The organism is Pseudomonas sp. SDT291_1_S447 (assembly GCF_054070155.1).
Window position 1 is genome coordinate 1 of sequence record NZ_JBSVXS010000011.1, and the last position, 93,857, is coordinate 93,857.

The 93,857-nt window shown below is 59.5% G+C and carries 68 protein-coding genes and 1 pseudogene; 33 read left to right on the forward strand and 36 right to left on the reverse strand.

From position 1 onward, the window contains the following. Positions 1-44: 44 nt before the first annotated feature. Both ACW9IR_RS06110 and pobA read right to left on the reverse strand, forming a co-directional pair. Entirely contained in the window at positions 45-1,562 is a 1,518-nt protein-coding gene (locus ACW9IR_RS06110) for an MDR family MFS transporter (protein ID WP_110718846.1), read from the reverse strand. Positions 1,563-1,641: 79 nt separating this feature from the next. Beyond that, on the reverse strand, positions 1,642-2,826 hold the full coding sequence (gene pobA / locus ACW9IR_RS06115) for a 4-hydroxybenzoate 3-monooxygenase (RefSeq protein ID WP_457462248.1): 1,185 nt from the start codon (positions 2,824-2,826) through the stop codon (positions 1,642-1,644). Positions 2,827-3,012: 186 nt separating this feature from the next. On the opposite strand from pobA, the gene ACW9IR_RS06120 reads away from it, so the two are divergent. After that, entirely contained in the window at positions 3,013-3,897 is an 885-nt protein-coding gene (locus ACW9IR_RS06120; protein ID WP_457462185.1) for a helix-turn-helix domain-containing protein, read from the forward strand. A 133-nt stretch (positions 3,898-4,030) separates the two neighbouring features. Here the strand turns inward: ACW9IR_RS06120 and ACW9IR_RS06125 are convergent, their stop codons facing one another. Then, on the reverse strand, positions 4,031-4,207 hold the full coding sequence (locus ACW9IR_RS06125) for a hypothetical protein (RefSeq protein WP_007912636.1): 177 nt from the start codon (positions 4,205-4,207) through the stop codon (positions 4,031-4,033). Between the two features lie 221 nt (positions 4,208-4,428). Next, on the reverse strand, positions 4,429-5,334 hold the full coding sequence (locus ACW9IR_RS06130; RefSeq protein ID WP_220038466.1) for a LysR family transcriptional regulator: 906 nt from the start codon (positions 5,332-5,334) through the stop codon (positions 4,429-4,431). Positions 5,335-5,448: 114 nt separating this feature from the next. On the opposite strand from ACW9IR_RS06130, the gene ACW9IR_RS06135 reads away from it, so the two are divergent. Beyond that, positions 5,449-6,327 carry an MBL fold metallo-hydrolase gene (locus tag ACW9IR_RS06135; protein ID WP_457462188.1) on the forward strand — a complete coding sequence of 293 codons (879 nt, stop codon included), beginning with the start codon at positions 5,449-5,451 and terminating at the stop codon, positions 6,325-6,327. A gap of 45 nt (positions 6,328-6,372) precedes the next feature. Then, positions 6,373-6,987: an NAD(P)-dependent oxidoreductase gene (locus tag ACW9IR_RS06140; protein ID WP_457462190.1), complete on the forward strand. Its 615-nt coding sequence runs from the start codon at positions 6,373-6,375 to the stop codon at positions 6,985-6,987. 197 nt (positions 6,988-7,184) lie between these two features. On the opposite strand, the gene ACW9IR_RS06145 is transcribed toward ACW9IR_RS06140, so the two are convergent. Further along, positions 7,185-8,066 carry a LysR substrate-binding domain-containing protein gene (locus tag ACW9IR_RS06145; RefSeq protein WP_457462192.1) on the reverse strand — a complete coding sequence of 294 codons (882 nt, stop codon included), beginning with the start codon at positions 8,064-8,066 and terminating at the stop codon, positions 7,185-7,187. Positions 8,067-8,294: 228 nt separating this feature from the next. On the opposite strand from ACW9IR_RS06145, the gene ACW9IR_RS06150 reads away from it, so the two are divergent. Next, positions 8,295-9,932: a 5-guanidino-2-oxopentanoate decarboxylase gene (locus tag ACW9IR_RS06150; protein WP_457462194.1), complete on the forward strand. Its 1,638-nt coding sequence runs from the start codon at positions 8,295-8,297 to the stop codon at positions 9,930-9,932. Then, positions 9,929-11,380: an aldehyde dehydrogenase family protein gene (locus ACW9IR_RS06155; RefSeq protein ID WP_457462196.1), complete on the forward strand. Its 1,452-nt coding sequence runs from the start codon at positions 9,929-9,931 to the stop codon at positions 11,378-11,380. Before ACW9IR_RS06150 ends, ACW9IR_RS06155 begins: the two co-directional genes overlap by 4 nt. Before the next feature lie 194 nt (positions 11,381-11,574). Here ACW9IR_RS06155 and ACW9IR_RS06160 read toward each other — a convergent pair whose 3' ends face one another. Then, positions 11,575-12,504: an AraC family transcriptional regulator gene (locus ACW9IR_RS06160; RefSeq protein ID WP_102901084.1), complete on the reverse strand. Its 930-nt coding sequence runs from the start codon at positions 12,502-12,504 to the stop codon at positions 11,575-11,577. A 397-nt stretch (positions 12,505-12,901) separates the two neighbouring features. Here ACW9IR_RS06160 and ACW9IR_RS06165 point away from each other — a divergent pair, with 397 nt between their 5' ends. After that, entirely contained in the window at positions 12,902-13,255 is a 354-nt protein-coding gene (locus tag ACW9IR_RS06165; RefSeq protein ID WP_102901085.1) for a putative quinol monooxygenase, read from the forward strand. 43 nt (positions 13,256-13,298) lie between these two features. Beyond that, entirely contained in the window at positions 13,299-13,541 is a 243-nt protein-coding gene (locus ACW9IR_RS06170; protein WP_016985292.1) for a hypothetical protein, read from the forward strand. A 4-nt stretch (positions 13,542-13,545) separates the two neighbouring features. On the opposite strand, the gene ACW9IR_RS06175 is transcribed toward ACW9IR_RS06170, so the two are convergent. From ACW9IR_RS06175 to ACW9IR_RS06215, 9 genes are all read right to left on the reverse strand, one after another. Further along, positions 13,546-14,175, reverse strand: a complete 630-nt coding sequence (locus ACW9IR_RS06175) for a flavin reductase family protein (protein ID WP_102901086.1) — start codon at positions 14,173-14,175, stop codon at positions 13,546-13,548. 186 nt (positions 14,176-14,361) lie between these two features. Then, positions 14,362-14,655 (reverse strand): hypothetical protein, encoded by a 294-nt coding sequence (locus tag ACW9IR_RS06180; RefSeq protein WP_102901088.1) that lies wholly within the window; start codon positions 14,653-14,655, stop codon positions 14,362-14,364. Between the two features lie 382 nt (positions 14,656-15,037). Beyond that, positions 15,038-16,357 (reverse strand): MFS transporter, encoded by a 1,320-nt coding sequence (locus ACW9IR_RS06185; RefSeq protein WP_007912608.1) that lies wholly within the window; start codon positions 16,355-16,357, stop codon positions 15,038-15,040. Positions 16,358-16,743: 386 nt separating this feature from the next. After that, positions 16,744-18,072: a sigma-54-dependent transcriptional regulator gene (locus tag ACW9IR_RS06190; protein WP_102901089.1), complete on the reverse strand. Its 1,329-nt coding sequence runs from the start codon at positions 18,070-18,072 to the stop codon at positions 16,744-16,746. Continuing rightward, positions 18,072-19,832: an ATP-binding protein gene (locus tag ACW9IR_RS06195; RefSeq protein ID WP_457462200.1), complete on the reverse strand. Its 1,761-nt coding sequence runs from the start codon at positions 19,830-19,832 to the stop codon at positions 18,072-18,074. The genes ACW9IR_RS06190 and ACW9IR_RS06195 overlap by 1 nt, the downstream gene beginning before the upstream one ends. 83 nt (positions 19,833-19,915) lie before the next feature. Then, positions 19,916-22,582 (reverse strand): RHS repeat-associated core domain-containing protein, encoded by a 2,667-nt coding sequence (locus tag ACW9IR_RS06200; RefSeq protein WP_457462202.1) that lies wholly within the window; start codon positions 22,580-22,582, stop codon positions 19,916-19,918. Positions 22,583-22,745: 163 nt separating this feature from the next. Continuing rightward, entirely contained in the window at positions 22,746-25,469 is a 2,724-nt protein-coding gene (locus tag ACW9IR_RS06205; protein WP_457462204.1) for an RHS repeat-associated core domain-containing protein, read from the reverse strand. Beyond that, positions 25,466-29,962: a SpvB/TcaC N-terminal domain-containing protein gene (locus ACW9IR_RS06210; protein WP_457462206.1), complete on the reverse strand. Its 4,497-nt coding sequence runs from the start codon at positions 29,960-29,962 to the stop codon at positions 25,466-25,468. The genes ACW9IR_RS06205 and ACW9IR_RS06210 overlap by 4 nt, the downstream gene beginning before the upstream one ends. 217 nt (positions 29,963-30,179) lie before the next feature. After that, the gene (locus ACW9IR_RS06215; protein WP_007916251.1) at positions 30,180-31,703 is read right to left on the reverse strand and encodes a fumarate hydratase; all 1,524 of its coding nucleotides are present in this window, start codon (positions 31,701-31,703) and stop codon (positions 30,180-30,182) included. A gap of 730 nt (positions 31,704-32,433) precedes the next feature. Here ACW9IR_RS06215 and ACW9IR_RS06220 point away from each other — a divergent pair. The 3 genes from ACW9IR_RS06220 to ACW9IR_RS06230 are packed head-to-tail and all read left to right on the forward strand — an operon-like array spanning position 32,434 to position 35,247. After that, the gene (locus ACW9IR_RS06220; protein WP_110718830.1) at positions 32,434-33,540 is read left to right on the forward strand and encodes a GGDEF domain-containing protein; all 1,107 of its coding nucleotides are present in this window, start codon (positions 32,434-32,436) and stop codon (positions 33,538-33,540) included. After that, complete coding sequence (locus ACW9IR_RS06225) at positions 33,533-34,468, forward strand: iron-sulfur-binding ferredoxin reductase (RefSeq protein WP_095121349.1); 936 nt, start codon at positions 33,533-33,535, stop codon at positions 34,466-34,468. The genes ACW9IR_RS06220 and ACW9IR_RS06225 overlap by 8 nt, the downstream gene beginning before the upstream one ends. A gap of 29 nt (positions 34,469-34,497) precedes the next feature. Further along, positions 34,498-35,247, forward strand: coding sequence for an enoyl-CoA hydratase-related protein (locus ACW9IR_RS06230; RefSeq protein ID WP_110718829.1), 750 nt, complete (start codon positions 34,498-34,500; stop codon positions 35,245-35,247). A gap of 107 nt (positions 35,248-35,354) precedes the next feature. On the opposite strand, the gene ACW9IR_RS06235 is transcribed toward ACW9IR_RS06230, so the two are convergent. Together ACW9IR_RS06235 and pyk are read right to left on the reverse strand one after the other, a co-directional pair. Continuing rightward, complete coding sequence (locus ACW9IR_RS06235; RefSeq protein ID WP_457462210.1) at positions 35,355-36,659, reverse strand: hypothetical protein; 1,305 nt, start codon at positions 36,657-36,659, stop codon at positions 35,355-35,357. Positions 36,660-36,820: 161 nt separating this feature from the next. After that, on the reverse strand, positions 36,821-38,272 hold the full coding sequence (gene pyk / locus ACW9IR_RS06240) for a pyruvate kinase (RefSeq protein ID WP_077574310.1): 1,452 nt from the start codon (positions 38,270-38,272) through the stop codon (positions 36,821-36,823). Positions 38,273-38,442: 170 nt separating this feature from the next. Between pyk and ACW9IR_RS06245 the strand changes: the two genes are divergently transcribed. Together ACW9IR_RS06245 and ACW9IR_RS06250 are read left to right on the forward strand one after the other, a co-directional pair. After that, on the forward strand, positions 38,443-38,829 hold the full coding sequence (locus ACW9IR_RS06245) for a tetratricopeptide repeat protein (RefSeq protein ID WP_007951249.1): 387 nt from the start codon (positions 38,443-38,445) through the stop codon (positions 38,827-38,829). A gap of 231 nt (positions 38,830-39,060) precedes the next feature. Then, the gene (locus tag ACW9IR_RS06250) at positions 39,061-39,420 is read left to right on the forward strand and encodes a PilZ domain-containing protein (RefSeq protein WP_095121398.1); all 360 of its coding nucleotides are present in this window, start codon (positions 39,061-39,063) and stop codon (positions 39,418-39,420) included. A gap of 131 nt (positions 39,421-39,551) precedes the next feature. On the opposite strand, the gene ACW9IR_RS06255 is transcribed toward ACW9IR_RS06250, so the two are convergent. Continuing rightward, positions 39,552-39,920, reverse strand: a complete 369-nt coding sequence (locus ACW9IR_RS06255; protein ID WP_016983112.1) for a DUF6124 family protein — start codon at positions 39,918-39,920, stop codon at positions 39,552-39,554. A 538-nt stretch (positions 39,921-40,458) separates the two neighbouring features. Between ACW9IR_RS06255 and ACW9IR_RS06260 the strand changes: the two genes are divergently transcribed. The 4 genes from ACW9IR_RS06260 (at position 40,459) to ACW9IR_RS06275 (ending at position 56,422) form a co-directional block, all read left to right on the forward strand. Beyond that, positions 40,459-43,743, forward strand: a complete 3,285-nt coding sequence (locus tag ACW9IR_RS06260) for a hypothetical protein (RefSeq protein ID WP_457462213.1) — start codon at positions 40,459-40,461, stop codon at positions 43,741-43,743. A 177-nt stretch (positions 43,744-43,920) separates the two neighbouring features. Next, a complete protein-coding gene (locus tag ACW9IR_RS06265; protein WP_457462215.1) occupies positions 43,921-47,559 on the forward strand; it encodes a Tc toxin subunit A in 3,639 nt (1,212 codons plus the stop codon). A gap of 54 nt (positions 47,560-47,613) precedes the next feature. Next, complete coding sequence (locus ACW9IR_RS06270) at positions 47,614-51,708, forward strand: Tc toxin subunit A-related protein (RefSeq protein ID WP_457462217.1); 4,095 nt, start codon at positions 47,614-47,616, stop codon at positions 51,706-51,708. Further along, positions 51,701-56,422: an Ig-like domain-containing protein gene (locus tag ACW9IR_RS06275; protein ID WP_457462219.1), complete on the forward strand. Its 4,722-nt coding sequence runs from the start codon at positions 51,701-51,703 to the stop codon at positions 56,420-56,422. Before ACW9IR_RS06270 ends, ACW9IR_RS06275 begins: the two co-directional genes overlap by 8 nt. A gap of 55 nt (positions 56,423-56,477) precedes the next feature. Here ACW9IR_RS06275 and ACW9IR_RS06280 read toward each other — a convergent pair whose 3' ends face one another. Genes ACW9IR_RS06280 through ACW9IR_RS06305 form a run of 6 tightly spaced genes read right to left on the reverse strand, consistent with a single transcriptional unit; the run spans position 56,478 to position 63,197 of the window. Continuing rightward, positions 56,478-57,809 carry a DUF58 domain-containing protein gene (locus ACW9IR_RS06280; RefSeq protein WP_457462221.1) on the reverse strand — a complete coding sequence of 444 codons (1,332 nt, stop codon included), beginning with the start codon at positions 57,807-57,809 and terminating at the stop codon, positions 56,478-56,480. After that, positions 57,806-58,807: an AAA family ATPase gene (locus ACW9IR_RS06285; RefSeq protein WP_016983118.1), complete on the reverse strand. Its 1,002-nt coding sequence runs from the start codon at positions 58,805-58,807 to the stop codon at positions 57,806-57,808. Before ACW9IR_RS06285 ends, ACW9IR_RS06280 begins: the two co-directional genes overlap by 4 nt. Beyond that, entirely contained in the window at positions 58,804-59,967 is a 1,164-nt protein-coding gene (locus tag ACW9IR_RS06290; protein ID WP_102900155.1) for a DUF4350 domain-containing protein, read from the reverse strand. The genes ACW9IR_RS06285 and ACW9IR_RS06290 overlap by 4 nt, the downstream gene beginning before the upstream one ends. Continuing rightward, positions 59,964-61,511, reverse strand: a complete 1,548-nt coding sequence (locus ACW9IR_RS06295) for a DUF4129 domain-containing protein (RefSeq protein ID WP_102900156.1) — start codon at positions 61,509-61,511, stop codon at positions 59,964-59,966. Before ACW9IR_RS06295 ends, ACW9IR_RS06290 begins: the two co-directional genes overlap by 4 nt. After that, entirely contained in the window at positions 61,498-62,475 is a 978-nt protein-coding gene (locus ACW9IR_RS06300; RefSeq protein ID WP_457462224.1) for a stage II sporulation protein M, read from the reverse strand. The genes ACW9IR_RS06295 and ACW9IR_RS06300 overlap by 14 nt, the downstream gene beginning before the upstream one ends. Continuing rightward, positions 62,472-63,197: an RDD family protein gene (locus ACW9IR_RS06305; RefSeq protein ID WP_102900158.1), complete on the reverse strand. Its 726-nt coding sequence runs from the start codon at positions 63,195-63,197 to the stop codon at positions 62,472-62,474. The genes ACW9IR_RS06300 and ACW9IR_RS06305 overlap by 4 nt, the downstream gene beginning before the upstream one ends. Positions 63,198-63,378: 181 nt before the next feature. On the opposite strand from ACW9IR_RS06305, the gene sbcB reads away from it, so the two are divergent. Next, the gene (sbcB, locus tag ACW9IR_RS06310; protein ID WP_457462227.1) at positions 63,379-64,809 is read left to right on the forward strand and encodes an exodeoxyribonuclease I; all 1,431 of its coding nucleotides are present in this window, start codon (positions 63,379-63,381) and stop codon (positions 64,807-64,809) included. Positions 64,810-64,909: 100 nt separating this feature from the next. Here the strand turns inward: sbcB and mvaT are convergent, their stop codons facing one another. Next, positions 64,910-65,287: a histone-like nucleoid-structuring protein MvaT gene (gene mvaT, locus ACW9IR_RS06315; protein WP_016983124.1), complete on the reverse strand. Its 378-nt coding sequence runs from the start codon at positions 65,285-65,287 to the stop codon at positions 64,910-64,912. 337 nt (positions 65,288-65,624) lie between these two features. Between mvaT and purU the strand changes: the two genes are divergently transcribed. Next, entirely contained in the window at positions 65,625-66,473 is an 849-nt protein-coding gene (gene purU / locus ACW9IR_RS06320) for a formyltetrahydrofolate deformylase (RefSeq protein WP_007912774.1), read from the forward strand. 85 nt (positions 66,474-66,558) lie between these two features. Then, on the forward strand, positions 66,559-66,738 hold the full coding sequence (locus ACW9IR_RS06325; RefSeq protein WP_457462229.1) for a hypothetical protein: 180 nt from the start codon (positions 66,559-66,561) through the stop codon (positions 66,736-66,738). Here ACW9IR_RS06325 and ACW9IR_RS06330 read toward each other — a convergent pair. From ACW9IR_RS06330 to ACW9IR_RS06350, 5 genes and pseudogenes are all read right to left on the reverse strand, one after another. Beyond that, positions 66,722-67,720 carry a lysylphosphatidylglycerol synthase transmembrane domain-containing protein gene (locus ACW9IR_RS06330; protein ID WP_102900161.1) on the reverse strand — a complete coding sequence of 333 codons (999 nt, stop codon included), beginning with the start codon at positions 67,718-67,720 and terminating at the stop codon, positions 66,722-66,724. The genes ACW9IR_RS06325 and ACW9IR_RS06330 overlap by 17 nt on opposite strands. After that, the gene (locus ACW9IR_RS06335; protein WP_457462231.1) at positions 67,717-68,493 is read right to left on the reverse strand and encodes a DUF2334 domain-containing protein; all 777 of its coding nucleotides are present in this window, start codon (positions 68,491-68,493) and stop codon (positions 67,717-67,719) included. Before ACW9IR_RS06335 ends, ACW9IR_RS06330 begins: the two co-directional genes overlap by 4 nt. Further along, positions 68,486-69,598, reverse strand: a complete 1,113-nt coding sequence (locus ACW9IR_RS06340) for a glycosyltransferase family 4 protein (RefSeq protein WP_457462250.1) — start codon at positions 69,596-69,598, stop codon at positions 68,486-68,488. The genes ACW9IR_RS06335 and ACW9IR_RS06340 overlap by 8 nt, the downstream gene beginning before the upstream one ends. 369 nt (positions 69,599-69,967) lie before the next feature. Next, a complete protein-coding gene (locus ACW9IR_RS06345) occupies positions 69,968-70,732 on the reverse strand; it encodes a methyl-accepting chemotaxis protein (protein WP_371043227.1) in 765 nt (254 codons plus the stop codon). A 93-nt stretch (positions 70,733-70,825) separates the two neighbouring features. Further along, positions 70,826-71,857: pseudogene (locus tag ACW9IR_RS06350) on the reverse strand (HAMP domain-containing protein); the annotation flags it as partial. Positions 71,858-72,046: 189 nt separating this feature from the next. On the opposite strand from ACW9IR_RS06350, the gene ACW9IR_RS06355 reads away from it, so the two are divergent. Beyond that, positions 72,047-73,534, forward strand: coding sequence for a helicase HerA-like domain-containing protein (locus ACW9IR_RS06355; protein WP_457462233.1), 1,488 nt, complete (start codon positions 72,047-72,049; stop codon positions 73,532-73,534). A 123-nt stretch (positions 73,535-73,657) separates the two neighbouring features. On the opposite strand, the gene ACW9IR_RS06360 is transcribed toward ACW9IR_RS06355, so the two are convergent. Next, positions 73,658-74,113, reverse strand: a complete 456-nt coding sequence (locus ACW9IR_RS06360; RefSeq protein ID WP_102900164.1) for a DUF721 domain-containing protein — start codon at positions 74,111-74,113, stop codon at positions 73,658-73,660. Positions 74,114-74,421: 308 nt separating this feature from the next. On the opposite strand from ACW9IR_RS06360, the gene secA reads away from it, so the two are divergent. The 4 genes from secA (at position 74,422) to ACW9IR_RS06380 (ending at position 80,235) form a co-directional block, all read left to right on the forward strand. Next, positions 74,422-77,157: a preprotein translocase subunit SecA gene (gene secA, locus ACW9IR_RS06365; protein ID WP_095121328.1), complete on the forward strand. Its 2,736-nt coding sequence runs from the start codon at positions 74,422-74,424 to the stop codon at positions 77,155-77,157. Between the two features lie 122 nt (positions 77,158-77,279). Then, entirely contained in the window at positions 77,280-78,497 is a 1,218-nt protein-coding gene (gene argJ / locus ACW9IR_RS06370) for a bifunctional glutamate N-acetyltransferase/amino-acid acetyltransferase ArgJ (RefSeq protein WP_457462236.1), read from the forward strand. A 161-nt stretch (positions 78,498-78,658) separates the two neighbouring features. Then, positions 78,659-79,291 carry a glutathione S-transferase family protein gene (locus ACW9IR_RS06375; protein WP_186616603.1) on the forward strand — a complete coding sequence of 211 codons (633 nt, stop codon included), beginning with the start codon at positions 78,659-78,661 and terminating at the stop codon, positions 79,289-79,291. Beyond that, positions 79,288-80,235 carry a Nudix family hydrolase gene (locus ACW9IR_RS06380; protein WP_457462238.1) on the forward strand — a complete coding sequence of 316 codons (948 nt, stop codon included), beginning with the start codon at positions 79,288-79,290 and terminating at the stop codon, positions 80,233-80,235. Before ACW9IR_RS06375 ends, ACW9IR_RS06380 begins: the two co-directional genes overlap by 4 nt. A gap of 113 nt (positions 80,236-80,348) precedes the next feature. Here the strand turns inward: ACW9IR_RS06380 and ACW9IR_RS06385 are convergent, their stop codons facing one another. The 3 genes from ACW9IR_RS06385 to ACW9IR_RS06395 are packed head-to-tail and all read right to left on the reverse strand — an operon-like array spanning position 80,349 to position 83,936. Next, complete coding sequence (locus ACW9IR_RS06385) at positions 80,349-80,933, reverse strand: cob(I)yrinic acid a,c-diamide adenosyltransferase (RefSeq protein WP_457462240.1); 585 nt, start codon at positions 80,931-80,933, stop codon at positions 80,349-80,351. A gap of 3 nt (positions 80,934-80,936) precedes the next feature. Continuing rightward, on the reverse strand, positions 80,937-82,973 hold the full coding sequence (locus ACW9IR_RS06390; RefSeq protein ID WP_016983191.1) for a sensor histidine kinase: 2,037 nt from the start codon (positions 82,971-82,973) through the stop codon (positions 80,937-80,939). A gap of 45 nt (positions 82,974-83,018) precedes the next feature. Further along, positions 83,019-83,936, reverse strand: coding sequence for a putative 2-dehydropantoate 2-reductase (locus ACW9IR_RS06395; RefSeq protein ID WP_457462242.1), 918 nt, complete (start codon positions 83,934-83,936; stop codon positions 83,019-83,021). Positions 83,937-84,076: 140 nt separating this feature from the next. Between ACW9IR_RS06395 and ACW9IR_RS06400 the strand changes: the two genes are divergently transcribed. Next, positions 84,077-84,562: a YajQ family cyclic di-GMP-binding protein gene (locus ACW9IR_RS06400; protein WP_008080210.1), complete on the forward strand. Its 486-nt coding sequence runs from the start codon at positions 84,077-84,079 to the stop codon at positions 84,560-84,562. A gap of 196 nt (positions 84,563-84,758) precedes the next feature. After that, positions 84,759-85,601, forward strand: a complete 843-nt coding sequence (locus ACW9IR_RS06405) for a mechanosensitive ion channel family protein (protein WP_016983189.1) — start codon at positions 84,759-84,761, stop codon at positions 85,599-85,601. 228 nt (positions 85,602-85,829) lie between these two features. On the opposite strand, the gene ACW9IR_RS06410 is transcribed toward ACW9IR_RS06405, so the two are convergent. After that, positions 85,830-87,155: an OprD family porin gene (locus tag ACW9IR_RS06410; RefSeq protein WP_150730559.1), complete on the reverse strand. Its 1,326-nt coding sequence runs from the start codon at positions 87,153-87,155 to the stop codon at positions 85,830-85,832. 896 nt (positions 87,156-88,051) lie between these two features. On the opposite strand from ACW9IR_RS06410, the gene ACW9IR_RS06415 reads away from it, so the two are divergent. Together ACW9IR_RS06415 and ACW9IR_RS06420 are read left to right on the forward strand one after the other, a co-directional pair. Beyond that, the gene (locus tag ACW9IR_RS06415; protein ID WP_016983819.1) at positions 88,052-88,477 is read left to right on the forward strand and encodes an HIT domain-containing protein; all 426 of its coding nucleotides are present in this window, start codon (positions 88,052-88,054) and stop codon (positions 88,475-88,477) included. A 3-nt stretch (positions 88,478-88,480) separates the two neighbouring features. Next, positions 88,481-88,687, forward strand: coding sequence for a SlyX family protein (locus ACW9IR_RS06420; RefSeq protein WP_110718814.1), 207 nt, complete (start codon positions 88,481-88,483; stop codon positions 88,685-88,687). Positions 88,688-88,770: 83 nt separating this feature from the next. Here ACW9IR_RS06420 and ACW9IR_RS06425 read toward each other — a convergent pair whose 3' ends face one another. Continuing rightward, on the reverse strand, positions 88,771-89,373 hold the full coding sequence (locus ACW9IR_RS06425; RefSeq protein WP_008080216.1) for a cold-shock protein: 603 nt from the start codon (positions 89,371-89,373) through the stop codon (positions 88,771-88,773). 313 nt (positions 89,374-89,686) lie between these two features. Here ACW9IR_RS06425 and ACW9IR_RS06430 point away from each other — a divergent pair, with 313 nt between their 5' ends. From ACW9IR_RS06430 to ACW9IR_RS06450, 5 genes are all read left to right on the forward strand, one after another. Beyond that, a complete protein-coding gene (locus ACW9IR_RS06430) occupies positions 89,687-90,157 on the forward strand; it encodes a Dps family protein (protein WP_102900170.1) in 471 nt (156 codons plus the stop codon). 183 nt (positions 90,158-90,340) lie between these two features. Beyond that, complete coding sequence (locus ACW9IR_RS06435) at positions 90,341-90,661, forward strand: ribbon-helix-helix domain-containing protein (RefSeq protein WP_026000504.1); 321 nt, start codon at positions 90,341-90,343, stop codon at positions 90,659-90,661. A 141-nt stretch (positions 90,662-90,802) separates the two neighbouring features. Further along, the gene (locus tag ACW9IR_RS06440; protein WP_007912741.1) at positions 90,803-91,024 is read left to right on the forward strand and encodes an FmdB family zinc ribbon protein; all 222 of its coding nucleotides are present in this window, start codon (positions 90,803-90,805) and stop codon (positions 91,022-91,024) included. 101 nt (positions 91,025-91,125) lie between these two features. Further along, complete coding sequence (gene aspS, locus ACW9IR_RS06445; RefSeq protein ID WP_095121315.1) at positions 91,126-92,901, forward strand: aspartate--tRNA ligase; 1,776 nt, start codon at positions 91,126-91,128, stop codon at positions 92,899-92,901. A gap of 128 nt (positions 92,902-93,029) precedes the next feature. Further along, positions 93,030-93,776 (forward strand): YebC/PmpR family DNA-binding transcriptional regulator, encoded by a 747-nt coding sequence (locus ACW9IR_RS06450; RefSeq protein ID WP_007912738.1) that lies wholly within the window; start codon positions 93,030-93,032, stop codon positions 93,774-93,776. Positions 93,777-93,857: the final 81 nt, after the last annotated feature.

The following is a 93,857-nucleotide window of genomic DNA, read 5'->3' on the forward strand; positions in this document are numbered from 1 at the left end:
TGCATGCCCTTGTAGGAGCTGCCGAAGGCTGCGATCTTTTGCGGTTATTTAGCGCCGTGCTCACGCCCGCGCAGCAGGTTGTTCGGCATCGCAATCGCCGCTGCCAACCCCAGCAACGACACCGCTGCACTCACCCACAACAAGTGCCGGAATGTCACCAGCAATTCCGCCCGCAAGGCGTCCTGCGCATCCCCCGGTGCGGCGTTCAAACCATCGAGCAGAACGTTGCCGGAATGCCCCTCGCTCATCAGCGAACTGCTCGCCAGATGGGCGAAACTCGAATCCTGCAACAACGCCAGCAACAGCGCCGACATCAACGCCACGCCCACCGCGCCGCCGAGAGAGCGAAACAGGTTGGTGGTGCTGGTGGCCACGCCGATGTCGCGTTGTTCCACCGAATTCTGTGTGCCGACCAGCGAAGTCGGGAACTGCATGCCGCTGGAAATACCACAGAGCAACATGAACAGTGCGCTGATCAGCGTCGCCTCCGGTGGGCTGAATGCCATGCCGAGAATCGCGATCGGCATCAGCAGAGCGCCGCTCAGAATCTGTGGTTTGTAACGCCCGGTGATCGACGTGCGCCGGCCGGCGAAAAATGCACCAATCGGCAACCCCATCGCCAATGGCAACAAGTGCAAAGCGGCGCTGTCAGCTCCGGCACCGGTCACGGTCTGAAAGCGCAGCGGCATCAGCACAATCAGCGAAATCGCCTGGAAACTGGTAAAGAAAATCGTGCACCAGCACAGCAACGCATTGCGGTTGGCAAACAGGTGCATCGGCAGCAAAGGCTCCCGCGCCCGGCGCTCGTGCCAGACAAACACCGCCAGTACCACCACCGCACAGGCGAACAGGCCAAGCACTTCACCGCTGCGCCACGAATGACCCTGACCAACCTGAGTAATGCCCAGCAACAGGGCAGTGAGGCCGATGATCATCAACAACGTACCGAGGTAGTCGATGACTGGTTTGCGCTGCGGAATCGGCAGCCCGCGCAAGTTGCGCCGCGCCACCCACCAGGCACCGAGGCCCAGCGGCAGGTTGATCAGAAACACCCAGCGCCACGACAGGTATTCGGTCATGTACCCGCCAAGCACCGGGCCGGCGACGCTGGCCACCGCGTACATGCTGCTGAAGTAACCCTGATAACGCCCGCGTTCACGCGGCGGCACGATGTCGCCGATGATCGCCTGACTCACCGAAATCATCCCGCCGGCGCCGATGCCCTGAAGGATCCGCGCCAGCACCAGTTGCTCCATGCTTTGCGCCATGCCGCAAAACAGTGAGGCGAGGGTGAACAGGCCCATGCCGAACAGCATCAGTTTGCGCCGCCCGTACAAGTCGCCGAGCTTGCCGTAGATCGGCACGGCCACCGTCATCGCGACCATGTACCCGGAAATCACCCAGGCCAACAGGCTGACGTCCTTGAACTGCGCAGAGATGGCCGGCATCGACACGGCGACGATGGTTTGATCCAGCGCGCCGAGAAAGATCGCCATCATCAGCGCCACCAGCACGCTGCGAATGGCCGGTTTGGGCGTTTCGGGGTGATTGAGATTGGTCACGGGCAAAACCTGCGGGCAGTGAGAGTCCCGCAGATCGTCAGGCGAGCGGGGATGCTCGCCAGTGTAAGTCGATAGGAAGCTATTCGATAGCCTCGTACGGAAGTCCGACGTAATTTTCTGCAATGGTTTTTCGCCCTGCTTCTGAACTGACAAAGTAGTCCAGTTCCGAGGCGCTGATGCGTTGGCTGAAAGCGTCGTGATCATCGAAACGGTGAAGCACCGAAGTCATCCACCAGGAAAACCGCTCGGCTTTCCACACGCGGCGCAGGCAGATTTCCGAGTACTTCTCGAGCAGATCGGTGCGGCCGTCGCGGTAAACCTTCAGCAGAATATTGAACAGCGTACTGACGTCGCTGGCGGCCAGGTTCAAGCCCTTGGCGCCGGTGGGCGGGACGATATGCGCAGCGTCGCCGACCAGAAACATCCGCCCGTATTGCATCGGCTCGACGACAAAACTGCGCAGCGGCGCGATGCTTTTTTCGATCGAAGGGCCGGTGACCAGTTTCTCGGCAAGCTCTACTGGCAGACGATTTTTCAACTCATCCCAAAAGCGCTGATCGCTCCAGTCATCGACGTTTTCATCCGCCGGTACTTGCAGGTAATAGCGGGTGCGGGTGGCCGAACGCATGCTGCACAAGGCAAAGCCGCGTTCATGGCGGGCGTAGACCAACTCGTCATGCACCGGCGGCGTGTCCGCCAGAATGCCCAGCCAGCCAAACGGATAAACCCGCTCGAATACTTTCAGGCAATCGGTGGGAATCGACTGCCGCGCGACGCCGTGGAAGCCGTCGCAACCGGCAATGTAATCGCAATCGACGCGAAAGGTTTCGCCGTCCTTTTCAAAGGTGACGAAAGCTTCGTCGCTTTTCATGCCATGAGGAACGACATTGCTTGCCTGGTAAATGGTAGGCGCGCCAGCCTCCCGACGAGCGGCCATCAGGTCGCGGGTGACTTCGGTCTGGCCGTAGATCATCACGCTCTTGCCGCCAGTCAGTGCGTGCAGATCGATGTGCACCTGACGTCCGTCCAGGGCCAGATCGAAACCGCCATGCACCAGCCCTTCGGCGTCCATGCGCTGACTCACGCCAGCCTGACGCAACAGCTCTACCATGCCTTGTTCAAGCACACCGGCGCGGATGCGGCCGAGGACGTAATCCGGGGTCTGACGTTCGAGGATAAGGGTGTCGATGCCGGCGTTGTGCAATAACTGGCCGAGGAGCAATCCGGACGGACCGGCGCCGATAATGGCGACTTGGGTTTTCAGCGTTTTCATTGTTTTTATGACTCGCAAGCTTCACGCGGCCAAGACCGGTGAATGATTTTTATGGATCGAGTGCTTGCATTTTTCCCTTGCGGGTCTGTCAATTGAAGGTGAAAACTGAGCCGATACCTGTACATTCTGCCAATCGGTGCGATTATCGCCCACAACCCCGAGGCCTGGATTGAAGTGATGAACAAGCCTGAGCTGCCTTCGATTCCAGTGTTCAAGCTCTACGGTGAAAGCCTGGACTGGCCGACCCCCGACTTGCTGCACTGTGAAACCATTTCCTCCCGCAGTCGCGAACACGAGTGGGAAATCAAACCCCACCGCCATGCTGATTTGTGCCAGTTACTCTTCGTCTTCAAAGGTCAGGCAGAGCTTGAGATCGAAGGGCAACGCACGCAACTCCAAACTCCGGCGATTCAAGTGCTGCCACCGTTATCGGTGCACGGCTTTCGTTTTTCCGAAGACGTCGAAGGGTTCATCGTTACCCTAGCCACACCGCTGATCAACCACTTGCAGGCGCAACTGGGCGATTCGGTACACGCGCTGGCCAGCGCAGAAAACTACCCGGCCGGCCACGACGGCGATTACCTCAACAGCCTGTTCTCGGCGTTGCAGGCTGAATACAACGGTCATCAACCAGCACGTGAAATGCTCATGCATTCGCTGGTCAGCGTGATCATGGTCTGGGTCAGCCGGCAGGCGATCGTGCGGCACAAAGCCAGTCAGCGGCCGCAACGTCAGCGCGAATACCTCAACGGTTTTATTCAGTTGGTCGAGGAGACTTACCGCCAGCACGTCAAGGTCGAAGACCTGGCCCATCGCTTGGGCATTTCGGTGTCGCACCTCAACGGCACGTGCCGTGAGCTGGCCGGGCAACCGGCGTTGCAGATCATGCATGAACGTCAGTTACTGGAGGCCAAGCGCTTGCTGACGTACACCAGCATGACGATTTACGAGATGTCGGAGTTGTTGGGGTTTTCCGACCCGACCAACTTCACGCGGCTGTTTCGGCGTAGGGTGGGGATCTCGCCAAAGGCTTTCCGCGACAGCCTCAAGGCCGAGCATTAATCTCATAAACGCCGCAAAAACCTGTGGGAGCTGGCTTGCCAGCGATAGCGGTGGCCCAGTCACCTTCAATGCTGAATGTCAGACCGCAATCGCTGGCAAGCCAGCTCCCACAGGTGATGAGTCAACCTCAGGCTCAGCGCAATGCGTTCAGCGTGGCATTGTGCGGAATACAGCGCTCGAAGTTGCAGCTCGCATATTCGCGCGGCAACTGTCGCAACTGCTCGACCCGCCAGGCAGCGGTGCCGTACAGCGCCAGCGTGGCGGCGCAGGTGATGAAAATCGCGACGTACCTTCTTGTTTTGATGTTCATGGCGTTGACCTCTGAACGACATACCCTGCGGTATTACTTTCAGCATAGGTCAGCGCTGGGGAGTTGCCAGCGAGTGCGCTTGAGGATTTAACCGACCATTCAGCACGCTGATGAACCCTTTGTGGGAGCGAGCTTGCTCGCGAAGAGGGCGTGTCAGCCAATGCAGATTTCGAATGAAATTCCCTCTTCGCGAGCAAGCTCGCTCCCACAGTGGATTGGGTTTACAGGCCGATATCCCATTGCGGATTTTCAGGAAAGCGCTCTACCAGAAAATCCAGCATGCTACGCAGCGCCGCCGGCATGTGTTTGCGCGAGGCATAGACGGCGTAGATGCTCATCTGCCGCGGCTCCGCATGGGGCAGCAGTCGCACCAGTTCACCGCTGTGAATATGCACCCCCGCCTGGTAGGTCGGCAGCATCGCCACCCCGGCGCCCGCCAATGTCGCGCGCAATAACGTGCTGGCCTCGTTGGCGCTGATATTGCCCTGTACCGGCACCGAAACCGGTTCGCCATCCTCCTCGAAATGCCACAGGCTCTTGCCGAAATACGAGTGCGTCAGGCAGTTATGCCGACTCAATTCCTCGACCCGCAACGGCGCCGCTTGCTCCTTTAGATAAGCCGGCGCAGCGCAGACAACCGAACGACAAACGGTCAGGCGTCGGGCAATCAGGTTGGGGTCGAGATCGTTACTGGTACGAATCGCCAGATCGATCCGCTCATCCACCAGATTCACCGTGCGATCGAGCATTTGCAGGTCGATGCTGACTCCGGGATAGCGTTTGACGTACGCGGCCATCGCATCGGCCAGTTGGGCCTGGCCGAACGAGGTACTGACGCTGATCCGCAGCAGCCCGCGCGGGGCGTCGTGGGGTTCGCTGACGGCGGCCTGCATGTCCGTCGACAGTTCGATCATCTGCCGGCAACGCGGCAGGATTTCACTGCCGGCGGCGGTCAGGCTCAACTTGCGCGTGGTGCGGTGCATCAGACGTGCGCCGACCCAGTCCTCCAGCTCCGCCAGATAACGCGAAACCACTGGTCGCGAAAGGTCCAGATGATCGGCCGCTGCCGACTGGCTGCCCAGATCCACGACGGTGACAAACACCCGCATTGCTTGGAGACGATCCATGATTTGCCCGATTTCAGAAACAAACTATGTTCAAGCATCGCATTTTTTGTACTGAGTCAGGCAACTAAGCTCTGTCCCATCGCCAAACACGGCATTCGGACACCGGAGCAACAGATGATCGGCTTCACCACACTCAAACGCGTTCTGCTCGCCACCGCTTCCTTGGGTTTCGCCGCGCATGCAGCGGCTGCCAACCTGACCCTCGATGTCTACAACCCGGGGACCAACGCGATTTTTCCGGTGACTTCGGTACTGGTCAGCGGCGAGAAAGACGCGATCCTCGTCGATGCGCAATTCGGCAAGTCCCAGGCTGAACAGGTTGTGGAAAAGATCCGCGCCAGCGGCAAGCACCTGACCACCATCTACATCAGCCACGGTGACCCGGATTACTACTTCGGCCTCGACACCCTGACTAAAGCATTCCCGGATGCCAAGGTAGTGGCCTCACAACCGACGGTTGATCACATCAATAAAACCGTCGCCGGCAAACTGGCTTTCTGGGGCCCGAAAATGGGCACCGATGTGCCTGCGAAAACCATCGTGCCGGGCGTGCTCAAGGGCGACAGCCTGATGCTCGAAGGGCAGAAATTGCAGGTGGTCGGCCTCGACGGCAAACAACCGGATCGCAGTTTTGTGTGGATTCCGTCGCTCAAAGCCGTGGTCGGTGGCGTGGTTGTCGCCGAAAACATCCATGTGTGGATGGCTGACACCCAGACCGCGCAATCTCATGCGGACTGGCTGGAAACCCTGCACTCGATCGAAACCCTCAAGCCGAACACCGTGGTGCCGGGGCATTACCTCGGCAACAGCAGCCGTTCGCTGGCCAGCGTGAAATTCACCGCCGACTACATTAAGGCTTTTGACGTGGAAACCGCCAAGGCCAAAGATTCCGCCGCACTGATCGCCGCGATGAAAAAACGCTACCCGACACTGGGTGAAGAAAGCTCGCTGGAGCTGAGCGCGAAAGTCGCCAAGGGCGAAATGCAGTGGTAAGTCGAATCTGAAAACGCAGCACTCTCAAGCCAACTGGAGAATGTCATGAGCAAGATCGCAATCATTGGTGCCACCGGCCGTGCCGGTAGCCAACTGCTGGAAGAAGCCCTGCGTCGTGGCCATAGCGTGACCGCTATCGCCCGCGACACTTCGAAGATCGGCGCGCGTAACGGTGTGGTCAGCAAGAATGTCGATGTGCTGGATGCCGCAGCGTTGCAAGACGCGGTGACCGGTCACGATGTGGTGATCACCGCTGCGCATTTCGCCACCGTGCCTGCGGCGGCGATTGTCGGGCCGGTGAAGCAGGCTGGGGTGAAGCGTCTGTTGGTGGTGGGCGGTGCCGGTTCGCTGTTGCTGCCGGACGATACGCGAGTGATCGACAGCGCGGGTTTCCCGGCGGAGTACAAAGCTGAAGCCAGTGCCGGTGCGGCGTTTCTTGAGGCGTTGCGTCAGGAGCAGGATCTGGACTGGACCTTTTTGTCGCCGTCGGCGGAGTTTGTCGAAGGGGAGCGCACGGGGAGTTTCCGTGTCGGCGAGGATCATTTGCTGGTGAGTGCCGAGGGGCGTAGCTGGATTACTTTTGCTGATTACGCGATTGCGCTGATCGACGAAGTGGAAACGCCGAAGCATTCGCGTCAGCGGTTTACTGTTGGGTATTGAGTGAAACTTCGCCCCTCACCCCAGCCCTCTCCCGAAGGAGAGGGAGCCGACCGAGGTGTCTGGCGCTGTACATCGACCTGAAAAATCCAGTCGATTATGGATTCAAAGGCAATCGTTCAGGTCGCTGAACCTCTTCAATATCCCCCGGTCAGTCCCCTCTCCCTCTGGGAGAGGGTTAGGGTGAGGGGAAAAAAGCCTCACCGCAAATGCGCCTGCTCTACCAACCAGATCATCAATTCCTCAAGCGGCGGCGATGCCTCAATCCCCGGCGGCAACACCACGTAATACGCCAACCCCGTCTTCACCTTCAACTCAAACGGCATCACCAGCCGCCCCGCGCGCAAGTCATCACCAATCAACGACCAATCGCCAATCGCCACCCCCGTCCCGTGCGACGCCATCGACATCGCCTGATCCAGCGTTTCGAAATGCTGACCGCTGCCGAGGTTGTTCAGTCGCAGCTCAGCCGCGTCCAGCCACACCGACCAATCCTGAATATCGTGAGTGGGGTGCAGCAGCAGATGCTGTTGCAGATCTGCCGGTGAATTCAGCGCTGGCGAGCCCTTAAGCAAAACCGCTGAACACACCGGTGTCAGCTGCTCGTCGAACAGGTGCAGCGCGCCCGGCGAGTTGTCCGGTGGCGGGCCGTAGATCACCGCGGCATCGAATTGCTCACGCTGGAAGTCCACGCCGTGTTGCAGCGAGGCGGTGAGTTTCACTGGCACGTCCGGGCGTTCTTTCTGCCATTGCAGCAAGCGCGGCAGCAGCCAGCGCATCACGCAGCTCGGCGCTTTGAGTTGCAGGGTTTCGCGCTGCAGGCCGATTTGCTCGGTCGCTTCGCTGATCAGGCCGAAGACTTTTTCCACCCGCGGTAGCCATTCACGTCCTTCGGCGGTCAGCGCCAGGCCACGGGCCAGGCGGATGAACAGCGGATAACCGAGATGCGCTTCCAGCCCGGCGATCTGCCGGCTCACTGCGCCCTGGGTGATGTGCAACTGCTCGGCGGCGCGGGTGAAGTTGCAGCACTGCGCGGTGACCAGAAACGTATGCAGGGCGGGCAGGGGAGGCAGGCGTTTCATGGGGAACCAAGGTATGACGTGAGGACATGGCTAGTATGACTTTTAATCGATTGTTGCCGCTACCTGCCGACCGTTCAATGAGCCCATTCCCGGAATCATTGTGGGAGCGAGCTTGCTCGCGAATACGGTTTTCAATTCAGCATTGATCTAGCTGACACACCGCTTTCGCGAGCAAGCTCGCTCCCACATTTGATTCGGCGTATCGATCAAATATGAAGGGCAATCGACATGGCGACGTGTGGCGAAGTACTGGTCAAGTTACTCGAAGGTTATGGGGTCGAGCAGGTGTTCGGCATTCCCGGGGTACACACCGTGGAGCTGTATCGCGGGCTGGCGCGTTCGAGCATTCGTCACGTCACGCCTCGGCATGAGCAGGGCGCCGGTTTCATGGCTGACGGCTACGCGCGCACCGCTGGCAAACCGGGTGTGTGCTTCATCATCACCGGCCCGGGCATGACCAACATCACCACCGCGATGGGTCAGGCGTACGCCGATTCGATCCCGATGCTGGTGATCTCCAGCGTGCAATCGCGCAGTCAGTTGGGCGGCGGTCGCGGCAAGCTGCATGAGTTGCCGAACCAGAGCGCACTGGTCGGCGGTGTCGCGGCGTTCTCTCACACCCTGATGTCGGCGTCGGAATTGCCGGGCGTTCTCGCTCGCGCATTCGCTTTGTTCCAGGCCGGCCGTCCACGTCCGGTACACATCGAAATTCCGTTGGACGTGCTGGTCGAAAATGCCGATGAATTACTCGCCAGCGTACCGGTCAATATCGACCGCGCCGGCGCTGCGCCGGTTGCCGTCAAACGCATGAGCGAGCTGCTGGCTGAAGCCAGACGTCCGCTGATTCTGGCTGGCGGCGGTGCCATCGACGCAGCGCCGAAATTGACTCGACTCGCCGAGTTGCTCGGCGCTCCGGTGGCGCTGACCATCAACGCCAAAGGCATGCTGCCGGGCAACCATCCGTTGCTGATCGGCTCGACTCAGACGCTGGTTGCCACCCGCGCGCTGGTGGCTGATGCCGACGTGGTTTTGGCCATCGGCACTGAGTTGGCCGAGACCGATTACGACGTGACCTTCGCTGGCGGTTTCGAGATTCCCGGCAAGCTGCTGCGTATCGATATCGACGCCGATCAGACCGTGCGCAACTACCCGCCGCACCTGGCGCTGGTGGCCGATGCGCGCAACGCCGTGCAGGCCTTGCTGGATGCGCTGTCGCAGGAAAAACTCGGTGAGCGCAGCAGCGATTGGGGCCAGGCTCGTGCCGGCAAACTGCGAGCCGAACTGGCCGCGAGCTGGGACGCGCCGACCCTCGCGCAAACCCGCTTCCTCGACACCGTACTCGAAGAGCTGCCCAACGCCGTGTTCGTCGGCGACTCGACGCAACCGGTGTATACCGGCAACCTGACGTTCAACCCGGATCACCCGCGCCGCTGGTTCAACGCCTCGACCGGCTACGGCACACTCGGCTACGCCTTGCCGGCGGCGATTGGCGCCTGGCTCGGCGGTCAATCCGACCAAGGCGCGCGGCCACCGGTGGTGTGCCTAATCGGCGACGGCGGCCTGCAATTCACTCTGCCGGAACTGGCCAGTGCCGTCGAAGCACGGGTGCCGGTGATCGTCCTGCTGTGGAATAACCAGGGCTACGAAGAGATCAAGAAGTACATGGTCAACCGCGCCATCGAGCCGGTCGGCGTCGACATCTACACCCCGGATTTTGTCGCTGTGGCCAAGGGCCTCGGCTGCGCGGCTGAAGCGATCAGCAGCATCGAACAACTGCGCACCGCGTTGCGTAGCGCAAGCGATCGTCAGGGCCCGACCCTGATTGAAATCGACCAGAACCAGTGGATGCAGGCGGTGGCGCAATGATCAGTTTTCCAACCACACTCGACGGCCTCTACATCAACGGCCAATGGTCGGCCGGCCGTGAACATCTGCGGGTGATCAACCCGGCCACCGAAGCGTTGCTGACCACGGTCAATGGCGGTGACGAGCAAGCAGTCGATCAAGCCGTCGCCGCTGCCACTACAGCGTTCAAGGAATGGTCGCAAACCAGTGGTGCCGAGCGCGGCGCAATCCTGCGCAATATCGCCAATGGTGTGCGCAACGGTCGCGAGCACTTGATGAAACTGCAATCGTGCAACAACGGTAAACCGCAGTTTGAAGCGGCCATCGATGTCGACGACGTGATCGCCACGTTCGAGTATTACGCCGAACTCGCCGAAGGCCTCGACGCCCAGCAGGACAGCAACGTGCCGCTGCCCAGCGATGATTTCAGCGCACGTCTGCGCCGCGAACCGTGCGGAGTGGTCGGGCTGATCGTGCCGTGGAACTTCCCGATGGTCACCACGGCGTGGAAACTCGCGCCAGCGTTGGCGGCGGGTTGCAGCGTGGTGCTGAAACCGTCGGAAGTGACACCGCTGCCGGAACTGGAACTGGCGGCGATCATCGCGGAATCGGGTCTGCCGAATGGCGTGTTCAATCTTGTCTGCGGTACAGGGTTGGCGGTCGGTGCACCATTGGCGGCGGATCCGCGTATCGCCAAAATCTCCTTCACCGGCAGCAATGCGGTCGGCGTGCAAGTGATGCAGCGTGCGGCGGAAACGGTGAAGGGCGTCAGCCTGGAGTTGGGCGGCAAATCTTCGCTGCTGGTGTTGGCGGATGCAGATCTCGATCTGGCGGTTGAGCTGGCCTGTGGCGGCGCATTTTTCAACGCCGGGCAGATGTGTTCGGCGACCAGTCGTGTGCTGGTCGCTGATGAGCTGGAAGAGGAATTCCTCCGTCGCTTGCAGAAACGGGTGCAGGCCATTCGGGTTGCCGATCCGTTCGATGCGGAGGTGGAAATGGGTGCGCTGGTCAATCAGGCGCAGTACCAGCGAGTGCTTGGGCACATCGACCGTGGGCTCAGCGCGGGGGCGCGTTTGCTTTGCGGCGGCAATCGCCCGGCGGACCTGCCGCGCGGCTATTTCTTGCAGCCGACCGTGTTCACCGACGTGCCGCTGGACAGCGCGCTGTGGTGTGAAGAGATTTTCGGGCCGGTGCTGTGTGTGCGCAGTTTCGCCACTGAAGCACAGGCGATTGCCTTGGCCAATGACACGTCGTTTGGCTTGGTAGCCAGTGTGGTGACGAGCGATGCTGCTGCGGCGGATCGCGTGGCCAATGCCTTGCAGGCGGGGATGGTGTGGATCAATGCGCCGCAAGTGATTTTCCCGCAGGCGGCGTGGGGCGGGTACAAGCAGAGCAGTATTGGCCGCGAGCTGGGGCCTTGGGGGTTGGCGGCGTTTCAGGAGATCAAGCATGTGATCCGGGCGGTGTAAAAGCCGACCCTCACCCCAGCCCTCTCCCAGAGGGAGAAGGGGCCGACCGAGGTGTCTGGCGCTGTCCATCGACCTGAGAGATCGAGTCGATTATGGATTCGGTGAAGCATTTTCAGGTCGGTGTATTTCCTGAATATCCCCCAATCAGTCCCCTCTCCCTCCGGGAGAGGGTTAGGGTGAGGGGCTTCTAACGGTCACACCGAAAGTCGCAACCGCGCCAAATCCCTTAACGGCGGCGCACCAAACAGCCGGCTGTACTCACGGCTGAATTGCGACGGACTTTCATACCCCACCCGATACCCCGCCGCCGATGCTTCGAGCCCCTCCGCCAGCATCAACCGCCGCGCCTCTTGCAAGCGCAACTGCTTCTGATACTGCAACGGACTCATCGCCGTCATCGCTTTGAAACGGTGATGCAAGGTCGACACGCTGAGGTTCACTTCTTTGGCCAGGTCATCAATGCGCAGCGGCTGCTCGAAGTTGCCGTTCAACCATTTGATCGCCTGGCTGATGCGATGGCTCTGACTGTTGGCAATCGCGATTTCATACAAACGATGCCCCTGCGGGCTGCGCAGCAGGCGATAAAGAATCTCCCGGCGAATCAGCGGCGCGAGCATGGCGATGTCTTTTGGTGCATCGAGCAAACGCGCCAGACGCAACACGGCATCAAGCATCGAACTGTCGATCTGCTCGACATACAAACCGCGCCCCGTCGGCCGGGTCGGCACGCCCATGGGACCTGCGTCGGCGATCAGTGCGGTGATTTCTGTCGGGTCGATATCCAGGCGCACGGCGAGGATCGGATCCTCCGGCGAAACGTTGACCACGCGCCCGCTCAGCGGCATCGAAACCGACACCACCAGATAATTCAGCGGGTCGTAATTGAAGTACTCGTCGGCCAGCCGCACCTCTTTGCGTCCCTGCGCCATGATGCACAGCGCCGGTTGCGCGAGCACCGGGGCAAAGTCGTGGGATTTTGTGTGGCGCGACATGAATAGCGAGCCGATGGCGGTCTCGTAGCTGCCATCGTCGGTGGTGTTGCGGCGGATGATCGCCGCCAGTTCTGCGCGCTGTTTTTCCATGTCAGCGCTGGGTTCGGCTTGAAAACGATCGAATGACGTCATGCACGGCATCCTCGGCAGGGGAGGTGGAATGGAGCTGAGCATATGTTTGTGCAAGCGCCAGCGGTAGACACATCCTGCGAAATGCTTGCCTGATTCTGCCCAGGATTGTTTCCGCATCCGCCGCCTTACTGCCTTGTAGGAGCTGCCGAAGGCTGCGATCTGTTGATCTTCAAGGCAAAATCAAAAGATCGCAGCCTTCGGCAGCTCCTACACAAAACGCGTATGACAACCGTGTGACGCAGTTTTACAGGTTGTTACAGGTTCTGGATGCAGTCTCGCAGGATTGTGCAACGCGACGGCAGGAATCGACTAACGGCAGAGATCACGTGGCCCTTAACCTTTGATCCTGTCGCAGCCCGTCCCCCGGCTGCCACGCGACTCCCTGGGAGGGTTGAACATGTCCAAGCAGATTCCCGTCAGTCATATGGCCTTCGTTCGAGCGCGCGCCGGGCGTTCGGCGGAACTCGGCGTACGCCTGAGCGCATTGATCGAGCCGTCCCGCGCCGCCCCCGGTTGCCTGAGCTTTGCCTTGCAGCATTCGCAGTGTGATCCCGAGTTGTGGCTGGTCTCCGGGTTCTGGAGCAGTCAGCAAATGATGACCAACTATTTCAACAGCCCGTCGATGGAAATCTTCGCCGAGCTGGTGCAGGAGCTGGTGGTCAACAGCCTCGACTTCCACACCTTCAAGGACGTGTCGGCGACGCAAGCCCTCGGTCAATGCCCGGCGCCGGTACACAAACTCGTCGGTTGAGGGTTTAATGTCCGGCTTGTTTGTCTGAGCCGGGATATGTGACATGGCACGTAAAGAGTTCGAACACTTCGAAGCAGTTTCCGCAGTCGTCCCCGTCGAGTTGGGTGGCAACAAGGGCTATCACGCGGCAATCGCGGTCAAGGCCCTGGTCGATGGCGGTGCACCACGCTTTCACAAACTGCTGAATGATCAGGTCTTCCCCGGCGCCATCGCCGCCGATGAGGCTGCCATCAACGAGCTGGATAACCTCAAGGGCGTCACTGACGACGCCGAGTTGATCTGGTAACGGGTTACTTGGTGGCGCCCGGACGCCACATCTTGAACAGGGCCTCAGGCCCCAGCTGGAAGTAATCCGCCGGCCCGCCGCCGCGCAGAATCGGTTCTGCCGCGGCGGTGTCGTAGATGCCGTCCTTCAACAGCCATTTGGCGATGTGCACGGCGACCACTTCGCCGAGGATCAGCCAGCTCGGCACGGTTTCGCCATCGGCGCGCTGCAACTGAATGATCTGCGTGACCTTGCACTCGAAGGACACCGGACTTTCGGCGACCCGTGGCACCGAAATCACCTTTGACGCGACCGTCGTCAATCCCGCCAATTCGAATTCATTGACTTCAGGCGCGACCATCGCGCAGCTCTGGTTCATCTGCTCGGCCAGTGGTCGGGTGGCGAGGTTCCAGACGAATTCGCCGGTCTGCTCGATGTTGTTCAGGCTGTCTTTGCGCCCGACGCTGGAGAAACCAATGATCGGCGGAATGTAGTTGAAGGCGTTGAAGAAACTGTACGGCGCCAGGTTCAACTGGCCGTGGGCATCCTGTGAGGAAATCCAGCCGATCGGGCGTGGGCCGACGATGGCGTTGAACGGATCGTGGGGCAGGCCGTGGCCGTTGGCGGGTTCGTAGAAATGGATGTCATCGGGCATGGCGGGGGGATCCTGGGGGACGTCGTTGAGCGCTCAATAGTGCAAGCCAGACGCGGCAATTTCCAGTCGAACGATCATTTCCAAACCCGTAAATCCCCCCGTGGGATCTCGGTGAATTCTGAATTTGTGTTCGCCCGGAAATGACTAAGCCCGGCCGAAGCCGGGCTGTGCGCTTTACAGCAGGGGTTAGCTGATGGCAGCCGATTGAGTGCGGTCGTAACCGTCGGCAGCGAAAGTCGCGGAGCCAGTGCGGTCATAGCCGTCTTCAGCGAAAGTCGCAGAGCCAGTGCGGTCGTAGCCATCTTCAGCGAAGGTCGCGGAGCCGGTACGGTCATAGCCATCTTCAGCGACAGCAGCAGAACCGGTGCGGTCATATCCATCAGCAGCAACGGCGGAACCAGTGCGGTCATAACCGTCCGCGGCGAAGGTGTTGGCAGCCAGTACGGACAGGGCGAAGGCAAGGATCAGTTTGGTTTTCATGTTCTTTACTCCAGATTTGTTGGCGGGTGTGTCTTGCATGGGTTTAATGCTACGCCAATTAAGTTGATTGAAAAGCGCAAAATAATGCTAAAAACAATCGATTAAATTGATGTTAAGGGCGGCGGATTTAAATCGCTTGCGTCGTCGAAGCGAACGCCGCGCAGGTCATCGATCAGGTAGGGGCAGAATGCTTCGCCAGCATTAATTAGCGATTAATCGCGTTGCGGCGTGTGTAAGGAATTTTTCATGCGGGTCAGGGAAACGCGGCGACCCCAATCGCGAGCAGGCTTGCTCCCACAGGGAAATGCATTCCAGATGTGGGAGCGAGCCTGCTCGCGAAGAATCCATCACAGCCACCGTTGCAGTGGCTGTGAACAGCCGATCAGTCAGTAACGATGCGCGAGTGCTTCTGGGTGTCTTTCATGGTGATGTACACCAGCAACGACACCGCGATGCACGCCGTTACATACCAGTAGTAACCGGTTTCCATGCCGATGCTCTTGAACCACAGCGCAATGTATTCAGCGGTACCGCCGAAGATCGACACGGTCAGTGCGTACGGCAGGCCAACGCCCAGGGCGCGGATTTCAGTCGGGAACAGTTCGGCTTTCACCACGGCGTTGATCGAGGTGTAGCCGCTGACGATGATCAGCGCCGCCATGATCAGGAAGAACGCGCCCCACCAGGTTTGAATGGTGTGCAGGGTCATCAGGATCGGCACGGTGAAGATCGTACCCAGCACACCGAAGGCGATCAGGATCGGACGACGGCCGATCTTGTCCGACAGGCCGCCGATGATCGGTTGCAGGCACATGAACAGGAACAGCGTGGCGGCAGAAATGGTGGTCGAGTCGGAGATGCTCATGCCGACGGTGTTCACCAGATACTTCTGCATGTAGGTGGTGTAGGTGTAGAACGCCAGGGTGCCGCCCATGGTCAGGCCGACCACAGTCAACAGCTCTTTGGGGTGGCGCATCAAGGTGCGCATCGCGCTTTCCTTGGACTTTTCTTTCTTGGTGAAAGACTCGGTTTCTTCCATGCCGCGACGCAAGTACAGCGCCACGACCGCACACAGCGCGCCGATGGCGAACGGGATACGCCAGCCCCACGCGTACAGCTGTTCAGTGGTCAGCACGTTCTGTAGCACGATCAGCACGCCCAGCGCGATGAGCTGGCCGGAGATCAGGGTCACGTACTGGAAGCTCGAGAAGAAGCCGCGACGTTCCTTGGTCGCCATCTCCGAGAGATAGGTCGCCGAGGTGCCGTATTCGCCACCGACCGACAGGCCTTGCAGCAGTCGGGCGAACACCAGCAGGATCGGTGCGCCGATGCCGATGGTTTCGTAGTTTGGGCTGAGGGCGATCAGCAGCGAGCCGAAGCACATCAGGTAGACCGACGCCATCAGGGCTTTTTTACGGCCGACCTTGTCGGCGTACATGCCCATCAGCCAGCCACCGATCGGACGCATCAGAAAGCCGACGGCGAAAATCGCAGCGGTGTTCATCAGTTGGGCGGTGGTGGAGCCGGCAGGGAAGAAGGTTTTCGCGAAGTACAGGGAGAAGGCGGCATACACATACCAGTCGTACCACTCGACCATGTTGCCGACGGAACCGCTGAAGATCGATTTGATCCGGCTGGCGGTGGTTCTTTCTTTGGCCGGCACGGCAGCCGACCCAAGTGGCAGGGCGTTGGAGTTATCCATTGAAGGATCCTTCGTTTAATTGTTTTTGTGGAGCGCGTTGGAACGCAGCCTGCGAGGGCTATAGCAGGACGTGTGCCAACGGGGAGAGTGGCGGTTTAGAGGGGGTGGCGGGATTGGGTGAGCGGGATATCGCCGAAGGATCTGGTTTGATGAGCGGATTTCCGCTTATTGGGGCGAAGATCAAAACCCCCTCACCCTAGCCCTCTCCCGGGGGGAGAGGGGACTGACCGAGTGGATTATCCGAGGTACACCGACCTGAAATACCGAGTCGAACTCAGGTTTCGAAAAGCATGAAGATCGGCTCCCTTTCCCCCTCGCCCCCCCTGGGGGAGAGGGCTGGGGTGAGGGGGATAGATTTCAGCCACACCAAAAATCCCGATCCTGCCTCACTCAGCCAAAAACATCTCCCGACTCAACCCATGCCGCTGCATCTTTTCATTGAACGTGCGGCGCGGCAGTTGCAGCTCTTCCAGCACCGCTTTCACATCGCCCTTGTGCCGGGTCAGCGCCGCGCGCAAACACTGCGCCTCAAACGCCTCCTGCTGCGCCGCCAGCGATTGCCCCGGATCAATCCCCGGTGCCGGCTCATCCAGCCCCAGCACTTGACGTTCGGCAACGTTCGCCAGTTCGCGCACGTTGCCCGGCCAGTCGTGGCTGAGCAGATGACTCAATTGCGCGCCACTCAAGGGGGGAAAGGTGCGCCCCAAGCGTTCAGCGGCATTGTGGGCGAAGGTTTCGAACAGCAACGGGATGTCTTCGCGGCGATCGCGCAGCGGCGGCAAACGCAGTTCGGCGACGTTCAGGCGATAGGCCAGATCCTCGCGAAAACGCCCGGCCCGAGCTTCATCGAGCAGATCCGGTTTGGTCGCCGCGACAATGCGCAGGTCGACACGAATGCTCTGGTTCGAGCCCAACCGCTCAAGCTTCTGTTCTTGTAAAACCCGCAGCAGTTTCACCTGTTGCGCCAGCGGCATGCTTTCGATTTCATCGAGAAACAGTGTGCCACCGTCGGCGTATTCCAGCTTGCCGATGCGCTTGCCCGAGGCGCCGGTAAACGCGCCGCTCTCGTGGCCGAACAACTCGGCCTCGAACAGCTGCTCAGGAATTGCCGCACAGTTCAGCGCCACAAATGGCTTGGCCGCGCGCGGGCCGAAATCATGCAGGCATCGCGCAACCAGTTCCTTGCCGCTGCCGGTTTCACCACGGATCAACACGTTGACCGGCAGCGTCGCCAGATCCAGCACCTGCCGGCGCAACGTCTGCAAACCACGGGACACGCCGAGCAACGTCGCATCGAGTTTTGCGCGGTTATCAGCCTGTTCGTGCAGCGCACGGTTTTCCAGAATCAGCCGGCGTTTGTCCAGCGCCCGGCGCAAGCTGCCGAGCAGGGTTTCCGGGCTGAACGGTTTTTCCAGAAAGTCGTAAGCGCCGTCGCGCATCGCCTCGACGGCCATCGGTACATCGCCATGGCCGGTGAGCAGAATCACCGGCAGATCAGCGTCGCGTTTTTGCACCTCGGCCAATAACGCCAGGCCGCCCATGCCGGGCATGCGCACGTCGCTGAGGATCACCCCGGCAAAGTGCGCGGGCAGGGCGGCGAGGCATTCTTCGGCGCGGCTGAACAACTGCACCTCGAAGCCTGACAGGCTCAGCCACTGCTCGACGGCGCTGCGAATGCTGCTTTCGTCATCGACCACCATCACTGAATTGAGCATCAGATGTGTGCCTCCAGATCGATCGGCAAAGTCAGGCTGAACACCGCGCCGCTGTCGCCATTTTCAGCACTCAGACGGCCGCCGGATTCATGCACGATAGCGAAGGATACCGCCAACCCGAGGCCCAGGCCGTCACCCACCGGTTTGGTGGTGAAAAACGGATCGAACACCTGGCCCAAATGCTCTTCGGCAATCCCGCCGCCATTGTCGCTGACGTTCAGACGCCACAATTGTTCATCGGCTTCCAGACGGATTTCCAGACGTTTGCAGGGTTTGCCCTGCATCGCATCGAGGGCGTTGCGCAGCAGGTTGATCAGCACCTGTTCGAGACGAATCGCATCACCGCGCACCCACGCCGGACGCGTCAGGTGCAGCACCAGACTGACCTGTTCGTCGCGCAGCCGTGCATCGAGTAACTGCAAGGATTGATCAACCACCGTCGCCAGATCCAGCCGCTCACGCAAGCCGCTGGGGCTTTTGCGCGCGAAGGTCTTGAGGTGGCCGGTGAGGGCAGCCATGCGCGTGAGCATCTCGTCGACCGGTTTCAACGCTTTATAGGCATCGTCGACGCGGCCATGCTCGAGCAGCAGACGCAAGGTCGCCAGTTGCATGCGCTGAGCGGTCAGCGGCTGATTGATTTCATGGGCCAGCGCAGCGGACATCTGCCCCAGCGCGGCGAGTTTGGCTGATTGCACCAGACCGTCCTGCGCAGTGCGCAAGTCGCGGGTGCGTTCTTCCACCAACTGTTCAAGTTCTTCACGGTTGCGCTGGCGGATTTTCGACAGGCGCCAGCGCTGGTTGAGAAACAGCAATAGAAACACCAGCGCCAGCCACACCCCGGCGGCGGCCAGTCCGGCGTTGCGCAGGTCTTCGAAGGCCACTTGCGGATGACGCAGCAGGTGCAGGGTCCAGCCTTCGGCGCTCAGGGGCAGCGATTCCCACAGATAATCCGCTGTGCCTTGCGGGCCTTCGACGCGGCGCAGGTCACTGTTGTCATCGAAGCTGCGCAGCGACAAGTGGGTCAAGGGCAGCAGCGACTGTTTGTCGTACTGGCGCGTAGCTTTGATCTCGGCCATGTCGCTGGCGCTCAACGGCCGCAGCGCGCGATAACGCCAGCCGGGCTGATTGGCGATGAAAATGATTCCGCGTGCATCGCTGACCAGCAGCGTGTCATTGCCTTGGCTCCATTCCCGTTCCAGCTCGGGAAACTCCAGTTTGACCACCATCGCGCCGAGGAACTCGTCGTGGTTGCCGAGTACCGCACTGGAGAGGAAATAACCGGGAATCCCGCTGGTCACGCCCACCGCATAAAAACGCCCGGTGCCTTGGGTGCGGGTCTGACTGAAGTAGGGGCGGAAGCCGTAGTTGTGACCGACGTAACTGCTCGGCAGGCGCCAGTTGCTTGCGGCCACGGCGAGGCCCGTGTGGTCGAGCAGTTCAAGGGTCGAGGATTGCGCCGCGCCGTTGATCTTTTCCAGTTTCAGATTCAGCGCCGCTTGTTCATCTGCATCGACGGGGCCGGCCAGTGCCGAACGCAATTGCGGATCCAGCGCGAGCACGGCGGGCAGGGCGCGGTAGCGATCGATCAAGGTGTGCAACGAATTGGCATACAGCGCCAGTTGCTGGTTGGCGCGGGCGGCGTCCTCTTCCAGTGCCTGGCGTTCGGCGTGACGGATCGCCAGGGTCGCGGCGAGCGCGGTACCCGCGATGATCAGCAGGGTATAAAACGACAGACGCACAGTACGGGAAGTCGGCAGCATGCTGGGCAAACGGATGGCAGTCGGGCGGGCACGATAGCATGCCGGCAGGCGGGAACATTGTCCCCGCTCAGAAAGCCGCCCATTTACGCGGCGGCGCTGTGAGCAGTTCTGTGCTTTTGCACCGTTAACGCCAGACCGTGGAGCATGTCGGTGATGCGGGCTGTTTCCTCGTCCAGATCGTTGAGGTCGACGCCGTTCAAGCTTGTCCTGCCAAGTGCGTGAGCATACTCATGGACCGTGTCGTTACTCGCCTCGATAGCCTGTGCAAGCCCGAGAATTTTCCCTTCGAATGCAAGCATTTTTTCGCTGGATTTTCCAGAGATGGCCTTAGTCGTTTCATTGACAATTTCCGGCAACGTCCATAACGCCGCGGCTCCGCTAGCGATGGCGCCGGCCGCTGCGGGAGGTAGTGAATTCAGGGTTTTCTTCACACCCGCCGACGTTAGTTGAGCGCCCGCCTCCTTCACCAACTTGAGTGCGGATTTTTTGTCGCGGGGAATCAAGCCCTGGAGTTTGGCGTTTAAATACTCAAGTGGCTGCATTTGTTTGTGTTGGGCTCTCTCGATAATAGTGTTCGCTGACACTTTGGAGGTTTTCAAATTGACCGACGCGCTCAGTCCGGTTCTTTCGGCCGCATAGTCGATGAGCGCGCTGACCCCGATTTTTGCGGCGAAGCCCATCCCTGCGCCTATCACGTTGCCGACACCGGGTGCCGCTGCGCCGAGTGCCTGAGCACCGACACCGACCGTTAGACCGACGCCATAACTGAGGGCTTTGCTTGCGACAAATACCAGCGTTCTGCGTGTTGTCGCCAAGGCAATGTCGCTGCCCGAACCCATTCTGTCGAGTTGCTTTGCGGCATCGCTTGCGCGGCGCTGGGTGATCCCGAGGATTTCAATGTGTTGCATCATCTGATCATTCATTTGGCGGGCCATACGCTTTTCTGCAAGGCGTTGTGCATTTTTGGCATAGCTCGTATTTTGCGAAGCGATGATGCGATCCGTTCCGGCATTGATCTCGTCCAAAAACGGCAACCTGGTTTCCCCGTTGACGTCGACATGGCCAATCGGATCGTTGCCGACGAAGGCGTAAAGATTCAGCCCATCCACTTCGCCTGCCGGGTCCGCGCTGATCCAGCGTTGCAGCCACGGCGCGTAATAGCGCGCGCCGTAGCAGTACAAACCGCTGATATCCATTTCCTTGCCGGAATAGCGGATAAACCGGTAACTGACTTCAACCACCGGGTCGGCCGCCATCCACGCCGTTGCGCCGAACGGGTAGTAGCCTTCCTGGCTGATGATCCGGGCACGTTGATCCAGTTCTATCGTGCATGAACCCAGATGGTCACCGAGGCTGTAGCGCAGTTGATTGTCTTCGATGTCTTCGGGTGGTTTTTTCGCCCAATGCAGGCAACGCGCACCGCCCACACTGATGACGTGCAGTTCTTCGCAGTTGTCCTTGGTGCGGATTTCCAGGCCCGGCAGGTAGCGCACCTGATGAAAGTGCACAGCGCTGTCGGTGTACGTTTCATGGCGTTTGAACACCCGCACGCCCTGGCTGTAACGGTAGTGTTCGGCGTCGTCATCAGTGCCGTCTCGGGCAATCAGCGTCACGCGTTGCAGCTCACCCCGTGCATTCCATTGCATGGCCTGTCCCGGTTGCAGGTTCTGCTGGTTGCCGTGGCGGTCGAACAGTGTGTCGAAGTCAGGCTCCGGATCATCCGGTTTCCAGCGCACGCCGCGATTGCTGACTGAATCAATGCGCATCTGCACGGTGCGGTTGGCGCCGGCCCGTACATGCACCAGTTTCTCCAGATTGCCGCCGGTGTCGTACGTGTAGGTCTGGGTGTAGTTGAGGCGGTTGTTGGGGTCGGTGGGTTTCGGCAGGTCGGGAATGTCCGAGAGCGGGCCGTCGTCGTAACCTCTGGCGCAGACCAGTCGGTACAGCGAGTCGTAGCTGAAATCACGGTGACCGTCGACCAGCTGGTTGGCGAAACAGACCGGCTGGAAGGCGTGGTCTTCGATGCGGGTAATGTTGCCGACGGGGTCGTAGAAGTATTCGAGGTCTTGCAGCACTGCGCCGGTGTCTTTGCGACTGGACTGAGTGTGCAGACGACCATCGGCCGGGTCGTAGGTCCAGCGACTGACGACAAGATTACCGGCCTGCTGCTCGATGATCTGGTCGGCGGCGTTGTACTGCGCATCAAGCAACACGGGCCGCCATTGGCTCTGGTCCTTGATCAACAGTTGTACCTGCCGAAGGTGCCCGGCCAGGCCATAACACGATTTCTGACGATGGCCGCCGGCATCGGTCTGCTCCAGCACGGCGCCCAACGGGCTGAACACACGACGGCTGGTGAAGCCTCGGCCATCGTCAAAGGTACGGATTTCGGCCAGCGGCTGGCCGGTGAGGGCGAAGCTGTCGGTGCGCAGGGTGCCCGAGTTGTCGTGTTGCTCCAGCAATTGTCCGCGTCGATTGAACCGGGGATCGGCGCTGGCATCGGCGTAGGTAAACACATCGACATCGGCCACGCCGTTTTCTTCGACGGCGACTACGCGCAACTGCTTATCGAAAGTCTTGCGCCAATGACTGTCGCGCTCGTCCCAGCGCTGCACCGGTTCGCCGGCCAGGCCCGGCAGGATCAGGCGCCAGCCGGCGTCAACGCTGGCGGTTTGCACCGGCTCGCCGTCCAGGCGATAGACCGTGGTCAGGCACGGCACCGGCAGGCGTGGATCCCACTGCGCGATCAAGTGGCCCGCTGCATTGTGATGCAGGCGGTTCGCAAGGGCACAGGGCGTGTCACTGGCAACCCTGCGCAGATAATCCAGTCTCTTCACGACTAATGTGCGCGAATCCCATGCACTGATTTGTGGAGTAGAAGCATGCACCAAGGCTGATCGCGCGTTCATGTCGTTATGCCGCTCGTTTCAATGTTTGGTCCGCAACATAAGTACGGTATCGGACGAGTATGGATCTGGCGTATTCGACGCTTCTCAATGCACTTTGTGTATCGGTTTTTATTGTCGAGTGACTGACCATTCTAGAGTCGGGGTCTGCCACGCGCCCTTGTGCGAGATCCATCAAGAAATCAGCAGTGTTTGCATACACCTGCTCGACGCCCAGCGCGTCAAGTGCAGCGTGGGCGGCTTTCGATGAAAGAATGATGGCGTCGCGCAAACTGTCGAGCATCGAGTCATAAGCGTCCATTTCAAAGCGGGTCAATAGCTGCTCAGCTTTGGTGGCGTCTTTCGACACCTTAAACAACTCGCCCAGTTCAGATACAGCGGGAAGCAGGGCACCGCCAACCCCGTCACGGCCGAAGCTGAACAAAGCCCTTATGTTCTCCGACCTTTCCTGCCATGTCGCTGGACTGACGGTGTAGCTGTCCATAGGGCTGGCAGAGGTGCCAGCGCTTTGAGCGCGCAGGGATTGCACATCAAGATCCGACTGTCGCGGCAAAATGGTTTGATTGAGAGACGATGCAACCCTGGCGTAGATAGAACTGGCCGCATCTGCGCTGGCATTACCCAGGCTCAACCCTTGCAACTCTCCCGGGATGCTGGCCGGGAGCGTACCGGTCGTGTTGTATCCGGCAGCGAATGCAACGATTGCCCGGCCGCTGAGATAGAGGAAGTTGCTCAGTATCTTCGGTCGAAAGCTTGCAGGAGAGGTCAAATCCCCCAACGCCTTCTGCACATCTCTCATGCTGCCTGGGATAACTGAAAGAAATTTCCTTTCTTGATCGATGATTCGTTTTTGCTCCGAGGGGGTCTTCGTCGTACCGCCATCATCGAAGTAGCGCAGTGGATTGTTTCCCACAAACCCATACAGATTCAGCCCATCCACATCCCCCGCCGGATCGGCACTGACCCAACGCTGCAACCACGGTGCGTAATAACGTGCGCCGTAGTAATACAAACCGCTGACGTCCATCTCCTTGCCGGAATAACGAATGAATTTGTAGCTGACTTCAATTGCCAATCCGGCGGCCATCCACGCGGTGGCACCGAACGGGTAGTAGCCTTCCTGGCTAACCACTTGCGCGTTTTGATCCAGTTCCATCACGCAGGACCCCAGATGGTCGTCGAGCCTGTAGTGCAGTTGATCAATGTCGATGTCCCGGGGCGGGCTCTTTGCCCAGTGCAGGCAGCGGGCACTGCCCACACTGATGACGTGCAGTTCTTCGCAGTTGTCCTTGGTGCGGATTTCCAGGCCCGGCAGGTAGCGCACCTGATGAAAGTGCACAGCGCTGTCGGTGTACGTTTCATGGCGTTTGAACACCCGCACGCCCTGGCTGTAACGGTAGTGTTCGGCGTCGTCATCAGTGCCGTCTCGGGCAATCAGCGTCACGCGTTGCAGCTCACCCCGTGCATTCCATTGCATGGCCTGTCCCGGTTGCAGGTTCTGCTGGTTGCCGTGGCGGTCGAACAGTGTGTCGAAGTCAGGCTCCGGATCATCCGGTTTCCAGCGCACGCCGCGATTGCTGACTGAATCAATGCGCATCTGCACGGTGCGGTTGGCGCCGGCCCGTACATGCACCAGTTTCTCCAGATTGCCGCCGGTGTCGTACGTGTAGGTCTGGGTGTAGTTGAGGCGGTTGTTGGGGTCGGTGGGTTTCGGCAGGTCGGGAATGTCCGAGAGCGGGCCGTCGTCGTAACCTCTGGCGCAGACCAGTCGGTACAGCGAGTCGTAGCTGAAATCACGGTGACCGTCGACCAGCTGGTTGGCGAAACAGACCGGCTGGAAGGCGTGGTCTTCGATGCGGGTAATGTTGCCGACGGGGTCGTAGAAGTATTCGAGGTCTTGCAGCACTGCGCCGGTGTCTTTGCGACTGGACTGAGTGTGCAGACGACCATCGGCCGGGTCGTAGGTCCAGCGACTGACGACAAGATTACCGGCCTGCTGCTCGATGATCTGGTCGGCGGCGTTGTACTGCGCATCAAGCAACACGGGCCGCCATTGGCTCTGGTCCTTGATCAACAGTTGTACCTGCCGAAGGTGCCCGGCCAGGCCATAACACGATTTCTGACGATGGCCGCCGGCATCGGTCTGCTCCAGCACGGCGCCCAACGGGCTGAACACACGACGGCTGGTGAAGCCTCGGCCATCGTCAAAGGTACGGATTTCGGCCAGCGGCTGGCCGGTGAGGGCGAAGCTGTCGGTGCGCAGGGTGCCCGAGTTGTCGTGTTGCTCCAGCAATTGTCCGCGTCGATTGAACCGGGGATCGGCGCTGGCATCGGCGTAGGTAAACACATCGACATCGGCCACGCCGTTTTCTTCGACGGCGACTACGCGCAACTGCTTATCGAAAGTCTTGCGCCAATGACTGTCGCGCTCGTCCCAGCGCTGCACCGGTTCGCCGGCCAGGCCCGGCAGGATCAGGCGCCAGCCGGCGTCAACGCTGTCCGTTTTCAACGGCTCGCCGTCCAGACGGTACACCGTGGTCAGGCACGGCACCGGCAGGCGTGGATCCCACTGTGCCGCCAACTGCCCGCTCGCGTTGTGCTGCTGACGGTTGACCAATGGCGTGGGTGTGTCCTGCGCCACAGTGCGCAAATAAACCACCTGACGAGCAGGCAGACCGCGGCCATCGTTCACCGAAAGCGCAGGCGTGCGCCAATCCAGTGAGCGGGTCATGACCGTGGCGATTCCGAACGGGTTGGCGGTTGCGCGGTGTCGTTGAAATCTTCGCTGGTGTGATACCAGGGATGGTGAGCCTCGCGGGAGATGTCGCCTCTGGCGTTGACCAGTTTGATCTGCTGGCCCAAGGCGTTGTAGTACACCCGATCGAAGTGGCCAAGGTTGCGCAGGGATTGATCGTTGACGTACCGATGGGTATCCGCGAAAAAAGCCCGGAACTGACGAACCGGCAATCCCTTGTTGTTGTACTCGACTCGTTCGCTGATGCGCCAGCGCGGGTTCGCCAGAACCTCGACGTACTGGCCATCTTCGACAACGAGTGAGCCATCTTCAACCTTGTACGCCATCCCCGGGTCCACCCGTTGCTGGGTTTGCAGTGCCCGGCCAAAGCCGTCGACACAGGCCTTGACGATCTGGATCTGCGCCGCGATCTCTTCATCGGGGTAGCGGTCGGCACTGAGCATCACGCTGTGTACCGGCTCGCGGTGGGCGGTGGTAATCGCCTCGAGCAAGGTCTTTTCGGTGCTGGTCAGATGGGTGCTTCGTGCCAGCCGCTGACGGGCACTGGCGCGAATATGGCCGCTGGGCAGCAGATAGCCTTGATTCACCCATTGCGCGGTGACAGCAACGCTGCCCATCCAGCTGAACAAATCTTTGCGAACGGTGCTGGCGGCCTTTTGCACAGCAGCCTGCGGATTGGCAATGGCCGGATCCGGGCGAAGATCTTCGGGTCGCCTGTATTCACTCAGGGGCCTGAATCCTGCGGCAATGCCATTTTCAGTGCCGTGAAAACTGGTGGCCAGTGGTTGCCGGGAAGGCGCGTAGATGACCTCTTCAATATTCTCGTTGGGGTCGGTGATGCTCAGTGGTTGCAGGGCGTGATAGTCGTAAGTGATGCGGGTGGTGCAGCCATCTGGCAATTCGACGCGGATGATCGCCAGGCCATAGTCGTCGTATTCAGCCCTGGTGTGGCCGTGGCTAGGGGTTTCACGGTAGCTCAGGACATCGTAGAAGCGATCCGGGCCGGCGTATTCGGCAAAGCCGAAGTGCGCCGAATACAGCGCCGGGTCAGCCCCGGCGGGGGCGGCCGGTTCAAACAGAAACGGCATCGCCGTATAACCGATTTTGCTCAATTCCGCATGGATGTTGAACGGCGGCGGCAGGATGCTATAGGCGTCCAGGGCAGTCTTGTCCAGTTGCGCCAGTTCCAGCGGCCCGGCCAGGGCCTCGAATTCGGCTTCACCGTCAGCCAGCGCTGTGCCGTCGAATTTCACGTAGCGCTGTATGGACTGGGTCGTCAGTACCCGTTCGGTGTTCCAGTGCGGCGAATCCTCATGGCGCGCCAGTTGCTCGAACGACACCTGTGCCGGGCTGAGGCCGCTTGGCAGTGTGCCTTTGGGCAAAACCAGGGCATTACCACGTTGCAGATACGGCAGGCCCAGCCGCCACTGCTGAGGATCAGTCAGGTCAATGTATTGCGCACGGGTTTCGTTCAGGTAAAACGACTGCTGTGCCTCGTCATGGGCATCGCGCCACCACTGTTGTTCATCTGGATCGGTAAAAGGCGGTGGGCTCTCTTCAGTCAGTCGGCGCGCATAGCTCACGGTCAGCGCCTGAGTCGGCGAACCGTATTCGTTCTGGCGCAGGCTGATCTCATGACGGCACAGCGGATCGTCGATAAACCGGTCGTACTGGTAGCTGATTTTTTCCAGCAGCAGTGGCAGCAAAACAGCGGCGGCGTACTGCCCCTGAGCGCGCACCTCGCGCACCCGATAACGCAGCTCTTCTACCACCAGAGGCGTGGCGATGCCCGGTGCGTCGCTGTCTGCGTCAGCATAGGTTTCGATACGGGCGACCGACCCTACCAACGCCCGGGCAATCTGGTATTCGGTATCGGCGTCATGCGGGGCGATTGACTGATCGAACTCCCCGTTGGGCGGGGTAAGGCTGAACAGGGTGCTGCCCAGGCCGATGGCGCCCTTGTCTTCATTGAAATAACGCTCACGGCGGCGATCCATCGATTGCCCGGTATGAAACCAGGTGCAGACCCGCACCGGCTGGGTGAAGCCTTCGTCGCCGTCGTCGGCGCTTTCGCTGTCGGTTTGCTGCAGCAGGCCGAAGCCACGAAACTCGCGTTCTTCACCGTCGTAAACGCCTTCGCGCCAGGTCAATAGCTGCGTCAGACAGTTACCGGTGATCTCATCCAGTTGCTGCTGCTGGACCACCACCGGCACTGCGAATGGCAAGTGCGAAACCGGCAGCTCTTTACGCTTGAGGATTTGCTGTTTTTCATCCAGCCACTCTTGAGCGGAACTGCGGTAGACCACACTGGCGTTGCAGCCCATGTTGTTGTTGCTGGCGGTCAACAGGTACGGTTTGACCGCGACGAAATCATAGCGCCAGTGCTGCGGCTTGATGTGCGGCACGGTCAGAATCAGGCTGGCACAACCCAAGCCCTGCAGGTCAGCGAAGCTCACCTGACACAGACGGTCATAGCGCACGCCTTCGGGCCAGGGCACGCTCACCGGTATCTGCTCAAGGCCATTGCCACCGCGGTTCAAATAGATTTCGAAGACATCGGATTTCAGATAGATCAGTGCCGGTGCGCCGGATCCATCAAGGTCGGCCAAACGGATCCGCGAAGAATCGAACTGCTCGTAGGTGAACGGCAGGTCACTGATCTTGCGACCTTCGCCAAACCTGCCGTGGCCAAGGTTGGGCCAGCAGCGGATTTCGTCATGGCGGATACGGCACAGCTCCGGCATGTCGCTGCCCAGCAAGTTGCCGAGCAGCACCAGTTCGGTCGGTGCGTTGCTGAAGATTGGCAAGCGGTCATCGGCCGGCCCATGCGGTACATCCTCGGCGGCGGCGAAGCCTGCTTCGCGGCGGTTGGCGTACAGGCGCACCGAGTTCGGACCGATCAGCGCAATCGAACTCAGACCATCACCGCTTAAATCGCCCAGTTGCACCAACGTGTTGAAAAACTCCAGCGGGAACGCAGTGAACGGGACGAAATCGGCGAAGTCTCGCTGCGCATTCAATGTACGGAAACCGCTGCTGCCTGGCTGGGCGGTGATCCAGTCGAGCCGCCCGTCACCGGTCAGGTCGCTAAGCATGTGCTGGACTGCACGATTACGGTCGGCCACTGGCGTCCGGTTCAGCGCCGTCCATGGGCCGTAGCCGATCTCATCACCTCCCGCCGCTGCTCGCAGCGGTTCGCGGTAGTACCACGCCTGGTCATAACGGCAGAGAAACCCCGGCAGACCCTCGCCGTACAGGTCGACGCATTGATAGAACCCGCCATCTTCGACGCCCGGCTGGTTATCTGCCTCAAGCAGGCGCTGAGGGTTTTTATTGATCTGGAAAGTGGAATAGTCGAACTCTACCGGTGGCGAGTGTTCGACCTGGCCGCTGGCATCGAAGCTTTGATAGTGCGCGGCGCTGATCTGGCTGTAGTCCCATTGCGTGATGTTTTGCGCAGTGCGGTATTCCAGCAGCAGACGTTGCGCTAGCAGCGGTTTTTCTCGCAGGTCGGCGGGGTTTTGATGAAACATCAGCACTTGCCGACAGAGCCGGCGCGTGCCGATTTCAAAGCCTTGACCGAACGTCGAAAAGGGATCCGGGCGTACCCGCCACGGACCGAGTGTGTCGCCGTCATACAGCGGGATTTCGCTCAGCGACGCCGTGCGCTCGCCGTAGTCGAAAATCAGCTGAAACTGCCAATCCAGCTCGGTCGGGTCTGGCACGGTCCAGGCGAACAACCGCTCGCTTGCCGTGAAGTTGCCGTAACACACCCGCTCCAGATAACGCTGCGCGCGGTAGTCGTGGGTCGGGTCGGGATCCTGATCATCGGCTTTGTAAACGAAGCAGATATGCTCGCCGTGGGCGTTCATGCTTTCGCAGAGCAGCCACGCCGCAATATTTTGCGGTTCATCCGGATCGGCACGGCGTGAGGCGGCGGTTTTGCCGTAGACGTGCAGCGAGCCATCAGCGCCATGTATCAGCCAAAACGTCGACGCGGCGTTTTCCGTGGTACGGGTCTGCAGTTGCCATTGCTCGCGCAGGGCAAAGTCGCTTTCAACGTGCGGCCAATAACGGACCACGCGGTGCGGGCCGATGCCCTTGCCGCCATAGGTCGATTCAAAGCGCGACTTGATCGTGCCGTCAGCTTCCAGCTCCGGCATCCACACCTCGCCATCGTGACCGATGATCTCATCGTGTTCGGTATAACGCGGCACACCCTTGGTGGTGCGCCGGCTGATCTGGCTGAGCCCCATGCCCCAGCCGATACCGAAGGACCCGTTACCGCTCTGGCTGCTGTACGTCAGCGACAATTGCGGCGCCAGACCCCATCCGCTCGAGAGAGGGATGGGCAGCTCGAAGGACGCTGCACCGGTCGGCCCCACGGCGCCCCAGCTTTTACCGATGGTGGCAATCGATGAACTCTTGACGATGGAGGGCGTAACGATGCTCAGGTCTTGTTCGGCCATGATTGCGTCCGGTGCACTTGCGGTGGCGTAAGTGAAACGACGCTATCAACAATTGCCACGGGCGTAACCTGTCAAACCTGACAGGTGCACAAGACCGATTTGTGTGGTTGTCCCGGCTTTTTATCGCCGAAGCAGTTATCTCCAATGCAATCGCAGGCACAAAAAAAGGCCGATCCGTCACATGACGGGTCGGCCTTCTTTTTACGGCTTCAGGCGTTTACTGCACTTCTACCGCCAGGCTTTCGCTGATCTTCTGTTGCCAGATCGCCGGGCCGGTGATGTGCACCGACTCACCCTTACTGTCCACCGCAACGGTGACCGGCATGTCTTTGACTTCGAACTCGTAGATCGCTTCCATGCCCAGTTCGGCAAACGCCAGCACTTTCGACTTCTTGATTGCCTGCGCCACCAGGTAAGCCGCGCCGCCGACAGCCATCAGGTACACGGCTTTGTTGTCCTTGATCGCTTCGATCGCAGTCGGACCGCGCTCGGATTTGCCGATCATGCCCAACAGGCCGGTCTGCTCAAGGATCTGCCGGGTGAACTTGTCCATCCGCGTCGCGGTGGTCGGGCCCGCCGGGCCAACCACTTCGTCACCGACCGGATCAACCGGGCCGACGTAGTAGATGAAGCGACCCTTGAGGTCTACCGGCAGGGTTTCACCCTTGTTGAGCATCTCGACCATGCGCTTGTGCGCCGCGTCGCGACCGGTGAGCATTTTGCCGTTGAGCAGGACGGTTTCGCCCGGCTTCCAGCTCTGCACGTCTTCCGGGGTCAGGGTGTCGAGGTTGACGCGACGCGCCGACGGGCCAGCTTCCCAGACGATTTCCGGGTAGGCGTCCAGCGGTGGCGCTTCCAGCGAAGCCGGGCCGGAACCGTCGAGCACAAAGTGCGCGTGACGGGTGGCGGCGCAGTTCGGGATCATGCACACCGGCAGCGAGGCTGCGTGAGTCGGGTAGTCCATGATTTTTACGTCGAGCACGGTGGTCAGGCCACCGAGGCCCTGGGCGCCGATGCCCAACTGGTTGACCTTCTCGAACAGCTCCAGACGCATTTCTTCGATGCGGTTCTGCGGGCCACGGGCTTTCAGCTCGTGAATGTCGATGGATTCCATCAACACTTCCTTGGCCATGACCGCGGCTTTCTCGGCGGTGCCGCCGATGCCGATACCGAGCATGCCCGGTGGGCACCAGCCGGCGCCCATGGTCGGAACGGTCTTCAGCACCCAGTCAACGATCGAGTCGGACGGGTTGAGCATGGCCATTTTCGACTTGTTTTCGGAACCGCCGCCCTTGGCCGCCACGTCCACTTCCACGGTGTTGCCCGGGACGATGGAGTAGTGAATCACGGCAGGGGTGTTGTCCTTGGTGTTTTTCCGAGCACCCGCCGGGTCGGCGAGGATCGAGGCACGCAGGACGTTTTCCGGCAGGTTGTAGGCGCGACGCACGCCTTCGTTGATCATGTCGTCCAGGCCCATGGTGGCGCCATCCCAACGTACGTCCATGCCGACGCGCACGAACACGGTGACGATACCGGTGTCCTGGCAGATCGGGCGGTGGCCGGTGGCGCACATGCGCGAGTTGATCAGGATCTGCGCCATCGAGTCACGGGCCGCTGGCGATTCTTCGCGCAGGTAGGCTTCGTGCATCGCCTGGATGAAATCCACGGGGTGGTAATAGGAAATGAACTGCAGGGCGTCGGCAACGCTCTGAATCAGGTCGTCTTGCTTGATCACGGTCATGAGTCGCGCTCCTCTAAAAGACGGGAACATTCTATGGGGCAGCTACAGGCTTCAAGCTTTCAGCGGCAAGTTGGAGCAGTACGCGGACTGCTTGAGCTAGCGGCTGGAAGCTTGCAACTTGAAGCTGGCCCTTGGGGCCGGGCACGCCGGGGATGCTGGCGCGACGCTAAAAAGGCGCGGCAGTATACCGCGCCTCGGTGGGGCATACACGCGCCGGCAGTCATTCGTTGGTCGCATGGATGGGCGAATATCGGACAGCGGGTTTGCACTTCAAGAGCTACCCCCTCACCCCAGCCCTCTCCCCCAGAGGGGGCGAGGGGGAAAGGGAGCTGATCTGCGCAGTCTTTGAAACCTCAGTTCGGCTTGGGGAAAGGGAGCTGATCTGCGCAGTCTTCGAAACCTCGGTTCGACTCAGGAAAGGGAGCTGATCTTCATGCTGTTCAAACCTGGGTTCGGTTGGGGAAAACGCGTTGATCCTGATGTAGTTCAGACCTGAGTGCGGCGTGGTATTTCAGGTCGGCGTATCTCCAACAATCGACTCGATCAGTCCCCTCTCCCTCTGGGAGAGGGTTAGGGTGAGGGGCTTTTGGCGGCACACGCAGGCCACACTTTTGACGTCAAATTTCGAGCCCGAAAATCGGTGGTCATTTATCGACTACGCCACTAAAGTGGCAGCCGGTCTGTAGAGTAGGACACTCGGTCAGCCTCTTATCGCACGGTGAGTCAACGATTGACCCATAACGCCATTCAACGTCTTTTGCTTAAACGTTTCGCCCTTGCTGCGGCCACCTACGGATTGGCTTTGCTGCTGCTGTGGCTGGCGTTTTTCGCCGGTCATTACGGCCAGTCCCTGAGTTCCGTGGCCATCGGCAGCGCGCTGGTGGTGATCAGTCAGGCGACGCTGTTCGCAATGTTCTGGAGCGGGCGCAATCAACGCTTTGCCGACCCCAGCCTGACCGAAGTGCAAGTGCTGCTCGGACTGGGCTGGCAGACCTGGCTGATCGCGCATCTGGATGAAGCCCGTGGCGCCTTTCTGGTGTTCTACGTAATGATTCTGCTGTTCGGCCTGTTCCATCTCAGTCGGCGGGCCTTCATCCGCTGTGCCTTGCTGGTGTTCTTCAGTTTCTGCGCGATCACGCTGTGGGACGGTTATCACTTCCTCTTGGCTGACCCTGCGCTCGCCGCCTTGCAGGTGTGCATTCTGGCGATGGTGCTGGCGTGGCTGGTGCTTTACGCACGCTTCGTTCAAGTCTCGCGGCAACGCCAGCGCCAGCGCCGGTTTGCCTTGCAGGCGCATCAGGACACCCTGCGCGGGATGATGCGTCAGCTCGAAGACCTGGTCGCCACCGACGAATTGACCGGGTTGTTCAATCGCCGGCACTTTCTGCGCCTCGCCTCGCGTGAACTGAATGCCATGGACAACGACGTGGTGCACGGCCTGGCGTTGATCGATCTCGATCATTTCAAACGCATCAATGATCTGCACGGTCATGCTGCCGGCGATCAGGTGCTGCAGGCGTTCGCCGGCGTTGCGCAGGCGTGTCTGCGCGACGGCGATGTATTGGCGCGTTATGGTGGCGAGGAATTCGTGGTGCTGCTGCCCGATTGCAATGCCGAACGCTTGACCGCTTGCTGCGAGCGTCTGCGCATCGCCTTCACCGATGTCGAACTGGTGGGGCTGAGCGTGCGCAACCTCAGTCTGTCGGCGGGCATGACCCTGCTGGAACTGGGTGATGACCTCGACGACGCCTTGCAGCGTGCCGATCAGGCGCTGTACCGAGCCAAACGTGACGGGCGCAATCGATGTGCCGCGGCGTGGGAGAACGTCGATGCCTGAACTTCGCGTCGGTGAACAGCAATGGTCAGTGGCGGCGGGCAGCAACCTGCTCGATGCCCTCAATCAGCGGGGTGTCGCCGTGCCCTACAGCTGCCGCGCCGGCAGTTGTCATGCGTGTCTGGTGCAATGCGTGCAAGGTCTTCCGGCGGATAACCGTCCGGATGCGTTGAGCGCTGAACAGCGGCAACAGGGCTGGCGACTGGCCTGTCAGTGTCAGGTAACCGAAGACTTGCAGGTGCACACCTTCGATCCGCTGACCGACGGTCGCCCGGCCGTGGTCGAGGCGCTCGACTGGCTGAGCGACGGCGTGTTGCGTTTGCGCCTGACCCCACAGCGGCCGCTGCGCTACAGTGCCGGGCAACATCTGGTGTTGTGGATCAATCACATCGCCCGGCCATATTCGCTGGCAAGCCTGCCGGAAGAGGACCGCTTTCTCGAATTCCACCTCGATTGCCGCCAGCCCGGCGAATTCAGCGATGCCGCGCGGCGCTTGCAGATCGGCGACGCGATCCGCCTCGGCGAGCTGCGTGGCGGCGCCTTGCATTACGACCCTGACTGGCACAACCGACCGCTGTGGTTGCTCGCCGCCGGCACCGGTCTGGGGCCGTTGTTCGGTGTCCTGCGCGAAGCCTTGCGTCAGGATCATCAGGGCGCCATTCGTGTCATTCACGTGGCCCATGACGCTGACGCGCACTACCTGGCCAAACCTTTGGCGGCACTGGCCGCGCAACGCGAAAACCTCAGCGTCGAGCTGTGGACGGCGGCCGAGTCAGCCGCCGCTTTGGCGCAACTGCGCCTTGTTTCCCGGCAAACCCTGGCCTTAGTCTGCGGCTCGACGGCCAGTGTCGACGCCTTTGCAAGGCGCCTGTATCTGGCCGGATTGCCGCGCAATCAACTGCTGGCCGATGTGTTTTTGAGCCGTGGTTGAGCGCTGATCTTTCAGACGCGAGACCGACCATGACCGAAGCCATCCTGCTGGAGCGCGAACGCGGTTTACTGACCCTGCGCCTCAACCGCCCGGAGAAGAAAAACGCCCTGACCCGCGCCATGTACAGCCGTCTCGCCGAGGCGTTGAAACAGGCTGACAACGACTCTGAAATCAACGCCGTGCTGATCACTGGCAGCGCTGAATGCTTCACGGCCGGCAACGACATCGCGGACTTCATTCAGCAGCCGCCGAGCGACCTCGACAGCCCGGTGTTTCACTTCATGCTCAATTTGCTGGAGTGCCGCAAACCGGTGATCGCTGCCGTGGCCGGTGCAGCGGTGGGCATTGGCACGACATTGCTGCTGCACTGTGATCTGGTTTACGTGGCCCGCGATGCGCGCTTGCGCATGCCGTTCGTCAATCTCGGTTTATGCCCAGAGTTCGGCTCCAGCCTGATCCTGCCGCGTTTGCTTGGGCAGGCCAAAGCAGCAGAGTTGTTGTTGCTCGGCGAAGGATTCAGCGGTGAACAGGCTGCGCAGTGGGGAATTGCGACCGAAGCGTTGGGTAGCGGCGATGCGGCGCTAAGCAAGGCGCGGGAAATGGCGCTGCGTTTCGATGAGTTGCCGGCCGAAGCGGTGCGTATCAGCAAGCAATTGATGAAGGCGCCGGATCGTGAGTTGATCCGTAGGGTGATCGAAGAGGAGGGCGTGCTGTTCACCCAACGGCTGCGCTCGCCGGAAGCATTGGCGGCGTTGAGCGGATTCATCAAACGGGACTGAGTCGGTGCTGATGGGGCTGACTTTTTTCGCGAGCAGGCGCGGCGAAAAATCGTCGAACCTGCTCAAGTAGCGGTCACGCAATGCTCTCCCATTAGTGTCAGGCTGGGTTAGCTCAAATAGCGCAGGATCACGCCCTGAGCGTTACCGTCGGCGTACCGAACCCCGGCCACGACGATTTTTCCGTCACTCTGCAACGTCAGTGCATTGAAAGTGGTCGTGCCGTTGACCTGAGTGCTTGCCCAACCTCGCCCGTGGAATGTCTCGTCCAGCTTGCCGTCGCTCAGTAAGCGCGCCACTGCGCCTGGCGATGTCTGGTCCGCAGGTTTGATGGCGCCGCACAACACGATTTTTCCATCGGGTTGCATCGCACCTGCTGTCCAGTAGGTGATGTGTTGGCCCAGTTGGGTGAGCAACGGTTTCGCACCATTGAACTGAATGTTGTACTTTCCATCCGGTTCGAGGCTGATCAGAAGACCTTGTCCATCATCGGTTGCACCGATCCCCAGTAGGCGATTGTTCGGCTGGCCAATGACCGAGTTGAGTTGACCGAATTCGGAAAAGTCCTGTGCCGGGGTGAAGAACCCACCTGTACCGAAGCGAGGATCAGGTTGTCCGTCGCGTGTGTAACGCGCCATCAATGGCACTCCTGACAGGGCCGATGGCTGGAGGCTGCCCGCCACAACGATCGTCCCGTCCTTATCAATAAATCCACTGCGCAGTTTTACGAGGGTCTGATCGGCTCCGGGATAAATGACCTGGACATAACCTTTCTGATTGAACGAGGTGTCGAGCGAGCCGTTGCTGTTGAGCAGAAACAGATAAGCACGGGTATCTGCCTGGTGAGTGACGACATAGGTGCGAACCACCAGGATTTTTCCATCGTCCAGTGGTACGACGCTCGTCAATGAGTCCTGGCTTTCATTCATGTCAGATGCGGCACTCTGGACTGAGTCTTCGGCAGCGTCCGGCATTCTGAGAATCACGTAACCATCGTCGCCACCGAATTCGAGGTCGCGCGTGCCATCCGAGGTGAATCTGGCCAATGCTGGAACTGACTGGCCAAGCACCCGCCCGACAAGCAGGATTTTTCCGTCAGGCAGCACAGTGATCGAAGTACCGGCGGATTGCGTACGTACTAAAAAATTGCCGCTGGTGACGCCATTCTCCCCAAAGTCAGGATCAAGCGTGCCATCAGGTTTCAAGCAACCTGACAGGTACATTGAATCGGCAGCGCTCGCGCGCACCTCTCCTGTGAAATAAAGACGTTCGGCTGTAGAGGGATATTGCGCCTGGATGCCATTCAGGATCGATTGACGTCCCAAGTGGGGGAGGTCAAGTAAAAAAATCCCGGCGTCTGCGAAATCCTTATCAAGTGCAACGTCGTCCTGCGCTAACCGTTTCGAGTCATTCATGCCGCTCTCCTTGAGTGGATGGGTGCGACTCGATTAGCTGCCGAACAAGGTTCGCGGTCTACTGTCAGGTCTGACAGTAGACGCCAGCCTCACCTTTGTGTTTCGCCCATAAAAAAGCCCCGGCACTCACATGCCGGGGCTTTGGTTTTTCAGCGCGTCACTCAGACCTGCGGGTCGCCCACGTGCAGGATCTTCATGCCGTTGGTGCCGCCGGTGGTGTGGTAGCTGTCGCCCTTGGTCAGGATGACCCAGTCGCCTTTTTCCACAACGCCGCGCTTGACCAGTTCGTCGATGGCTTTCTGGCTGACTTCGTGCGGTTCCAGCGAAGCCGGATCGAACGGCACGGTGTACACGCCACGGAACATCGCTGCACGCGCCTGCGTTTCGCGGTGCGGCGAGAACGCGTAGATCGGCACCGAAGAACGGATACGCGACATGATCAGCGGGGTGTAGCCACTTTCGGTCAGCGCGATGATCGCTTTGACGCCCGGGAAGTGGTTGGCGGTGTACATGGTCGCCAGCGCGATGCTTTCGTCGCAGCGGGTGAATTCCTTGCCGATGCGGTGGCTGGAGGTTTTACCGGTCGGGTGCTTTTCAGCGCCGACGCAGATGCGCGCCATCGCTTGAACCGCTTCCAGCGGGTACAGCCCGGCAGCGGATTCAGCCGACAACATCACCGCGTCGGTGTAGTCGAGCACGGCGTTGGCCACGTCGGACACTTCGGCGCGGGTTGGCATCGGGTTCTGGATCATCGACTCCATCATCTGGGTCGCGACGATCACAGCCTTGTTGTGGCGGCGTGCGTGCAGAATGATTTTCTTCTGAATGCCCACCAGCTCGGCATCGCCGATTTCCACACCGAGGTCACCACGGGCAACCATCACCGCGTCGGACGCCTTGATCAGACCGTCGAGGGTTTCGTCATCGGCCACGGCTTCAGCGCGTTCGATCTTCGCCACCAGCCAGGCAGTGCCGCCGGCTTCGTCGCGCAGTTGACGGGCGTACTCCATGTCGGCAGCGTCACGCGGGAAGGACACCGCGAGGTAGTCGACTTCCATTTCTGCGGCGAGTTTGATGTCGGCCTTGTCTTTTTCAGTCAGGGCCGGTGCGGTCAGGCCGCCACCGCGACGGTTGATGCCTTTGTGGTCGGACAGCGGGCCGCCGATGGTCACGGTGCAATGCAGTTCGGTGGCGGTGGCGGTATCAACGCGCATCACCACACGGCCGTCGTCGAGCAGCAGCTCGTCGCCCACGCCGCAGTCCTTGACCAGATCCGGGTAGTCGATGCCGACCACTTGCTGGTTGCCTTCGGTCAGAGGATGGCTGGTGGAGAAGGTGAACTGGTCACCGATCTTCAGCTCGATCTTCTTGTTGGCGAATTTGGCGATACGGATTTTCGGGCCTTGCAGGTCACCGAGCAGGGCGACAAAGCGGCCGTGCTTGGCAGCGAGGTCACGCACCAGCTTCGCGCGAGCCTTGTGCTCGTCGGGGGTGCCGTGGGAGAAGTTCAGACGGGCAACGTCCAGACCAGCCAGAATCAGCTGTTCGAGAACTTCCGGCGAGTTACTGGCCGGGCCAAGGGTAGCGACGATTTTGGTACGACGGACGGACATGCAAAGACTCCTGAGTTCAAGCGCTAGCGAAGGCTACTATGCTCTTGGGGTGTAGTCATTGTTCGAATGCACTACTTATTGTTTTCTTTATTGAACACGACGATTGGCGCAAACACTTCTGAAGATTTCTCGGCAAGGGTCGATAAAGAGCACAAGACAGGAGAACCCTCATGCGATTCGTACCCATTGCCGCCCTTGCCCTCAGCGTCCTCGCCGTGACGGGCTGCACCCGTTGGTCGATGAACCATCATTTGAACAACGCCTACAGCGCCTACGACCGTGGCAACTGCGAGCAGGTCATGCTCGAACTGTCCAAGGTCGAACGCGCCAGCCGTGCCCGCCCGTATGTGTGGCCGGAAGTGTCGATGATGCGCGGCCAGTGCCTGGAGCGGCAAAAGATGTTTGTCGATGCGGCGCAGACCTACCAGTTCATCATCGCCTCATACCCGAACAGCGAATACGCCTACCGCGCCCGCGCGCGTCTGGAAACCTTGCAGAGCCTGGGCCATTACCCGACGCGCAGCGCTGCTGCCGTGGTGCGCCCGACCCGCTTCTGATGACAGTTGTCATACAAAATCTGGCCGTGTGTACAAGCTGAGCTATAGTCGAATAACCCGGGTTTAGAGCTGAATCTGTAAACCCGGAGCAACACCTGCGACTGGCAAGTGGTCAGGTGACGGCGACGTAGCGACCGTCACACCGGAAGCGGGGAGAGCGCGCCTGCGCTACAGGGGCGTTCCGAAGCAAAGGTGCGGCTCTGTGATGGAGCCTTGCATGGCGAACTGCGCATGTTTACCGACCGCCGGATTGAACGGCATCAACTGCCGTATTTCCTCAGAGTGTTCAACAGCGTCACCAACAAACCCATCGGTTTTCTGGGCAACGTGTCCGAAGACGGGCTGATGCTGATCAGCCAGTTGCCGATGATGGTGGGTGTGGACTTCCATTTGCGGCTGCAAATCCCTTGCGGCGAGGGTTGCCAACAGATAATCGATCTGGCCGCGTGTTGCCTGTGGTGCCACGAAGACGCGACCCCGCTGCACTACGACGCCGGTTTCAGCCTGCAACAACCACCGCCGGAATACGGGCAATTGGTTGAGGCGTTGCGCCAGTACTTCAGTTTTCAGCCATTGCCGGCCTCGGCCTGATTGGAAACCGCCTAAAGCTTCGCGAGCAAGCTCGCGCCCACAGTGATCCGCATTCTTTCAGTTGAAATGCATTCGAGTGTGGGAGCGAGTTTGCTCGCGAAAACGTCAGTACAGACAACCTCTCTCCAAGGTCAGGTAACGGCAATCGCCCGCTCGTTATCCAGCGCCTTCTCCGCCAGCAACAAACCCATCTCGCTCAGTTGATAGATCGCCATCGCCAGGTGTCGCGGCTTGTTTTCAAGGCTGTCGGCCAGGTCGAGCAGCAGAATGCTCACCGAAGAAAACGTTTCGTAGGTCTGAATGGCCACGGCTTCGGGGTTGAGGTCGGGCGCGATCATGAACATCTGCATGCCGCGATCCACGGAGTTGCGTGGGTCGGGTTTGGGTTTGAGGTAGTGGTCGAGGGCTTTTTCGGCGGCCTCGTGGAGCTTTTTCGAATCGCTGGATTCATAGGGGGAAACCGAGTTGGTTTCGGGGGGATTTGGAGTGTCTTTGATCATGATTTCGTACTCGCTAGTAGGGCTGCCACCTTATCCGCGACTAAACGAATGGGTGGCGGCTGTAAGCAGGTTAGTCGACCGGTGAGTACGAAAACCGGCGCGCCCGAGAGCGCCCTGCGAACAGCCACCATCGAGTGCGGGGATAGGGACTACCCGACTGGATGACGCTTATACGCATCGTACTTAAACCGGGCGACTAAACCCGACCACTGATTGGCAGCGGCACGGATCAAGTTACGGGGCATCAGCAAGGCGCACAAGCCGGCGGATTCTGAGGGATGTGTAGGCAATGGCGCAACTCGGTGTAGCCGTAAATGGGCGCCTGTAGGACGCCACCGAACAGTGTTGTGCGAAGAGTTACCGGGCATGGAGATTGTCAGATTTACAGGCAGGCAATGTTCAGGAACGAGGGAAAAGCGGCGCCCCGTTTTTCCGATCAGCGGTAATTTAACCTGTCAGATCTGACAGTGGTTGCGCGTTGCGGTGGCGCCTATATTGGCGCAAGCGCGTTAGTTATCCATTGCCTGGAACTATTGAAATGAACGACAACGTTGATGACGGTGATAAAAGCAAAGCGCTGCTGAATGAAAGTGGCGGCGGTGAAGCCGTCAGCATCGGTTTGGAGAACAGCTCAGATCAGAATGCGGACAATGGACCATATTCCGAGGTGTTTTGGGCCAATTCGGTGTTAGTTACCCTCAAACAAACGCACCCTCGTGTACCTCAATTGACCACCGAACTGCAGTGCCAGTACAAGTTTGAACGCGGAAGTCTCTATGTAAGAACTCTGCGTTACAAGATGACAACACGTAATGGAAACTGGAACAGAGCCAATATAGATCTTTACCTTAAAACCCTTACCAGTGCGGTGGAGTATTCACCGGACGCCCTTCTTCAAGATGGAGCTTGGCACGAATACTCACGCATCACTAATTCCCCCTGGGGCCCCGTTGCCGAGGGGGGACTGAAAAACAGAATTTATATTCGTGTCGATTATGATGGGACGAACAATGATGTTGGACCGCATGAGGGATTCGGTCCTGAGGTGTACCCCGCAGCCCAGCCATTCATCGATGGACCGGGGCCAAACACGATAATAGGGGCGTCATTCCTTGTCTCGGGCAGCAACAGTCTTGTTGGAGGCACGATCCACGTTTTCTTCAAATATGGAAATGTTTCTGTTGCGGTCGGAGTTGGGCCCGGAGACATCTTCGGACGCTGGAGTGCCAACTGTACATTGCCGTCCGGCTTGACTGAAAAAGGGATCCTGATTGCTGTACAAAAAATCGGTGATCAAACATCTGTGCTATCGAACTCGGTCGACGTTTACCCCCAACGCGGCCCAATAATTATTTACCCACCCAAGAATGCGGTGCTGCGTCAGGGCGACCCCTTGAAGTTGCGAGGTACAGGGACTTACCGTTGGGATCTCGACGTCATAAAGCCCGGTGGCGGTATTCTTCACGCATCGGCCAAAGTCAAAGACGACATGACGTGGGAGGCGGATTTCAATCTTGCGAACTACCCGAATGGGGGGAAGGTTGAGATGATTGCTGGCCACCGGAATATGAATGATTGGTCAGGCTTGCATAGTTTCCTATTGCTGGGGAGCCCGATCATCAGCGTTCCTCAACCCCTCCAGGTAATTGATCCCAATGGCCCTATATCCGGTACCGGCGAGAGCGGGGCCAATGTCGAAGTGTTCGTGGATTTGAATCTTGTAGTCAGGATCGGTCAGGCAGTGGTGGAGTCTGACGGAAGCTGGAAGATTGTGTCGTTCGAAAACGAAATGTCGCCCGGCCCTTTTTCGATTGTCGCCCGCCAGACTTTATCCGGAGTGCAGGGAAAATTTGGCGCGCCGAGGGGATTCAGAGTCCGGCCAGCCAAAATTACCGGTGTCGCCGTCGAGTTCATCGACAATTCCATCAAGTTCTCAGGCTCCGCCCACGCCGGCGCAACGGTGGTGATCACCGCGCCAGGTTATGCGGTCAAGCCGCCAGAGGCGGTTGTGGCAACCGGGGGACAGTGGGCAACCACCGCAACGGACTGGCCATACGGCACCTACAACCTGAAAATCGTGCAAAAAGTGGGCGACGGTGCCAGTGGCTGGATCGAGTCACTGCCTTTTCCTTTCACGGTCGAAAACAAGTTGCCGAATGTCAGCGAGTTGGCACACACACTGGAGTATCAGCCGACCTTCAGCGGCCTGGGCAATGCCCGCGCGACCGTATGGCTGTGGAAGATCGACATGGATGAGGCGGTGGCGCCCCATCGCCCGCTGACCACCACCGGGGAATGGTCCAGTCAGGCCCTGGAAGTATGGGGGCCGACCTTCAACCGCCGGGTCCGCATCAAACAGGCGGGAGACGGGCAGGAAACCGATTGGGTTTATCTTGATGTAAACATTCCGCCACTGGCTCCCGGTCTTGACGACCCGCTCGAGGATGAACTGTCACCCAGGCTCAGCGGCACTTGCTGGCCGGGCGCGGTGGTCAGCCTCCAGTACAGCGACGAAGATAATGTGGTGCACAAGCCAACGGTCAGCAATGACAAATGGACATTCCGCCGCGACAAGCCGTTTGCGACGGGGGTTGAGCATACCGTCACCGTGACCCAGTTCGCTGCGGAGCAGACCTCGTCCCCGGCGAGCGCCACCTTCACCGTCAGACGGCCCATGTCCCGGCCGCGGATCACCTATCCGGACCCGACCAGCAAGGTGGGCCGTGATGTCACGGTCAAGGGCGAGAACGGTATGCAGGGTGCCGTGATGCAGTTGCGGGATACCCAGTTCCAAAGCCCGCTGGGGCCGGAAAAAACCCTGGATGCAAACGGTGCGTGGTCGATCGATCTCGCCGGACTGGAGTTCCGCAGATACACCATCGATGCACAGCAAATCCTTGACGAGCGGCCGTCCGAGCGCAGTGAACATTGCTATTTCGATGTGGTGTTGTTACCGCCGCAGATCTGCCAACCGACGGAAAACGGGAAGCTGTCACGTACCGCAAAAATCGCCGGCAGCGGCATGGCGAACGGACGGGTCGAAGTTTTTCTGGAAGGTGTCAGCGAGCCTCTGCTCAGCGACATCCTGGTGAACGACAAGGGCGATTGGGAAGGTGAGGTGACGTTGCCGGTGGGGCACACAATCATTCGTGCGCTGCAAACGTTCGTCGATGGAAACGACCAGCGGCAAGAGTCGGACCTCGGCGAAGCGCGGCAATATGACGTCGTCCCGGCTGCACCGCTGATCGAAACCCCGACCGAGGATGACCCTGTCGGCAGACGCACGGTGGTGTCTGGTTTCGGTGTGCCTGGCGACACGGTCACGGTCACGGTGACGCTGGCCGACGCCACGCACTCGCTGCAGTCCAGCGCCATCGTGCAGGAGGATCGCACCTGGTCAGTGACGCAGGACTTCAGTTCCCTCGCCGGCGGGCCTTACGTGCTTGAGGCGGTGGCGTCGCTGGAGGAGTTCGCCTCCGTCGAGGCACTGCGCCCGATCATGCTGGGCACTTTTCTGCCCACCCTCGACGCCCCGGCGGCGGGCCGCTGGGTCAGTCATCCGCTGCAGTTTGCCGGCCGCGGACGCAAAGGCGTTGGGACCGTGGTGAGTTGGTACAACCCGGATGTGCAGTGGACGGGGCCCTTGCCCATTGCCGGTGAGACATGGCATGGGGAGGCGACGCAGCCACTGCCGGAATCAGGTAACTGGTTCCGATTCAGGCAGAGCATCACGGATGAGGAGGACGGCGAGACGATGTCCGACTGGGTCGAGAGCGCGCGCTTTGAAGTCGAGCGCACACATCCGCCGGTGGAAGGTTCTTGAACGCACACCCGACGAACGGTTGTAAAACCTGTCAGATCTGACAGTGGACACTCGACCCGTCGAAGCGCCAAATCTTAATCAATGAGTGTGTAGCCTGGTGGAAACGCCAGGTTGCTCCGGCCGGCTTTCGCCTCAAGGAACCTGATCATGGCTGATTCGCGTCGCCCCGCTTTGCAAATGTTCGATCAATTGTTTGGTGACGAACAACACGCACAAAACCTCGGGCTGGACAATCTCAAGACGTACCTTGAACAAGGGGGATCGATTTTTCCCTTGGTGGAAAAGGGCGTTCAGGGTCTGGTCAGGGAGCAGCGGCTCAGCCCGGATGACGCCCGGCGGTTTTTGCGCGGGGCCAACAGCATGGCCACGTATCTGCGTCGACAGTTTATCGAGCAAACCCTGACGGGTAATCGGAACGCGACAACACGCAGCTCCAGCGGTTTGTTATCCATGGTTGACGGCCCCACTTATCAAGTCCTGATCGGTACCGACTTTGCTGCACTGTGTCCACCGGATGCACTGGAGTCCCTTGTCTCGCCCGCAGCGTATCTGATCGATTTGCTGCGCTGGATTCGTGACCGTATCAAGCCCGAAAACCAGGAAGAACACTATCAGTTGCACAAGCGCCGCACGGATTTGCTCGCGCTGGAGGTCGACGTCAATGCGGTCTATCAGTCGGTATCGTCGGTCGACATCATCGTCGCGGTATTGGAGCAGTTCATCGCGGCGAACATGCCCAAGCCAGGAAAGTCGACTGAAGACGTGTTGATCGAGGCCCGCTACCCCAACGGTCTGCCGTATTACCAGCATTGGGTCACGATTGATGGTATCGCGCAGTCCCATGACCTGTCGGTGGGAGACTTCGAGCACCGGGTCGATCTGGCCTACCCCTATTTTTTACAACCCGATGCCCGGGGAACCAATACCGGTCCCGGCTTCGCTCATGCCACGCGCCTGAGTCCCTATCAGCGGCAATTGCTGACGGAAGCCCGCGAGAGCTTTGCCCAGCGTAAAGAGTTTTTCGACCGCCACTTCGGCACCAATGACATTGATAAGTACAAGAACCTTAGTCAGGTGGAGTTTCTAGGCGAGCGAACCAAGTTGAGCAGCACGCAGATCGAAGCTTTGCTGTCGATTCGCGATGCTGCGCCGGTGCGCTCAGCCAATGTGGACTACCCGGATGAGACACCCGAGAAACCCGAGAAACCCGAAAGTGAACGGTCGGGGTCGGTGTACATCAACAACAACACCGCACCCGCCGTGCGGATCGACGACGAGTCACAATTTCGCCATCGACTGACGGCAGACCCCGACGAGGAGCTGGGCTTCAACCGCTATGACCGGATAAACCAAATGGTCCGTCTGGCCAACTGGACCGGTTTGCCGTTCGATCAGGTCGATGCACTGCTGGTGGCTGCGATCCGGGCAGTAGAACGCGGTAAGCCTTCGGACCCCGCCGCTGCGCCAGAGATGAACATATCCAGCGGCGTCGTGCATGCCCTGGGTCTTTTTCAGACCCTGCGCGAGCGTTACGAATGTACTGCGGCGGACTTTGCGGTGTTTATCGCAGAACTGTCGGTCTACGGCCGTGGCGAAGCACTCTCGCTGTTCGACCAGATATTCAATGATCGAGCGGGTTACCGCGAGCCCTTGCGGCTCGACGACGGTACGTTTCCTGTGACGCCGGCACCGGGCGAGGTCGATCTGACGATCAGCCAGTTGTGCCGTGGCCTGGCGATTGACCCGCAGACTTATTACGTTCTGGCAACCACGGTGGCCAGGGCACATGGATTGACCGACACACTGACGCGCAGCCCGGCGATCATCTCGAGTTTTTACCGCTTGGTTCGACTGCCCCGACTGTTGAACATCACCCCCGTCGAAGGCGTGCTGATGCTGTCGGTGCTGGGCGGGATCGAGTGGGTTGATGGCCTGGCGGGTGCCCCTCGTATCCACACCGTTGCAGAAGGTCTGCCAGACGTACTGGAACTGATCGAAGCCATGCACAGTTGCGTGCAGTGGTGCGCGCAAAGCGATCTGCCAGTGTTGTGGGTGTTGCAGCACGCGGTCGCACCGCTGGCGGCGCAGCAACCGTCCGAGCAGGATCAGCAACTTTTCGAACAACTGCGCAATTTGCTGCCGACCGCATTGTTGTCCAATGGTGTGTTTCTGATGGCCGGCGTGCCGTCTGTCGGGGCCGCCGACTGGCTCGAATTCCTGGTGTCCTACTCCGATCTTCTCGATCCTATTGTCGATGCCTATGGTTTGGTATTGCCTCAGCGGGGGACTTCCGAGCAATACCTGAACAATGTCCGCAGAAAAATTGCCTCGGCGGTCGAAAGTGCCTTGGGGCGGGTCGAGGAGTCATTGCGCCAAAACCTCATCGACATCATGACCGGTGTGGTTCTGCAGGCGCGCGATGCTCAGGCATCGTTGGTCAAAGAGACGCTGGCCGTGTATGCCGGTGTCGGTGTGGAGCAGGTACTACCGATCCTGAGCTGGTCAAACACCACGGTTTATCAATTGCTGCAACAAGTGCTTGAGCAAACACCTGTGGAATCAGAGGGGGCAAGCCGAAAACAGCACCGCAATGCCAATGTGCTGCTCGATCTGCTGGCGCAGGTGCGCTGGCGCAGTGAAGTGGTGTCGACGCTGGGGTTGAGCGCCGCGCTGTTGCACGAATATCTGGATTACGGCCACGAAGCCTGGCTCGGTCAGAGCAACAGGCACGCATTGACGATACGCACACTGTATTACTTGACGACACTGACTCGCGCCTTCGCCCTGGGTGAACAACCGCCGCAGAAGCTGTTGGACTATCTGCGTCAGGTCAACGATCTGCCGGATGTCACGGGGAATGCAATGAGGCTGGCGCAACAGGCCGCCGCCATCAGACTGGCCAATTTTTTTGGCTGGAGCGTGCAGGAAGTCCGCGAGTGTGTCGACCGTATCGATCCCACCAACCTCAAGGTGTTGAAAAACCTCAGCCAACTCGATCTGTTGATGCGCGTCCGGGAGCTGTCCATCGAGACCGGCATGGATGCATTGACGATTTTCCTGATCGGCAGTCTGCCCGAAACCGTCGACAAGACAGCCTATGCCAAGGCCGCCGAACTTGCTCTGCTGGGCGCGACCAGTGAGCGGGCGCCTGTGGCGCACGTGGCAAGCGACCTCAACGAGTTGGTCTCAATTACCTGCGACGTGGTGGATGACAACGTTGTCGTGGCCAACAAGCCAGGTGAGCTAGCCACGTATCGGGTGACCGTGAAAAATGCGCAAGATCAGCCGCTGAGCGGCGTCAACGTTTACTGGCGCGCCTCCCTGGGCAGCATTGAAACAGGTGCGACCGGCATAGATGGAACGCTTTTAGCCATCTATACCCCGGGCAAGACAATGGGCACCGATACGCCCGTGTATTGGCTGGATCTGTTTGAGCCGCGCTACGCCACATCTATCGAAATCACCTTCGACCACCAAACGCTGACTTTTCCGTTGGCAGAACTGTCACCAACGCCCTTGGGAGTCGTGCCGGAAGGCCAGGAAGTCGAACTCTACGCGTTGCTGGAAGACGGCTACGGCAACCGCGCGCACGACTCGCTGGTGGATTGGTTCTGGGAGACGGTACCCCCGACAAAAGTGGATACCGCGACTATCAGACCCCGTCAGGGGGTCACCGATCAACAGGGACTCACGCGGGTTTTTGTGTCCAGCGAAACCGGAGGCACCTTCGTTTTCAGTGTCCGGACTCAGTCTGGCGAGAGCGAAAGCAGGTTCATCAAGGCCATCACCTTTGCGGGTGAGGCGATACCGGGATAAGCGGTATCGCCTGGCTAACGGTTGTCCCGGGAGCATATCCCAAGGAGCAGGATCATGGCATTGAGTAACATTGGCGGGCTGCTGGAAAAACGTCGCGCGGCACTGCTCGAATACTGCATCGGCCAGGTGGCCAATGCGAAATATCCGTTCTTGAAAACGGCGGCCGATCTGTTCGAACTGCTGCGCATGGATCCACTGGACACCTACCAGGTGCGCAGTTCGTGGGTAGCCGAAGCGACCAGTTGTGCACAGCAGTACATTCATGCGGTGTATCGCAAGTTGGAACCGGGCTTTGAGAAGCAAGCGTTCGACAATCGGCATCTGCTCGAATGGGAGCTGTACAACAACTATCCCGACTGGGCCGCCGTGCAGCTGATTTCGTGTTACCCGGAAAACTTCATCAATCCCTTTGTACGCCTGCGCAAGACCAGCCTGTTCAGAACCCTTGAAAACAATCTCAATCAGGCACGCTTGAGCAACGATTCCGTGCAGTCGGCGCTGCAGGACTACCTGCAGACCTTCGAACAAACCTGCGATCTGGATGTGATCAGTTGCTACATGGATAGCATGACGCCTGCCCGCGCCAATTATTACTTTGTCGGGCGACAGCGGGTGCAGCCCTTCCAGTACTTCTGGCGCAAGGCCGAGATTGAACTGGGCAGCCAGAGTGTGGCGGTCAATCCAGCGGCCTGGAGTGAATGGCAAGCCGTGGAAATTCCCGTTGCCGACGAGGTGCTGGATATTCGCCCGGTGTTCTGGAATGGCCGGTTATGTCTGGTCTGGGCGCAATGGCGTGTGAAGGTCGCAGCGAAAGATGGCTCAGGCGATATTCCTTACAAACTGGACATCAATCTGGCGTTCATGACCCAGAACGGCCAATGGTCGGCGCCGCTGTGCCTGCACAGCTCCGAGCATGGGCAGATTCTTTTGCCGGGCGCTCGGTTGATTGCGAGTGTGCGGACCGATTACCTGGACCCGAAGGGCAAGCTTGGGGTTTTAATGACGGGCAGTTTTGATCCTGTAAAACTTGCTGGCCTGAGGGTGCATGCGGTTTACGACGTGTTGATGCGCCCGGTCGCCGGCGACGGTGGGGGATGGCTGGATCTGGCGCTCCAGCATCGATTCGTCAACAACGAAACGGTTCAGCATCCACTGAGCAGCCAGGTGACGGTCGTTCCCCATGTCGAGACAGAGGGTTTCCTGACGCCGCATATGGATCTGCAAGTCATGGCGTTGCGGGTGGGAGATGAAGACAAGATCACGGTGCAGGGATATTGCAGGCCCACCGGACTTGCCAGTGCCGTGGTGAAGATCAAACTGTGGCTTGTGGGCGGTTCAGGTGAGGATCCTGAAGTGCTGGAACAAGAGCTGGATCAGGCGGGTGGTTGGGTAACCGAATCGTTGGTATCCAGCCGAAAAAAAGGCTCATGGCCGAACCCGACCACTTTTGCATTAGCCGGCCCCACCGCTTATACCGGCGATAAGCGATTTCACCTGACCATCGTCAACCTCGAGGATTTCGTCCCGCCCTCCTTGCGCAAAAACGCTGTCGATGCGGCGCAGTTTCTTTCCTTCAATCAGTCTGACTTGCAGCTGAAGTTCGTCCGGCTCAATTCATTGTTTGGCCCGGAACTGGTGCAGCGTTCCAATGGTTCCGTGGACGCCGTGCTGGACTGGAACACTCAGTTCATTGCCGAGCCGCCGCCCACCGGGGTGGCGTTCGTTGAGCCCAATGGTGCTTTCAACGGCGCCAATGGCCTGTTTTTCTGGGAGCTGTTTTTCCATCTGCCGCATTTGATGGCCACGCGCTTGCGCGATGAAGAGCGCTTCCGTGAGGCACAAAACTGGCTGCATTACGTGTTCGATCCACAGGCAACTGCCGATCCTCTGGGGCATCCAGACTATCCCAACCCAAAACCGTCGTACTGGCGTTGCCGCCCCCTGGACATCGTCAGGACTCCAGGCGATCCGGGTTGTGAAGTTCAGAACCCCACGGATCCCGATGCCATCGGCTACGCAGCACCGGCGCACATGCAGATTCTGGCATTCACCGACTATGTGAAAAACCTGATGAGCTGGGGCGACTGGTATTACCGGCAACTGACCCGCGACAGTCTGGTGGCCGCCAAGCTGTGCTACGTCCAGGCCGGGTTTCTGATGGGCAAGGCACCGACCGCCAATACGGCGACCCGTTGGCAAACCACCACGGTCGCCGACCTGCTGGAGCAGAGCACTGTGCGGCCGCGGCTCGAAGCCTTTGAAAAGACGCTGAATTTCAGTTTGGCGGATTACCCGGTCGCTTCCGATACCCCGCCGATGCTCGGATTGTTGGCCTGTGGGCCTTTTGAAATCCCCATCAATCAGTCGCTGCTCGACCTGTATGCCGCGCCTGAACTACGGATGCACAACCTGCGCCGCAATCTCACCATGGAGGGCACGCCTATGGATCTTGCGCTGTTCAGCCCGCCGACGGATCCCAATCAATTGCTGCGCGACCTGGTGACCGCTGGCGTGGCCGGGCCGAGACCGATGGGTGGGCGAATGGTGGTCAATGCCTTCCGCTGGCGTGTGACGTTCGAAGTCGCACTGCGGGCCGTGCAGGCGCTGCAGGATTACGGCAGTCAGGTGCTCAATCTGCTGGAGCGGCGTGATCGCGCCGAGCAGGAAGAATTGCAGCAAAACCATCTGGTGGAATTGGGCAGCTACGTCGAAACGGTGCAGGATCAGTCGATCGCCCAGCTGGAGGCGAATGTGACAGCGCTGCAGCAAAGCCGGACCATGGCGCAGGAGCGGGCGGATGCTTACACAGCGCGTTACAACGAAAACGTCTCGGCGATCGAATATCAGGTCATGTCGAGCCTGAAACAGTCGAAAACCTCCGCGTTGCAGGCCAGGGTCGTCAGGACCGCCGGGGGCGTCATCGGGGCGTTGCCGAAAATATTCGGCACCTCCAATGGCGGCTTCAAACCGGAACATGTGTTTGATGCAGCGGCTTTCGGCATGGAGGTTGCCTCGTCGTTGTTGCAGATCGATGCCGACAGCCAGGCCACGACCGAAGGTTACCGGCGTCGCCGAGGCGAATGGGCGCTGCAGCGTGATCAGGCAATGGCGGAGGTGCGTGCGCTCGATGAGCAGATCGTGGCGCAGAATCATGCGGTCACTGCGGCACGATCCAGCCTTGCGCAGACCTTGCGGGCCAACAGTCAGGCATTGACGGTCTACAACTACCTGAAAAAACGTGCGAGCAATGCCGAACTGTTCGGCTGGATGCTCGGCCAGCTCAAGGCGCTGCATTATCAGGCCTACGATGCGGTCATCAGCCTGTGCCTCAGCGCCCAGGCTTCGCTGGCCGCCGAAACCGGTGATTACGATACGCAAATCCCCTTGCCTCAGGTGTGGCTCGACCATCGTCATGGGCTGACCGCCGGTGAGCAGTTGCGCGGGCATCTGCTGCGTCTGGAGCGTGAATATCTGCAACGCCACGAGCGACGGCTGGAGCTGGTAAAAACCATTTCCCTGCGACAGTTGTTCGACGACGAAGTGGAACCTCAGGTGGGCATTGCCAGCTGGGCGGATGCCTTGCAGCAACTGAAAGACACCGGGGTACTGGAATTCAAGCTGACCCAGTTGCTGTTCGATCGCGATCATCCCGGGCATTTCTGCCGGCAGATCAGTTCGGTAGAGGTCGATCTGCCGGTCCTGACTGGACCCTATGAGGACGTGCGGGCGACCTTGCTGCAGATCAGCAGCATGACGGCGACCCGGCCAACCACGCAGTCCGTGCAGTACTTGCACAATCCGGGCGGGGTAGCGCCGCTGGATGTGGTGATCAATTTGCGCAGCGCTCAGCAAATAGCCTTGTCGGTGGGGATCGCTGACAACGGTCTGACGAACATGAAGCCCGATGAAGGACTGCTGCGTCCGTTTGAATGCACTGGCGCGATTTCCAACTGGAAATTGAGTGTCCCGTGGTCGGGTAAACGGCTGCAGGCCGTCATGCTTGCGTCGTTGACCGACCTCATTGTGCGTATCCATTACACCGCCAAGGCCGGAGAGCCGACCTTCGTTCAGAAAGTCGTAGACCTGGTCACCCAGGCTGAAAACGCCACGCTGAACAAACAGGCCAAAGGAGCGAGCGATCATGCATGAGCCAGTCATCCAAGCGAATCAAAGTCTGGTGCTCAACGGTGATTTCACTCAACAGCTCGACCACTGGACTGACAAAGGGGCAGTCGGCTTAACGAGTGAAATGTATGAAGGCGCGTTTATCAGTTTCCTGGTGGCGGGGGTCGGTGGCTCGGTTACACAGCAGGTATCAGTGCCTAAAAAGCCCGATGCCGGCGCCAGTTACGAACTGACATTTTTGTGCGAGTTTCGCCCAGGGCCTGACTGGTCGGGCCAGCTCGGAAGGCTGCGCATCCTCAACGGCAATACGGAGTTGATGAGCATCGAACTCAAGCGCGAGACGCTACGCAGCCTTGAGGACGATACCGCTCGTCTGGCGGCGGCACAGCCGTTGGATTTCAATCCGATTGCCTATCGCGAATCGCTGGATCACCTGGCGTTCGACAGCGGCGATACCTTGACCTTCGACGTCAGCGGTGTGCCGAGCAATCCTTCAGATAAGCGCTCGGTTGTGCGTATCACGCGCATCGACCTTCAACTGAAACTGGAGCCCTTGAAACTGCAGGCGCTAAGTCTGGACGAGGAGACCCTGACGCCAGGCCAGACGTTGTATCTGTGCCTGGGGGCATCCCTTGGCGGCGCATCGGACGACCCTCTTTTCATGCCACACAAGCTGTCTTTTACCCCTGTAGCCGGCAGCGCCTGGCTGGATACCCAGATCGCATTGACCAGCCACGGCAACCCGATGGAAGCGGTCAAGGCTGATCCTGAATGGGGTGTCGATCAGGCGCTGCTGTCGCAATGGTCGCTCGACTGCCCGGCGATCGGCGAAGAGAAAAGCTACGATTTTTCGATAAACCTGGTTAACCAGTACAGCGCCGAACCTTATGCGATTGACGTTTCGCTGGGGCATCACCGCCTGGCCATTCGCGAGGTACAGGACGCGGCTTACTACCCGGTGCTTGAATATGCGCAGAGTGTCCGGCTCGGCGTGCAAGTCGTTTCGTTCTACACCGGCCAGGCGCTGGATGGCCGGACAGTGACCTGGACGGCGTCCGGGCAAGGTGTACTGGGGGCCGGGATCACTGACGAGCAAGGCTGGGTTTACTTTGATTTTGCACCGAGTACTGCGGGTGATGTGGTCATCAAGGCAGCGGTCGAAAGCCCTTATTACGCCAGTGGCGAAGTGACCCACGAATTTGCGGTCAAGGTATTGGCGACTGATCCGTGGAAGGCGTTGCGATCCGTCGTCGAGGAGATAGAAACGCAGTGGGACGTGATCGGTTATCCCAACCGGGGCGCCGCGCACCCTGTCATCGTGCGCCTGCTCGCCGACAGCCCGTTGCAGGGCACTGATCTGTCGCTGCACTGGAGCGGCGTCGGGCACGAGCAATTGGGGATCACGGTCAGGCCGCCGCTCGAGGAGCCGGTTCCGTTCGATGGGCGCGACAGCCTCTGGACGCTGACCAGCGAGGACCGGCTCGACGGTCGCTTTGATCTGTCATTGGTCTGCTCAAAGCTGTTGTTGCCATCCGTAGCCAAACCGATGTCGCTGGCGCGCAACCGGATCAAGGTGGGGGAGGTGCGTGAGGCCAACAAATATCCGATCGTCGACGAGGCCGAGAGCGTGCTGCTGCGGGTGCAAGCGGTGCATGAAGTGGCCAGAGGCGATGGTGATCCGGTCAGCAATGCGTTGGTCGAATGGGTGATTCCCGACGGTGACCCGGTCCACAGTGCCACTGGGTCGGGCGGCTGGGCCAGTTTGCTGTATACGCCGAAAACTGCCGGGGAAAAGACCATCACCGCCCGGCTCAAGGCGCACCCGGAAGCGATGTCGGTCGAGCACCCCTTCACCGTCACGGCCTATGCCACCAGCCTCTGGAGAAGTCAGGTGAAAATCTGGCTCGACGATGCTGAGGTTCAACGCAATACACTTGGCGTGCTCTGCCGACGTGGACAGACTCATACCCTCAGAGTCGAACCGGTTGCCGGCAGTGATTGGCTCGGGCGCAATATCAGTCTGCACTGGCGCGGCGTTGATCCTGATATCGGATTGCGGCCCGCAGACCTGGAAACGCCCAAGCCATTGACGTTGCCAGGGCCGCAATGGCAACTGGTCTCCGACAGCAGCACCAGCCGCAGCAACCTGTTTGAGCTGGAACTGCACCTTGAAGACGAGACAAACGTTCGTGAGTTGGCAGGACGGCTGATGTCTGCGGATCTGACGGAGGAAGTGGCGCTGCTGCTCGATCAGGTGCCATCGGCGCTGGATGATCGCAGCTTGTATCCGTGCCTGGGGGCCGTTCACCGCTTCAACGTTTTACCTCAGGCACTGAGCCCGTTGGTGGGGCTTGAGGCATCCCTGATCTGGTCGGGCACACCGGCCGATTCACTGGGCGCGACCGTCGCCCCGCCGCTGGAGCATACGCAGACACTGAACGACGGCGGCGCGATCTGGACGCTGGACTTCACCGGCAGTGAGACGCAAGGCGAGTTTGCTCTGACCCTGGCCCTGCCTCAGTTGAGTTTCGAGGCGATCGCCAAGCCGATGACACTGGATCACAACAAAGTCAGATTCGAGGCATGGCGCGAGTCGGCGGTGGATCCGGTCATTGGCCAGGCGCCGGCGTGGATGTGGGTGCAGGTGTACTCGCATTACACCAACCGCCCCGTGGATCAGGCACCGGTGAGCTGGATCATCGATGACAATCCTCGCGATATCCAAACCACGACCGATGGCTGGAGCGGCTTTGACTTCAGGCCGCAGGTCGCCGGGGAAGAGTCGGTAACCGCAGCGGTACTCAGTCGTTATGACGATTACGAAGATCGTCGTCCAATGACAGTCAGATCGCTGGCCAGTGATCCCTGGGAGGGGCTGATGGTCAGTTTCGACAAGCAGTCGGAACAGCCAATGGGTCAACAAACGTTCTTTCCGCGACGCAAGGGTCAACATGAACTGCGCGTGCGAGCGCTGGACGGCAGTGACTTGCTGGGTCAGTACCTGACACTGGGCATGACGGAGTCCGGGCCAGCGGCACTCGGCATCCGTTTTGAGGAACCGAGGTTGGGCGATCCCAGATTGTTTTCGTCCGCAGGACTGACCTACAGGTTCCGGGTGGACGACCTCAAGGATGGCAGCTTTGGATTGCACTGCTCGTCCACGCGGCTGGCCAGTCTGTCTCCCGTGAACGCCATGTCGCTGGGACAAGGCGAACAGGTGGTGAAGATCGCTGAACGCCAGCGGGTCAATCAGACGTTGTTCTGGGGCGATGCCGTGACTGAACAGATCACGGTCATCTCCTCGATCAGCGGCAAGCCGATGGTTGGGGTCACTGTGACCTGGCGCAGCCCCGACCTTGGAGAGGTGACATCGATCACCAACTTTTACGGGGTGGCGAAGATTGAGTTTGTGCCGACTACACCGGGAGCGCTGGAGCTGACCGTATCGGTGGGCGGAGCACTGCACTCGGATTCGATAGCGTTGCCGTTCTTCGTGCATGAGCCTCGGGAAATCCAGTCGTTGATCAGTTCTGATCCGACGGGATATCCAGGGCAAGAAGTCAGCGCACAGGTCATTGTGGTTTCTGCCAGAACAGGCGAGCCCCTCGTTGATGTCGACGTGGAATGGGAATACCCGGGCATCAAGATCGCCCCGACGAAAACGGATGGTACCGGCAAGGCCGAGGTCGCGTTCAGACTCCCACCGATCAAGGAGGGTTGGTTGCTTGCCGCTGTGAAGGGCGGCTACGCCGGATGGGAGGTCAGATCGATGATGTTTACCGCGATTGCAAACTCGGACACCTGGTTGCAGGAATTCACGCTTTGGCTGAATGGCGAAGAGGTGAGCCTTGTCGACGGGAAGCTGCTGCTGTCTCACGCAACCGCTTACGACTTGGAATTAAGGGTAAGGCCGCACAGTTGGCTGATCCCCTGGGCTGAAGTGGCACTTGAAGACTCATCTGGGGCGCAGGCGCTCGGGCTGACGTTTGATCCGGATCTTGAAACCTTGCGTCCGGTGGACAGTGAACCCATTCGATGGTCCGTTAATAACGAAGGCCCATGGCGCAATGGCGACTTCACTTTAAAGTTGACCAGTCCCAGCATTCCGGATCGATTGTTGCCGGGGCAACTGTTTGATATCGAGGCAGAGCTGGACATGCAGTTCGACAGTTTTGCGAAGGTCTTTGGGCATGACACTTTGTATCCTTGTCATCGCGTGGCGCATGTAATCAGATTGCGGGCAAAGTCTGGCAGTTCGCTGACGGGGGCCTATGTAAGGCTGGGATGGCAAGGCGAAAGCGCCGAGAGCCTTGGATTGAGCATAACGCCTGATCTTGCACAGGAACATCAACTCGGACAAGACTGGTTGTTCTGGACTCTCGATTGCCGAGAAAGTACCCGGGATGGCGCGTTTGCCCTGACGCTGAAGACACGGAATGATCAATGGCTTATTCCGCCAGCGGCCATGCGCCTGGCGCATAACTGGGTGGATGCAGAGCGGTGGCGCGAAGACATTCAAATGGGTAACGGGGAAATAATGACCCAAAATTTCATTCGGGCGACCTCCAAATTGGAGAAAGAGCTTGCGCCGGGAGTTCGAGTCTCCGTTCATCATTCCGATTCAAGCGAGACCTACTACGTAACAACCGATCTTGCCGGTGAAGCGTTCGTTAATACGTACAGGGGCGTAACTGCCGAACTGAAAATTTACAATCACTATGACGGCAGCACTGTCTGATTGTGAGTTTTGCTCCTGGGAGTAAATCAGCACCTTTTCCAGCTGAAGAAGGCGCTTAAAAACCTCCGGCACTCTTCAAAGCCAGATACCGCGTCACCAGTTCGCCCCCCAGTTCCGCTGGCCGGACATCCACTACCGGAACCCCATGAGCCCTCAAGCGCTCATGGAGTTCTGCCTGCTCGTTCAAATAACTCACCGTCCCGCAATAGGCCAGAGCCTCGGGCAAGGTTTGCACCGGTGCATGTCGCAGGGCGTCTAGCGTCTCTTCGCGCAGGCTCGCCACCATCACGCGGTGCTGTGTGCTCAGGCGTTTGACGGCAGCCAATAGTTCATCGTCGACTTCATCGCGCAGGTTGCTGACCAACACCACCAGTGCCCGGCGTTTTTGCCGGGCCAATAGTTGATTGGCGGCGGCTTGGTAGTCGGCAGGGCGTTGTGTGCTATCCAGGTCATACACTGTGTTGAGCAGCACGTTCAGTTGCCCGGCGCCTTTGACTGGCGCGAGATGGCGCGGCTGTTCGCTGGCGAAGGTGCTCATGCCCACCGCATCGCCCTGGCGCAGGGCCACGTAACTGAGCAGCAGGCAAGCATTGAGTGCATGGTCGAAATGCGACAGCTCTCCGTCCTGGCTGCGCATGGATCGGCCACAGTCGAGCAGAAAGATGATCTGCTGATCGCGCTCGTCCTGATACTCGCGGGCAATCGGTGTGCGTTGGCGGGCGGTGGCTTTCCAGTCGATCTGGCGCAGGCTGTCACCTTCACGGAATTCGCGCAGCTGATGGAATTCCAGACCCTGACCGCGCCGTTGGCGCTGACGCACACCGAGCTGGCTGAGCCAGTTGTCCACGGCCAGCAGTTCACCGCCGTAGAGTCGGGCGAAGTCGGGGTAGACGCGGGTCTGGTCGCTGACATCGAGCAGGCGTTTGCCTGTCCATAATCCCAAGGGACTGGGCAGGCTGACTTCGCAGTGAGCGAAGCTGAAATGGCCGCGTTGGAGCGGGCGCAATCGATAACCGAGCAGGCTGCGCCGGCCGGGTTGCAATTCAATCGACAGCGGCAGGTTTTCGAAACCCAGCCCTGCTGGCGGGTGATCGAACAGTTCAATGTGCGTCGGTTCGCTGAAGTCATGTTCGACTTCCAGGCGCACTTCACCCCAGCGGCCGAGCGCAAGACTGCCGGGCATCTGTCGGGTGACGCGGGGTGTTGGCAGACGTTGCAGGCGCAGGGCATCGAGCACCGCCAGGGCCAATAGCGCCAGCAGCAACCCCCAGTTGATCGACATCAGGCTGGCAGGGATGTCGACTTCCAGCGCCCGCAATGTACCCAGAACGATACCGATGACCAGCAGCAAGGCCAGCCAGATCAGCAGCAGGCGCGCGGGTTTCACAGACGCGGCGCCGCAATCTGGTCGAGCAGTTGCTGCAGCACCTGATCGACCTGCAGGCCTTCAATGTCCAGCTCCGGGGCAATGCGTACGCGATGGCGCAGCACAGCCAGTGCGCAGCCTTTGATGTCGTCCGGGATCACGAACTCACCGCCACGCAACAACGCGCGGGCACGGGCGCAACGCACCAGTGCGATCGAGGCGCGGGGCCCGGCGCCGAGAATCAGCCCCGGCCAGGTGCGCGTGCTACGGGCCAGACGCACGGCGTAGTCGAGCACCTGATCGTCCAGCGGCAAGTCGCTGGCGATGCGTTGCAGGGCTTGCACGTCCTTGGCTTGCAACACGGTGCGCAGCGGTTGCACATCGAGCATGTCGGCACGGGTCGAACGGCTGACCTGTCGCACCATGTTCAACTCTTGGTCCGCGTCCGGGTAGTCCATGCGTACCTTGAGCATGAAGCGGTCGAGCTCGGCTTCCGGCAGGGGATAGGTGCCTTCCTGTTCGATCGGGTTCTGCGTGGCCAGCACCATGAACGGTTGCGCGATGGGCAGGGCACGGCCTTCGAGTGTGACCTGCCGTTCCTGCATCGCTTCGAGCAAGGCCGCCTGGGTTTTCGCCGGGGCGCGGTTGATCTCGTCGGCCAGCAACAGGTTGGTGAACAGCGGGCCCTTGCGCAGCTTGAACTGCTCGGTTTGCAGGTCGTACACGGCGTGGCCGGTGACGTCGCTGGGCATTAGATCCGGGGTGAATTGAATCCGCGCAAACTCGCCGCCGAAACAACGGGCCAACGCGCGCACCAGCAGGGTTTTGCCTAGCCCCGGCACACCTTCAAGCAATACGTGGCCACCGGCGATGAGCGCCGTCAACACGTCGTCGATCACCTGGTTCTGGCCGATCAGGGCTTTCTGCAATTCGCCGCGCACCGCTTGCGCCAATTGGCTGGCACGCTGGCGTTGCTGGGCGGCGTGACTGGCGCTGCCGGGCTCGATCTGTTCGGTCATAGCGTGTTCCTCAGGGTTTGCAGGTGGGCGACCTGGCGGCAGAAATCGGCGCTGGAGATCCGCCGGTTCGGCACCGGGCTCAGGGCCTGGCTGATAGCGCGGGTGGGTTGCCGGGTCAGGCGCGACAATGCCAGCCATTGTTCGGCAACGTTCAATTGATCAAAGCCGGGATGGCGGCGGCGGGCGCGACGCAGCACATCCTGTTGCAGTGCTTGCAGCAGTGCCTGTTGGCCGTTGTGGCGCAGCAGGAAATCGGCACTGGCGCGCAGGTGCTCCTGCAACTGCCGGCGTCCGCTCGGAGCGGGTCGCTGAAGCGGGCCGTGGCGTACCGCGACGTGCCAGAGCCACAGGCCGATCAACGCGAGCAGGGCGACAATCGCCTGCGGGAAGTAGCGCCAGAGCAAGGTCAGCAGGCCATCGTGCTCGGTGTTGTAGATCAACGTGACGTCGGTGTCGGCACTCAGGTACCAGAGCAGCCAGGCGTTGTCGTATTGGCTGATGGTGTTGTTCTTCCACAGCTCGGCGTCGGTGACCACGGTGATCGAGCCAAGGCTGTAGGGCAGTTGCATCATGTGCGTGGCCTTGGCGCTGTTGGCCCAGGCTTGCGCAAGATTCTTCGGGTCGTCGAGGTGGAAGTCGGTATCGAAACCGGCGTAGGCCGGGGCGTCTTCGTCTTCCAGATAGAGTTTGGTCAGTTTCGGGAAACGGTCTGGCTCAACGTCTGCGGGTAAATCTTTCAGATCCTTGCTCAGGGATTGATGCAGTTGCACCCGATCAAGCAACAGGTCATTGCTTTGTTTGCTCTGCTCATCCCACAGCGATTCGGCGACGAACACCAGCCGCCCGCCGGCCCGCGTCCAGTTCAACACTTGCTCAACCTGACGCGGGGTCATGCGTGAGCGGTCGTTGAACAACAGCAACGTATGACGGCGAGGGTCGATTTCCGGCAGTACCGCGAGGCTTTCGGCATGGCTGACCATGAGGCCGCGCTCACGCAAAAACAGCTCGGCCGCCAGATAAGGATTGGCTTGCGCAGCAGGCGCAGGGCCGTGATCGACTTCTTCCTGATAGGGCTTGGCGTTGAGGTAGAGGAACACGCTCAGCGTCCCGATTAACAGGGCGATCAACGCCGCGACCCACCACAATGTCCGGCGACTCAACGGGCGGCTCCGGGGCCGAACAAGGCACGCCAGCCATCACACAATTCCTGTTGCAGCGGCGCTGCCGGCACTCGATGCCCGTAGGCCATGTTCTGCCAATGGGTGGTCAGGCTGCGGCTGAAGGCGAGCAGTTCAGGGCGCTGCAATTGCTCCACGTGCGCCAGCACCTGGAGTTCGGTGTCGGCGGGTTTCAGGCTCAGATCGAAGTCGTGGAGCAGATGGCTGAGCAGCCCTCGATAGAGCAGGCCCAACGCTGCGCGGGGTTGGCTTTGCCACAGTTGTTCGGCATGGGCGGCGATGTCGTCAGGCAAGGTGTCGCGGTTCAAATCCAGACCGAAGGCTTGCTGCGGCAACGCTCGTTTTGTCTTGGCAGGCAGTTTCGCACGACGGCTGACAAAGGCCTGGAGAAACTCGCGATAACGCCAGATCAGCCAGCCCACCGCAGCAATGACTGTGCCCCACAACAGCACTTCAATGATCTTCGCCAGTCCATTCAAGTGTTGCCCGTCGAGCCAGCCCAGCAGGGTTTTCAGCCACTGTGGCGCTTCACCCGGCTTCTGCGCTTCGGCAGGTTTCGCCGGGTCTTCGCCAAAGCGATAACGGGTGACGACTTCCTTGTTCTTGAACGGCTGCTGTTCAAGCAATGCCTTGATACTGTCCCGGGAGGCCTGACTGGTCAGCGGCTGATTCAACAGGCGCGGCGCCTGCGGGCTGTCATCAGGCTCGGCGGCCCAGGTCGACGGCATATTCGGCAACACCAGACAGACCGCCAGCAGCAATCCCAATACAGCGTTGTTCAGACGTTGACGCAAGCGGCGGAACACCAGTTCGATGTCCCACGCTTCCAGTTGTGTGCGTCGGTTCAGATAAAGGCTGAAACCGCAGGCGACGTAGATCGGCTCCCACACCACCAGCACCAGCGCGTAGAAAGCATTGGTCAGGTGTTCGAGCCAGCGCCAGTCTTGATCCGCCGCGAGAATCAGTGACTGCCAGCTCCAATCCGTTTCGATTTGCTCCGGAAGCAACATGTAGAACAGCACCATCAAGCCGATCCACAACGCGGTTTCCAGATGCACGCCGATGATCGTCAGCCACTGCGCGGCGCCGGCGTTGCGTTGCAGCAGCACGTGCAGGCGTTGTTGTCGCGCGTTGCCATCGAGGCCTTCGAGTTGCACCACCGGCAGTAGAAAACTGCGGCTGAAACTCAGGCGGCGCCAGGTCAGGCTGGCCAGCAGTTGCGGTTTGAGCAGGCGCGGCCATTCGCGCAGGGCTTGCTTGAGTGTCGGCGTTTCGCCAAACAGCGCTTGCGACAGGATGTACAGCGGCAGGCGTTCGTACGCCGGTTTCAACCACCAGAAGATAAACACCGCCAGCGACGGCGAATCCCACAGCACCAGGCTGAGCAGGGCGAACAACGGCAGGGTGACGATCGCCCAACTGGTCATCAGCAGACGTCGATGTTGCTGGCTCATCAGCACGCCGAGGTCCATGGCCTCCCAGGTCGTGCGCGGGCGGATCACCACGGTGGCGTCACTCAGGCGCATGACGGGTTCTTCCAGCGAACGACAGATAGAGCGCGACCAACGCCCAAAGTCCGGCGCCGACCAGGTATTTGGTCAGCGGCGTGACAGTGGTTTTCGATGACCAATAGGCTTCGATAAACGCGGCAATCAACAGGAACAGCATCACCCCGCAGACCAGCAACACGCTTTTGCGTGCCGCCCGTTGCAGCGCTTCACCGCGTGTCAGCCGTCCGGGTGCGATCAACGCCCAGCCGAGTTCCAGGCCGGCCGCGCCGGCGAGGGCAATGGCGGTGAGTTCAAAGGCGCCATGGGCGATGACGAATGACCAGAAGGTCTGGCCGAAACCGATCTCGCTCAGATGCCCGGCCACCGCGCCGATGACCATGCCGTTGTAGAGAAGAAAGAACGCACTGCCCACACCCAGCAACAAACCGCTGGCGAAAGTCTGGAAGGCAATGCCGATGTTGTGCATCACGTAGTAACCGAACATCACCCAGTCTTCGCTGGCCGCGCGCTCGGCGGGGCGCCCGAGATGGCCGGCGACAGGGTCATACATGCCTTGCATCTCGCGCACCTGATCGGCGGGGATCAGGTTGTAGATCAGTTCGGGAAACACGTACACCAACACGCCGACGCCGATCAGGCTGGCGAAGAACAGCAGGCTGGCGACCAGTACAAAGGGCCATTCGGCGCGCACAAGGCGCGGAAAGTCGGCGAGGATGAAACTCAGCACATTAGCGCCGAGCCGGCTGCGGTGGCGGTACAGTTGTTGATGCCCGCGTAACACTTGTTGTTGCAATGAGTCGATGAGAAAACTGCTGTAGCCGCGCTCCTGAGCCAGCGCGAGATGCTGACAAAGCCTGCGATAGGCCTTGGGGAAACCGGCGACTTGTGAGGTGTCCTTGCCATGTTCAAGGCGTTCGAGGGCCAGCGCAAAAGGCTCCCATTCGGCCTTGTGGCGACTTTCGAAAAGGCTTTGCTTCATGTCGGGCCCAACAAGCCGCGAGCGATGCCGTTGAGTTCAGCGACAGCTTTGGGCGCGGAAATATGCAGAGGCTGGGCGAGCAGCGCCGCCAGTTCATTGACCCGCGCTGAGGATAATTCCCCTTGGCGCTCGGCAAAACCCAGCACGGCGCGTTGTTCCGCGAGCGTCAGGGGGACGGGCGAACGCCGTGGTTCGGCTTCAGGCAGTTGCGGGCGAGTCAGCGGGCGTTCGCTGTAGACCACCAGCGTGCCGGCAGCGATGTCGCCGAGGCGTTTGAAGGTCGGGTGGTGCAGGCAGCTGAGGGTGCCAAGGAAGTAGCCGAAGGGCAGCAGATCGACAAAGCGCAGCAGGTTGCGCAGCAGCGAGGCCGACCAGCCAATCGGAGTGCCGTCATCGTGCACCACGCGCAGCCCCATCCATTGTTTACCCGGCGAGCGGCCCTGACGCAGCACTTCGAACAGCACCATGTACCACCAACTGATCGCAAACAGCAGCAGTGAACCCAGGCCCATGCCGAGCTTGCCGAGAAACGCCAGGGCGATGAACAGCACGCCCATGATCAGGCCGCGAATACCCAGATCGATCGCGAAGGCCACGGCCCGCACCATCAACCCGGCGGGGCGCAACGGCAGATCGATGCCTTCCGGCGTTTCGACCTGATGCCGCGTATCCAGCGGCGGGGCCAGCGGTGCTTTCCTTGGCGGTGCTGTAGGCTCGAGCATGGGCTACCTGATGTTCGCCTGTTCGGGGGGCAAGTGAGGTCGATGCTAGCAGCCTCTCGGGGGAAAACGACATAACTATGTATTGCACTGCGTGTGGCTCGCAGTGATTGAATGACGCGAGGCTGGCCGCGAGCGCGGTTGAACGCCTAGACTTCGCCGATCTTCAGTTCAGGAACCGCCCGTGACTTCAATCTTCTGGTACGACTACGAAACCACTGGCATCAATCCGCGTAACGACCGCCCGTTGCAGGTGGCCGGGATCCGCACCGACCATGCGCTCAACGAAATCGACGAGCCGGTCAATCTTTATTGCCAGCCCAGCGAAGACATCCTGCCGCATCCGGCGGCTTGCGCGATCACCGGTATCACCCCGAGCCAGCTCGCCGAAAAGGGCTTGAGCGAAGCTGATTTCATGACTCGCGTGCATGCCCAACTCGCGGCCCCCGGCACCTGTGGCGCCGGTTACAACACGCTGCGCTTCGACGACGAGATGACCCGTTACAGCCTGTATCGCAATTTTTTCGACCCGTACGCCCGGGAGTGGCAGGGCGGTAACAGTCGCTGGGATCTGATCGATGTGGTGCGCGCCGCTTATGCGCTGCGTCCTGACGGTCTGGTCTGGCCCACCGATGACGAAGGCCGGGTGACGCTCAAGCTCGAGCGCCTGACCGCCGCCAACCATATTGATCACGGTCATGCCCACGAAGCCCTGTCGGACGTGCGCGCGACCATCGCCCTGGCGCGGTTGATCCGTCAGAAGCAGCCAAAACTGTATGACTGGCTGTTCCAATTGCGCAGCAAGCAAAAGGTCATGGATCAGATTCGTTTGTTGCAGCCACTGGTGCATGTTTCCGGGCGCTTCTCGGCGGCGCGCAGTTATGTTGGCGTGGTGCTGCCGCTGGCTTGGCACCCGAAAAACCGCAACGCCTTGATCGTCTGCGACTTGCACCTCGATCCGCAGGGCTTGCTCGATCTGGATGCGCAAACCCTGCGCCAGCGCTTGTACACCCGCCGTGACGATTTGCCTGAGGGCGAGTTGCCGGTGCCGCTCAAGCTGATTCATGTCAACCGATGCCCGGTGGTGGCTCCGCTGTCGGTACTGCGTGCGCAGGATCAGCAAAGGCTGGGTCTGGACATGGCGCTTTATCAGGAACGCGCGCTGCGACTAACTGACGCACAACAAGTTTGGAAAGATAAAGTTGCTGCGATTTATGTCAGCGAAGATTTCACCCCGAGCGAGGATCCGGAACAACAGTTGTACGACGGTTTTATCGGTGACCGCGACCGGCGTCTATGTGAGCAAGTGAGGAGCGCTGACCCTTCGCAATTAGCGCAAGAGCAATGGCCTTTCGATGATGAACGTTTGCCTGAATTACTCTTTCGATATCGAGCACGTAACTTTCCCGAGACCTTGAGTTTTGAAGAGCAGGAACGCTGGCGGATATTTTGTCAGCAGCGTTTGTCCTCACCTGAATGGGGTGCGCCGAATACCTTGCAATCTTTTACGGAGGCCGCAGAGCAATGGTCGCTTAGTGCGACGCCGATGCAGAGAGCCGTACTCGATGAATGGCAGAATTATGTCCAGGCATTACGCAAACGTTTGAATCTTTGAAATCGAACATGATCGGCGCTAATTTTCGCGGATAAAAAAAACGCCAGCATTCGCTGGCGTTTCTTTTCGTGGCAGATTGGTCTGCGACGGGTACTGCGGCTTAGCCCAGCAGGGTAGCCCAGCCTTCAACCACATCACCGCCCCACTTGGCTTTCCACTCTTTCAGAGTTTTGTGGTTGCCACCTTTGGTTTCGATGACTTCGCCGTTGTGCGGGTTTTTGTATTGTTTAACTTTGCGAGCACGCTTGGTGCCGGTAGTTTTTACTGCGCCACCGCGTGGTGCTTTGGTTTTCGATTCTGGATCCAGCAGCGCGATGATGTCACGCAGGGATTTGGAATATTCACCCATCAGGGTGCGCAGTTTGCCTTCGAATTCCAGCTCGGCTTGCAGTTTGTCGTCTTCGGACAGGTTCTTCAAACGGGCTTGCAGCTCTTTGATAGCTTCTTCGGTGGCGCGATATTCGTTGATCAAGGACATGATTACTACCTTAGTAGAGTGCTGAATGGCAGGGGACAGTGCCGCAATAATAGTCAGGCTGTTTCATCAAGTAAACATTTAACCGGACTTTTTATTTAAATTAGTTACGAAAGAAACCGGCAATTTGAATGTTCAGTTAAATAGTGTGATGCAGTCATCACAGATATTCACAGTCAAAGGATCAAACAGGGCTCGCGCAGCGCCACGAGGGTGACGTTTGTCGCCGTCAGAAATCCGAGTGTCGAAGCAGTGCGCGCGTGTGCGCTCATCAGTACTGCAGTTTTGCCGCGCAATCGCTAGAATGGCCGCCTTTGCGAAGTTCTGGAGTTCCCCCCTCATGCGCACTTTTCGGCTGGTGATATCTTGCCCGGACCGCGTTGGCATCGTTGCCAAAGTCAGTAATTTTCTGGCAGCCCACAACGGCTGGATCACCGAAGCGAGCCACCACTCGGACAATCAGGTCGGCTGGTTCTTCATGCGTCACGAAATTCGTGCCGATTCGCTGCCTTTCGGTATTGAAGTATTGCGCGAGAAGTTCGCGCCGATCGCCGAAGAGTTCTCGATGGACTGGCGCATCACCGACACCGAGCAGAAAAAACGTGTTGTGCTGATGGCCAGCCGCGAATCCCACTGCCTTGCTGACTTGTTGCACCGCTGGCACAGCGATGAGCTGGACTGCGAAATCTCCTGCGTGATTTCCAACCACGACGACCTGCGCAGCATGGTCGAGTGGCATGGCATTCCTTACTACCATGTCCCGGTCAATCCGCAGGACAAGCAACCGGCCTTCGACGAAGTGTCGCGTCTGGTCAAACAGCACGACGCCGAAGTGGTGGTGCTGGCGCGTTATATGCAGATTCTGCCGCCGGACATGTGCCGCGAATATGCGCACAAGGTGATCAACATTCATCACAGTTTCCTGCCGTCGTTCGTCGGCGCCAAGCCGTATCACCAGGCGTCGCTGCGTGGTGTGAAGCTGATCGGCGCGACTTGCCACTACGTGACCGAAGAGCTGGACGCCGGTCCGATCATCGAGCAGGACGTGGTCCGTGTCAGCCACAGTGACAGCATCGAAGACATGGTGCGTTTCGGCCGTGATGTCGAGAAGATGGTGCTGGCTCGTGGCCTGCGTTATCACCTCGAAGATCGCGTGCTGGTGCACGGTAACAAGACTGTGGTGTTCTGATCGAACTCACGCAGGCTTGAAAAACCAAGGGTCTGGGCGTTCAATCGCTCAGACCCTTGTTCATTTCAGCCCCGAGGAAACCTTCATGAGTGATCCACTGGACAAAGCCACTTCCAAAGCACCGGCTACTGTGGGCGAGGGGTGTTTGAGTCGATATGATCCCGAAGACATGAGCCCGGAGGATGGCACCGAGTTTCCCGGCGCAGCCGAGTTGTGGGAACAACTCCAGGAAGAGCATAAGGACGACGTCAAGAAGCCTGTCTGACGTTCATTAGCTTCTTCAACAGCGGCCGGCCCAACATCAACAGAAACACCGGGCCACCCACCAGCAGATAAAAGTAATACGTCACCACCCGCCAGATCAGAATCGCCGCCGCTGCGGTGGATTTACCCACCATCGGCGCCAACAGCGCTGCCGAGGTCAACTCAGCCGCCCCGGCACCGCCCGGCAGCAGACTGAATTGCCCGGCCCCGAGCGAAAGCATCTGCACCAGAAAACTCCAGGCCCACTGCAAGTCCGCGCCCAGGCCGCGTAGCGCCAGATACAGCACGCTGTAGCGCAGCAACCAATGCACACAGGTCAGAGCGAATACTTTGATCAATGTTTGCCAGGGCAACTTCAACGTATCGGTAAACGCCGCGAGAAAGTGCAGTAACTTGCGCGCCCAGCGACGACGGGTACCGGCCTTGACGTCCATCCTTGCCAACAGGCGGCCGCTCAGGCGAATCAAGGTGCGGTGATAGCGCGCGACCAGCACACAACTGAACAAACCGCCGAACAGCGAAATCGCACTGACGGTCAGTAACCATTCGAGGCGATCACTGAGGTGCTGGAACAGCGCATAAATCAGAATCCCGCTGAGGGCGCAGAGAAAGAACAGCAAATCGCTGAGCTGATCCATGGCAAACACCGCGCTGCCCCGCGCCGGACGCACGCCTGATCGGGCCAGCAGGGCCATGATTGTTAATGGCCCGCCGCTGCCGCCGGGAGTGGCGCAATAGGCGAACTCGGCGGCCATTACTACGCCAAGGCTTTGCAGCGGCGTGACGCGCTCGCGCTGATCACCGAGCAACAGGCGCAGGCGCAAGGTATTGATGCCCCAGCACAGCAGGATCATGCCGAACATGATCAGCAGCCAGTGCAACGGGAAACTCTGCAGTCGCGCCCAGGTTTCGCCGCCACCCAGCACAACCGGAATCAGCACCGCCGCGAGCAGGCCGATCAGCAAGAGAATGCCGCGACTCATGCGGCGTGTCCCCATTGACCGCGCTGTTGGTCGAGCCAGTGGATTTTGGTCATCGGTACGCGTCCTTCACTCAGTAGTCGTTCGAGGGTGTGCAGCCAGTAGTCACGGGAATAACCGTGGCGCATGTCCACGGGATGCAAGCCTAGACGAATCACCGGCGCCTGACGCCAACGCTGTTGACGCTGCTCGCTGACAATCTTCGATAAGCCCCTTCGCCAGGCGCTGCGGGCGCTCCAGACCAGACCTGGTGCGTCGAGGGGGGTGAAATCCGGCAAACGATAAAGATGTTGCGGATCACTGGTGTAGCGCAGCGGTAACTCGCGCAGGGCTTGGCGGGTGCCGTCGCTCATCAACCACGCCGGGGCAACGAAACCGTGCAGCGGCCAGTCGCGGTGCTGGAAGATTTCGATGCCGGCGCGCAGACGGGCGAGGGCGGTTTCACGGGTTAAACGATAGAACTCGCCTTCATGGGTGTAAATGCGGCGCATGAACCAGTCGCGCGGGGTCGTCGGGCCGGGCTCCTGGTCATCGTGGAAATAACCATGCAATGCCAACTCATCGCCACGGGCAACGCGCGTATCGAGCATCTGGCAAAATGCCGGGTGATCGTCGAGGGCGTTGTGCCGGTGGAAGTCGGGTACGACCAGCCACGTCATCGGCACGTTGCCCAATGCGTCGACGGCCTCGACAAACGGTTGGTAGTCCGCCCACGTCGACGGTGCCACATCGTGCAGCACCAGCAAGACGGCGGGATTATTCACCGATTCAGGCATTGGCCACCCGTGGCAGCGTATGTCCGAGAACCGCTTGATAGTGGCCCAACAGGCTGTCGACCACCGTGTCCCAGGCGTAGTGAGTTTCGACATGCTGGCGGGCCTGAGCGCCGAGCCTGGTACAGCCGCGACTGAACAGTTCGCGCACGGCATTGGCCATCGCCTGCGGGTTGTTCGGTGCACAAAGCAGGCCGCAGGATTCAGTGACAATCTCTTCGAACGCCCCGGCCGCCACCGCCACCACGGGAATGCCGCAGGCCATGGCTTCGAGGATCACCAGGCCGAAGGTTTCCTGATCGCCGGCATGCAGCAAGGCATCCGCACTGGCCATCAACTGCGCGACGCGTGGCGCGGGGCAGAATTCGTTGATCACGCTGACGTTGTCCGGCACGGCCGTGGGCATCGACGAACCGACCAGCAGCAAGTGATAGCGCGGGCCGAGGCGTTGCATGCATTTGAGCAGCACCGGCAGGTTTTTCTCTTTCGAACCGCGCCCGGCGAAAATCAACAGGCGAGTGTCCTCGGCGATGCCCAGCTCCGCACGCAGATTGCTGTCTCCTGCATCTGGATGAAAGGTCTGCAGATCGACGCCTAACGGTTGCACGAAGACATTGCGTACGCCGAGGCCGGTAAGCTTGTCAGCCATGACCTGACTGGGCGCGAGCACTCGGTCGAAGTTGCCGTAAAGCTTGGTGACGTACGCCTCGATATTCGGCGTGACCCAATGGCCCATGCGATTGCTGATCAGCAGCGGCAGATCCGAGTGATAGAAGCCGATCACCGGCACATCGAGTTGCCGTCGAGCATCCAGCGCGGCCCATGCGGTCAGGTAAGGGTCACCGACTTCGATCAGATCAGGCTGCAAATCCTGCAGGACATTTCGCCAAGGGGCGAGGCGAAGGGGGAAGCGATAACCCTTGCCGAACGGCAGGGCGGGGGCGGGAACCGTATAAACACCGTCGTGTTCGCTGAAATGCGCACCGGGGATCAACAGGCTGTGGCGAGTGCCGGGTTTGACGCTCAACCGGCGGTGTTTGGCATCCAGATAAGTGCGCACGCCACCGCTGGCCGGGGCGTAGAACATGGTGATGTCGGCGATATGCACGGTGATCAACCCTCCGCTGCGTGGTTCTCCCTTGTTGACCTTTATCAAGAATAGATGTTCGGTCGGGATTGCGCGGTAGAGCTGAAGAGCACCCTCACCCTAACCCTCTCCCGGAGGGAGAGGGGACTGATCGAGGAGGATGTTGGAGATACGCCGACCTGAGAGACCTGAGTCGAACTCGAATTTTGAACAGCATGAAGATCGGCTCCCTTTCCCCCTCGCCCTTTTAAGGGAGAGGGGACTTTGGGCTTTATGCATCGACCTGAAAGTCTTCAGTCGAACTCAGGTCTGGAAAAAACCCCGATCTGCTCCCTTTCCCCCTCGCCCCCCTGGGGGAGAGGGCTGGGGTGAGGGGGTAGGCCTTTGATCTTAGATGCGGAAGCTGCCAACCAACTGCTTCAGACGCGAAGCCTGCTGCTCCAGGTCCGAACACGCCCGCAACGTCGCCTGCAAGTTCTCCACGCCTTCCTGGTTCAGCGTGTTGATCTCGGTGATATCGACGTTGATCGACTCAACCACAGCAGTCTGTTCCTCAGTCGCCGTGGCCACCGACTGGTTCATCCCGTCGATCTCGCCAATGCGCTGCGTCACGCTGTTCAAGCGCTCCCCGGCCAGGTTGGCAATCTCGACACTGTCCTGACTGTGGCGCTGGCTGTCGCTCATGGTGCTCACCGATTCACGGGCGCCGACCTGCAGCTCCTCGATCATGGTCTGCACCTGTTGCGCAGATTCCTGGGTGCGATGCGCCAGATTGCGCACTTCATCGGCCACCACAGCAAAACCACGACCGGCCTCACCGGCACGCGCCGCTTCAATCGCCGCGTTAAGCGCGAGCAGGTTGGTTTGCTGGGAAATACTGGTGATCACTTCAAGAATCTGGCCGATGTTCACGGTTTTGCTGTTCAGCGATTCGATGTTACTGCTCGACGCGCTGAGCATGCTCGATAGTTGATTCATCGCCTTGATGCTGCGATCCACCACTTGCTGGCCATCTTCAGCCAGACCGCGTGCGTCGCTGGCCTGATTCGAGGCCTGTGCAGCATTGCGGGCGATTTCCTGTGCGGCGGCGCCGAGCTGGTTGATCGCGGCGGCGACACTGCTGGTGCGCGAGGCTTGCTGGTCAGAGTTATACATCGACGAATTCGACGCAGCGACCACGCGCAGGGCGACTTCGTTAACCTGACCGGTAGCCGAGGACACTTCGCGGATCGAACCGTGAATACGCTCGACGAACCGGTTGAACGCGGTACCGAGGATGCCGAATTCATCGTTATTGACGATGGTCAGGCGTTTGGTCAGGTCGCCTTCGCCGTCGGCAATGTCTTCCATGGCGCGGGTCATCACGTGCAACGGCTGGATCAGCAGGCGGATCAGCATGCCGAGCAGGGCAATGATGATCGCCACGGCAATTACGGTCGCGATCACTGCCGAGGTGCGGAATTCGCTGAGCATCGCGAATGCCTGATCCTTGTCTACCGACAGGCCGATGTACCAGTTAACCGATGGCAAGCCTTTGATCGGCGCGAAGGTGACGATGCGGGTTTTGCCGTCGACGGTGACTTCACTGAAGTCGCTGCTGATGCGTGGGGTGTCCTGCGGATAGGCTTCCTTCAGTGATTTCATCACCAGCGCCTTGTCCGGGTGCACGAGGATCTTGCCGTCGGCGCTGACCAGGAACACATAACCCATGCCGTCGAAATCCCGGGCGGCGAGGGTGTCGACCAGCGATTGCAGGCTCAAGTCGCCGCCAACCACACCGACGCTCTGACCGGCCTTTTTCGAGGCGGTGGCGATGGAGATGATCAACTGACCGGTGGCGGCGTCGATGTACGGTTCGGTCAGGGTCGAGGTGCTGCTGCTTTCGGCACCTTTATACCAAGGGCGCACGCGCGGATCGAAACCGTCCGGCATCTTCGCATCCGGGCGGATGGTGAAGTGGCCAGTGGCGTCACCAAGGTAGGAAGCCATGAACGTCGAGGTCAGGGCTTTCTGTTCCAGCAAGCTGGCGACGTTGGCAGGTTCGGGGTTGATGGCAATGTTCTGGGCGGCGTTTTCGATCAGCAGAATGCGACCGCTGAGCCAGGTCTGGATATTGCCGGCAGTGACCTCGCCCATCTCGTTGAGGTAGTTGTTCAGGTCATCGCGGATCGCATTGCGCTGTAGCCAGTCGTTGTACAGCGTAAACGAGGCGAAGGCGGCGATGACGATGAGGGCGGCGGCAAGCAAAATTTTATGGCTGAAGCGCAGATTTTTGTTCATGGCTTGGGGTTCCGCTAAGGTCTTAATGTCCAGGGCGTGCTTTTATAGAAGCGCGCAAAATGGGCAAGGGTGAAAACAAGCTGATATTTCCGTCTCTCCTTAGGGAAATGTCCGGCCTGACTTGTGGTCGGGTCTCTCACTCTTCTGTATCGGCCATGCGTAATCAAAGATTAACCATTGGGTGACAAAATGCCTGACTCCTCGCAACTCGTAATCGGCGCCGATCTCGCAGGCCAGCAGATTGCTCAGGCCATGCGCCTGGCGAACCGCCACGGACTGGTCGCGGGCGCCACCGGTACCGGTAAAACCGTCACTTTGCAGCGTTTGGCCGAGGCGTTCAGTGACGCCGGGGTCGCGGTGTTTGCCGCGGACATCAAGGGCGATCTGTGTGGCCTCGGTGCGGCCGGCAACCCGCAAGGCAAGGTCGCCGAGCGTATCGCCGGGATGTCGTGGCTAAACCACAAGCCGCAGGCGTATCCGGTGACCTTGTGGGATATCCACGGTGAGTCCGGTCATCCATTGCGCACCACGCTGAGCGAAATGGGCCCGCTGCTGATCGGCAGCCTGCTGGAACTGACCGACAGTCAGCAGTCGGCGCTCTACGCAGCGTTCAAAGTCGCCGATCGTGAAGGCCTGTTGCTGCTGGATCTGAAAGACCTGAAAGCGCTGCTCAATCACCTCAAGGACAATCCGCAGCTGTTGGGCGATGACGCCGCGTTGATGACTACCGGCTCCAGTCAGGCGCTGTTGCGCCGCTTGGCGATCCTTGAGCAGCAGGGCGCCGAAGCCTTGTTTGGCGAACCGGCACTGCAACTCGAAGACATTCTGCAACCGACCGCCGACGGCCGTGGGCGCATTCACTTGCTCGACGCCAGTCGTCTGGTACACGAGGCACCGAAGGTCTACGCGACGTTCCTGTTGTGGCTGCTGGCTGAGCTGTTCGAGCAGTTGCCGGAGCGCGGCGATGCCGATAAACCGCTGCTGGCGCTGTTTTTCGATGAGGCGCATTTGTTGTTCGGCGATACGCCCAAGGCGTTGCAGGAGCGGCTGGAACAAGTGGTGCGCTTGATCCGTTCCAAAGGGGTTGGCGTGTACTTCGTCACGCAGTCGCCGGCGGACTTGCCTGATGACGTGCTGGCGCAGCTCGGCCTGCGCATTCAGCATGGCTTGCGCGCGTTTACCGCCAAAGAGCAGAAATCCCTGCGCGCGGTGGCGGACGGCTTCCGGCCGAATCCAGCGTTCGACAGTTTGTCAGTGTTGACTGAACTGGGGATTGGCGAGGCCTTGGTCGGTACGCTGACTGAAAAAGGCACGCCGGAAATGGTCCAGCGCGTACTCGTGGCGCCACCGCAATCGCGGATCGGGCCGTTGACTGAAACCGAACGCACGGTGCTGATTGCAGGCTCGCCGTTCAAGGGGCGCTATGACAAACCGATTGATCGGGAGTCGGCGTATGAAATTCTGATGGGGCGCAAAGGGCTGGCGCCGGAGGCCGAAGTGCCAGTGGGTAAGCCAGCAGCTGAAGAGCCAAGCCTCGCCGACAGGGCAGGGGAGTTCCTCGGTACGGCGGCAGGGCAGGCGTTGAAGTCGGCCATGCGCCAGGCTGCCAATAACCTCGGCAAGCAATTGGTGCGCGGCTTGATGGGCTCTTTACTCGGAGGCAGCAAACGCCGCTAAACCCTGTGGGAGCGAGCTTGCTCGCGAAGGCGGCCTGTCATCCAACATTGATGTCGTCTGACACGACCTCTTCGCGAGCAAGCTCGCTCCCACATTGGAAATGCGTACACATTTATCTAGACGTCAGGATTTGTTTTTGGCGTGCGCCGCCAGTCGTTCGAGCGCCGCGCGCAACCCCGGATCAGTGATCCCGTCTGCCGTGGCCTGAATCGTCGCCGCGGCATCCGTGGACAAATCCATCGTGTGCCCGGCCGCGCCACGTTGAACCGTCGGCGGCTGCACCTTGAACAGAATCCGCGTCAGACTGGCGAACTCGTCAAACATCTGCAATTGCCGCTGCAAGCGTTTTTGCTGGTAACGCAGACGTGTGGCCCAGTGGCCATCGGTGACAATCAGCAACAGACTGCCCTCACGCCACGACGCTACATGGCAATGTTCACGGGCGGCGGGTTGCAGTTGGCTTTCGAGCAGGCGCTGCAGATGACCCAGTCGTTGGGCATGGCCGAGGATGGCTTTGAGCGGCTTGGCTTCGCGCAGGAGAACGGCGGGTGCTCTGGCCGTAAGAGGGCGAAATGCCATGATCGAACACCTGAAGTAACAGAAACGCCATGGTAGCAGAAAGGTCGAAATCACTCGCCCATTGCTTTTGCCCTCGCTTTACCCATTAAATCAACGACTAACTTCTACCTTGTATGACTTGAAGTTGAGCAAAACGCCCCTATTTTAAGTGAGCCCCGTCAAAGCGCAGTGCCAGCATCGTGGAACATCGCCACTTTCCTCACTTCCGTTTCCGGGTAGAATGCTCGTTCGCATGCGGCCATGAGGGCTGCACGGGCGACGCTCACGGGGCCGCCCTCCATCCCTTTAGTGTGGAAGATCCTGCCGATATGTTTGCGCCTTTGTTAAAGAAACTTTTTGGAAGCAAGAACGAGCGTGAAGTCAAACGCATGCTCAAGACGGTGCAGCTCGTCAATGCCTTCGAAGAGCAAATGGTGGCCCTTTCGGACGATCAATTGCGCGCCAAGACCGAAGAGTTCAAGGCCCGCATCGCCAAAGGGGAAACCCTCGACAAGCTGTTGCCAGAAGCCTTTGCGGTCGCCCGCGAAGCCGGCAAGCGCATCATGGGTATGCGCCACTTCGACGTACAGCTCGTCGGTGGCATGACCTTGCACGAAGGCAAGATCGCCGAAATGCGCACCGGTGAGGGTAAAACCCTCGTAGCGACCCTGGGTGTTTACCTCAACGCACTGTCCGGCAAGGGCGTGCACGTTGTGACGGTGAACGACTACCTGGCGCGTCGTGACGCCAACTGGATGCGCCCGCTGTATGAATTCCTCGGCCTGACCGTCGGCGTCGTGACGCCGTTCCAGCCACCGGAAGAGAAACGTCTGGCCTATGCCGCCGACATCACCTATGGCACCAACAACGAATTCGGTTTCGACTACCTGCGCGACAACATGGCGTTCAGCATGGAAGAAAAATTCCAGCGCGAACTCAACTTTGCCGTGATCGACGAAGTCGACTCCATCCTCATCGACGAAGCGCGTACCCCGCTGATCATTTCCGGTCAGGCCGAGGACAGCTCCAAGCTGTACATGGAGATCAATAAACTGATCCCGCAGCTGGAACTGCACGTTGAAGAAGTCGAAGGCGAAGTCACCAAGGCTGGCCACTACACCGTTGACGAGAAGACCCGTCAGGTCGAACTCAACGAAGCCGGTCACCAGTTTATCGAAGACATGCTCACCCGCGTCGGCCTGCTGGCTGAAGGCGAGAGCCTGTACTCGGCGCATAACCTGGGCCTGTTGACCCACGTGTATGCCGGTCTGCGTGCGCACAAGCTGTTCAATCGCAACATCGAATACATCGTGCAGGATGGCCAGGTCGTACTGGTCGACGAACACACCGGCCGTACCATGCCGGGTCGTCGTCTGTCCGAAGGCCTGCACCAGGCCATCGAAGCCAAGGAAGGCCTGAACATCCAGGCCGAGAGCCAGACCCTGGCCTCGACCACGTTCCAGAACTACTTCCGTCTGTACACCAAGCTGTCCGGCATGACCGGTACCGCCGACACCGAAGCGTTCGAATTCCACCAGATCTATGGTCTGGAAGTCATGGTCATTCCGCCGAACAAACCATTGGCGCGTAAAGACTTCAACGACCTGGTGTTCCTGACTGCCGAAGAGAAATACGCGGCGATCGTTACGGACATCAAGGAAAGCATGGCTGCCGGTCGTCCAGTGCTGGTGGGTACTGCCACCATCGAAACTTCCGAGCACATGTCCGCACTGCTCGTGAAGGAAGGCATCGAACACAAGGTTCTCAACGCCAAGTTCCACGAAAAAGAAGCCGAGATCATCGCGCAGGCCGGTCGTCCGGGCGCCCTGACCATCGCCACCAACATGGCCGGTCGTGGTACCGATATCCTGTTGGGCGGTAACTGGGAAGTGGAAGTCGCGTCGCTGGAAAACCCGACCCCTGAGCAGATTGCCCAGATCAAGGCCGACTGGCAGAAGCGTCACCAGCAAGTGCTGGAGTCCGGCGGTCTGCAAGTGATTGCCTCCGAGCGTCACGAATCGCGCCGTATCGACAACCAGCTGCGTGGCCGTGCCGGCCGTCAGGGTGACGCCGGTTCGAGCCGCTTCTACCTGTCGCTGGAAGACAGCCTGATGCGCATTTTCGCCTCTGACCGGGTGAAAAACTTCATGAAAGCCCTGGGCATGCAGCCGGGCGAAGCGATCGAGCACCGCATGGTGACCAACGCGATCGAGAAGGCGCAGCGCAAGGTTGAAGGCCGCAACTTCGACATTCGTAAGCAACTGCTCGAGTTCGACGACGTCAACAACGAACAGCGTAAAGTGATCTATCACATGCGTAACACGTTGCTGGCCGCTGACAACATCGGCGAAACCATCGCCGACTTCCGTCAGGACGTGCTCAACGCCACCGTCAGCGCGCACATTCCGCCGCAATCGCTGCCAGAGCAGTGGGACGTGGCCGGTCTGGAAGCCTCGCTGCAGAGCGACTTCGGTGTGGCGTTGCCGATCCAGCAATGGCTCGACGAAGACGATCACCTGTACGAAGAAACCCTGCGCGAGAAGCTCATGACCGAGCTGATGGCGGCGTACAACGAGAAAGAAGATCAGGCCGGTGCCGAGGCACTGCGCTCCTTCGAGAAGCAAATCGTTCTGCGCGTACTGGACGATCTGTGGAAAGACCACCTGTCGACCATGGATCACCTGCGTCACGGCATCCACCTGCGTGGCTACGCCCAGAAGAACCCGAAGCAGGAATACAAGCGCGAGTCGTTCACGCTGTTCTCCGAGCTGCTGGATTCGATCAAGCGCGACTCGATTCGTGTGCTGTCGCACGTTCAGGTGCGCCGCGAAGACCCGGAAGCCGAAGAGCAACGTCTGCGTCAGGAAGCCGAAGCACTGGCCGCCCGCATGCAGTTCGAACACGCTGAAGCGCCAGGTCTGGAGCAACCGGAACTGCTTGGTGAAGAGGTCGATGTGGCCCTCGCCGCCGCCCCGGTTCGCAACGAGCAGAAGCTGGGCCGCAACGAACTGTGCTACTGCGGTTCGGGCAAGAAATTCAAGCATTGCCACGGGCAGATCCAGTAAAACCCGTTTCAATCGCTGAAATACCCGCGCCGCGACCGGCTCCTGCCGTCGCGGCGTTTTGCCATTTAAACCACCGCCGCATCGATTGGCGGTGCTGACATCATTGAGGAAGGAGCGCATTCATGGCTGTTGGTCTTGGTCCTTTGCCAACGTTGCACCCGGTTGCCGGTTTTGAACTCGGTATCGCCTCGGCCGGCATCAAGCGCCCGGGGCGTAAAGATGTTGTCGTAATGCGCTGCGCCGAAGGTTCGACCGTGGCGGGCGTATTCACGTTGAACGCCTTTTGTGCCGCACCGGTGATTCTGGCGAAGAAGCGCGTGCAGAACGCCGTGCGTTATTTGCTGACCAACACCGGCAATGCCAACGCCGGTACCGGCGAGCCGGGTCTGGCCGCTGCCGAGCGCACCACCGCCCAACTGGCTGAGCTGACCGGCGTCGATGCCAGTCAGATCCTGCCGTACTCCACCGGTGTGATCGGCGAGCCGCTGCCGGTCGAGAAGATCGAAGGTGCACTGCAAGCCGCGCTGGACGATCTGTCGGAAAACAACTGGGAAGCCGCTGCCACCGGGATCATGACCACCGATACCCTGCCGAAGGGCGCCAGCCGCCAGTTCGAGCATGACGGCGTAACCATCACCGTCACCGGTATCAGCAAAGGTGCGGGCATGATCCGCCCGAACATGGCGACCATGCTCGGTTACATCGCTACCGACGCCAAAGTCTCCCGTGACGTCCTGCACAACCTGATGCTCGACGGTGCCAACAAGTCGTTCAACCGCATCACCATCGACGGCGACACCTCGACCAACGACTGCTGCATGCTGATCGCCACCGGCAAGGCTGCACTGCCGGAAATCACCCGCGCTGAAGGCGAGTTGTTCGCCAAGTTGAAGCAAGCGGTGTTTGAAGTGTGCATGGACGTGGCCCAGGCCATCGTGCGTGACGGCGAAGGCGCGACCAAGTTTGTCACCGTGGAAGTGAATGGCGGCGGCAACCATCAGGAATGCCTCGACGTCGGCTACACCGTGGCCCACTCGCCGTTGATCAAGACCGCATTGTTCGCCTCTGACCCGAACTGGGGCCGTATTCTGGCTGCCGTCGGCCGTGCCGGCGTGCCGGATCTGGACGTGAGCAAGATCGACGTGTTCCTTGGCGAGGTGTGCATCGCCAGCCGTGGCGCCCGTGCGGCGACCTACACTGAAGCCCAGGGCTCGGCGGTGATGCAGCAGGAAGAGATCACCATCCGCATCGAGCTGGGTCGCGGCGATTGCAGCGAAACCATCTGGACTACTGACCTGTCGCATGAATACGTGAAGATCAACGCCGAATACCGCACTTGATCTAACCTGAGACCGAGTCGATGCCATCGCGAGCAGGCTCACTCCTACAGTGGTTTTGTAAACGCCACAGATTACCTGTAGGAGTGAGCCTGCTCGCGATGGCGACCCATCAGCCACCAAAAATTCTGGCCTGATTCTCCTGACGAAAAGGCGCCACACCCATGTCCCTGCACCTGATCATCGGCGACAAACTGCTTTCCTCTTGGTCTCTGCGTGCCGCACTGGCACTTGAGCTGACCGGCGCACCCTACAGCGAAGAACTGGTCAAGCTCGGCAAGCCCGATACCCGCGCGCTGCTGCTCAAGCATTCGCCGACCGCCAAAGTCCCGCTGCTGCAAACGGCGCGCGGCACCATCGCCGACTCACTGGCCATCGCCGAATATCTCGCAGAACAGTTCCCGTCCGAGCAACTCTGGCCGAGCGATATTTTCGCCCGCGCCCAAGCCCGATCCGCCTGCGCTCAAATGCACAGCGGCTTCTTCGCCATGCGCAATCACATGCCGTTCAACCTCAACCATGACGCGCCGCTGAACCCGGTGCCGCCAGAAGTGAAGGTCGACATCGAGCGCATGCTCGCGCTGTGGGCCGAATGCCGTGCTGCTGCCACCGAGAGCGGGCCGTACCTGTTTGGTCGGGTGAGTCTGGCCGATGCCTTCTTCGCGCCGATTGCCGTGCGTTTGCGCACCTACCAAGTGCAGCTGCCGGCCGCCGATCAAGCCTATGTTGAAACCGTCTACCAATGGCCCGCCTTCAAAGCGTGGCAAAAGGCTGGACTGGAGGAGTTGAATCCGTGAAACGCGTCCACGTCGCCGCTGCTGTCATCCGTGACGACAGCGGCAAGATCCTCATCGCCCGCCGTGCCGACACCCAGCATCAAGGCGGCTTGTGGGAGTTTCCCGGCGGCAAGGTCGAGGCTGACGAGTCGGTCGAAAGCGCGCTGGCCCGTGAGCTGCACGAAGAGTTGGGCATCGTCGTTGGCTCAGCCCGCCCGCTGATCAAAGTGCGTCATGACTACCCGGACAAGCAGGTTTTGCTGGATGTCTGGGAAGTGTCGGCATTCACCGGCGAACCGCACGGTGCCGAAGGCCAGCCGTTGGCCTGGGTCACGGCGAAAGAACTGGTGAACTACGAGTTTCCGGCCGCCAACCAGCCGATCGTTGCCGCCGCGCGTTTGCCGGCTGAATACCTGATCACCCCGGAGGACCTGGAAACCCCGGCGTTGCTGCGCGGTATCCAGAAGGCGATTGCCGGCGGGATCAAACTGATCCAGCTGCGCGCACCGAATGGTTATGACCCCAAGTATCGCGATCTGGCGGTCGATGCTGCCGGGCTGTGTGCGGGCAAGGCGCAACTGATGATCAAGGGGCCGTTCGAATGGCTCGGTGATTTCCCCTCTGCCGGTTGGCACATCACCTCCGCGCAATTGCGAAAGTACGCCGCTGCGGGACGTCCGTTGCCCGCAGAACGCTGGCTCGCGGCGTCGTGCCACAACGATGAAGAACTGGCGCTGGCAGAACAGATGGGCGTGGATTTCGTCACGCTGTCGCCGGTGCAGCCGACTTTGACGCACCCGGATGCGCAGCCGTTGGGCTGGGAGCAGGCTTCGACGTTGATCGAAGGCTTCAGCAAACCGGTGTTTCTGTTGGGCGGGGTTGGCCCGGCTGAGCGGGAGAAAGCCTGGAATTGCGGGGCTCAAGGTGTGGCGGGGATTCGTGCGTTCTGGCCTGATTCTATTTAACGGCTACTGACCTCATCGCGAGCAGGCTCACTCCTACAGTTGACCGCGTTCTACCTGAAGTAACGCGGTCCATTGTAGGAGTGAGCCTGCTCGCGATGGCGTCCTATAAGGCACTACTTTTCTGCAGGCTTTGCCGCCGGTTGCCAAAGAATCTCCGCAACCCCCTGCCGCCGCGCAATCAACCGCGCCGCCACAAACAGCAAATCCGACAACCGATTGATATACGCCAGCCCAACACCGGCCAACGGTTCCAGCGCATTCAAATGCTGACAACGCCGCTCGGCACTTCTCGCCAGGCTGCGGCACACATGGGCTTGGGCAATCAGCATCGACCCACCCGGCAAAATGAAATTCTCCAGCGGCCCCAATTCCTCGTTCCACACATCGATCGCGGCTTCCAGTCGTTCGATCTCCGCCGCATTCAACGCCTGATACTCCGGCATCGCCAACTCGCCACCCAGATCAAACAAGCGATGCTGACAAGGCGCCAGCACCTCGATCAGTTCATTCAGTCCGGGATACGCATCGCGCTCGGCCAGCAACCCGGCCAGCAACACGCCGACCTGACTGTTCAGCGTATCGACCTCACCAATCGCTTCGATGCGTGGGTGATCCTTGGGCACACGGCGGCCATCGCCAAGGCCGGTTTCGCCTTTGTCGCCGGTGCGGGTGTAGATTTTCGACAGGCGAAAGCCCATGGGTTACCTCGATAATTGATTGGTTTCGGCGGCAATGGGCAGCGGTTGCGTCAGCGGCAGGCGCAAGGTGAAACAGGTGCCCTGGCCCGGGGCTGACTGCACTTCCATCTGCCCTTTGTGATTGTTGGTGATGATGAAGTAAGACACCGACAAGCCAAGCCCGGTGCCCTGGCCGATTTCCTTGGTGGTGAAGAACGGCTCGAAGGTCCGTTTGCGCACGTTCTCGCTCATGCCGATGCCGTTGTCCTCGACCTGAATTTCGGCCCACGGTGGGTTGAGCTTGGTGCGCAGGATGATCCGCCCCGGCTCACTGTCGTCTTCGCGCTGGTGAATGGCCTGCGCGGCGTTTTTCAGCAGATTAAGCAGCACCTGTTCCAGTTCGTTGGCGGTGCCCGGCACCGGGCCGAGCGCCGGGTCGAACTGGCGGATGATCGCTTGCCCCTTGAAGTCGAAACCGATGGCCAGGTCGAAGTCGTTGCCGGCGATTTCCACGGCTTGATCGATCAGTGCCGGCAGATCGCACGGCGCCATTTGCCGGGTACTGCGGCGGCTGAAGCTGAGCATGTGGGTGACGATTTTCGCCGCGCGTGCGCCGGCCTGCTGAATGCCGTCGAGCAGTTGCGGCACTTCGCGGCCCTGCAGGTAGCGGTTCACCGTGTCCAGTTCGATGCCCAATTGCTCGGCGGTTTCGAGGTTCTTCGGCAGGTCGGCGGACAGGCGTCGACGAATGTTCTGCACGTTGTGCAGGATAGCCCCCAGCGGGTTATTGATTTCGTGGGCCATGCCAGCGGCGAGGCCACCGACCGAGAGCATTTTTTCCGACTGCACCATCATTTCTTCCAGCGACAGACGCTGGGTAATGTCGTCGATACGGATCACCACGCCACGCCCGGCACCGCCCATCAATGGATAGAACGTCAGCGCGTAATGCTTCGGTTCATCGTCCTTGAACCACGTCACTCGCTCGATTTTCGCCACGGTGTGCTGCTCGACGGTCTGCTTGAGCTGCGGCAAAAACGGCTTGAGCGGTTCGAAGGCAAGGAAAATTGGCTGGTTCAGCGCCTCGTCCAGTCGTGTGCCGGAGAGGGCACTGGCTTCCTGATTCCACTGGGTCACGTAGAGCTGCTCGTCGAGGGCGATCAGCGCCGAGGGCATCGAGTCGATGATGCTGTTGAGGTAGTTCTGGAAACCGGTGAGTTTCTTCTCGATCTTGCTGCGCACCTGGACTTCCAGTTCCAGTTTGCGATTGGTGTGGCGGGTTTCCTCGGCCAGCCCCTGGGCCTGATCGTAGGCAGCTTGCGAGTCATCGCGGGCACGCTTGAGTTGCTGCTCGCGGGCTTCGATGCGCGACAGCATGGTGTTGAACGCCTCGGCGAGACTGCCGATTTCGTCATGATTGCCGCGTGAGGCGCGCAGGGCGTAGTTCTCTTCGCGGGTCACCTGACGCGACAATTCCTCAAGCTGATGAATCGGCCGAGTGATCAGGCGTTTGATCTGCCGGGCAATCACCAGCCACAACAGCACGCTGAAAATCAGAATGCCGAGGCTCGCGGTCAGGGTGCCTGTATAGAACGCCATCGGCAGTTCGCTGCTCGCCACCAGCAGCAGATGACCCGGTGCGGTGCCGGGGCGGGGCAGGGTGATCAGCTGGTTGCTGCGAAATTCGGTCAATTGCCAGGCTTCGATGTGCCGATAGCGTTCCGGCAGGTTGAGTTTGTCGCCGCGCTGGACTTGCGCCAGACGTTCGCCCTTGCCGTCATACAGGGCGGCGGCGCGCAGTGGTGAATAGCTGTCGAGTTCTTTGAGCAGGCGCTCAGCGCTCTGCGGTGATTGCAGGGCTTCGCTGACCAGACTGGGGTTGGAAATCAGCCGGCCGATGGTCTGCAACGCCTGCGGCGCCATGCTTTCCTGGGAAATGTAGTAGGCGGCACTGATAAAGGTCAGGTTGGCGACCAGCAGAACGGTGGTCAACAGCACCAGCAGGGCGGCCAGCAGTTTCTGGCCGACCGGCAGGTTTTCGAGACGCTGGCGCAATGGCATCAGGTTTTTCACAGCAGGGGAACAAGTGGCCAGCGTAGCCGCTGCTCAGTCGCTGGGCAATCCGAGGCTGCGCAGATGAGCGACCAGTCGTTGCTGCAATTGACTGAGGTGCGGCAGGTTCAACTGGTGGCGCGCGGCGACTTTGCAGGCGTAGCCCAATAGATAGCTGATTTCGGTGCGGCGCTGGTTGGCCACGTCCTGGTACATCGACGAGTAATTGGCGGCCGTGGCCTGGATCACCCGTTCGACCTCCTGTTGCAGATTGTCCGCCGCAGCCGGTTGGCCGCAGCGTTCCAGCAACTCGACAAGTTCGCCACACAGCGTAGCGACTTCGCAGTGATGTTCCTGCAATCCGCCGTTGCGGCAATGGTGCAGCACGGTCAACGGATTGATCGCGCAGTTGAGCGCCAGTTTGCGCCACAACCGCGTGAGGATATCGGTACTCCATTCATGGGGGATTTTCGCCGCGTCCAGATCGTCCAGCCAGATCGGCGCGACCGGATGGCCAGCGTCGCCCAGCCAAGTGAAGCCGTGGCCGGCAAACACCACACGCCAGGCGCCATCGCGAAAGGCGCCCTCGGTGCTTGAAGCGCTGATGCAGCGTGCCAGCGGCACACGGTTGGCGACGGCGTCCTGACTGCCGAGGCCGTTTTGCAGGAGGATCAGTTCGGCGTCCGCTGTCAGCCGTGGGGCGAGGCGGGCGACGGCGTTTTCGGCATCGTAAGCCTTGCAGGCCACCAGCAAACGGTGGATCGGCTCGGGGCTGTCGGGCGTTTCCCCCGGCACCGCATAGGTGCTCGCCACACCTTGCTCCACCAGCGTCAAACCGCCCGCAGCCTGATAGCTTTGCAAGCGTTCGGCATCACGCACGATCAGCCTGACCGGCAGACCGGCGCGGGCCAGGCGGGTGGCCCACAGCGTGCCGAGGCTGCCGGCGCCCAATACATGCCAGGTGGTGGCCATCAGTTTTTTGCTCGATTGCGTACAGGCATGTGCGGCTCGCCGTGTCGGTGGGAAAAGACCCGTTATAATGAGCCCGATTTTAACCGCAAGCCAAGCGCGCTCCATCCACATCGAGCGCGCCTTTTTATTGGAGAGATTACATGCCGTCGTTCGACGTGGTATCCGAACTGGACAAACACGAACTCACCAACGCGGTCGAGAACGCCGTGAAGGAACTCGATCGTCGTTATGACCTGAAAGGCAAAGGCAGCTTCGAGTTCAAGGAAAAAGACCTGACCGTCAGCCTGACTGCTGAAGCCGGGTTCCAACTGGAAGCGATGATCGAAATCCTCAAGCTGGCGCTGGTCAAGCGCAAAATCGACGTGCAGTGCCTTGAGGTCAAGGACGCTTATGCATCGGGCAAACTGATGAAGCAGGACGCGATCCTCAAGGAAGGCATCGACAAAGAACTGGCGAAGAAAATCGTCGGCCACATCAAGGATGCCAAGCTCAAGGTGCAGGCCGCCATTCAGGGCGAGCAAGTGCGCGTGACCGGCAAGAAGCGTGACGACCTGCAAGAGGCCATCGCGGCACTGCGGGCCAAGGAATTCGGCATGCCCCTGCAGTTCAACAACTTCCGCGACTAAGCTCGGTCAGATGACCTGTGGGAGCGAGGCTGCTCGCGAAGGCGGTGTGTCAGTCAACTCATTGCTGAATGACACGGCGCCTTCGCGAGCAGGTCGAATCGTCGCACCGTCGCTCCCACATTGTTTTGTGTACACCCGGCGGGTTTCTGCCGCTTATTTTTCGCGTGCCGAATGGCCGGAAATCAGGAGATAGAACATGGATTTGAATGCTGAGGTGGACAACCTGGTCAAGGCGTCCCAGGCGTGGATCCCGATGATCATGGAATACGGCAGCCGCGTGCTGCTGGCCGTGATTACGCTGGCCATCGGCTGGTGGCTGATCAACAAGGTCACGCAGAAACTCGGCGGTCTGCTGGCCCTGCGTAATGCCGATCTGGCGCTGCAAGGTTTTATCAGCAGTCTGGCGAACATCATTCTCAAGGTGCTGCTGATTGTCAGCGTCGCTTCGATGATCGGTGTTGAAACCACCTCGTTCGTGGCGGCTATCGGTGCTGCCGGCCTGGCGATCGGTCTGGCCTTGCAGGGCAGCCTGGCGAACTTCGCCGGTGGCGTGCTGATTCTGCTGTTCCGTCCGTTCCGTATTGGTGACTGGATCGAAGCGCAAGGCGTAGCGGGTACGGTCGACAGTATCCAGATTTTCCATACCGTGCTGCGTACCGGCGATAACAAGACCATCATCATGCCTAACGGCAACCTGTCGAACGGCATCATCACCAACACCAACCGTCAGCCGACCCGTAAGGTTGTGTTTGATGTGGGCGTCGATTATGAAGCCGATCTGCAAAAGGCCCGTCAAGTGCTGCTGGATCTGGCCAACGACGAACGTATTCTGAAAGACCCGGCACCGCAGGCGGTGATTTCGACGCTGGGTGACAGTGCGATCACAGTTTCCCTGCGTGTGTGGGTTAAAACTGCAGACTATTGGGACGTGATGTTCATGTTTAACGAGCAGTCGCGTGATCGTTTAAAAACCGCCGGTATTGATATTCCTTTTCCGCAGCGGACGATTCGCGTAGTTCAGGAAACAGCAGCGCAGTAACAACCTTGATACCTGGCTTTGCAGTCAGTTAATCAATAAGAACCCAAGAGTCATTCATGCTCTTGGGTTTTTTTATGCCTGTTGTGAAAGTTCGCCAGCTAATAGATAGCTGGCTAATCTTTGTTGCAGGGATGCAATAAGTGCAGGCATAAAAAAACCGCTCACCTGAATCAGGTGAGCGGTTCTTGTTAGAGCATGGCTCTACAGTACGTCAGCTGTGCATCCCTATTAAAGGATGTTCAGTGGGTACTCAACGATCAGACGGGTATCGTTGTTGTCAGACGAGTAGCCGCTGTACGCGCCGTTGGAGCGGTACATGGCATAACGCAGACGGAACGACAGGTCTTTGGCCGGGCCTTCCTGGATCACGTATTTGGACTCGGCGTTCCACTCGTTTTCCTTGCCTTCACCCAGACCGTTGGTGGTGATGTGGTCACCCATCACGTAACGGGTCATGAAACTCAGGCCAGGTACGCCGTAGGTTTTCATGTTCAGGTCGTAGCGAGCTTGCCAGGAACGCTCGTCGCGGCCCACGAAGTCGGAGATCTGAATGGAGTTGGCAACGAAGATGGTGCTGTTACCGTCAACGCCATAGTAGTAAGCGTTGTCGCCGCTGGAGCGCTGGTGAGCGAGGGTGAATTTGTGGGCACCGATGCTGTACGCAGCGGCCAGGGACCACAGGTTGTTGTCCACACCAGTGGTGCCGTCGCCGATCGCGTCAACCAGGTCACCGCGGCTTTCGCCCTTGGTGTGGTAGCCGTTGAAGTCGAAGTTCAGCGACTGCTCGTCGTTGATTGGCAAGGTGTAGTTCAGGTTGACGTAGTACTTCTTGAAGTAGTCGTCAGCGTCGGAAGCAGCCAAGGCACCGGTGAAGTTATCGGTGAACGAGTAGCTGGCGCCGAAGATGTTGATGTTGGTCAGGCCTTTGCCGCCATTGCCGTTCTCATCAGGCAGACCGCCGATGCTGTCACGGCCCATACCGGTTTGTTTGCTCAGGGACGTGAAGCGACCTGCGCTCAGTTCCAGACCTTTGATCTCTTTGGAAGTGATCAGGGTACCGGTGGCGACTTCTGGCAGCAGACGGCTGTCGTCGGTGGCGAATACCGGGCTGGCAACGAATTGCTGGCCGTATTTCAGAACGGTGTCGGATACGCGGAATTTGACTGCGCCGCCGATTTTGCCCTGGGATTTTTCCGGGTTGCCATCGCTGTCGTTGGCGAACAGGCCGTTACCGCGGTGGCCCGAGCCGCCGTCCAGTTTGACCGAACCCATTGCCATGGCGTCGAGACCGAAGCCAACGGTGCCTTGAGTGAAGCCCGATTCGTAAGTCAGCAGTTGGCTGAGACCGGAATCCTGGCGATAACCAGCAGTACCGGAAGTGCCGTTGCCTGCACCGTTTTTAAAGTCACGGTTCATGTATTCAAAACGGGTCTTCAGTTTCAGGCTCTGGTCTCCAATGAAACCTTTGGACTCATCCTGGGAAGACGCCATTGCGAACTGCGAGGTGCCTGCTGCAACAGCCAGGGCGATCATGCTCCACTTCATCACGCGCATCGTGATTTGCTCCTTTGGTTTTTAGAAGAGTACTGCCGTCCCACCTGTTTTATTATCTGGGCGGCTCTTTCTTTTTGTGTCGGCGCAAACTTATATCACGCCGACAATGTTGGCGATACTTGCGAATCTAACCTTTCACCTTCTTTACGACGCTGTCGCAAACGGTTGTGTAGATGTCGCAAATTCACAGTACCGATGCAATCGGGCCTACAACTTTCTCGCTGTTTTTTTAGCCGTTTGCATCGCTAAAAAAGAGTCCCTGGCAAAACACTTGAATCTCCATCGGGCAACCCTGCCACTGTTTTTGTTGGGCTTAAGGCATCCACATCGTGTGGTGCGCTTATAGTCCATATGTCTGCGAATGCAACAAGCGTGCACAAACCGCAATGTCAGTGCGGTTATTTTTCTGCACAGCGCGTGTTACCTCTAAAAACCTCATGAATACGGGGCGCAAAGCCTATTTTTACAAGGGCTTGACGCCATTCCTGTATTGGTGTTGCCACGGCGTCCGCTGCACGCGACAGCCAAAAACGTTACCGGTTCACCCCGTGAGTGAGTATTCGGCGGATGCTTCGACGCATGAGCGTAGACGCACTGTGCGGTTTTGGTGCAAAAAAACACACACGCTGTCCTGTAATCACACAGCTTGGTGAGTGGGTGATCTTGAGCACATCAGGGGTTTTCGGTCATTTGCGTGTGTTCATTGCCGTTCCCGGTTCTTTGCTGGTGCAACGTGTCGGTAAATGTCCCATGTCGGGGCGTGCGGCGAATGACAAGAGGGCACAGCTGTCGTGAAGGCTGGCGCAATCGCAGGTATGCTGCCGGTCTGTCGCTTGGTGCTGCGTCCTGCGGGATCGCCGCTAAGCTCAAAATGTCGATCAGCCGGAGTGCGCGCAGTGTTTGCTTTAGATTCACGACTTCAACAGGACACGCTGACCCTTGGTGACTTCCCGCTCTGCCGACTGTTGCTGTCCAATGACAGCAACTATCCGTGGTTCATCCTGGTGCCTCGTCGCGACGATATCAGCGAGTTGTTTCAGTTGGATGTCGCCGATCAACAGCAGTTATGGCTGGAAACCACCGCGCTGGCCGAGTTGCTCAAGGATTTGCTGGATGCGGACAAAATGAACGTGGCGACGCTGGGTAACGTCGTCAGCCAATTGCACATGCACGTGATTGTGCGCAAACGCGATGACGCCGCCTGGCCGGCGCCGGTCTGGGGCAAACACCCGGCCAAGCCTTATAGCGCCGAGCAAGTGACGGCCATTCGCGAACGCTTGCGTCTGGTGCTGACCGAAGACTTCACGTTTCTGGAGGGCTGAAGCATGAGCCTGGAACAACGCATTACCGATCTGGAAAGCCGGCTGGCGTTTCAGGATGACACTATCCAGTCGTTGAACGACGTGCTGGTCGCGCAGCAGCGTGTGGTTGATCGCCTGCAATTGCAGATGGCGGCACTGCTCAAGCGTCAGGAAGAGATGGTCGGGCAATTCGAATCGTTCGAAGAAGAAGCGCCACCGCCGCACTATTGAGTGAGCCATTTGCTTGAATAGAAAGTGAAGACATAAAAAAACCGCGTACAGCCAGGCTGCACGCGGTTTTTTATTGCCTTGGATCAGCGACGCGGCAAGGCGGCGATCACGTCCTCGGCTTGCAGGCCCTTGTCCCGGTTCATCACCGAGAATTCCACGCGCTGGCCTTCGACCAGTACGCGGTGGCCTTCGCCACGGATGGCACGGAAGTGCACGAAAATATCATCACCGGAATCCCGGGAGATAAAGCCGAAGCCTTTGGAGGTGTTGAACCACTTGACGGTACCGGTATCACGGTTGGTCATGTCATAGCTGGTTGGAGCGGCAGCAGGTGAAGAACGATAGAAGCTCACCGCCAGGTGCAAGACCACCGCAACCAGCGCGATCACCAGGGTGAACAGCACGGCTGGCTGGCCGGCGATGACGGGCATCGGGGCGATCAGGGTCAAGGTTTGCAGGACGACGGTCAGCACCAGAAGAGCGCTGACCAGATTTTGCAGATGCTGACGCGGGCCTTTGTTCCAGTAAGGAATTACTGGAGCGATGACCAGGTTCAGCAGGCCGAAAAAGGCCAGGTAAAGTGCATCGGGTTGTTGCAGGTAGGGAACGGCTTCGGATTTCAAGCTGGGTATGAACGACAGCAGCAATGCCGCTGCGCCCATTAGCAGGTGGACGATTTTCAACATTTTGATTGGCTCACGTTTATGACGGCTCACAAGGAAGAGCTGAAGGCGCACGGTTCGCTTCGGAACAAAATAAGAGGCGGTGGACACGTTCACGGCATCAGCCTATGCGCAACACCCCGAAAAATGGGGCATGGCGACACACTGCCTATTTAACAGCAAAGCCTGCGGCTACTCAAATCAGCCCGGCCAGCGGCATCGCCTCGGTCGATTTGTCGCAGTGGCTGCACCTGATCGGGGCTGCGGGGTGTCGACAGCCTTGCTAGAGTGGGTCTGCACCTGTTGGATGAATTCAATCGCCGTTAGGGGGTAAAACATGGCAATCGATATCGGTATCAGTGAAGAAGATCGCAAGTCCATCGTCGAAGGCTTGTCGCGTCTGCTGTCGGACACCTACGTGCTGTATCTGAAAACCCATAACTTCCACTGGAACGTCACCGGTCCGATGTTTCGTACGCTGCACTTGATGTTCGAAGAGCAATACAACGAGTTGGCGCTGGCCGTGGATTCGATCGCCGAGCGTATTCGCGCCCTGGGCTTTCCGGCGCCGGGCGCCTATGCCACGTACGCACGCCTTTCTTCCATCAAAGAGGAGGAGGGGGTGCCGAGTGCCGAGGACATGATCAGACAACTGGTCGACGGCCAGGAAGCGGTGACTCGCACTGCGCGCGGTATCTTCCCGCTGCTCGACAAGGTCAGTGATGAGCCAACGGCAGACTTGCTGACCCAGCGCATGCAGGTTCACGAGAAAACCGCGTGGATGTTGCGTGCGTTGCTCGAAGCCTGATCAGGGCCCGAGGGCACGTCTGAGGGCGTGCTCGCGGGCAGTCCGGAATCTTACCTGTATCGTTGGCTTATCCTACGGCTATGGTCAATAAGTCATCTGGATATAACTTTGCGTCTGCGCTTTTATGAAGTCACAGGATGTGGCTTTGAAAACCAGCAGAGATGACAAAGGAGTGTCAACGATATGGTAGAGGGAGACAGGCGAAGCGACAGGGTTGTCGGCTTGCCGCATGAGTTGAAATTCGATCCGTTCGTCAGCGAGTTCGACATGTCATTGGTTCAGCCGCTGTCCCGATCCGTGCGTTTGAACGGATTCGCGACATGCCTGCGACTGGAACAGGTTTACTGGAATATTCTGGGCAACATGGCCAGGAATAACAGCTGTTCGATCAGTTCGCTGTTGTCCCACGTCGACCGGGAAGTGCATCTGCGTCATGGCGGGGTTAAAAATTTCAGCGCACTGGTGCGGGTGGTCTGTGTGATGAGTGCAGGCCAGGGAAGCTGAGTCGGCGCGAAGCAGCGGTTGCAAACGAGGTTGCGGGCTGTGCAGTCTTACGGCTGCACAGCCCGCATTTAATCGATATAATCCCGCTCTTTCGCCGCAAAGCCCTGCGCGCGGTGGCAATCTGATCGCCGAGACACCCCCATGCCGATGTACGATTATCAATGTGCTTCCTGTGGTCATCAGTTGGAAGCCATTCAAAAGATCAGCGAGGCCCCGCTGGTCGACTGCCCTGCCTGTCAGGCGCCAGAGCTCAAGAAACAACTGTCGATGCCAGGCTTTCGCCTCAGCGGCGGCGGTTGGTACGAAACCGATTTCAAGACCGGCGCCAAGAAGAACCTGGCCGGTGGCGACAAATCTGACTAGGGTTCAACCCCGGGTTGAACGACACGCGTGAGTTCCGCATTGCTTGAAAAGCAACGGGAGCTCCACCGAATTTTTCGAATTACGAGAAGCGAACCACGACCATGATGCGCAGCCACTATTGCGGCCAACTGAACGAAAGCCTGGAAGGCCAGGAAATTACCCTTTGCGGATGGGTTCACCGTCGTCGCGACCACGGCGGGGTGATTTTCCTCGATATCCGTGATCGTGACGGTCTGGCCCAGGTGGTTTTCGATCCGGATCGCGCCGAGAGCTTCGCCGCTGCCGATCGCGTGCGCAGCGAGTACGTGGTGAAGATCACCGGCAAGGTGCGTCTGCGTCCGGCCGGTGCCACCAACGCCAACATGGCGTCGGGCATGATCGAAGTGCTGGGTTACGAACTGGAAGTGCTGAACGAGTCGGAAACCCCGCCGTTCCCGCTGAACGAGTTCTCCGACGTTGGTGAAGAAACCCGCCTGCGTTATCGCTTCCTCGACCTGCGTCGTCCGGAAATGGCCGAGAAGCTGCGCCTGCGTTCGCGCATGACCACCAGCATCCGTCGTTTCCTCGACGAAAACGGCTTCCTCGACGTTGAAACGCCGATCCTGACCCGTGCGACTCCTGAAGGTGCGCGTGACTATCTGGTGCCAAGCCGTACCCACGCCGGTTCGTTCTTCGCCCTGCCGCAATCGCCACAGCTCTTCAAGCAACTGCTGATGGTTGCCGGTTTCGACCGTTACTACCAGATCGCCAAGTGCTTCCGCGACGAAGACCTGCGCGCTGACCGTCAGCCAGAATTCACCCAGATCGACATCGAGACCAGCTTCCTCGATGAAAAAGAGATCATGGGCCTGACCGAAGAAATGATCCGCAACCTGTTCAAGGAAGTGCTGGGTCTGGAATTCGGCGACTTCCCGCACATGACTTTCGAAGAAGCCATGCGCCGTTACGGTTCCGACAAGCCAGACCTGCGTAACCCGCTGGAACTGGTCGACGTTGCCGATCAACTGAAAGAAGTCGATTTCAAAGTGTTCAGCGGCCCGGCCAACGATCCGAAATGCCGTATCGCCGCACTGCGCGTTCCAGGCGGGGCGAGCATGCCGCGCAAGCAGATCGACGATTACACCAAGTTCGTCGGCATCTACGGTGCCAAGGGCCTGGCGTACATCAAGGTCAACGAGCGCGCTGCCGGTGTTGACGGTCTGCAATCGCCGATCGTGAAAAACATCCCGCTGGAAAACCTCAACGCCATCCTTGATCGTGTGGGTGCAGTTGACGGTGACATCGTGTTCTTCGGTGCCGACAAGGCCAAGATCGTCAGCGAAGCCTTGGGCGCACTGCGTATCAAGCTCGGTCACGACCTCAAGCTGCTGACCTGCGAGTGGGCGCCAATGTGGGTCGTCGACTTCCCTATGTTCGAAGAAAACGACGACGGCAGCTTCTCCGCGCTGCACCACCCGTTCACCGCGCCGAAGTGCTCTCCTGAAGAGCTGGAAGCCAATCCGGCCGGCGCTCTGTCCCGTGCGTACGACATGGTGCTGAACGGCACCGAACTGGGTGGCGGTTCGATCCGTATCCACCGCAAGGAAATGCAGCAAGCGGTCTTCCGTCTGCTGGGTATCAATGAAGCGGAACAGGAAGAGAAATTCGGCTTCCTGCTCGACGCGCTGAAGTACGGTGCACCGCCGCACGGTGGTCTGGCCTTCGGTCTGGACCGTCTGGTCATGCTGATGACCGGTGCCCAGTCGATCCGTGAAGTGATCGCCTTCCCGAAAACCCAGAGTGCTGCTGACGTGATGACGCAGGCGCCGGGTGTGGTGGATGCCAAGGCATTGCGCGAGCTGCACATTCGTTTGCGCGAAACGCCAAAGGCTGAGTAAGACGGGCCTGAAGGCGCATCTTCGGATGCGCCTTTTTTCTTTCTATAGAGAGCAGGTCGAGATTTTTTGTTTGCTGGCCACTGCATGAGCAGGGCGGGCAACGTTTCAAAGAGAATTCGGAGCGAGTTATGGCAGGTCATTCCAAGTGGGCGAACATCAAGCACCGCAAAGAACGTCAGGATGCCAAGAGGGGCAAGATCTTCACCAAGTGGATCCGCGAGCTGACCGTTGCGGCCCGCCAGGGCGGCGGTGATCCGGGCTCCAATCCGCGTCTGCGTCTGGCGCTGGACAAAGCCCTGAGCGCGAACATGAGCCGCGACATCATCGACCGTGCCGTCGCGCGTGGCGCCGGTGCAACCGAAGCGGACAACGTTGAAGAGCTGACCTACGAAGGTTACGGCCCGGGTGGTGTGGCGGTGATGGTCGAGTGCATGACCGACAACCGCAACCGTACTGCGGCAGCCGTTCGTCATGCGTTCAGCAAATGTGGTGGCAACCTCGGTACCGACGGTTCGGTGGCTTACTTGTTCGAGCGCAAAGGCCAGATCAGCTTCGCGCCGGGCGTCGATGAAGACGCGCTGACTGAAGCGGCGCTGGAAGCCGATGCCGATGACGTGGTCAGCCACGAAGACGGTTCGATTGATGTGTTCACCTCGTTCACCAGCTTCTATGCGGTGCGTAACGCGCTGGAAGCCGCTGGATTCAAGGGTGATGACGCGGAAATAGTCATGCAGCCGACCACCAGCGCCGAACTGGATCTGGAAGGTGCGGAGAAGGTACTCAAGCTGATCGACATGCTTGAGGATCTGGATGACGTGCAGAACGTCTATTCCAACGCTGATATTCCGGAAGACGTGGCCGCTCAGCTCGGTTAAGAGCGGCTACGATTCAATGTGGGAGCGAGCCTGCTCGCGAAGGCGGAGTTTCAGGCAACATCGTTGTTGGTGATGAAACCG

What these genes read in the sequence shown, in the direction of transcription:
- ACW9IR_RS06185 (WP_007912608.1), bottom strand. Translation starts at nt 16,357, where the DNA reads ATGGATAACTCCAACGCCCTGCCACTTGGGTCGGCTGCCGTGCCGGCC.
- ACW9IR_RS06155 (WP_457462196.1), top strand. Translation starts at nt 9,929, where the DNA reads ATGATCAGTTTTCCAACCACACTCGACGGCCTCTACATCAACGGCCAA.
- ACW9IR_RS06210 (WP_457462206.1), bottom strand. Translation starts at nt 29,962, where the DNA reads ATGGCCGAACAAGACCTGAGCATCGTTACGCCCTCCATCGTCAAGAGT.
- ACW9IR_RS06440 (WP_007912741.1), top strand. Translation starts at nt 90,803, where the DNA reads ATGCCGATGTACGATTATCAATGTGCTTCCTGTGGTCATCAGTTGGAA.
- ACW9IR_RS06215 (WP_007916251.1), bottom strand. Translation starts at nt 31,703, where the DNA reads ATGACCGTGATCAAGCAAGACGACCTGATTCAGAGCGTTGCCGACGCC.
- ACW9IR_RS06450 (WP_007912738.1), top strand. Translation starts at nt 93,030, where the DNA reads ATGGCAGGTCATTCCAAGTGGGCGAACATCAAGCACCGCAAAGAACGT.
- pyk (WP_077574310.1), bottom strand. Translation starts at nt 38,272, where the DNA reads ATGTCCGTCCGTCGTACCAAAATCGTCGCTACCCTTGGCCCGGCCAGT.
- ACW9IR_RS06150 (WP_457462194.1), top strand. Translation starts at nt 8,295, where the DNA reads ATGGCGACGTGTGGCGAAGTACTGGTCAAGTTACTCGAAGGTTATGGG.
- ACW9IR_RS06390 (WP_016983191.1), bottom strand. Translation starts at nt 82,973, where the DNA reads ATGCCATTGCGCCAGCGTCTCGAAAACCTGCCGGTCGGCCAGAAACTG.
- ACW9IR_RS06325 (WP_457462229.1), top strand. Translation starts at nt 66,559, where the DNA reads ATGAGTGATCCACTGGACAAAGCCACTTCCAAAGCACCGGCTACTGTG.
- ACW9IR_RS06235 (WP_457462210.1), bottom strand. Translation starts at nt 36,659, where the DNA reads ATGAATGACTCGAAACGGTTAGCGCAGGACGACGTTGCACTTGATAAG.
- ACW9IR_RS06170 (WP_016985292.1), top strand. Translation starts at nt 13,299, where the DNA reads ATGGCACGTAAAGAGTTCGAACACTTCGAAGCAGTTTCCGCAGTCGTC.
- ACW9IR_RS06145 (WP_457462192.1), bottom strand. Translation starts at nt 8,066, where the DNA reads ATGAAACGCCTGCCTCCCCTGCCCGCCCTGCATACGTTTCTGGTCACC.
- aspS (WP_095121315.1), top strand. Translation starts at nt 91,126, where the DNA reads ATGATGCGCAGCCACTATTGCGGCCAACTGAACGAAAGCCTGGAAGGC.
- ACW9IR_RS06420 (WP_110718814.1), top strand. Translation starts at nt 88,481, where the DNA reads ATGAGCCTGGAACAACGCATTACCGATCTGGAAAGCCGGCTGGCGTTT.
- ACW9IR_RS06330 (WP_102900161.1), bottom strand. Translation starts at nt 67,720, where the DNA reads ATGAGTCGCGGCATTCTCTTGCTGATCGGCCTGCTCGCGGCGGTGCTG.
- ACW9IR_RS06180 (WP_102901088.1), bottom strand. Translation starts at nt 14,655, where the DNA reads ATGAAAACCAAACTGATCCTTGCCTTCGCCCTGTCCGTACTGGCTGCC.
- ACW9IR_RS06385 (WP_457462240.1), bottom strand. Translation starts at nt 80,933, where the DNA reads ATGGGCTTTCGCCTGTCGAAAATCTACACCCGCACCGGCGACAAAGGC.
- ACW9IR_RS06205 (WP_457462204.1), bottom strand. Translation starts at nt 25,469, where the DNA reads ATGACCCGCTCACTGGATTGGCGCACGCCTGCGCTTTCGGTGAACGAT.
- ACW9IR_RS06265 (WP_457462215.1), top strand. Translation starts at nt 43,921, where the DNA reads ATGTTCGATCAATTGTTTGGTGACGAACAACACGCACAAAACCTCGGG.
- ACW9IR_RS06255 (WP_016983112.1), bottom strand. Translation starts at nt 39,920, where the DNA reads ATGATCAAAGACACTCCAAATCCCCCCGAAACCAACTCGGTTTCCCCC.
- mvaT (WP_016983124.1), bottom strand. Translation starts at nt 65,287, where the DNA reads ATGTCCTTGATCAACGAATATCGCGCCACCGAAGAAGCTATCAAAGAG.
- ACW9IR_RS06360 (WP_102900164.1), bottom strand. Translation starts at nt 74,113, where the DNA reads ATGGCATTTCGCCCTCTTACGGCCAGAGCACCCGCCGTTCTCCTGCGC.
- ACW9IR_RS06355 (WP_457462233.1), top strand. Translation starts at nt 72,047, where the DNA reads ATGCCTGACTCCTCGCAACTCGTAATCGGCGCCGATCTCGCAGGCCAG.
- ACW9IR_RS06230 (WP_110718829.1), top strand. Translation starts at nt 34,498, where the DNA reads ATGACCGAAGCCATCCTGCTGGAGCGCGAACGCGGTTTACTGACCCTG.
- ACW9IR_RS06135 (WP_457462188.1), top strand. Translation starts at nt 5,449, where the DNA reads ATGATCGGCTTCACCACACTCAAACGCGTTCTGCTCGCCACCGCTTCC.
- ACW9IR_RS06400 (WP_008080210.1), top strand. Translation starts at nt 84,077, where the DNA reads ATGCCGTCGTTCGACGTGGTATCCGAACTGGACAAACACGAACTCACC.
- ACW9IR_RS06435 (WP_026000504.1), top strand. Translation starts at nt 90,341, where the DNA reads ATGGTAGAGGGAGACAGGCGAAGCGACAGGGTTGTCGGCTTGCCGCAT.
- purU (WP_007912774.1), top strand. Translation starts at nt 65,625, where the DNA reads ATGCGCACTTTTCGGCTGGTGATATCTTGCCCGGACCGCGTTGGCATC.
- ACW9IR_RS06295 (WP_102900156.1), bottom strand. Translation starts at nt 61,511, where the DNA reads ATGCGCCTGAGTGACGCCACCGTGGTGATCCGCCCGCGCACGACCTGG.
- ACW9IR_RS06430 (WP_102900170.1), top strand. Translation starts at nt 89,687, where the DNA reads ATGGCAATCGATATCGGTATCAGTGAAGAAGATCGCAAGTCCATCGTC.
- ACW9IR_RS06175 (WP_102901086.1), bottom strand. Translation starts at nt 14,175, where the DNA reads ATGCCCGATGACATCCATTTCTACGAACCCGCCAACGGCCACGGCCTG.
- ACW9IR_RS06270 (WP_457462217.1), top strand. Translation starts at nt 47,614, where the DNA reads ATGGCATTGAGTAACATTGGCGGGCTGCTGGAAAAACGTCGCGCGGCA.
- ACW9IR_RS06125 (WP_007912636.1), bottom strand. Translation starts at nt 4,207, where the DNA reads ATGAACATCAAAACAAGAAGGTACGTCGCGATTTTCATCACCTGCGCC.
- ACW9IR_RS06410 (WP_150730559.1), bottom strand. Translation starts at nt 87,155, where the DNA reads ATGCGCGTGATGAAGTGGAGCATGATCGCCCTGGCTGTTGCAGCAGGC.
- ACW9IR_RS06335 (WP_457462231.1), bottom strand. Translation starts at nt 68,493, where the DNA reads ATGCCTGAATCGGTGAATAATCCCGCCGTCTTGCTGGTGCTGCACGAT.
- ACW9IR_RS06305 (WP_102900158.1), bottom strand. Translation starts at nt 63,197, where the DNA reads ATGCTCGAGCCTACAGCACCGCCAAGGAAAGCACCGCTGGCCCCGCCG.
- ACW9IR_RS06405 (WP_016983189.1), top strand. Translation starts at nt 84,759, where the DNA reads ATGGATTTGAATGCTGAGGTGGACAACCTGGTCAAGGCGTCCCAGGCG.
- ACW9IR_RS06225 (WP_095121349.1), top strand. Translation starts at nt 33,533, where the DNA reads ATGCCTGAACTTCGCGTCGGTGAACAGCAATGGTCAGTGGCGGCGGGC.
- ACW9IR_RS06130 (WP_220038466.1), bottom strand. Translation starts at nt 5,334, where the DNA reads ATGGATCGTCTCCAAGCAATGCGGGTGTTTGTCACCGTCGTGGATCTG.
- ACW9IR_RS06120 (WP_457462185.1), top strand. Translation starts at nt 3,013, where the DNA reads ATGAACAAGCCTGAGCTGCCTTCGATTCCAGTGTTCAAGCTCTACGGT.
- argJ (WP_457462236.1), top strand. Translation starts at nt 77,280, where the DNA reads ATGGCTGTTGGTCTTGGTCCTTTGCCAACGTTGCACCCGGTTGCCGGT.
- ACW9IR_RS06195 (WP_457462200.1), bottom strand. Translation starts at nt 19,832, where the DNA reads ATGCTGCCGACTTCCCGTACTGTGCGTCTGTCGTTTTATACCCTGCTG.
- ACW9IR_RS06300 (WP_457462224.1), bottom strand. Translation starts at nt 62,475, where the DNA reads ATGAAGCAAAGCCTTTTCGAAAGTCGCCACAAGGCCGAATGGGAGCCT.
- secA (WP_095121328.1), top strand. Translation starts at nt 74,422, where the DNA reads ATGTTTGCGCCTTTGTTAAAGAAACTTTTTGGAAGCAAGAACGAGCGT.
- ACW9IR_RS06275 (WP_457462219.1), top strand. Translation starts at nt 51,701, where the DNA reads ATGCATGAGCCAGTCATCCAAGCGAATCAAAGTCTGGTGCTCAACGGT.
- ACW9IR_RS06345 (WP_371043227.1), bottom strand. Translation starts at nt 70,732, where the DNA reads ATGTATAACTCTGACCAGCAAGCCTCGCGCACCAGCAGTGTCGCCGCC.
- ACW9IR_RS06245 (WP_007951249.1), top strand. Translation starts at nt 38,443, where the DNA reads ATGCGATTCGTACCCATTGCCGCCCTTGCCCTCAGCGTCCTCGCCGTG.
- ACW9IR_RS06165 (WP_102901085.1), top strand. Translation starts at nt 12,902, where the DNA reads ATGTCCAAGCAGATTCCCGTCAGTCATATGGCCTTCGTTCGAGCGCGC.
- ACW9IR_RS06160 (WP_102901084.1), bottom strand. Translation starts at nt 12,504, where the DNA reads ATGACGTCATTCGATCGTTTTCAAGCCGAACCCAGCGCTGACATGGAA.
- ACW9IR_RS06375 (WP_186616603.1), top strand. Translation starts at nt 78,659, where the DNA reads ATGTCCCTGCACCTGATCATCGGCGACAAACTGCTTTCCTCTTGGTCT.
- ACW9IR_RS06260 (WP_457462213.1), top strand. Translation starts at nt 40,459, where the DNA reads ATGAACGACAACGTTGATGACGGTGATAAAAGCAAAGCGCTGCTGAAT.
- ACW9IR_RS06395 (WP_457462242.1), bottom strand. Translation starts at nt 83,936, where the DNA reads ATGGCCACCACCTGGCATGTATTGGGCGCCGGCAGCCTCGGCACGCTG.
- ACW9IR_RS06285 (WP_016983118.1), bottom strand. Translation starts at nt 58,807, where the DNA reads ATGACCGAACAGATCGAGCCCGGCAGCGCCAGTCACGCCGCCCAGCAA.
- ACW9IR_RS06250 (WP_095121398.1), top strand. Translation starts at nt 39,061, where the DNA reads ATGTTTACCGACCGCCGGATTGAACGGCATCAACTGCCGTATTTCCTC.
- ACW9IR_RS06140 (WP_457462190.1), top strand. Translation starts at nt 6,373, where the DNA reads ATGAGCAAGATCGCAATCATTGGTGCCACCGGCCGTGCCGGTAGCCAA.
- ACW9IR_RS06425 (WP_008080216.1), bottom strand. Translation starts at nt 89,373, where the DNA reads ATGTTGAAAATCGTCCACCTGCTAATGGGCGCAGCGGCATTGCTGCTG.
- ACW9IR_RS06190 (WP_102901089.1), bottom strand. Translation starts at nt 18,072, where the DNA reads ATGCTCAATTCAGTGATGGTGGTCGATGACGAAAGCAGCATTCGCAGC.